The following is a 114,725-nucleotide window of genomic DNA, read 5'->3' on the forward strand; positions in this document are numbered from 1 at the left end:
GTGGCCGCGCAAGCGGCGCGCGCGGAACTGGAAGCCGCACCTGCCGCGCGAGCGGCTGCTCGAACGCGGGCCGGCGGCGCTGACCGACGCGGAACTGGTCGCGCTGCTGCTCGGCACCGGCGGCGGCGGCCGCGACGTGTTCGACAGCGCGCGCGCCCTGCTCGCCCGGTTCGGCGACTCGCTGCGCGACATGCTCGATGCGCAGCCCGGCGTATTCACCACGCATCCCGGCATCGGCGACGCGCGCGCCGCGGTGCTGATCGCCGTGACCGAGATCACGCGGCGCGCGCTGGTCGAGAAGGCGCGCAGGCGGATGCCGATCGACTCGCCCGGCGCGGTGGAGGACTATCTGCGGCTCAGGATCGGCATGCGCCCGTACGAAGTGTTCGTCACGCTGTATCTGGATGCGCGGCACGGCCTCATCGAGGTCGAGGAAAGCGCGCGCGGCTCGCTCACGCGGATGGCCGTCTATCCGCGCGAAATCGTGCGGCGCGCGCTGATGCTCAATGCCGCGTCGCTGATCATCGCGCACAATCATCCGTCGGGCGCCGTGCAGCCGAGCGCGGAAGACCGTCGGCTCACGCGCGTGCTGCACGAGGCGCTCGCGCTCGTCGACGCGAAGCTGCTCGATCACGTCGTGGTCGGCACGGCCGATACATTTTCCTTCGCACGCGCCGGTTGGCTGTAGACTGTGGCCCGGCGAACCGTTTGCGGGTCGCCGCGACGGCAACGCGAAATTAGGTTTGATTTTTCTGAACTTTTTCTGCTAGAATCGCCGTCTGTCTTTTTTCCAACCAGTTCTAGCCATCGAAGGGCCTTGTCTGTAAGGGCTTCGGCGTTCTGAGTGCAGCCATGGATCACGTGGCGGTGCGATGAGAACCTTCACCGGCGATCGAACCCCGAATTTAGCGTATTAGGAGTGCTCTCATGGCACGCGTATGCCAAGTAACTGGGAAAGCGCCGATGAGCGGCAACAACGTTTCCCACGCCAACAACAAGACGAAGCGCCGCTTCCTGCCGAACCTGCAAAACCGCCGGTTCTGGGTAGAGAGCGAAAACCGCTGGGTGCGCCTGCGCGTTTCGAACGCCGGCCTGCGCCTGATCGACAAGAACGGCATCGATTCCGTGCTCGCTGACCTGCGCGCACGCGGCGAAGCCTAAGCCCAAGGAGCACAATCATGGCAAAAGGCGCACGCGACAAGATCAAGCTCGAGTCGACCGCTGGTACGGGTCATTTCTACACGACCACGAAGAACAAGCGCAACATGCCGGAAAAGATGGCGATCAAGAAGTTCGATCCCGTCGTCCGCAAGCATGTGGAATACAAAGAAACCAAGATCAAGTAATCTCCTGGTTTCTGCAGCCTGACGGCGACCGAAAAGCCCCGCACATGCGGGGCTTTTCGTTTTGCGCGCACGTTTCCGCACGCACATGCAAGCCCGACGCGGTATGCTCTCCCCTTTCCGTCGCGACGGCCGACGGAGCGCACGAGACCTGAAGCGTAACGATGGAGATAGCATGAAATTCGATGTGGCGATCGTCGGCAGCGGCCTGGCAGGGCTGTCGGTCGCGCTGAATCTGGCCAGCACGCGGCGCGTCGCGCTGATCGCGAAACGATCGATGATGGAAGGCGCCAGCGACTACGCACAAGGCGGCATCGCCGCCGTGCTCGACTCGGCGGACAGCATCGAGAATCATGTCGACGACACGCTCGTCGCCGGCGGCGGGCTATGCGACGAAGGCGCGACGCGCTACATCGTCGAGCACGGCCGAGAAGCGATCGAATGGCTGATCTCCCACGGCGTGCCGTTCACGAAGGACGACGCGGCCGAACTTGGCTTCCACCTCACGCGCGAAGGCGGCCATAGCCACCGCCGGATCATCCACGCGGCCGACGCGACCGGCCATGCGGTGCTCGCGACGCTGTCCGAGCGCGCACGCCAGCATCCGAACATCACGTTCTTCGAGAACCACCACGCGATCGACCTGATCACGTCGGACCGGCTCGGCCTGCCCGGCCGGCGCTGTCACGGGTTGTACGCGCTCGACGTCGACAACGACCGCACCATCACCATCGAGGCGCCGCACACGGTGCTCGCCACCGGTGGCGCCGGCAAGGTCTATCTCTACACGACCAATCCCGACACCGCGACCGGCGACGGTATCGCGATGGCGTGGCGCGCAGGCTGCCGCGTGTCGAACATGGAGTTCATCCAGTTCCATCCGACCTGCCTGTTCCATCCGTATGCGAAGTCGTTCCTGATTTCGGAAGCCGTGCGCGGCGAAGGCGGCCTGCTGAAACTGCCCGACGGCACGCGCTTCATGCCCGCGCACGATCCGCGCGCCGAGCTGGCGCCGCGCGACATCGTCGCGCGCGCGATCGACTTCGAAATCAAGAAGCGCGGCATCGACTGCGTGTATCTCGACATCAGCCATCAGCCGGAGGCGTTCCTGCGCGAGCACTTCCCGACGATCCACGCGCGCTGCCTCGAATTCGGCATCGACATCGCGAAGCAGCCGATTCCGGTCGTGCCGGCCGCGCACTACACGTGCGGCGGCGTCGTCACCGACCTCGCCGGACGCACCGACCTCACCGGCCTGTATGCGGTCGGCGAAACGTCGTACACCGGGCTGCACGGCGCCAACCGGCTCGCGAGCAACTCGCTGCTCGAATGTCTCGTGATCGGCCGCGCGGCCGCCGAGGCGATCGAGGCGGCGGGCTTCGACACCCAGACGCCGGCCGAGCTGCCCGCATGGGACGAAAGCCGCGTGTCGGATGCGGACGAGGAAGTCGTCGTCGCGCACAACTGGGACGAACTGCGCCGCCTGATGTGGAATTACGTCGGCATCGTGCGCACCGACAAGCGCCTGGAACGCGCGAAGCACCGGCTGTCGCTGCTGCGCGACGAGATCCAGGAGTATTACGCGAACTTCCGCGTGACGCGCGATCTGCTCGAACTGCGCAATCTCGTCGATGTCGCGACGCTGATCGTGAAGAGCGCGTATTCGCGCCGCGAAAGCCGCGGGCTGCACTTCAGCCGCGACTGGCCGCACACGCTGCCGAAGGCGCTGCCGAGCGTGCTAACGCCGCGCTCGCGCCGCTGAGCGGCTACGCAGGTCGCAAAAAAGGCCGCCGGCGTGCAAGCGCCGGCGGCCTTTTTATCGGACGGCAGGTCGGGCTCAGTCGACGATGCGCATCGAATAGTCCGTTGCGCGCACGTCCTTCGTCAGCGCGCCGATCGAGATGCGGTCCACGCCCGTCTCCGCGAACGTGCGCACCGTATCGAAATAGACGCCGCCCGACACTTCGAGCACCGCCTTGCCGGCCGCGACGCGCACGGCCTCGCGCATCATGTCGAGCGTGAAGTTGTCGAGCAGCACCGACTGCGCGCCATGGGCGAGCGCCGTGTCGAGCTGCGCGAGCGTCTCGACCTCGATCTGCACCGGCACGCCGGCGTTCAGCGCGAACGCGGCGTCGAGCGCCTCGCCCACTCCGCCGGCCGCCGCGATGTGGTTTTCCTTGATCAGAATCCCGTCGTACAGCGCGAGCCGCTGGTTCTCGCCGCCGCCGACGCGCACCGCGTACTTCTGCGCGAGCCGCAGGCCCGGCAGCGTCTTGCGCGTATCGAGGATCTTCGCGCGCGTGCCTTCGACACGATCGACGTAACGGCGCGTCGCCGTCGCGACGCCCGACAGCAACTGCAGGAAGTTCAAGCCGTTGCGCTCGGCGGTGAGCAGCGCACGCGCCGGCCCGTCGAGCTCGCAGACGGTCGAGTCGGCCGTCATCCGGTCGCCTTCGCGATAGCGCCACTGCACGACGATCGACGGATCGATGCGCGCGATCACGGCCTCGAACCACGGCACGCCGCACAGTACCGCTTCCTCGCGGACGATGATGCGCGCGCGCCGCCGCTCGTCGGCCGGCACGAGGCGTCCGGTCTGGTCGCCGGCGCCGACGTCTTCGGCAATCGCGTCGGCGACGTTGCGCGCGATCGCTTCGTCGAATGCCGCGCCGTATTGCACACGGACGCTGTCGAACAGCGGGGATACCGCGTCGCTCATGCCGCCCCCACGTTCGCGAACAGTTGCTGATCGCGCTGCAGATCGCCGCTCGCCTGCACGCGCTTCTTGTGCGCCGCTGCGAAATCGAGCATCCGGTCGATCGGCACGCGCGCACGCGCGGCGATCGCCGGATCGACGAAGATCTCGTTGTGGCCGCGCTCGAGCACGTCGGCGAGGTTCGCGAGGCCGTTCATGGCCATCCACGGGCAATGCGCGCAGCTCTTGCAGGTTGCGCTGTTGCCCGCCGTCGGCGCGGCGATGAAGGTCTTGCCCGGTGCGGCGAGCTGCATCTTGTGCAGGATGCCGAGATCGGTCGCGACGATGAAGTGCGTCGCGTCGAGCTTCACCGCGGCGTCGATCAACTGCGTCGTCGAACCGACGACGTCCGCCTGCGCGACGACGTTTTCCGGCGACTCGGGGTGCACGAGCACCTTCGCGTCCGGGTATTCGGCGCGCAGCAAGTCGAGCTCGATCCCTTTGAATTCGTCGTGCACGAGGCACGAGCCTTGCCACAGCAGCATGTCCGCGCCGGTCTTCTTCTGGATATAGCTGCCGAGATGGCGATCCGGCGCCCAGATGATCTTTTCGCCGCGTGCGTGCAGGTCGGCGACGATCTCGAGGCCGATCGACGACGTGACCATCCAGTCCGCGCGCGCTTTCACGGCGGCGCTGGTGTTCGCGTAGACGACGACGGTGCGATCGGGATGGGCGTCGCAGAACGCCGAGAATTCGTCGGCCGGGCAGCCGAGGTCGAGCGAGCAGGTGGCGTCGAGATCGGGCATCAGCACGCGCTTGCCGGGGCTGAGGATCTTCGCGGTTTCGCCCATGAAGCGCACGCCGGCGACGACGAGCGTTTGTGCGTCGTGGTCGCGGCCGAAGCGGGCCATTTCGAGCGAATCGGCGACGCATCCGCCGGTTTCGTCGGCCAGTTCCTGCAGTTCGGCGTCCACATAATAGTGGGCGACCAGCACGGCCTTTTCGCGTGCGAGCAGCGTCTTGATGCGTGCCTTGAGAGCGGCGCGCTCTTCGGCGGACGGTGCATCGGGCACTTTGGCCCATGCTTGCCCGACGCTACAGACGGTCCCGGCCGAGACCGGTCGGTCGTACTCGACGGCTTTGATCGTCGATTCCATCTCCATATCTCCTGTCGACCCACGTTAGCGCTTTAGCGCTTACGTGGGTCCCATGCTTCGCGGTCGACCCACGTTAGCGCTTCAGCTCCTAAGTGAACTCCACACTTCCCGGTCGCCCGAAGTTTCAACCCTATTCCGCCGCCTTCATCCGACCTGGACAAAACGTCGGCCCAAAAGAAAAAACCCCGCCAGCGCGGGGTTTGTGACGTCCTAAGATTCTAATCGATTTCGAATCAGGCGTAGCGACGCAGGCGCGTCGCAAATTCCTGCAGCGACTTGATGCCGCTTTGTTCCGCGCGATGGCACCAATCCTGCAATTGCGCGAGCAGCTGTTCGCGCGATGCGGTCGAGCGATCCCAGATCGCAGCCAGATCCTGGCGCAGCTGGTAGTACGTATGCAACTTCTGGCTGTTCGCGAAAATCTCCGGGAGCAGCTTCTTCTGCGGCTCGTCGAGACCGTCGGCATCCTTGTGGAACCACTTGCGCGCGCCGCGCATCAGCTGGTACTTGTCACGCGAACCGAGCTCCTTCAGATGCGCAAGCTCCTGACGGTACGCACGCTTGACGGCCTTGCCGTAGCGCGCCATCACTTCGTAGCGGTTCGACAGCACGGCCTGCAGCGTTTCCTGGTCGAGCACCGTCTTCGGCTTGTTCAGGCGCGGCGTCGGCGCGATCTTCTTCACCTTCGCGAGGCCGAATGCCGACATGATGCGGATGTACATCCAGCCGATGTCGAACTCGTACCACTTGTTCGACAGCTTCGCCGACGTCGCGAACGTGTGGTGGTTGTTGTGCAGCTCTTCGCCACCGATCACGATGCCCCACGGGAACAGGTTCGTGCTCGCATCGGCCGAGTTGAAGTTGCGGTAGCCCCAGAAGTGGCCGAAACCGTTCACGACACCGGCGGCCCAGAACGGGATCCACACCATCTGCACGGCCCACACGGTCAGACCGAGCACGCCGAACAGCGCGACGTCGATCACCATCATCAGGCTCACGCCGAGGATCGGGTACTTCGAGTACACGTTGCGCTCGATCCAGTCGTTCGGCGTGCCGTGACTGAACTTGCGCATCGTCTCCTCGTTCTTCGCTTCGGCGCGATACAGCTCGGCGCCTTCGAGGAAAACCTTCCAGATGCCGCGCGTCTGCGGGCTGTGCGGGTCTTCCTCGGTTTCGCACTTCGCGTGATGCTTGCGGTGGATCGCGGCCCACTGACCCGTCAGCATGCCGGTCGTCATCCACAGCCATACGCGGAAGAAGTGGCTGGCGATCGGATGCAGCTCCAGCGCGCGGTGCGCCTGGCAGCGGTGCAGATACACCGTCACGCCGATGATCGTCACGTGCGTGACGGCCAGCGCGAACAGCGCGACCTGCCACCACGAAAAGCGCAGAAGCCCGTGGGAAAGAAAATCGAGCAGGGAATTCAACAAGGCAGTTACCTGTGGTGAGAGCGATGCCGGCCAAGCCGACGTCAGAAAAATGAAAGCATACCGCGTGTAGACCGGAATTTTACTTCAACCGTTCCAAGTCTTTGTAAAAAATGAATATTTTCTTGTCATGACGCAACGACGATAGTCCACCTCCGGACCGGCGACGGCCAACGATCCGATTGTGGCCGCCGCTGCATCAGACTCGCAGCGGCCCGCCCCGCTACGCCGCCGACGCACGCCCGGCCGTGGTGCTGGCATCGGCCGAAACCGGCGAGCCTTCCGCCACCACGCCGGTCGCGCCAAAACCCAAACCGTCCGGCAGCCCGACCACGCGCACTTCCCGCTGCGGAAACGGGATCGAGACGCCGTGCTCGGTGAATAGCCGCCAGATGTTGCGATTCACGGCCGAACGCACGCCCGACGTGCCCTTCGCCGAATCCTCGATCCAGAAACCCAGCTCGAGGTCGATCCCGTCCGCCCCGAAGCCGACCAGATACGGCGTCGGCGCCGGTTCGTCGAGCACGCGCGGCACGCCCTGCGCCGCTTCTGCCAGCAAGGCGAGTGCCTGCTCGACGTCGCTCGTGTAGGCGACCTGGACCGCGAGCTTCGCATAGCCGCGCGTCAGGTACGACGACTGGTTCTGCACGACGTCCGTGATCAGTTTTTCGTTCGGAATCAGCGTCTCGTTGCCGTCCAGCCCGCGCACGACCGTATAACGCGTGCGGATCTGCGTGACGACGCCTTGCAGGCCGCCGACGCTGATCGCATCGCCGAGCCGCAGCGAGCGATCGAGCAGGATGATGAAGCCCGATACGTAGTTGCTGGCGATCTTCTGCAAGCCGAAGCCGAGGCCGACGCCGAGCGCGCCGCCGAACACGCCGAGCACGGTCACGTCGATGCCGACCAGCGACAGGCCGATCAGGACCGCCGCGAACACCAGCAGCGCGCGGCCGACGCGCGACATCACGACCTTCAGGTTCGCGTCGAGCGTGGTCGCGCGCGCAAGACGCTCCTCCAGCACCGAGCCGAGCCACATCGCGACCATCAGCGTCACACAGACCCACAGTGCGCCGGAGATCACCGACAGCAGCGTCAGATGCGCGTTCGCGACGCGAAACTGCACGCTGTCGAGCCAGCCGAGCACGTCGCGCTGGATGCCGAGCACGGTCAGCACCATCGCGACCCAAACGACGCTCGACACGATCTTCTCGACGATCGACAGCCACGCATGCGTGTGTCCGTCGCGCGCGAACACGCGCCGCGCGAAGAAGAACAGCACGTAGATCAAGCCGATGCCGAACAGCGGCACGAGCGCGAGCGACAGCAGCGACGTCGACATGAACGGCTCGAAGCCGAGCTCCGCGATGCCGACGAACACCCCGCCGAACAGCGGAAACAGCGCACGCTGCAGGCTCTGCGCGCCCGCGCCGGGCGCACGGCCGGCCGCCCGGCGGCGCGCGTCGATGCGCGCGTGCGCGAAGCGCGCGGCGAGCCACGCGAAGCACAGCGCGCCGACGAGGATCGCCGCCTGCCAGATCATCACCGGCTGGTGGAAATCGCGAATCACCGACGCCAGCCGGTGCGACAGCAGACGGCTCTGCAGACTCTCCATCATGCCGGCCCGCCGTCGTTACTGCGCACGCCGCTCGAGCACCGCGGCGAAGAAGCCGTCGGTCGCGTGGCGATGCGGCCACAGCGACAGGTAGTCGCCGGTATCGAGCTCGATGCGCTGGTCGGCCAGCACCTTCTGCGCGGGCACGAGCACGAAGTCGGGGTGATCGGCCAGGAACTGCTCGACGATCGCCTCGTTCTCCGCGTCCAGCACGCTGCAGGTCGCGTACACGAGCCGGCCGCCCTTCTTCACGAGCCGCGCGGCGCTCGCGAGGATCGACGCCTGCTTCGGCGCAAGCTCGTCGATCGACGTGCGCGTCTGGCGCCACTTCAGGTCGGGATTACGGCGCAGCGTGCCGAGCCCGCTGCACGGCGCGTCGACCAGCACGCGGTCGATCTTGCCGGCGAGCCGCTTGATCTTCGCATCGTGCTCGCTGTCGATCAGCACCGGGTTCACGTTCGACAGCCCGCTGCGCGCGAGGCGCGGCTTGAGCTTCGCGAGACGCTTTTCCGACACGTCGAACGCGTACAGGCGCCCGGTCGAACGCATCATCGCGCCGAGCGCGAGCGTCTTGCCGCCGGCGCCCGCGCAGAAATCGACGACCATCTCGCCGCGACGCGGCGCGACCAGCGAGCACAGCAGCTGGCTGCCCTCGTCCTGCACTTCGATCTGGCCTTCCTCGAACAGCTTCAGGCGCGTGAGCGCCGGCTTGCCGACCACGCGCACGCCGTTCGGCGCGAACGGCGTCGCGCCCGCCTCGATACCGTTCGCGCGCAGCGCGTCGATCACCTGGTCGCGCGTCGCCTTCTGCACGTTGGCGCGCAGGTCGAGCGGCGCCGGGTAGTTCAGCGCGGCGGCGAGCTGCGCGAGCTCGTCGGCATCGAAACGCGCCGACAGCGCCTGGTAGATCCAGTCCGGCAGGTTCGTGCGCACGCGCACCGGCAGGCTCGCCGGGTCGATCTTCGACACGTGCTCGAGCCACGCGGCCTCGTTGTCCGACACGAACGGCTTCAGCGCGTTGCGGCCGAGCGTCTGCATCAGGCCCAGCAGCGTCAGGCGCCGCGCGGGGCTGCCCGTGCCGCTTTCGGCGAGGTGCGAAAACTCCATCTTGCGGCGCAGCACCGCGAACACCGCCTCGGCGATCACGCCGCGCTCGGCATGGCCGAGCTTCGGGTGCGCGCGGAAGAACCGGCTCGTGGTCGCGTCGGCCGGGCCGGCGAACTTGAGCACCTCCGCCAGCAAGGTCTCGGTCTGGCCAATCAGAAATCCGTGCAGCTTCATACGCCCTCGCTCGTTTCGGTATGCGGTTGATCCGCGAAAATCCAGCGCGCCTCGTGCGGCGCCACCACTGCCCGGCCGTTCTCGAGGCGCAGGCTGCCTTCGACGAACCAGCGCACCGCACGCGGATACAGCACGTGCTCGACCGCCAGCACGCGCTGCGCGAGCGCCGCGGCGTCGTCGCCGGCCCGCACGGGCACCGCGCCCTGCGCGACGATCGCGCCGCTGTCGAGTTCGGGGCTGACGAAATGCACGGTCACGCCGTGCAGCGCGACGCCGGCGTCCAGCGCCTGCTGATGCGTGTGCACGCCCTTGAAGCTCGGCAGGAGCGACGGATGGATGTTCAGCAGCCGACCCTCATATCGTCTGACGAAATCGGGGGTGAGAATGCGCATGAAGCCGGCCAGCACGACGAGATCGGGCGCGAAGCGGTCGATTTCGGCGGCGAGCGCCGCGTCGAAGCTGTCGCGGCCGTCGAAGGCGCGATGGTCGACCACCGCGGTCGCCACGCCGTGCGACGCGGCAAAAGCCAGGCCGGCCGCGTCGGGCCGGTTGGCGATCACGGCGGCGACCTGGGCCGGCCAGCGTTCCTGCGCGCACGCGCGGACGATGGCCTCCATGTTGCTGCCGCGACCGGAAATCAGGATCACGAGTTTTTTCATCCGCGAATTTTACCATTCGCCCCCGCGTTTCCTGCCTTCTCGGCCGCCAGGCCGCCCGAACGTTTATAATCTTCTGCTTTGCGGCATTCCACCGCTCATTCCCCGACGCTGCATCCGCTATCGTGAAAGTCTTCCGCGGCCTGCCCAACGCCGAGAGCCGCGCGCCCTGCGCGCTGACGATCGGCAACTTCGACGGTGTCCATCGCGGCCACCAGGCCTTGCTCGCGCGCGTGCGCGCGGCAGCGGACGCGCGTGGGCTGCCCGTGTGCGTGATGACCTTCGAGCCGCATCCGCGCGAGTTCTTCAACCCGGCCGGCGCGCCGCCGCGCATCGCGATGCTGCGCGACAAGCTCGAGGCGCTGCGCGAGCACGGCGTCGATCGCGTCGTCGTCGAGCACTTCAACCACACGTTCGCGAGCCAGTCGCCGCAGGCGTTCGTCGAACGCACGCTGGTCGGCGGCCTGCATACGCGCTGGATGATGGTCGGCGACGATTTCTGCTACGGCGCGAAGCGCGCGGGCACCTTCGACACGCTGAAGGCCGCCGGCGAGCTGCACGGCTTCGAGGTCGAGCAGATGGACACGGTGGCCGGCAGCGACGGCACGCGCATTTCGAGCTCCGGCGTGCGCGCGGCGCTCGCCGCCGGCGATCTCGACGCGGCCGCGCAGGCGCTCGGCCACGGCTACGCGATCAGCGGCCACGTCGCGCACGGGCTGAAGCTCGGCCGCGACCTCGGCTTCCCGACGCTGAACCTGCCGATCGCGCACAAGCGGCCGGCGCTCGCCGGCATCTTCGTCGTGCAGGTGCACGGCCTCGGGCCGGCGCCGCTGCCGGGCGTCGCGAGCCTCGGCGTGCGCCCGACCGTCGACGATTCCGGCCGCGTGCTGCTCGAAGTCCACCTGCTCGACTGGCATGGGGACGCGTACGGCAAGCTGATCCGCGTCGAATTCCTGAAGAAGCTGCGCGACGAGGCCAAATACGACGATCTCGAGGCGCTGTCGCGCGCGATCGCGCTCGACGTCGCGAACGCGCGCGCGTATTTCGTGGAGCGCGCACGCGCACCGGGCAGCCGCGCGACCGGCTTCTCGACGTCGGCGACCGACCGAATTAGCTGATCCGGACGGCGGCGCCGCGCGCCGCACCCTCGCGCCGCCGAACCGCGCGCATCCCCGATTCACGACGCTCGAGCGTCCCCCGATTTAGATAGCGATCCCACCATGAGCAACAAGAAAGCCGATTCGAAACCGCAGGCCAAGTATCCGGTCAACCTGCTCGACACGCCGTTCCCGATGCGCGGCGATCTGCCCAAGCGCGAGCCGCAGTGGGTGAAGGAGTGGGAAGAGCGCGGCATCTACGAGAAAATCCGCGCGGCCAGCAAGGGCCGGCCGAAGTTCATCCTGCACGACGGCCCGCCGTATGCGAACGGCGACATCCACCTCGGTCACGCGGTCAACAAGATCCTGAAGGACATCGTCGTGAAGTCGCGCAACATGGCCGGCTTCGACGCGCCGTACGTGCCCGGCTGGGATTGCCACGGGATGCCGATCGAGATCCAGATCGAAAAGCAGTTCGGCAAGTCGCTGCCGGCCGCCGAAGTGATGAGCAAGGCGCGCGCGTACGCGACCGAGCAGATCGAGAAGCAGAAGGTCGGCTTCAAGCGCCTCGGCGTGCTCGGCGACTGGGCCAATCCGTACAAGACGATGAACTTCGTGAACGAGGCGGAAGAGATCCGCGCGCTCGGCAAGATCATCGAGAAGGGCTACGTGTACCGCGGGCTCAAGCCGGTGAACTGGTGCTTCGACTGCGGCTCGGCGCTCGCCGAGGCGGAAGTCGAGTACAAGGACCGCACCGACCCGACGATCGACGTGATGTTCGCGTTCGCGGAGCCGGAAAAGACCGCACAGGCGTTCGGCCTGCCGGCGCTGCCGCGCGCCGACGGCGGCATCGTGATCTGGACCACCACGCCGTGGACGATCCCGGCGAACCAGGCGCTGAACCTCCATCCCGAGATCGTCTATGCGCTGGTCGACACCGAGCGCGGGCTGCTGATCATCGCCGAGGAGCGCGTCGAAGCCTGCATGGCCGACTTCAAGCTGACCGGCCGCATCGTCGCGACCGCGCCGGGCGTGAAGCTCGCGAACCTGCGCTTCCACCATCCGCTCGCCTCGGCCCACCCCGGCTACAAGCGCACCGCGCCCGTCTACCTCGGCGACTACGTGACGACCGACACCGGTACCGGCGTGGTCCATTCGTCGCCCGCGTACGGCATCGAAGACTTCGTCTCGTGCAAGTCGCACGGGATGACCGACTCCGACATCATCAACCCGGTGATGGGCGACGGCCGCTACATCGAATCGCTGCCGCTGTTCGGCGGCCTGTCGATCTGGGATGCAAACCCGAAGGTCGTCGAGGCGCTGCGCGCGGCCGGCTCGCTGCTGCGCAGCGAGAAGTACACGCACAGCTACATGCACTGCTGGCGCCACAAGACGCCGATCATCTACCGCGCGACGTCGCAGTGGTTCGCCGGCATGGACGTGACGCCGCACGCCGGCGGCAAGACGCTGCGCGAAACGGCGCTCGAAGGCATCGACGCGACCGCGTTCTACCCGTCGTGGGGCAAGCAGCGGCTGTTCAGCATGATCGCGAACCGTCCCGACTGGACGCTGTCGCGCCAGCGCCAATGGGGCGTGCCGATGGCGTTCTTCGTGCACAAGGAAACCGGCGAGCTGCATCCGCGCACGCTCGAGCTGCTCGAGGAAGTCGCGAAGCGCGTCGAGCAGTCGGGCATCGAGGCGTGGCAGTCGCTCGACCCGCGCGAGCTGATCGGCGACGACGCGAACCTCTACGAGAAGAACCGCGACACGCTCGACGTGTGGTTCGACTCGGGCACGACGCACTGGCACGTGCTGCGCGGCTCGCACAAGGATCAGCTGCAGTTCCCGGCCGACCTCTACCTCGAAGGCTCGGACCAGCATCGCGGCTGGTTCCACTCGTCGCTGCTGACCGCGTCGATGATCGACGGCCGCGCGCCGTACAAGGGGCTGCTCACGCACGGCTTCACGGTCGACGGCGAAGGCCGCAAGATGAGCAAGTCGCTCGGCAACGGCATCGATCCGCATGAAGTCGCGAACCGCCTCGGCGCGGAAATCATCCGGCTGTGGATCGCGTCGACCGACTATTCGGGCGAACTGGCGATCTCCGAAGAGATCCTCAAGCGCGTGACGGAAGGCTACCGCCGCATCCGCAACACGCTGCGCTTCCTGCTCGCGAACCTGTCGGACTTCGACTTCGCGCAGCACGCGGTGCCGGTCGACGAATGGCTCGAGATCGACCGTTATGCGGTCGCGTTCTCCGCGCAACTGCAGACGGAGCTGCTCGGCCACTACGAGAAATACGAGTTCCATCCGGTCGTCGCGAAGCTGCAGACGTACTGCTCGGAAGATCTCGGCGGCTTCTACCTCGACGTGCTGAAGGACCGGCTGTACACGAGCGCGGCCGATTCGCGCGCGCGCCGCTCCGCGCAGACGGCGCTCTACCATCTGACGCAGGGGCTGCTGCGCGTGCTCGCGCCGTTCCTGTCGTTCACCGCGGAAGAGGCATGGAAGGTGTTCCAGCCGGCGAGCGACACCGTGTTCACGGAGACGTACTACGCGTATCCGGAAGTCGCCGGCGCGGCCGCGCTGATCGAGAAGTGGGCGCTGCTGCGCGACGTGCGCGGCAACGTGACGAAGGCGCTCGAGGAAGCCCGCACCGCCAATCGCATCGGCTCGTCGCTGCAGGCCGAAGTGGCCGTGCACGCGAGCGGCGCGCGCTACGACGCGCTCACGAGCCTCGGCGACGATCTGAGGTTCGTGCTGATCACGTCGGCGGCAAGCGTCGTGAAGGTCGACGACGAAGCGCACGAAAGCGTCGACGTCGCGGCGTCGAAGTACCAGAAGTGCGAACGCTGCTGGCACTACCGTGAAGACGTGGGCGCGCACGCCGAGCATCCGACGCTGTGCGGCCGCTGCTTCTCGAACCTGTTTGAAAACGGCGAAATTCGGAGCGCTGCGTAACCATGGCGAAAACCCTGTCGAAACCGGCCAGCGGCGCGCTCGCGCCCTGGCTCGGCATTTCGCTGATCGTGATCCTGTTCGACCAGCTGTCGAAGATCGCGATCCTGAAAACGTTCGCGTACGGCGCGCAGCATGCGCTGACGTCGTTCTTCAATCTCGTGCTGGTGTACAACCGCGGCGCCGCGTTCGGCTTCCTGTCGACCGCGAGCGGCTGGCAGCGCTGGGCGTTCACCGCGCTCGGCATCGGCGCGACGCTGGTGATCTGCTACCTGTTGCGCCGGCACGGCCAGCAGCGGCTGTTCAGCCTGTCGCTCGCGCTGATCCTCGGCGGCGCGCTCGGCAACGTGATCGACCGGCTGCTGTACGGCCACGTGATCGACTTTCTCGATTTCCATCTCGGCGGCTGGCATTTCCCGGCGTTCAACCTCGCCGATTCCGCGATCACGGTCGGCGCGGTGCTGCTGATCTACGACGAACTGCGTCGCGTGCGCGGCACGCGCTGAGCGCGCATACTCCGTGTCGACGGCCGGCTTCACGCCGGCCGTTCCGTTTGATCCTTGGAGACCCGAGTTGGCACACGCAGAACTCGCAGGAAAACACCTCGTCCTCGGCCTCACGGGCGGCATCGCCTGCTACAAGATCGCCGAGCTCACACGGCTGCTGACGAAGGCCGGCGCGACCGTCCAGGTCGTGATGACCGAAGCCGCCGCGCAGTTCATCACGCCCGTCACGATGCAGGCGCTGTCCGGCCGGCCCGTCTACACGAGCCAGTGGGACGCCCGCGTCGACAACAACATGGCGCACATCGACCTGTCGCGCGAAGCCGATGCGATCGTGATCGCGCCGGCCTCCACCGACTTCCTCGCGAAGCTCGCGCACGGGTTCGCCGACGACCTGCTGTCGACGCTGTGCGTCGCGCGCGACTGCCCGCTGCTCGTCGTGCCGGCGATGAACCGGCAGATGTGGCAGAACCCGGCCACCCAGCGCAATGCGGCGCAACTGCGGGCCGACGGCGTGTCGGTGCTCGGCCCCGATTCGGGCGCGCAGGCGTGCGGCGAGGTCGGCGACGGCCGCATGCTCGAGCCCGAGGCGATCTACGAAGCGATCGTCGCGCACTTTGCGCCGAAGCTGCTCGCGCACCGCCGCGTGCTGATCACGGCCGGCCCGACGTTCGAGCCGCTCGATCCGGTGCGCGGCCTCACGAACCGCTCGAGCGGCAAGATGGGCTTCGCGCTCGCGCGCGCCGCGCAGCAGGCCGGCGCGGACGTGCATCTGGTGGCCGGGCCGGTCGCGCTCGACACGCCGTGGGGCGTGTACCGGCAGGACGTGCAGACCGCGCAGCAGATGTACGACGCGGTCATGCACGCGGCATCGGACGCGGACATCTTCATCGCGGTGGCCGCGGTCGCCGACTGGCGCGTCGAGCAGCCGGCCGAGCACAAGATGAAGAAGACCGCCGATCGCAAGATGCCGGCGCTCACGTTCGTCGAGAACCCCGACATCCTCGCGTCGGTCGCCGCGCTGCCCGATCCGCCGTACTGCGTCGGCTTCGCGGCCGAAAGCGGCGACCTCGACGTGCACGGCGACGAAAAGCGCAAGCGCAAGAACGTGCCGCTGCTGATCGGCAACCTCGGCCCGCTGACGTTCGGCCGCGACGACAACGAAGTGGTGCTGTTCGAGGCGGCCGGCCTCACGCCGCTGCCGCGCGCGCCGAAGGACGAACTCGCCCACGTGCTCGTCGCCGAAATCGCGCGGCGCCTGCCCGACAACCGACTGATCTGATCTCCCGCGCGGCGGCTCGCGCCGCCGCGCCCTACCCGAACGACTCGACCACCGCATGAAACTCGATCTGAAGATTCTCGACGCGCGCATGCGCGACTACCTGCCCGCCTATGCGACTACCGGCAGCGCAGGCCTCGACCTGCGCGCGTGCCTCGACGCGCCCGTCACGCTGCAACCGGGCGAAACCACGCTGGTGCCGACCGGCCTCGCGATCCATCTGGCGGACCCCGGCTATGCGGCGCTGATCCTGCCGCGCTCGGGCCTCGGTCACAAGCACGGGATCGTGCTCGGCAACCTCGTCGGCCTGATCGATTCCGACTACCAGGGCCAGCTGATGGTGTCGACGTGGAACCGCGGCCAGAGCGAGTTCGTGCTGAACCCGTTCGAACGGCTCGCGCAACTGGTGATCGTGCCGGTCGTGCAGGCGCAGTTCAACATCGTCGACGACTTCGCGCAAAGCGAGCGCGGCGAAGGCGGCTTCGGCAGCACCGGCCGGCACTGAGCCGCGCCGCATCGAAAAGGGGCCGCGCGGCCCCTTTTGCTTTTCCGGGTGCCGCTCAGCGGCCGGCCGTTTGCGCGATGCGCACGGGTGTCCGCTCGCGGCGCCGCGCCTGCGCGATGCTCGCGTAGATCACCATCGCGACCAGCACGCCGAGCAATACGGCAGACGAGCCGACCGTGCCGAGTGCCAGGCCGCCCTTGGCGGCCGGTTTCGTGAGCCAGTCCCCGAGCGTCGCGCCGAACGGACGCGTGAGCACGAACGCCGCCCAGAACAACAGCACGCCGGAGACGCGGGTGAGATAGCGCGCGAGCACGATCGCCGCGAGCAGGCTGCCGATCAGCAATGCGCCGCCGCCGAAACCGAGGCCCGAACTGTCCGCGAGAAAGTCGCCGAGCGCGGTGCCGAGCGTGTTCGAGAACAGGATCGCCACCCAGTACAGCAGCTCGACGCGACGCGTGCGGATCAGGTCCACCGAAAGCGATTCGCCGCTGAGCCGCCACACCGCGAAAGTCGCCAGCAGGATCGCGACGAGAATCGACGAGCCGGCTGCGTAGCCGAGGCCGAGCGTGCGGTCCATGAAGTCGGACATCGTCGTGCCGGCCGTGCTGGTGGCGACGATCACGGCCCAGTAGAGCGCCGGGCGATAGTGCGTGGCCCGCAGCTGCGCGCCGAGCGTCACGAGAAAGAAACCGAGCAGCAGCAGCGAGCTTGCCGCGTAGCCGACGTCGAGGGTCATCGACAGCAGGTCGCCGCCCGTTTCGCCGAGCGTCGTCGCGCAGATCTTCATGATCCAGAACGCGAGCGTGATTTCAGGAAGCTTCTTCATCCGAACCCCTTTGCGAATGGCGATGGGCCGCCAGGCGGCCCTGAATCGCGAACGGGTTCGACTGTACGCGCCGCCGACTTAACGCAAGCTTAGCGGCTCGCCAGCACGCCCGGCCGCGTGCCGCCATGCATCACCGCGCGTGCTGGTGCCGGTAATGCAGCGCGTACGCGAGCGTCAGCAGCACGACGAACACGACGCCGACCACCATCGTCATCCGGAATTCGTGCGTGAACGCGGTCGTGAGCAGGATCGCGCCGACGAGCGCCGCCCCGAGCAGGCTGCCGAACGGATGCGCCCACATGCGGAACGCGAGCGCCGGGCCGCGGTAGCGCGCACGAAAGCGCAGGTGCGTGACGAAGATCATCAGCCACGTGAACAGCGCGCCGAACATCGCGATCGCCATCATCACGGTGAATGCGGTGCCGGGCGACAGCGCGACCAGCACGGCCGCGACCGCGACGCCGCTGGTCGAGATCCACAGCGCCGCACGCGGCACGCCGTTGTCGCCCACCCGCCCGAACACCGCCGGCGCGAGCCGCGCGCGCGACAGGCTGAACATCATCCGCGTCGTCACGTAGAGCTGGCTGTTCATCGCCGACAGCGCCGCGATCAACAGCACGAAGTTGATCACGCCAGCCGCGTACGGCACGTGCGTCGCGGCCATCACCTTCACGAACGGGCTTTCGTCGGTGCCGGCCTGCGTCCACGGCACGATCGCGAGCATCAGCGCCAGCGTCAGCAGATAGAACAGCACGAGCCGGAATACCGTCGAGCGGAACGCGCGCGTGACCGCATGCTGCGGATCGCGCGCCTCGCCGGCCGCGATCGCGACCGCCTCGATGCTCATGTAGCTGAAGATCGCGACGATCACCGCGACCCAGGTGCCCCACGGCCCTTTCGGCATGAAGCCGCCGTGGCCGGTGTAGTTCGCGAAGCCGATGCCGGACGCCGGCGGCGCCGACCACACCAGATAGGCGCCGAGCACGATGAACACGATGATCGCCGCGATCTTCAGCAGCGAGAACGCGTATTCGACCGACCCGTACAACGTGACGCTCGCGAGGTTCACGGCGATCAGCAGCGCGGAGAAGCCGATCACCCAGTACCAGCCGGGCACGGCGGGAAACCAGTACTTCATGAATACGGCGATCGCGCTGATCTCGGTGCCGATCGCGAACACCACGGCGAACCAGTACGCGTAGCGCACCAGAAAGCCCGCGAGCGGGCCGACGTAGTGCTCCGCATAGGCGCCGAACGAGCCGGCCGTCGGATGCGCGACCGTCATTTCGGCGAGCGCGCCCATCAGCAGCAGCGCGATCAGCGCGCCGATCGCATACGAAACCAGCACGCTCGGGCCCGCGAGCCCGATCGCGAACCCGCTGCCGAGGAACAGCCCCGTGCCGATCGCGCCGCCGATCGCGATCATCGCCATCTGCCCCGATGTGAGCGCGTGGCGCAACCCTTGTTCGCGCGCGACGATGTTGTCGAACGATCGTTGTTGTTGTGTCACTGCGTTACCACTCCCCTGCACCGCCGTGGCGCCGCTGGCGCCGGATAAAACGAAACGGCGCGGAGAACTTCCCGCGCCGTTCGCATGAACTGCCAATTATCGCTTACTCGACTTCGACCGTCTCTTCGTTCGGCTTGTGCGGCGGATTCGCCAGCTTGTCGAACGACAACTGCACCTTGTCGTTCTCGTCGACGTCGACCGTCACGTGGCCGCCCGCCACCAGCTTGCCGAACAGCAGCTCGTCCGCCAGCGCACGACGGATCGTGTCCTGGATCAGCCGCTGCATCGGCCGCGCGCCCATCAGCGGGTCGAACCCGTGCTTGGCCAGATGCTTGCGCAGCGCGTCGGTGAACAGCGCATCGACCTTCTTCTCGTGCAGCTGCTCCTCGAGCTGGATCAGGAACTTGTCGACCACGCGCATGATGATTTCCTCATCGAGCGAGCGGAAGCTGATGATCGCGTCCAGACGGTTGCGGAACTCCGGCGTGAACAGGCGCTTGATGTCGTTCATCTCGTCGCCCGTCTCGCGCCGCGTCGTGAAGCCGATGGTCGCCTTCTGCATCGACTCGGCGCCCGCGTTCGTCGTCATGATGATGATGACGTTGCGGAAATCCGCCTTGCGGCCGTTGTTGTCCGTCAGCGTGCCGTGGTCCATCACCTGCAGCAGCACGTTGAAGATGTCCGGATGCGCCTTCTCGATTTCGTCGAGCAGCAGCACGCAATGCGGCTTCTTCGTGACGGCTTCGGTCAGCAGCCCACCCTGGTCGAACCCGACGTAGCCGGGCGGCGCGCCGATCAGACGGCTCACCGCATGACGCTCCATGTATTCCGACATGTCGAAGCGGATCAGCTCGATGCCGAGCGTGAACGCGAGCTGGCGCGCCACTTCGGTCTTGCCGACGCCGGTCGGGCCGGAGAACAGGAATGCGCCGATCGGCTTGTCCATCTTGCCGAGGCCCGCGCGTGCCATCTTGATCGACGCCGCGAGCGCGTCGATCGCCGGATCCTGGCCGAACACGACGCTCTTCAGGTCGCGATCGAGCGTCTGCAGCTTGCTGCGGTCGTCCTGCGACACGCTCTGGGCCGGCACGCGCGCGATCTTCGAGATGATTTCCTCGATCTCGCTCTTGCCGATCGTCTTCTTCTGCTTCGACTTCGGCAGGATGCGTTGCGCGGCGCCCGCTTCGTCGATCACGTCGATCGCCTTGTCGGGCAGATGGCGGTCGGTGATGAAGCGCGCCGACAGTTCGGCCGCGGCCGACAGCGCACCCGACGAATACTTGACGCCGTGATGCTCCTCGAAGCGCGACTTCAGCCCGCGCAGGATCGCGACCGTCTGCTCGACGGTCGGCTCCGACACGTCGACCTTCTGGAAGCGCCGCGACAGCGCCGCATCCTTCTCGAAGATGCCGCGATATTCGGTGAAGGTGGTCGCGCCGATGCACTTGAGCGTGCCCGACGACAGCGCGGGCTTCAGCAGGTTCGATGCGTCGAGCGTGCCGCCCGACGCGGCGCCCGCGCCGATCAGCGTGTGGATCTCGTCGATGAACAGGATCGCGTGCGGACGCTCCTTGAGCTCCTTGAGCACCGTCTTCAGACGCTGTTCGAAGTCGCCCCGATACTTGGTGCCCGCGAGCAGCGCGCCCATGTCGAGCGAATACACCTGCGCGTTCGCGAGAATGTCCGGCACCTCGCCGCGCGTAATGCGATAGGCGAGCCCTTCGGCGATCGCCGTCTTGCCGACGCCGGCTTCGCCGACGAGCAGCGGATTGTTCTTGCGCCGACGGCACAGCACCTGCACCACACGCTCGACCTCCGGCTCGCGGCCGATCAGCGGATCGATGCGGCCGTCCTTCGCCATCTGGTTCAGGTTCTGCGTGAACTGGGCGAGCGGGGTTTCCTTCTGCGCGTTCGCGTCTTCGCTTTCCGCATTGCCGTCGGTCGACTTCGCGGCTTCGCCGCCGTTCGTCTTCGCGATGCCGTGCGAAATGAAGTTCACCACGTCGAGACGCGTCACGCCCTGCTGCTGCAGGTAATAGACGGCATGCGAATCCTTCTCGCCGAAGATCGCGACCAGCACGTTCGCGCCGGTGACCTCCTTCTTGCCGTTCGACGTCGACTGGACGTGCATGATCGCGCGCTGGATCACGCGCTGGAAACCGAGCGTCGGCTGGGTATCGACATCGTCGGTGCCCGGCACGGTCGGCGTGTTGTCGTGGATGAAATTGCGCAGGTTCTGACGCAAGTCCTCGATATTGGCCGCACACGCGCGCAACACCTCGGCTGCCGTCGGATTATCCAGCAGGGCCAGCAACAGGTGCTCTACCGTAATGAATTCATGGCGCGCCTGACGTGCTTCCATGAACGCCATGTGCAGGCTGACTTCCAATTCCTGGGCAATCATGCTTCCTCCATCACGCACTGCAGCGGATGCCCGGCCTGCCGCGCATGGGTAACGACTTGCTCAACCTTGGTCGACGCGATGTCCCGCGTATAGACCCCACATACCCCTCGCCCTTCGCGATGGACCTTCAGCATGATCTGCGTGGCCGTCTCGCGATCCTTCTTGAAATACTCCTGGACGACCATGACGACGAACTCCATTGGCGTGAAGTCGTCGTTGAGCAGCACCACCTTGTACATCGAAGGCGGCTTGAGCTTCTGCTGCTTGCGTTCCAGGACGGTGCTGTCCTGCTTGTCCGGGATAATCGCCATACACCCATTCTAAACAACTCGGACAGGCCCGCAATCCTGCCATTACCCGACCGACAGGCCGGCGCCCTTCGTGGTTCCCGACGACGCGCGATCGTCTTCGTGCCATACGAAAGCCGGCTGCGGTGCCGGCTTTCACGCGTGGCGCGGAACACGAACCGTCAGGAGGAAACCGCACCGGACCGTCGCATCCGCATCCAGTATCCCACAAGCCGGGACGACTCGATCGCGTGTCACTCGAGCCTGGTATATGAACCGATTATGCGACTTTTCAAGTGCGTGCGCTCGGCGGCATGCTGCGAAGCAAAGCCGGAAAAACCCTGAAAATGGGTTCTTTACAACGTCCCTCCAAACGTCTAAAAATTCCGCTTGACACTCAAATAAAGAGCGCCAACAATCAAGCTGGCACCTTTTTTCATTCGCCGGCTGGCGAAATGAAAAGGGCCGAAGGTGAGCTTGTGAGGGGGGAACGGCTGTATTTACGGTCGTTTAGCTTTTCGAGCGTGCTCGTGGTAAGTAGCAGCGACTGTGTGACAGGGGAAGTAGGAAATGGCAACTGGTATCGTTAAGTGGTTCAACGACGCGAAGGGCTTCGGTTTCATCACTCCCGACGAGGGCGGTGAAGATCTGTTTGCGCACTTCTCGGCCATCAACATGCAGGGCTTCAAGACCCTGAAGGAAGGCCAGAAGGTAAGCTTCGAGGTCGTTCAAGGGCCGAAGGGCAAGCAAGCGTCGAACATCCAGGCCGCGTAAGGGCACCGGATATCGGACGAAGAAACCCGGCATTGCGCCGGGTTTCTTTTTTTCAGGCCGGCCAATCGTTAATTCGATTGGCCGGCCTTTTCGTTCAATCCCAATAATTGAACGTGCATTGTCCACGCGTACACGCAAATCGAATGCGTTCATACGCGTGAAACAAAATCATTAGCGGTTACACGACTTTGAGCGTGCCCATCATGCCCAGGTCCTCGTGCTCCAGAATATGGCAGTGAAACATGCGCTCGCCGGGCATGTCCTGCTTCACCAGTAGCGTGACGGTTTCGCCGCTGCGCACGTTCACCGTATCGCGCCAGGCACGGAACGGCTCGGCCGTGCGCGTGCCGCCGGATGCACGTTCGGTCACCTGAAACTGCGTGCCGTGCAAGTGGAACGGATGATCCATGTCGGTGGTGTTGCGGATCGTCCAGCGCTCGAGTTCGCCGCGCCGGCTCGTCAGCGTCGCCCGGTGCGGCGCGTAGGTCGCGCCGTTGATCATGAAGCGCATCCCGGCCGGCCGGCCGTGCGCCGGGCCGCTCATCATCGCGTTCATGTCCATCGCCTCGCCGAGCGCGACGTCCTTGTCCGCGACCGGCTCGCCCGGCGCGGGCACGGCGCGCAACGTGGCCGGCAGCGCCCGCGCGGCGGCCGGCACGAACGTGACGTCGGCCAGCGGCAGCGCCGGATCGGGCGGCAGGCTGCCGCGGCCGCCGTCGTGCGACATCGCCATCTTGCGGCGATCGTATTCGGCCGCCTGCAGCACGGCGCGTGACGCGCGATCGCCGGCCCGCACCAGCAGTTCCGCGCGCTCGCCCGGAGCCAGCAGCAGCGACGTCACGCGACGCGGCGTTTCGAACAGCCCGCCGTCGGTGCCGACATGCTCGAATGCGCGTCCGTCGTCGAACGCGACGCACACGTAGCGCGCGCTGCAGGCGTTCCAGACCCGCCAGCGCTCGTCGCCCGCGACGTCGATGCGCGGCCGGCGCGCGCCGTTGACCAGCGCGAACTGGCCTTCGCGGCCGTTCATCCAGTCCATCATGTCGTTCGGCGGAATCGAGCCGTCGCTCGCGAGCTTCAGATCCGACACGAACAGGTGGCGCTCGGGCCAGCCGGCGAGCGGATCGTCGGCCGCACGCACGATGAACGGACCGGCCAGCCCGCGAAACGCCTGCTCGGCCGTCATCATGTGCGGATGCGGGTGATACCAGTACGTGCCCGCACTGCCCTTCGGCAGCGTGAAGCGATAGACCCGCGACGCGCCCGGCGCGACCGGATCCGACGGGTTGCCGTCCTGCTCGGGCGGCACCGGCAGGCCGTGCCAGTGGATCGTCGACGGCTGCGGCAGCTTGTTCACGAAGCGGATTTCGACGGTGTCGCCCTCGTGCACGTCGATCAGCGGGCCGACCACCGGCCCGGCAGTGCCCGCGCCGAACTGCCAGAAGGTCGTCGGATGCGTATGTTGCAACATCGGACGCGCGACCGGCTGCGCGACCAGCGTCGCGCGGAACGTGCCGGCTTCGCCGCTTTCGTTCGCGAGCGTGCGCAACGGTGCGAGCGGCGCGCCGGCCGGCAGCGCGTCGACGGCCGCGAGCGCGGCCGGTGCCGGCTTCGCGTGCTGCGCGTGATCCGCCATCCCCGCCATGCCGCGCATGTCGTCCATCGGTTCCATGCCGGCCATGCCCGCATGAGCGGCATGCTGCGCCCACGCGCTGCGTGCAAACAGCGATGCGGCTGCGACACCGATCGCGTGCGACAGGAAGGTTCTCCGTATCATCAATCGTTCCTCGTTATGGGTGCTGTATCGCGCGGCCGCCGCGACACCGGTGCCGCCGGTGCCGCCGGTGCGTAATGGACCCGCCGCGACGAGAAACCGGATGGCCGCGCCATCATAACCGCAGCCTCGGGCGACGGCGCAGCGCGGGCCGCCAAGGGCCTGCCCGCGTCAATACGCCGCAGCGCTCGGGGGCTCGCATGACTCGCCTGCCTCGAGCGGCGCCTGCGCGCGATTCCCGACGCCCCGACGCGCTCCAGACCCCGCTCCAACGAGCCCGGCCCCACCACACGCTATGCGCAATCGACACAGCGTTCGCCGGTTGTATCTACCGGCCTAACCCGCGCGACAGGCGCGCCCGGTCGAAAATCCGCCAATTTTTCACGATGCGGAACAACGCCTTGCGTTATAAAAATTCGTGGTGCAGGGCACAAATTCGCTGTTTCGCGATGCCAAAAATCGTTCCGCAATACAAAACACACGACGTAAACCAATGTTTATAAAGCGATATTTTTCTCTCGAAAAAGCACTCTACGCGCACCATCGGACGCGGCCGCAGACGTAGACTTTGTTCCATGCACTGACGCTTCGCCGCGACGTTCGACACGGCACCCGACACGGACCACCGGCCGGGCCACCGTCGGACCAACCGGCAGACGTCACAACAGAATCGCTTGCAATCAGATAGGGAGAACGGAAATGAAGGGATTTCGCTTTGGTTCGGCGCTCGGGTCGTTCTATATCCTGCCCGGCAACGGCGGCTGGGAAGCCAGCTTCGGCAACGCTCGGCTCGGCGCGTTCTCGTGCCCCGAAGTCGCAGCCGACCACATCTCCCGCGGCGACTGCGAGCAGTTGTCCGACCTCGACACGGCCACGCTCGAAGTGCCGCACGAAATCGCCGAATGGGAAATCGTTCACGTCTGAATGAACGCCCCGCAACGCAAAACGCCCCGGGCGACCGGGGCGTTTTCATGTTCGGCGCGACGGCGAGCCGCGCAGGCTGCTGCCGTCGCCGCGACGCGGCCGCTGTCAGGCGACTGCATCGACGATCGCGTTCAGCGTCGCGCTCGGACGCATCGCCTGGCTCGTCAGCGCGACGTCCGGACGGTAGTAGCCGCCGATCGCCTGCGCCTTGCCCTGCGCCGCACCGAGTTCTTCCAGAATGCGCGCTTCGTTGTCGGCGAGCGACTTCGCGACGCCTTCGAATTGCGCCTTCAGTGCTGCGTCCTCGGTCTGCTCCGCCAGCGCCTGCGCCCAGTACATGCACAGGTAGAAGTGGCTGCCGCGGTTGTCGATGCCGCCGACCTTGCGCGCGGGCGAGCGGTTTTCATCGAGGAACTTGCCGGTCGCGCGATCGAGCGTCTTCGCGAGCACCAGCGCCTTCGGGTTGTGGTACGCGTTGCCGAGGTGCTCGAGCGACGCAGCCAGCGCGAGGAATTCGCCGAGCGAATCCCAGCGCAGGAAGCCTTCTTCGACGAACTGCTGCACGTGCTTCGGCGCCGAACCGCCCGCACCCGTTTCGAACATGCCGCCACCGGCCATCAGCGGCACGATCGACAGCATCTTCGCGCTGGTGCCGAGTTCCATGATCGGGAACAGGTCGGTCAGGTAGTCGCGCAGCACGTTGCCGGTCACCGAGATCGTGTCCTTGCCCGCACGGATGCGCTCGAGCGAGAAGCGCGTCGCGTCGACCGGCGTCATGATGCGGATATCGAGGCCGTTCGTGTCATGATCCTTCAGGTAGCGTTCGACCTTCGCGATGATCTGCGCGTCGTGCGCGCGCACCGGGTCGAGCCAGAACACGGCCGGTGCGCCGGTCGCGCGCGCGCGGTTGACCGCGAGCTTGACCCAGTCCTGCACCGGTGCGTCCTTCGTCTGGCACATGCGCCAGATGTCGCCCGACTCGACCGCATGTTCGAGCAGCACGTTGCCGGCTTCGTCGGTGACGCGCACCACGCCGTCAGCGGGGATCAGGAACGTCTTGTCGTGCGAACCGTACTCCTCGGCCGCCTGCGCCATCAGGCCCACGTTCGGCACGCTGCCCATCGTGACCGGGTCGAACGCGCCATGCTGCTTGCAGTCCTCGATCACCGCCTGATAGACGCCCGCGTAGCAGCGGTCCGGAATCACGGCCTTCGCGTCGTGCAGCTGGCCGTCGGCGCCCCACATGCCGCCCGAATCGCGGATCATCGCCGGCATCGACGCGTCGACGATCACGTCGCTCGGCACGTGCAGGTTGGTGATGCCCTTGTCCGAGTTGACCATCGCGAGGCGCGGGCGCACCGCGTACTCGGCCTTGATGTCGGCTTCGATCGCTTCGCGCGTATCGGCCGGCAGGTCCTTCAGGCGCGCGTACAGGTCGCCGATCCCGTTGTTCGGGTTGAAGCCGGCCTGCGCGAGCACGTCGGCGTGCTTCGCGAGCACGTCGCCGTAGAACACCGACACGAAGTGGCCGAACATGATCGGGTCCGAGACCTTCATCATGGTCGCCTTCAGGTGCACCGAAAACAGCACGTCCTGCGCCTTCGCGTCGGCGATTTGCGCTTCGATGAAGCTGCGCAGCGCCTTGCGGCTCATCACCGATGCGTCGATGACTTCACCGGCCTTCACGGCCGTCTTTTCCTTCAGCACCTTCTTCACGCCGTCGGTCGTCGTGAGTTCGATCTTGACGCTGCCGGCGTCGGCGATCAGCGCCGACTTCTCGCTGCCGTAGAAATCGCCGTCGGTCATGTGCGCGACGTGCGACTTCGACGTGGGCTTCCATGCGCCCATCTTGTGCGGATGCTTGCGTGCGTAGTTCTTCACCGACAGCGGCGCGCGGCGGTCCGAGTTGCCTTCGCGCAGCACCGGGTTCACCGCGCTGCCCTTGATCTTGTCGTAACGGGCCTTGACCGCCTTTTCCTCGTCGGTCGACGGCTCTTCCGGATAGGCGGGCAGCTTGTAGCCCTGAGCCTGGAGTTCGGCGATCGCCGCCTTCAGCTGCGGCACCGATGCGCTGATGTTCGGCAGCTTGATGATGTTCGCTTCAGGCTTCAGCGTGAGCTGGCCCAGGTCGGCCAGATCGTCGGAACCCTTCTGCTCCGGCGGCAGCACGTCGGCGAATGCCGCGATGATGCGGCCGGCGAGCGAGATGTCGCGCGTTTCGACGGCGACGCCCGACGAGTGCGTGAAGGCCTTGACGATCGGCAGCAGCGAGTAGGTCGCGAGCGCGGGCGCTTCGTCGGTGAGGGTGTAGATGATCTTGGGCGAAGTGGACATGGTCGATGCGTTGCTACGTGAAAATTTGGGGCTGAATAGCGCCGGCGGTAACCGGCGGGGGAGCGACCGGGTGGATCGCGAAAGGAGCGCGCCGGCTAGCCGGGCGGTGGTGTTGCGAGGGCCGTCATGTTCTACCTTGCAGGGCATGCACGCCGCTTCGCGGCGCCGCGGCCCGCATGCCGGACCGTCCTGCCAACAAACCTGCCGTTCGTGAAACGCCCCGGCGCCGGCAGTAGGCGCCGGGGCGGCCGGCATGCGCCGGCCTGCCCGCGAGGGGCGCTTACATGTTCTCGATCAGCACGTCGCCGAAGCCCGAGCACGACACCTGCGTCGCACCTTCCATCAGGCGCGCGAAGTCGTAAGTGACGCGCTTCTGCAGGATCGACTTCTCCATCGCGGCGATGATCGTGTCGGCCGCTTCCGTCCAGCCGAGGTGGCGCAGCATCATTTCGGCCGACAGGATCTCGGAACCGGGGTTCACGTAGTCCTTGCCCGCGTACTTCGGCGCCGTGCCGTGGGTCGCCTCGAACATCGCGACCGAGTCCGACAGGTTCGCACCCGGCGCGATCCCGATCCCGCCGACCTGCGCGGCCAGTGCGTCGGAGACGTAGTCGCCGTTCAGGTTCAGCGTGGCGATCACGTCGTATTCGGCCGGACGCAGCAGGATCTGCTGCAGGAACGCGTCGGCGATCGAATCCTTGATGACGATCTCGGCGCCCGTCTTCGGGTTCTTCACGCGCATCCACGGGCCGCCGTCGATCAGCTCGCCGCCGAATTCCTTCTGCGCGAGCGCATAACCGGCGTCACGGAACAGGCCTTCCGTGAACTTCATGATGTTGCCCTTGTGCACCAGCGTGACCGACTTGCGATCGTTGTCGATCGCGTACTGGATCGCCTTGCGCACGAGACGCTCGGTGCCTTCGGTCGACACGGGCTTGATGCCGATCCCCGAGGTTTCCGGGAAGCGGATCTTCTTCACGCCCATCTCGTCCTGCAGGAACTTGATGACCTTCTTCGCCTGCTCGGAGCCGGCCGCCCACTCGATGCCCGCGTAGATGTCTTCCGAGTTCTCGCGGAAGATCACCATGTCGATCTTCTGCGGCTCGCGCACCGGCGACGGCACGCCCTTGAAATACTGGATCGGGCGCAGGCACACGTAGAGGTCGAGCTCCTGGCGCAGCGCGACGTTCAGCGAGCGGATGCCGCCGCCGACCGGCGTCGTGAGCGGCCCCTTGATCGAAACGACGTATTCCTTCAGCACCTGCAGCGTTTCGTCGGGCAGCCATACGTCCGGGCCGTACACCTTCGTCGCCTTCTCGCCGGCGAAGATCTCCATCCAGTGGATCTTGCGCTTGCCCTTGTACGTGTGCGCGACCGCCGCATCGACGACCTTGATCATCACCGGCGTGATGTCGAAGCCGGTACCGTCGCCTTCGATGTAAGGGATGATCGGCTGATCGGAAACGTTGAGCGAGAAGTCCTTGTTGACGGTGATCTTGTCACCGCCTTCCGGAACCTTGATGTGCTGATACGGCATGATCGACTCCAGTGACGTGGCTGAGCAGGTGATGCTGGTCGAAACTGCGCGCGCGGCGGGTGGCCCTTGCCACCGTCGTGACGGCAACAGCGAGCCGCTATTCTAGCGCCCCAACCGCGGCCGGCGGCACGAAGCGCGACGCTGCGTATCAAGTCTTCCCTTATGTCTTATATAAGACAGAGGACTTGCCGTTCCGTATTATGCATTAAGATTCCGCCATTTGCCATAGACCGCCCGCCGCGCCGCCCGCGCCTTGCGCACGACAGGCCGCGGGCCGCCCCGCCATGACCTTGATCGCCCTCAACAAGCCGTTCGGCACGATTTGCCAGTTTTCCGCGCACGAGACGCGGCCGTCGCTCGGCGACTGGGTAAAAACGCCCGGCGTGTACGCGGCCGGCCGGCTCGACGCCGACAGCGAAGGGCTGCTGCTGCTCACCGACGACGGCGCACTGCAGGCGCGCATCGCCGAGCCGCGCCACAAGCTCGTCAAGCGCTACTGGGCGCAGGTCGACGGCGCGCCGGACGCGGCCGACCTGAAGGCGCTCGCGCGCGGCGTCGATCTCGGCGACTATGTGACGCGCCCGTGCCGCGCCGAATTCATCGAGCCGCCCGCCGCGCTGTGGCCCCGCACGCCGCCGATCCGCTACCGCGCCGCGATCCCGACCACGTGGATCGAACTCGCGATCACGGAAGGAAAGAACCGCCAGGTGCGCCGGATGACGGCCGCGGTCGGCTTCCCGACGTTGCGTCTCGTGCGCGTCGGCATCGGCGCACTGGATATATTCGCGCTCGGCATTGCACCGGGCGAAACAATCGAGCTGCCGCCGCGAGCGCCGTGGGACGGTTTCGCGCGTGCCGACTGAAAGTTCGGTCGGGCCGAAAGCCGATCGTCGATTTTTTCGTCATCTGTTTCGTCAACCGCCCGCGAAGATCGCGCGTTAAACCACGCAGATGCCACCCTGAGCTATCCGGCATTGGCAGCCGAGCCGTTATTTACGCGTTTGCGTCACGAAAGTGACGTTTTCTTCGAATACGATTCGGCGCCCGCAGCGCAATGAGAAATTTCTCGAAGCGTCTGTCAACCGAAAGGTGGATGGCACCGTTAGACGTCATGACTCCTATGCCGGGTCATTTGGTTAATTAACTAAAGCTGAGGAACACAACATGAACAAACTGATCGCCGCTCTGGTCGCTGGCCTCTTCGCAACGGCTGCTTTCGCACAAGCTTCGGCTCCGGAAGCTGCTTCGGCTGCTGCTCCGGCAGCTGCTTCGGCACCGGCAAAGCACGCTGCCAAGAAGCACCACGCAAAGAAGAAGCACCACGCAGCTAAGAAGGCAGCTAGCGAAGCCGAAGCTCCGGCAGCTGCTTCGAACTAAGCAAGCTTGCTGTAATAACGCAGTCAAGAACACGCAGTCTTGCCGTTCTTACGGCGTTGAAAGGCAGATCACCGCGAGGCGATCTGCCTTTTTCCTTTTGTGCCCGCCGCTACGCTTCGCGTACCATGCGGGTCTCGTTTTCCCGATAGGAGCCTTGCTGTGCGACTCTCCCTGCGCTCGTCGCTCGGCCGCCTTGCGCGCGCCGCCGTGTTTCCCGCCGCGCTCGCCGTGCTCGCGCTCGGCATGCAGACCGTCCACGCCCAGGTGCCGCCCGGCGCGAAGCAGCCGAGCGAGTTCCCGCGCGTGAAGCTGCGCGCCGGCATGTACGTGATCGACGCGGCCGTCGCCGCCAACGACGCCGATCGCGAACAGGGGCTGATGTACCGCTCGCAGCTCGCGCCGAACGAAGGCATGCTGTTCGTGTTCAACGAGAACGCCGTGCACTGCTTCTGGATGAAGAACACGCTGATCCCGCTGTCCATCGCGTTCATCCGCGCCGACGGCACGATCACCGACATCGACGAGATGAAGGCCGAGACGATCGACAACCACTGCCCGCGCAACAACGGCGTCTATGCGCTCGAAATGAGCAAGGGCTGGTTCGCGGCGAAAGGCATCAAGCCGGGCATGAAGCTCGACGGGCTGCCCAAGGCCCCGTAATACATCGGCGGCGGCACCGCCGCGCATCGAACCAGGCCGGTCGCCCGTGGCGCACCGGCTTTTTTTGCGCCGCCCGCCGGCCTTCGCCTTGATTCGGCCGCCGCCGACCGCATCTGCAAAAGCCACGGACAAGCGCTATCCTTTAAATCTCGCTAGTTCCAGTCCGGGCCGCCATATCAGCCGGCCCGCTTACGATCCGAACCACCAGGAGGTTCACGTGCCCCGCAAAACCCCCATCGAGCGCTATCGCAATATCGGGATCAGCGCTCACATCGATGCCGGCAAGACCACCACGACCGAGCGCATCCTGTTTTACACCGGCGTGAGCCACAAGATCGGTGAAGTGCACGACGGCGCGGCCACGATGGACTGGATGGAGCAGGAGCAGGAACGCGGCATCACGATCACGTCGGCCGCCACCACGGCCTTCTGGAAGGGCATGGCCGGCAACTATCCGGAACACCGCATCAACATCATCGACACCCCCGGGCACGTCGACTTCACGATCGAGGTCGAGCGCTCGATGCGCGTGCTCGACGGCGCGTGCATGGTCTACGACTCGGTCGGCGGCGTGCAGCCGCAGTCCGAAACGGTGTGGCGTCAGGCGAACAAGTACAAGGTGCCGCGCATCGCGTTCGTCAACAAGATGGACCGCATCGGCGCGGACTTCTTCCGCGTGCAGAAGCAGATCGGCGAGCGCCTGAAGGGCGTCGCCGTGCCGATCCAGATTCCGATCGGCGCGGAAGATCATTTCCAGGGCGTCGTCGACCTCGTCAAGATGAAGGCGATCGTATGGGACGACGAAAGCCAGGGCGTGAAATTCACGTACGAGGACATCCCGGCGAATCTCGTCGAGCTCGCGCACGAGTGGCGCGAGAAGATGGTCGAGGCGGCCGCGGAAGCGAGCGAGGAGCTGCTCGAGAAGTACCTGCACGACCATGAATCGCTGACCGAGGACGAGATCAAGGGCGCCTTGCGCAAACGCACGATCGCCAACGAGATCGTGCCGATGCTGTGCGGCAGCGCGTTCAAGAACAAGGGCGTGCAGGCGATGCTCGACGCGGTGATCGACTATCTGCCGTCGCCGGTCGACGTGCCCGCGATCCTCGGCCACGACTTCGCCGATCCGGACAAGCCTGCGGAACGTCATCCGAGCGACGACGAGCCGTTCTCGTCGCTCGCGTTCAAGATCATGACCGACCCGTTCGTCGGCCAGCTGATCTTCTTCCGCGTGTATTCGGGGGTCGTCGAGTCGGGCGACACCGTGCTGAACGCGACCAAGGACAAGAAGGAGCGGCTCGGCCGGATCCTGCAGATGCACGCGAACGAGCGCAAGGAAATCAAGGAGGTGCGCGCGGGCGACATCGCGGCGGCGGTCGGCCTGAAGGAAGCGACCACCGGCGATACGCTGTGCGACCCGGCCAAGCCGATCATCCTCGAGAAGATGGAGTTCCCGGAGCCGGTGATCTCGCAGGCCGTCGAGCCGAAGACGAAGGCCGACCAGGAAAAGATGGGCCTCGCGCTGAACCGTCTCGCGCAGGAAGACCCGTCGTTCCGCGTGCAGACCGACGAGGAATCGGGCCAGACGATCATCTCCGGGATGGGCGAGCTGCACCTCGAAATCCTGGTCGACCGGATGAAGCGCGAATTCGGCGTCGAGGCGACGGTCGGCAAGCCGCAGGTCGCGTATCGCGAAACGGTGCGCACCACGGCGACCGACGTCGAGGGCAAGTTCGTCAAGCAGTCGGGCGGGCGCGGCCAGTACGGCCACGCGGTCATCACGCTCGAACCGAATCCCGGCAAGGGCTACGAGTTCCTCGACGAGATCAAGGGCGGCGTGATTCCGCGCGAATACATCCCGGCCGTCGACAAGGGCATCGTCGACACGCTCAAGAGCGGCGTGCTCGCGGGCTACCCGGTCGTCGACGTGAAGGTGCATCTGGTGTTCGGCTCGTACCACGACGTCGACTCGAACGAAAACGCGTTCCGGATGGCCGGCTCGATGGCTTTCAAGGAAGCGATGCGCCGCGCGAAGCCGGTGCTGCTCGAGCCGATGATGGCCGTCGAGGTCGAGACGCCCGAGGACTTCATGGGCAACGTGATGGGCGACCTCTCCAGCCGCCGCGGCATCGTGCAGGGGATGGAGGACATCGCGGGCGGCGGCGGCAAGCTGGTGCGCGCCGAAGTGCCGCTCGCCGAGATGTTCGGCTACTCGACGTCGCTGCGCTCGGCGACGCAGGGCCGCGCGACCTACACGATGGAGTTCAAGCACTACGCGGAAACGCCGGCGAACGTGTCGGAAGCCGTGATCAACGCGAAAACGAAGTAAGCGCGGGGCGGCGCGCGCCGCTGCGCGGCAAGCTGCCATCCGTCCAGCCCGTCCGAATCCGGACGGGCTTTTTTTCGTCCGCGCGCGGGCACGCGTTTTCGACCCGCGAACCCGGCGACTTTTTCGCGTGACACAATCGGCGCTCGATTCGTCCGAAGGAAACGCCGCGATGCCGCCGACCCCTGCCCTGCGCCGCCTGCTGATGCTGTATGCCGGCTTGATCGCCGCCAACGTCGCCGTCTGGGTTTGGGCGCTCGCGGTGCTGCGCGACCATCCGCTGCTGCTCGGCACCGCCGCCGTCGCGTACGGGCTCGGGCTGCGTCATGCGGTGGACGCCGATCACATCGCGGCGATCGACGTCGCGACCCGCAAGCTGATGCACGACGGCCGGCGGCCGGTCACGGTCGGCCTGTTCTTCTCGCTCGGCCATTCGACGATCGTGGTCGCCGCGACGCTCGGCGTCGCGCTGACCGCGTTCGCGCTGCGCGAGCGCTTCGACGCGTTCCGCGAACTCGGCGGCACGCTCGGCACCGCGGTGTCGGCGGCCTTCCGCTGGTGCTCGCATGCATGAACCTCGCGATCCTGCGCGACGTGTGGCGGCGCTATCGCCGCGCGCCCGGTCACGCGCCCGGTCACGCGCACGGCGGCACGCATACGCATCGCCCGGCCGGCTTCGTCGCGCGGCTGCTGCGCCCGCTGTTCCGGTTCGTGTCGAAGAGCTGGCACATGTATCCGGTCGGCGTGCTGTTCGGACTCGGTTTCGACACCGCAACGGAAATCGCACTGCTCGCGATCGCGGCGGCACACGCGAGTCACGCGCTGCCGGTCTATGCGGTCATGCTGTTCCCCGCACTGTTCGCGGCCGGCATGACGCTGATCGACTCGACCGACAACGTGCTGATGATGCATGCGTACGGATGGGCGATGGACGACCCGCAACGCAAGCTGCTCTACAACGCGAGCATCACGTTGGTGTCGGCGGTCGTGGCACTGGCGGTCGGCGGGATCGAGGCGGCCGGCCTGCTGGCGGACAAGCTGTCGTTGACCGGCCCCGTGCGCGATGGGCTCGATGCGGTCGCTCAGCACTTCGGCGCGCTCGGCTACGGGATCGTCGCGCTGTTCGTCGTCGCCTGGGTCGCGTCGATCCTCTGTCATCGCTGGCCGCGCGCGGCCGACACGACGGCGCGCTGAACGTAGTCCGACGCTTCATCGCGGCAACACAGCGCACACCGGCGACGGTGTTTCCGGCGCTGTCGTGCGGCATATCCGCGCGTAGTCGGTCGATGGCGCGAGGCTCGCGATCTGCGCGGTACACCGCGGTCCGTGTGCGCAGAAAAGGACGACAACGGCAACCGCGGCAACACCTGCGGCCACCAACCGGCGCACCGCATCCCGCAATCGCTTCAGAGCATTTCGAGTGCGCGCTTGCTGCGCGGCGGACGGAAGTACGCGTCGAGCTGCGCGCGCTCGTCGACGCTCAGCACGAGATCGAGCGCCGCACGATTGTCGCGCACGTGTTCGATCCGCGACGCCTTCGGAATCGCGATCACCTGCGGCTGCGCGAGCACCCATGCAAGCGCGACGCGCATGACCGACACGCCGCGCTGCCGCGCGATCTCGTCGAGCGGCGAATGCTTCGGCAACCGTCCGTGATCGACCGGGCTGTACGCCATCGCCGGTATCCGGCGCTCGCGCAGCCACGGCAGCAGATCGAATTCCGGACCGCGGCGCGCCAGGTTGTACAGGATCTGGTTGGTCGCGCAGGCGCCGCCGCCCGCGTCGTCGACGAGTTCGGCCATGTCCGACGTGTCGAAATTGCTGACGCCCCAATGGCGGATCTTCCCGGCGCGCCGCAGCGCCTCGAAGCCGTCGACCGTCTCGTCGAGCGGTACCGAGCCGCGCCAGTGCAGCAGGTACAGGTCGATGCGATCGGTGTGCAAGCGCTTCAGGCTCGCGTCGCACGCAGCGACGACGCCGCGCCGGCTCGCATGATGCGGATACACCTTGCTGACGATGAAGACATCGTCGCGCAGGCCGGCGAGCGCGTCGCCGACCAATTCCTCGGTCGCACCGTCGCCATACATCTCCGCGGTGTCGATCAGCGTCATCCCGAGCGCGATGCCCTCGCGCAGCGCGGCGATCTCGTCCGCGCGCCGGGCGGGCCGCTCGCCCATTTCCCAAGTACCGAGGCCGAGCTTCGGAATCGTCTCACCGTTCGGCAGGACGACCGTGGCGATCGTGTCTGTCATGCGCTCCTCGCTGCGGATAGTCGGCCGCACACCGCGGCCGACGCATGGGCCAGTGTAGTCAATCGCCGCGCGGCCCGCCTGTTACTGGGCAAAATCCCGTTATAACGGCACCGCATGTTGACTTAGAATGGCCGGCAACCTGATCGATACCCATTCCATGAAGGCACCCACGGACGACCGCTGGCAGGACCTGCGCCCCGACCCCGACAACGACACGCCGCTTTATCTGCAGCTCGCCCGCAAGCTCGGCGACGCGATCCACGACAACCGCTGGGCGGCCGGCGAGGCGCTGCCGTCCGAGCGCGTGCTGTCCGAAGCGCTCGGCGTGTCGCGCATCACCGCGCGCAAGGCGATCGCGCTGCTGGTCGAGCAAGGGCTGATCCGCCGCACGCAGGGCGCCGGCAATTTCATCCAGCCGCGCTACGAGGATCCGCTGTCGCGGCTGTCGAGCTTCAGCGAGATGCTCGAGCGCCGCGGCTTCAAGCCGAGCTCGCAATGGCTCGAGCGCGAGATCCAGCCGGCGAACCGCGACGAAGTGATCCAGCTCGGCCTGTCGCCGGCCGCATCGGTCACGAGGCTCAAGCGCCTGCGCCTCGCCGACGGCATCGTGATGGCCGTCGAGAACTCGACGTTTCCGGCCACGCTGATTCCCGATCCGCAGGCGATCAGCGGTTCGCTGTACAGCTATCTCGAAGCACGCGGCACGCCGATCGTGCGCGCGCTGCAGCATTTCCGCGCGGTCAACGCGAGCGACGAGATCGCGCAGCAGATGGGCATCGCGCCGCACGACGCGCTGCTGCTGATCACGCGCATCGGCTACACGGCCGACCAGCGCGCGATCGAGCTGACCGACACCTACTGCCGCAACGACTACTACGACTTCGTCGTCGAACTGCGCAGGTAGCGCGGGGCGCGCCGCCTTGGCTCACAGCCAGCGCGCGTCGTCGCTGCCGAGCGGCACCGGCGGTTGCGTGAAGCGCGGCGGCGTCGCCGACAGGCGTTCGGCCGGACGCACGGCATCGATCGTGCCGAACGGCGACGCCATCCGCTCCAGCCGGTCGCGCACGTCGTCCGGCGCGAACTCCGGCGCTTGCAGGCCGTCGGGCACGACACCGAACGATTGCAGCCAGCGCCCCGTCTGCGCGAGCGATACGCGCACGTGCCAACTGCCGCCTTGCGTCGCACGCCGCGCGAGCGCGATCATCGCGCCGAACGCCGCGAGATAACCCGTCGCATGGTCGAGCGCCTGGCACGGCAGATGGCGCGGGCTCGCCGCACCGGCCGCGTGCTGCTCCTGCCACGCGATGCCGCTCGCCGACTGCACGAGGCTGTCGAAGCCGCGCCGCTTCGACCACGGCCCCGCATGCCCGTACGCGGACACCGACACGCAGACGATACCCGGCCGTCGCTGCGCGAGCGCCTCGGGCGCGAAGCCGCATGCCGCGAGCGCGCCCGGGCGGTACGACTGCACGAACACGTCCGCGTCGCGCGCCAGCGCATGCAGCGCGGCGGCGCCTGCGGCGTCGCGCAGGTCGATCCACGTCGAGCGCTTGCCGCGGCCGTTGTCGATCACGAGCGACGCGATGTTCGGCAGGTGCGGGCCGTTGACGAGCAGCGTCTGCGCCCCGTGCGATGCGAGCGTGCGGCCGGCGACCGGCCCCGCGATGATGCGCGTGAGGTCCAGCACGCGTACGCCGGCGAGCGGCCGGTCCGGCTCGCCGCGGCCGATCGCCTCGACCGGCGCGTCGCCGATCCGCTCGATCTCGAACAACGGCAGCGCCGCAAGCGCGCGCGCCTGCTCGTGCGTGGCCCATTCGTCTGCGCTCCTGATCAAGGCCGCGCACAGGCCGGCCTCGGCCAGCGCGGTATCGAGCGCCGCGCCGTCCCAGGTGCGAATCGCCGCGGCGACGTCATCGGGCTGCGGGCCGCAGCCCAGCACGTCGAGAATCCCGTGCAGATGGTGCGGGAAGTTCGCGTGCAACTGGATCCAGCGCGCATCGCGCGTCGCATAGAAGCCGGTGACCGGATGGCGCGGCTCCGGCGGCGGCCCGCCGTCGACGCGCAGATAGCGCTCGCTGCGGAACGCGACGAGCGCGTCGCGCAGCGACACGTCGACACGCTGCGCGACGCCCGTGCGCAGCCGATGACATTCGGCGGCCGCGAGCCCCGCCGCCGCGATCGTCGCCGCGGCCAGCGTGCCGACGTGGAAGGTGGACGGCAACGTCGGGTCCTGCCCGGTCACGGTCACGCGAGCCAGTGCGTCGGGCTCGCCGTGTGCGAGTTGCCACAAACGGGTCAATGCGAGTTCGGGTGTCATCGTGCAAGTGCGCCGTTGGGAAAACGGAATCGAGTCTAGAATTCGCGACGGACGCGATCAATCTTGATTGCGCAAATCAACGCATAACGAATAGTTGTAGCCGGGCCGCGCTTCATGCGCACCGACAGGAGTGATCGAATGAGGTCTCTCAGCGCGCCGCAAGCCGCGGACATTCTCGGCGTCAGCATCAGCACGCTCTATGCGTACGTGAGCCGCGGCCTGCTGCGCTCGCTGCCGGACGGCGCGAGCAAGCGCCGCCGCTACGATGCGGACGAAGTGCGTCTGCTCGCACGCCGCCGCGCCGATGCGAAGCGCGCGGGCGGCGTCGCCGAGCGCTCGCTCGACTGGGGTGTGCCCGTGCTCGAATCGAGGATCACGCAGATCGCCGATGGCCGCCTCTACTATCGTGGCATCGATGCGCTCACGCTCGCCCACGACGCGACGCTCGAAGAAGCGGCCGCGCGGCTATGGGATTGCGCGCCGGCGCGGCTTGCCGCTGCGTCGCTCGCGTCGACCGGTTTCGACGCCGCGCAATGGCGCGACTGGGCGCGCCGCTGGGCGCATCTCGCGCCGCTCGAGCGCACGCTGGTGCTGCTGCCGGCCGCGGCCGCATCGCTGCCCGGCCGGTGGGCGCCAGGATGCGACGCGCAACTCGACACCGCCGCGCTGCTGCTGCGCGTGACGGCCGCGGCGCTGGCCGGCGTCGCGCCGCGCGACGCGCCCGTGCATCGGCAGCTCGCCGCCGCGTGGGGCATCCGGCGGCGCGCCGACGCCGATCTGCTGCGCCGTGCGCTCGTGCTGTGCGCCGACCACGAGCTGAACCCGTCGACCTTCGCGGTGCGCTGCATCGCGTCGACGGGCACCCATCTGTTCGGCGCGATCGCGGGCGGGCTCGCCGCACTGTCGGGCCCGCGGCACGGCGGCGAGACGTTGCGCGCCGGTGCGCTGCTCGACGAAGCGGCGCACGCCGCCGACCTCGATCGCTACCTCGCGCAGCGGCTCGCGCGCGACGAGCGCAGCGAGGGCGCGCGCACGGCGCTGGCCGGCTTCGCGCATCCGCTCTATCCCGACGGCGATCCGCGCGCACGCGCGCTGCTCGATGCGCTTTGCGCGACGCAGCCCGAACGGCAGCCGCTGCGCGCAGCGGGCGCGCTGGCCGCTCGCGTCGAGGCGGCGACCGGCCTGCGGCCGACGATCGATTTCGCGCTCGCGGTGCTGGAGCGCACGCTCGCGCTGCCCGCAGGCGCCGGCTTCACGCTGTTCGCGGCCGGCCGCACGGCCGGCTGGATCGCGCATGCGATCGAACAGTATGCGGACGGCAAGCTGATCCGGCCGCGTGCGCGTTACGTCGGCAGCGACGCGCCGGGCTGACCCACGCGGCCGCGCGCAGCGTCGAGCCAGCGCCACGTGAGCGGCACGGCCTGACGAGCGCGCGCGGCCTGCGGACCGAACGCGAACACCGCACCGCCGGCCGCCGCGCTGACCCACACGCGCATGCCGGGCAGCAGCGCCAGCGATTCGCCGGCGTGCAGCCAGTAATCGGCCGGGCGGCCCTCGATCGTCACCCACAGGTCGCCGTCGGCGACGTGCAGGTCGGTGCGATCGACGATGCGCCACCGCGCGGCCGGTTCGTTGCCGTCCATTTCGTAGAGTCGCAGTTCGCGCATGGTCGCCTCCGGTCCGCGTGGTTTCGATGGCTCCAGTATTCCGGACCCGGGCACGACGCCGACAGATACGCCTGCGGACAGTTTCGGCTGAACTGTACCGGCGCGCCGGCGCACGAGCGTCCGTTCGACGCTGCTGCAGCGGCTGCCCCGTTCTGCGGGGTGCGGCGGCTTTCCCTACAATGGCGGCTGTCCCGCACCATCGGTCCACTCCATGTTCCAGCGCCCGCCCGCCGCCGCTCCCGGCGAAAAGAACCTCACCGTGATGCTCTGGCTCGTTGCAACGGGCTTCTTCATGCAGACGCTCGATGCGACGATCGTCAACACGGCGCTGCCGTCGATGGCCGTGAGCCTCGGCGAATCGCCGCTGCGGATGCAGTCGGTCGTGATCGCGTATTCGCTGACGATGGCCGTGATGATCCCCGTGTCGGGCTGGCTCGCCGACACGTTCGGCACGCGCCGCGTGTTCTTCAGCGCGATCCTCGTGTTCTCGCTCGGTTCGCTGCTGTGTGCGAACGCGCATACGCTGTCGCAACTCGTCGTGTTCCGCGTCGTGCAGGGCGTGGGCGGCGCGATGCTGTTGCCGGTCGGGCGGCTCGCGGTGCTGCGCACCTTTCCGGCCGAGCGCTATCTGCCCGCGCTGTCGTTCGTCGCGATTCCGGGGTTGATCGGCCCGCTGATCGGCCCGACGCTCGGCGGCTGGCTCGTGAAGATCGCGTCGTGGCACTGGATCTTCCTGATCAACGTGCCGGTCGGCATCGCCGGCTGCGTCGCGACGTTCTACTCGATGCCCGATTCGCGCAATCCGGCCGTCGGCCGCTTCGACCTGAAGGGCTATCTGCTGCTGACGATCGGGATGGTCGCGATCTCGCTGTCGCTCGACGGCCTCGCCGATCTCGGCATGCAGCACGCGGCGGTGCTCGTGCTGCTGATCCTGAGCCTCGCGTGCTTCGTCGCGTACGGGCTCTACGCGGTGCGCGCGCCGCAGCCGATCTTCTCGCTCGAGCTGTTCCGGATCCACACGTTCAGCGTCGGCCTGCTCGGCAACCTGTTCGCGCGCATCGGCAGCGGCGCGATGCCGTACCTGATCCCGCTGCTGCTGCAGGTGAGCCTCGGCTATTCCGCGTTCGAGGCCGGGCTGATGATGCTGCCGGTCGCCGCCGCGGGCATGTTCTCGAAGCCCATCATCACGCAGCTGATCACCCGGCACGGCTACCGCAAGGTGCTGCTGGTGAACACGATCATGGTCGGCGTGATGATGGCGAGCTTCGCGCTGATGCGCGACACGGTGCCGGTCTGGGTGAAGGTCGTCCACCTCGCGCTGTTCGGCGGCTTCAACTCGATGCAGTTCACCGCGATGAACACGCTGACGCTGAAGGATCTCGGCACCGGCGGCGCCAGCAGCGGCAACAGCCTGTTCTCGCTCGTGCAGATGCTGTCGATGAGCCTCGGCGTCACGGTCGCGGGCGCGTTGCTCGCCACCTTCACCGGGATGCTGCGCACGGTGACGCCGAGCAACACGCTGCCGGCGTTTCACGCGACCTTCGTCTGCGTCGGGATCATCACCGCGGCGTCCGCGTGGATCTTCGCGCAGCTCGCGCCGGAAATCCGCGGCCGCGCGCCGCACAAGACCGATCCGTCCGAACGCGCATGATGCGCGCCCACGGGCGCCGATCATGCGCCGACGATCGCCACGGCACGCCCGCGATCGCCACGACGGCGCGTGGCGCACCATGTCGGTGCAGCGCCGCCGCATCGGGCCGCAGCAAAGGACGGCAGACGGTCGCGGCGGGCCGCTGCACGGGGCGCAATGCCGTGCATGCTTCTTGCTGACCTATTCTGTAGGTAAACTGGCAGTCTTCCTCCGGCCGACATCATGAGCATGATCGACATCGATCCCCCCGGCTTTCAGCCGCCCCGCCCCGTTGCCGGCGACGACGGCAAGCGCCGCACCGTGCTGTACGGCGCCTACACCGTATTCAGCGTGTTCCAGCCGGTCTTCTCGGTGTCGCATCGCCGCGCGATCGGCTATCACGCGTCGCTGCGCGCGCACGACGAGGAAGGCCGGCAGGTCGCGTCGCACGAGGTGTTCACGCAGGCGGCGCGGCGCGGCGATCTGCTCGAACTCGGCCGTCTCGCCGAATCACTGCACCTCGGTAACTTTCACGCGTTCGACAGTCACGACGAATGGCTCTTCCTGAGCCTGCATCCGGCCGCGCTGATGGACACCATCTACGGCGACGCGCTGCTCGCGAACCTGAAGGCGCTCGGGCTGCCGCCGCATCGCGTGGTGCTCGAGGTGCCCGAGCAGGCCGGCGGCGAGACGCCGCGCTACGCGGCGATCGTCGACGGGCTGCGCAAGGCCGGCTTCCTGATCGCGCTCGGCGGCTTCGGCGCGAAGCATTCGAACATCGACCGCGTGTGGCACCTGCATCCGGACATCGTCACGCTCGACCGCGGCATCCTCGCGCAGGCGAGCGAACACTCGCATCTGGAACGCGTGCTGCCGGGGCTCGTGTCGCTGCTGCACGAATCCGGGCAGCTCGTGCTGATGGGCGGGCTCGCGACCGAGCGCGACGCGCTGATCGCGCTCGAGTGCGACGTCGATTTCGTGCAGGGACAATACTTCGCCGGTCCGAGTGTCGACCCGGTGCAGCCGCAGGCCGCAGCCGGCTGCATGGATACGCTGTCGGCCGCGTTGCGGCTGCGCGTCGCGCAGCGCGAGCGCACGCAGGCCGAACGGCTCGCGCCGTACGTCGCCGCGCTCGAGGAAGCGAGCCGCAAGCTCGCCGCGGGCGAACCGCTGATCGACGCGGCCGGCTGCGTGCTCGGGCTGGCCGAGACCGCGCGCTGCTTCCTGCTCGACGCATCGGGCCGCCAGATCGGCGACAACGTGCTCGCACGCGGCAGCGTTTCGCAGCGCGCGAAACGCTTCCGGCCGCTGCTGCATTCTGAAGGTGCGAGCTGGGAACGCCGGCCGTACTTCATCGAAGCGATGCGCGCGCCGGGCCGCGTACATCTGACGGCGCCGTACCTGTCGATCAACGAGGCGCACCTGTGCGTGACGGCGTCGATCGCCGCGCCGGCCGCGCAGGGCATGCAGGTGCTCTGCGTCGACATCAACTGGGAAGCGGCGCTCACCCGCGCATGAACGCGCGGGCCGCGCTCATGCCGTGGCCGTGCGGCGCGCGATCAGCCGGTGCACGCGCTTGCCTGACGACGCACTGACCACTTCGTGCTCGTCGAGCACGTCCATGCCGGCGCCGAGCGCGGCACGCATGCGCGCCGCATCGAGCGGCGTATAGAGCCGGCCGCGATCGTCGCGCAGCGCGCCGTTGCCGGCGACTCGCCAGCTCAGATACAGCGTGCCGCCCGGCATCAGCAATGTGGCCAGCCGCGCAACCGCCGCGGCCGCATCGGCATGCTCGAGGTGCATCACCACCGTCTCGCACAGCACGTTGCGAAACGCGCCGGACGGCACGCCGTCGAGCGCCGGCAGCGCGGCGAGCTCGAACGTCAGCGACGGATGCGACGCGCGCGCCTCGGCGAGCAGCGCGGCGCTCGCGTCGTAGCCGCGCACGTCGTATCCCTGCGACGCGAGCCACGCGGCGTCGCGCCCGACGCCGCAGCCGACGTCGGCCGTCGGCCCCGGCGTGAAATACTGCTCGAGCAGCGCATACATGTCGTCTGGCGCGGCCTGGTCGAGCCAGTCCTGCGCGTATTGCGCGGCATGCGTGTCGTACGCATCCAGAGTCGGGCGATCCACCATGGCGATTGCTCCACGTAAGCGTCGGATGACGCACCCAGCATCTTAGCCGCTGCGCCGCGCGCACGATACGCGGCCGCAGCAGCGGCCGGCGCCGCCCTTACGCCCTTGCCGCGCGGGCGACGCTCACACGTGCGAATGCGCGCCGCCGCGCAGCGGCCCGGCGCGCCGCTCGACTTCGCGGCGCAGGTCGCCGCGCAGGCCGGCGAAAAACGCCACTTCGGCGACGACGAACAGCGGCCCGACCGCCAGCCCGATCAGATCGTCGACGAACGCGGGCTTGCGTCCCTCGAACCAATGACCGACGAACTGCACGATCCAGCCGACCACGAACGCGCCGATGCCGATGCCGAGCCAGCGCGCCGTCGGCAACAGCGCGACGGTGTGCGCCGCCCACAGGCCGACGGCGAGCAGCGCGGTCATCGCGAGCCCGAAGCGCAGATCCAGGCGCAGGTAGAACGCCGCGAACGCGGTCGCGAACAGCAGCGCCGGCGACCCCGCGACGCCGGCCAGCGTGCCGAGCAGCGGCCGCGACAGCAGCACTTCGACCGCGAACACGATCAGCGGAATGCCGACCAGATGGGTCGCGATGTTGCGCACGTCGCGGTGGTAGGCCGCATACTGGGACAGGTAGTCTTCGAGGGTCTTCATCGCGTCTCCTGAACGGTCATCGAGCGCTATGATGCGCGTCACGCCCGAGAACCTCTGTCAGCTATCCGACATCGCGCCGCCATGACCTCGTCGCTCGCCCCGTACCTGCCGCAACTCGAAGCGCACCCGTGGTTCGCCGCGCTGCCGCCGGCGTTGCGCGCGGCGCTGCTCGAGCGCGCCGCGCTGCGCCGCCTGCCGGCCGGCCATCCGCTGTTCCGGCGCGGCGATCCGCCGTGCGGGCTGTATGCGGTGCTGAGCGGCTCCATCACGATAGGCGCCGTCGACGCGCACGGCAAGGAAGCGCTGCTGACGGTTGCCGAGCCCGTCACGTGGTTCGGCGAAATCGCGCTGTTCGACGGCCTGGCGCGCACCCACGATGCAGCCGCGCTCGACGACACGCTGCTGCTGCACGTGCCGCAGCCAGCGCTGCTCGCGATCCTCGACGCGACGCCGCAATACTGGCGGGAGTTCGCGCTGCTGATGGCGCAAAAGCTGCGGCTGAGCTTCGTGTCGGTCGAATCGCTGAGCATGATGACGGCCGCGCAGCGGCTGGCGGCGCGCCTCGCGATGATCGCGGACGGCTACGGCGGAGTCAGCGTCGGCCGCACGCGGGTCCGGCTGTCGCAGGAGAAGCTGGCGGCAATGCTGTCGCTGACGCGGCAGACCACCAACCAGCTGCTGAAGGCGCTGGAAGCGGACGGCGCGGTGCGGCTGCACGTCGGCGAAATCGAAATCGTCGACCTCGACGCGCTGCGGCGCGCCAGCGGACTGCCCGACGACATGCCGTGACGGCGGCTGCGGCCGCGTGCGTGACGCCGCCGCGCTATCGTGGCGACGCATTTCCGTCGTCATGGCATCGCACTATCCCGCTATCGTGGCGACGCCTCCCCTCTCACCTCTTGCCCGAATCCACTCTTGAACCACGACACCTCGACCGTCACCGCTGCACCGCGCCACGCATGGCCCGTGTTCGTCGCGTTCCTGCGGCTTGGGCTCACGTCGTTCGGCGGTCCCGTCGCGCATCTCGGCTACTTCCGCGAGGCGTTCGTCACGCGGCGCGGCTGGCTCAGCGAGCGCGCGTATGCGGATCTCGTCGGCTTGTGCCAGTTCCTGCCGGGCCCGGCGAGCAGCCAGGTCGGGATGGCCATCGGGCTGTCGCGCGCCGGCTATGCCGGGATGTTCGCCGCGTGGCTCGGCTTCACGCTGCCGTCCGCGCTCGCGATGACGCTGGTCGCGCTCGGCATGCACGCGGCCGGCATGCCGGTCGCGACCGGCGCGCTGCACGGGCTGCGGATCGTGTCGGTCGCGGTGATCGCGCAGGCGGTGTGGGGCATGGCGCGCACGCTGTGCCCGGATGCGCGCCGCGTCACCCTGATGGCGCTCGCCGCGTGCGTCGCGCTGTTCGCGCCGGCCGCATGGCTGCAGGTCGTCGTGATCGCGGCGGCCGGCGCGGCCGGCCTCGTGCTACTGCCGCAGCCCGAGCGCGGCGCGCACGAGCCGTTGCCGCTGCACGTCTCGCACCGCGCGGGCGCGTTGTGGCTCGTGCTGTTCGCCGCACTGCTCGTCGCGCTGCCGCTCGCGGCCGATGCGCTCCATTCGCACGCGCTCGCGGTGGTCGACGCGTTCTTCCGCACCGGTGCGCTGGTGTTCGGCGGCGGCCACGTGGTGCTGCCGCTGCTGCAGGCCGCCGTCGTCGCGCCGGGCTGGGTCGGCGATTCGGCGTTTCTGGCCGGCTACGGTGTCGCGCAGGCGGTGCCGGGGCCGCTGTTCACGTTCGCGGCGTTCCTCGGCGCGGCGCTGCGCGATGCGCCGAACGGCTGGCTCGGCGCAACGCTCGCGCTCGTGTCGATCTTCGCGCCGTCGTTCCTGCTGGTCGCGGGCACCACGCCGTTCTGGGAACGCCTGCGCCGCAGCACGCGCATGCAGGCGGCGCTCGCGGGCGTCAATGCGGCGGTGGTCGGGTTGCTGCTCGCCGCGCTGTATCAGCCGGTATGGCGCGAGACGATCGTGTCGTCGCGCGATTTCGCGGCCGCGCTCGTCGCGTTCATTGCGCTGGTGTTCTGGCGCGTGCCGCCGTGGGCCGTCGTGATCGCGAGCGCGGCGCTCGGCTGGGCGGCGACGACGTTGATCTGATCCCGCGCCGCGTGAGGCGCAGCGCGACGGAAAACGAAAAAGCCCTCGAAGCGTTCCGTTTCGAGGGCTTTTAGCTGGAGCGCACGGCGCGCCGTGACGGCGCGCGGCACCCGCGGACTTACGCGAAGTTCTTCGCTGCGAAGTCCCAGTTCACGATGTTCCAGAACGCTTCGACGAACTTCGGACGTGCGTTGCGGTAGTCGATGTAGTACGCGTGTTCCCACACGTCGATCGTCAGCAGCGGCTTGTCGGCCGTCGTCAGCGGCGTCGCGGCGTTGCTCGTCGACACGATGTCGAGCGAACCGTCGGCCTTCTTCACGAGCCATGCCCAGCCCGAACCGAACGTGCCGACCGCAGCCTTCGTGAAGGCTTCCTTGAATGCGTCGTACGAACCCCACTTCGCGTTGATCGCGTCGCCCAGCGCGCCCGACGGTGCGCCGCCGCCGTTCGGCGACAGGCTGTTCCAGAAGAACGTGTGGTTCCAGATTTGCGCGGCGTTGTTGAAGATGCCGCCCGACGACTTCTTCACGATCTCTTCCAGCGGCAGGTTTTCGAATTCCGTGCCCGGGATCAGATTGTTCAGGTTCGTGACGTATGCCTGGTGATGCTTGCCGTAGTGGTACTCGATCGTCTCTTTCGAGATGGTCGGCGCGAGTGCGTCTTCTGCGTACGGGAGCGGCGGGAGCGTATGAGCCATGGCAATTCCTTCGTTGAGTATGTAGGGGGGCTGTGTTGAATGCTGCCGAGCGTCCGATTGTAGGCGAGTCCGAATATCCCCGCAAACTCACGGGTATTCGTCCGCGGTATGCGGAAAATCGGCGCTGGCGCTGCATCCGGCGGATATCGGCCGAGTCGATGGCGCGCGCAGTATCCGTTCCTGCCGCGCACGCGTGCGCACGACGTGCGCAGCGCAGCCGCCGCGGCGGTCAGATCGTATCGGTGAGCCGCGGCTGCACGTCGGCGAGCGACACGTCGGCGGAGCCTTCGGCGAGATGCACGGTCAGGCGCCGCTGCGGCTTCAGCGCGCTCGGCGAGCGCACCGCACGGCCCGTCTGCGCGTCGATCAGCGCCGCGTAGCCGCGCTCGAGCGTGCGTTGCGGGCTCAGCACCTCGAGCCGCGCCGCGCATGCCGCCACGCGCGCGCTGTCGCGCTCGTGGCGGCGCTGCAGCGCGACCGCGAGACGCTGCGACAAACCGGCGAGCACGTGACGCGCCTGCGCCGGATCGGGACGCGCGCGTTGCCAGCGCAGCTGCGCGAGCGCGAAGCGCGCACGCGCGTCGCGCACCGGGCGCGACGCCGCCGACGCGAGCCGCGCGGCCAGTTGGTCGACGTGGGCGCGTTGCCGCTGCAGCCGCTCGGCCGGGCTGACGAGCCGGCGCGCGAGCCAGTCGAGCTGCTGCGCGCGCTGCTCGAGCCCGCGCGCGACGCAGCGCGCGAGCGCACGTTGCCGCTCGCTCAACTCTCGCAGCAACAACGCGCGCTGCGGACTCGCGAGCTCGGCCGCGCCGGTCGGCGTCGGCGCGCGCACGTCGGCCGCGAAGTCCGCGATCGTGAAATCGGTTTCGTGGCCCACGCCGCAGACGACCGGCAGCTCGCTCGCCGCGATCGCCCGCGCGAGCGCTTCGTCGTTGAACGACCACAGATCCTCGATCGATCCGCCGCCGCGACACACGAGCAGCACGTCCACCTCGTGCCGCGCGTTCGCGGTCTGCACGGCCGCGACGAGCTTCTCGGCGGCGCCCGCGCCCTGCACGGGCGCCGGGTAGACGATCACCGGCAGATGCGGCGCGCGGCGCGCGAGCGTGGTCAACACGTCGCGCAGCGCGGCCGCCTGCAGCGACGTGACGATGCCGATCGCGCGCGGATGCACGGGCAACGGCCGCTTGCGCTCGGGCGCGAACAGCCCCTCGGCCTCGAGCTGCGCCTTCAGGCGCAGGAACGCCTCGTACAGGCGCCCCTGTCCGGTGCGCCGCACGGCCTCGACGTTGAGCTGCACCTCGCCGCGCGGCTCGTACATCGTGACGACCGCGCGCACCTCGATGCGATCGCCCTCGCGCGGCGTGAATTCCGCATACTGCGCCCGGCCGCGAAACATCACGCAGCGCATCTGCGCCTGCTGGTCCTTGATCGAGAAATACCAGTGCCCGCTCGCGGCGCGCGTGAAGTTCGACACTTCGCCCGCGATCCACAGCAGCGGAAACGAGCGCTCGAGCATCGTCGAAATCGCCCGGTTGAGCGCCGAAACGGGGATCACTTCGTCGCCGCCGCGCGAGGCGCCGGGTGCGGAAAAAGGGGTATCGGAAGGCATGAGCGGTCGGATGAATGCTGGCGGCGACACGATAGTCCGACGCGCGCGCCGCGTCCAGCGCCGACCGTCCGCGGCGCGCCGCTGAAAATGTTTCCACATTCCGACAATCGTCCGGCAAAACCATTTGAAAAGCCCGGAAAAAGCCAGACGATTCTTCGCAACGCATTGATTTTTATATATTTTTAAACCTTTCAAGGCGATTCGGAGTCGATTCGATGTCCGTCCGACGGGCATTCGGCGGGAGCGGACGGGGAGTTCTTCACAGAGTTGTCCACAGGCCACCTCGATCCGGCCCCACCAGCGGCGTCGGCCGGCGGCGCTTGCCGCGTGCGCCTGCGGCGCGCTAGAGTGCCGCCTTCCGAAGACCTAGCGGCATCCGCCGCCCAACGGAGCATCCGTGTTGACGAATCCGTTCCACGCCGCGGCGCACGACACGCCGCGCCCGGCCCGATGAGCGCCCGCGGCGGCCCGCTCGCGCGGCTCGAAGCGCGCATCACGCGCGAATGGCAGCGCCGCGGCGCGCTCGCGTGGGCGCTCACGCCGTTCGCGTGCGTATTCGGCCTGTGCGCGGCGCTGCGCCGGACCGCGTACACGCAGGGCTGGAAGCAGCCGGTCGACGTCGGCGTGCCGGTCGTCGTGGTCGGCAACGTGACCGTCGGCGGCACCGGCAAGACGCCGACCGTGATCGCGCTCGTCGATGCCCTGCGCGCGGCCGGCTTCACGCCGGGCGTCGTATCGCGCGGCTACGGCGCGAACGTGCAGGCGCCGACCGCCGTCACCGCCGCGTCGCGCGCGAGCGCGGCCGGCGACGAGCCGTTGCTGATCGCCCGCCGCACCGGCGCGCCCGTGTGGGTGTGCCCCGACCGCGTGGCGGCCGCGCAGGCGCTGCGCGCCGCGCATCCGGAGGTCGACGTGATCGTCAGCGACGACGGGCTGCAGCACTACCGTCTCGCCCGCACGGTCGAACTGGTCGTGTTCGACCACCGGCTCGGCGGCAACGGCTTCCTGCTGCCGGCCGGGCCGTTGCGCGAGCCGCTGTCGCGCCATCGCGACGCGACGCTCGTCAACGATCCGTACAGCGGCGCGCTGCCGCCGTGGCCCGACACCTACGCGCTCGCGCTCACGCCGGGCGCCGCATGGCATCTCGACCAGCCGACGCTGCGCCGTCCGCTGTCGCAGTTCGCGAACGAGCGCGTGCTCGCCGCGGCCGGCATCGGCGCGCCCGAGCGCTTCTTCGCGACGCTGCGCGCGGCCGGCCTCGCGCCGGCGACGCGCGCGCTGCCCGACCATTACGCGTTCGCCGACAATCCGTTCGTCGACGACGCCGTCGACGCGATCCTGATCACCGAGAAGGATGCAGTAAAATTGGGCGCTTCCTGGCGCGACGCTCGGCTGTGGGTCGTCCCCGTCGAAGCCGCGCTCGATCCTCGCCTCATTGCCCTCGTTGTGGAGAAACTCCGTGGACGCTCGCCTGCTTGAAATTCTTGTGTGCCCTATCTGCAAAGGCCCGCTCCACTATGACCGTGCCGCGCAGGAGCTGATCTGCAACGCGGACAAGCTCGCCTACCCGATCCGCGACGGCATCCCCGTGATGCTCGTCGACGAGGCGCGCCAGACCGTCGAAGGCACGCCGGTCGATCCGGCCGGCCCCGCCGGCAGCTGAACGCCGCTACGGCGCACGACCGCGGCCCTCCGCGGTCGTACGCGCCGAACCCTGCCGGGCCACCCGCATTCGACGCGCCGCCCGCCCCGCTCTTCTCTTCGCCCCGTTCCGATGACTCATCCGCAGCCCTTCATCGCCGTCATTCCTGCCCGGCTCGCGTCGACGCGCCTGCCGAACAAGCCGCTCGCCGACGTCGGCGGCAAGCCGATGGTCGTGCGCGTCGCCGAGCGGGCCCGCGAAGCCGGCGCCCAGCAGGTGCTCGTCGCGTCCGACACGCAGGCCGTCCTCGACGCCGCGCGCGATCACGGTTTCGACGCGGTGCTCACGCGCGCCGACCATCCGTCCGGCACCGATCGGCTCGCGGAAGTCGCGGCGACGTTCGGATGGCGTGACGACACGGTCGTCGTCAACGTGCAGGGCGACGAACCGCTGATCGACCCGACGCTGGTGCGCGACGTAGCGTCGCACCTGGCCGCGCATCCGGACTGCGCGATCGCGACCGCCGCGCATCCGATCCACGATGCGGCCGACGTGTTCAACCCGAACGTCGTGAAAGTCGCGCTCGACGCGCGCAGCGTCGCGATGTACTTCTCGCGCGCGCCGATTCCGTGGAGCCGCGACGCATACCAGCCGCACTGGCCCGACGTCGCGGCGATGCCCGCACCGGCCTTTCCGGTGTATCGGCACATCGGTCTCTACGCGTATCGCGCGCGCTTTCTGCGCACCTATCCGTCGCTCGCGCAGGCGCCGATCGAGCAGGCCGAGCAGCTCGAACAGCTGCGCGCGATGTGGCACGGCGAACGCATCGCGGTGCTGATTACCGAGCGCGCACCCGAAGCCGGCGTCGATACGCCGGCCGATCTCGCACGCGTGCAGGCCCTTTTTCGGCCGAGTTCAAAATAACCCGTGGCATAATCAGGCGATTGTGCGAGCCGTCCGCGACCCGCGCGTCCTCGCTTGACCCCGCCGCGGCCCGTGCCGGCAGCCGCGCGTCGCCATCGCCGACGCGCCGCGTCAGACCGGTCCGCCGCGCGCCAGGCAAGCCCCGCGCACGTTATCGCCGACGCTTGAGCGTCTCGCCACACGAATCTACATACCGGAGATATCACCATGCGTTTGATCCTGTTGGGCGCGCCCGGCGCGGGAAAGGGCACCCAGGCAAACTTCATCAAGGAAAAATTCGGCATCCCGCAAATCTCGACGGGTGACATGCTGCGTGCGGCCGTCAAGGCCGGCTCGCCGCTCGGCGTCGAGGCGAAGGGCTACATGGATGCCGGCAAGCTCGTCCCCGACGCGCTGATCATCGGCCTCGTGAAGGAACGCCTGAAGGAATCCGATTGCGCCAACGGCTACCTGTTCGACGGCTTCCCGCGCACGATCGCGCAGGCCGACGCGATGAAGGAAGCCGGCGTCGCGATCGACTACGTGCTCGAAATCGACGTGCCGTTCTCGGAAATCGTCGAGCGCATGAGCGGTCGTCGCACGCACCCGGCATCGGGCCGCACCTACCACGTGAAGTTCAATCCGCCGAAGGTCGAAGGCCAGGACGACGTGACGGGCGAGCCGCTGATCCAGCGCGACGACGACAAGGAAGAAACCGTCAAGAAGCGCCTCGAAGTGTACGAAGCGCAGACCAAGCCGCTGATCACGTATTACGGCGACTGGGCGCAGCGCGGCGAGGAGAACGGCCTGAAGGCGCCGCAGTATCGGAAGATCTCGGGCCTCGGCAGCGTCGAGGAGATCCGCGAGCGTGCGTTCGACGCGCTGAAGTAAGCAGCACGATCGGCCGTGAGCCGCAAGCCGCCCCGTCGGGGCGGCTTTTTTTTCGACCGTGGCGGCCAGCATCGGGCCGCGATGCGCGGCGTGCCGCGTTCGGCGTTGTGCGCGCTACCGTTCTACGCAGCCGAGCGGGCGCGTGCAGCGTCAGTCTTCGCCGTCGCGCTGCATGCGCTGCCGCAGCTCGCTCACCTGCGATTCGACGACGGTCGCGTCGTCGGCATCGGGCCGTTCGCCGAGATACTGCTCGAGATCCTCGAGCGCCGGGCGCAGGTAATCGAGCCGCGCATACGCGAAGCCGCGGTCGCGCACCTCGTCGAGCTGTTCGGGCAGCAGGATCACGAGCCGCTGCTGCACCGCGAGCAGCCGCTGCCAGCGTTCGGTCTGCAGATAGATCGTCTTCAGGTTGCGCAGCATGCGCGCGATGATCTCGCGGCTCGTCGCCGGCTGCAGCAGCGCGCGCAACGCGCTGTCGACCGCGCCCGCCGCCCGCGCGACGTACGGCTCCAGCATCTCGACCATTTCGGCTTCCGACAGCGAATGGCCATTGGTCGGATCGATGATCAGGTCGCCGTCCGGCAGCGTCACGCGCAGCAGGAAATGGCCGGGAAACGATACGCCGCGCGCCGGCACGCCGATTTGCTCGGCGAGCTCGAGATACAGCACCGAAAGCGAGATCGGAATCCCGCGGCGGCGTTTCAGCACCGCGTTCAGGTGGCTGTTATCGGGGTCGTAATAATCGTTGTGATTGCACGCAAAGCCGAGCTCGCGAAAGAAGAACTCGTTGAGCGCGGCGACGCGGTCCTTCAGCCCCGTATCGTCGGTGAGCCGACGGCGCAGCCGCGCGGCGAGCATGTCGATCTCGGCCAGCGTGCCTTGCAGGTCGAGGTCCGGATACGCGTCCTGGGCGAGCGACAGCGCGGCTTCCGTGACGGGCAGACTGTCGTCGTCCGCCACGAGCGTGCTGAAGTAATCAAGGACGCGGGTCATTGCGGTGGTCACTTGGCGCGCCTTTTGAAGTAAGCGTATTTGAAGCCCATCACCCACAACATACCGAAATATAGTGCAGCGAACAGCACGAGGCACGCGGCCATCAGCGCGATGCGATCGAGCGGCTGCGCGCGCATGCCGGTCCAGTCGAAATTGATCGCGCACCAGTGCATCAGGCCCGCGAGCACGAGCGCGGCGCCCGTCAGCTGCACGAAGAAACGCAGCCAGCCCGGCGACGGCTGATAGATGCCGCGCTTGCGCAGGCCGAAAAACAGCAGCAGCGAATTCAGGCACGCGCCGACGCCGATGCTCAGCGTCAGACCCGCATGGCCGATCAGCGGCACGAACACGTAGTTCGAGATCTGCGTGACGATCAGCACGATGATCGCGATCTTCACCGGCGTCTTGATGTCCTGCTTCGCGTAGAAGCCCGGCGCGAGGATCTTGATCAGGATGATGCCGACGAGGCCGATCCCGTAGGTCGCAAGCGCGCGCGACACCATCGTGACCGTGTGCGCGTCGAACTTGCCGTAGTTGAACAGCGTCGCGGTGAGCGGCGTCGCGAAGAAGAACAGCGCGAGCGCGCTCGGCGCGGCGAGCAGGAACGTGACGCGCAGCCCCCAGTCGAGCAGCGCGGAATATTCGTGCGTATCGGCATCGACGTGCGCCTTCGACAGGCTCGGCAGCAGGATCGTGCCGAGCGCGACGCCGAGCAGCGCGGTCGGGAACTCCATCAGCCGGTCCGCGTAGTTGATCCACGACACCGCGCCCTGCCCGAGCCGCGATGCGATGTTGGTGTTGATGATCAGCGACAGCTGCGCGACCGACACGGCGAAGGTGGCGGGCACCATCTTCGCCAGCACGCGCTTCACGCCGCGGTGACGCAGCGCACGCACCGGGTTGAGACCGATCAGCGGCACCATGTCGATCTTCTTCAGGCCCGGCAGCTGCACGATGAACTGCAGCACGCCGCCCGCGATCACTGCCCACGCGAGCGCGAACACCGGCACCTTCAGGTGCGGCGCGACGAACAGCGCCGCCGCGATGAACGCGACGTTCAGCAGCACCGGCGCGAACGCGGGCAGCGAAAAGCTCTTGTAGGTGTTCAGCACGCCGGACGCGAGCGTCGTCAGCGAAATGAACACGATGTACGGGAACATGATCCGCGTCATCGTGACCGCGAGCGGGAACGCCTGCCCGTCGGCGTGCAGGCCGGACGCGACCGCGAACACGACCCACGACGCGCCGGCGATGCCGAGCACCGACAGCGCGGCGAGCGCCCACGCGAGCACGGTCGACATCGCGTCGACGAGCGCCTTGGTCGCGTCGTGCCCCTGCTGGTTCTTGAACTCGGCGAGGATCGGCACGAACGCCTGCGAGAACGCACCTTCGGCGGACAGGCGGCGCAGCAGGTTCGGAATGCGGAACGCGACGTAGAACGCGTCGGTGTATTGACTGGCGCCGAACGCACGGGCGATCAGCGTCTCGCGGGCCAGTCCGGTCACGCGCGACAGCAGCGTGAAGCCGCTGACCGTCAGCAGGGCTCGGAATAGATTCATGGGGCGCTTATTATACGGGGCTTGTGTGTGCCGGCACGGACGGATGCGGAAAAGCGCATGCCGCGCCCGGCCTCTCTCGGGCGGCAGTCACTTCCGGCTTGCCACGCACTTGATTTTGTTGCTATAATCGCCGGTTTCTGAGCCTGTTACATGCACGGCGCCTGTCGTTTTCATGTCTCGGCCTCGGTTAAAATCACCGTTTTTTTATGCGCCCCTGGGCAATCGTTCTCAGGGGACGGATCGAAAAGCAGCGCTTGGCCGTCAGGCTCCAAGCTCTGGAAACAGGACAGGATAAGGAACCGTCATGGCTAACTCCGCACAAGCACGCAAGCGCGCCCGCCAGGCCGCGAAGGCAAATTCGCACAACTCGGCGCTGCGCTCGAAATTCCGCACCGCGATCAAGTCGGTTCGCAAGGCTGTTGAAGCCGGCGACCAGGCAAAGGCTGCCGAGCTGTTCAAGGCTGCCGTGAAGACGATCGACACGATCGCCGACAAGAAGATCGTTCACAAGAACAAGGCCGCTCGCAGCAAGAGCCGCCTCGCCGCAGCCGTCAAGGGCCTGCAGGCAGCAGCGTAAATCCGGTGTGCCCGCTTCGGCGGGCGCCCTGTTTCCTGCGATCGTGAAAAAGCCCGCCTAGGCGGGCTTTTTTGCTGTGCGCGCGCCGCGCGCGTCGGGCCGCATGGGCACCACGCGCAAGCAGGCGTCGCGCGCCTCGCTCACTTCTTGTCGTTGTAGTCCGGCAATTCGCAGGCTTCGGTCACGACGAGGTTGTTGTCCTTCGCGAAGTTGAGCACGAAATCGAATGCCATCGGCTCGATGTCGCGCAGCCGCGAATCGAGAATCACGCATTTCAGATCGCCGAGCATCGTCGGGCGCACGTACAGCGAATACTTCAGCCGTGCATTCGGTCCGCTTGCACCGGGCCCGAAACAGGCCATCACGCCGGCCAGACGCTCCGACCAGTCGCTCGGGCGAAACTTTTTCCCGTCTTTCGTGATGCCCTGGATGAAGAATTCGGTCGGAGGGGTTTCAGCCATGTGGTTACCCAAGTGACGGCCCGGCAATGCCCAGGCGACGCTGCCTGGAGATGCGAACACGAGCTGGAGTGGACGGCGGCGCAGATGCTCCGACATCCCGAAAAGAAGCCGTCGCGCCATGCCGCCAGCGCGCCGCACCGGATTTGTGCAGCGCACCCGCTTGTGTCCGGCAGTACGCGAAGAGGCTTGTCTGCCGGGCTGGAGAAAACTTTTGAATTATACCGCAGCGCGCCATCGCGCGTCGTGCCGAGCCCCACTGCCCGACTCGCGGCCCGTGCGCGCGACGATCGCTCCCCGCTTTTCGCCACGGCTCGTCAAAGCACGGAAAATCCATTATGCTGCTTTGAGTTATCCACATCCGACGGCGGCGCCGTCCGGCTCCGCTGCCGGGTGAGACCCGCCGTATTTCGTTTCATGACCGCCAAAACCATTCGTCACTACCTGCAGTTCAAGGATTTCTCGCTGGAAGACTACGAGTACGTGCTCGAACGCACGGGTATCCTGAAGCGCAAGTTCAAGAACTACGAGACCTACCATCCGCTGCACGATCGCACGCTCGCGATGATCTTCGAGAAGAGCTCGACGCGCACGCGGCTGTCGTTCGAAGCCGGCATCTTCCAGCTCGGCGGCCACGCGGTGTTCATGAGCACGCGCGACACGCAGCTCGGCCGCGGCGAGCCGGTCGAGGATTCCGCGCAGGTGATCTCGCGGATGGTCGACATCATCATGATCCGCACGTTCGAGCAGGACGTGATCACGCGCTTCGCGCAAAACTCGCGCGTGCCGGTGATCAACGGTCTGACCAACGAATACCATCCGTGTCAGGTCCTCGCCGACATCTTCACGTACTACGAACACCGCGGCCCGATCGCCGGCAAGACGGTCGCGTGGGTCGGCGATGCGAACAACATGCTGTACACGTGGATCGAAGCCGCGCAGATTCTCGGCTTCAAGCTGCGCCTGTCGACGCCGCCGGGCTATGCGCTCGACATGAAGCTCGTGTCGCCCGACAGCGCGCCGTTCTACGAAGTGTTCGACGATCCGAACGAAGCGTGCAAGGGCGCCGATCTCGTGACGACCGACGTGTGGACGAGCATGGGCTTCGAAGCGGAGAACGAAGCGCGCAAGCAGGCGTTCGCCGACTGGTGCGTCGACGAGGAAATGATGGGCTACGCGAACGCGGACGCGCTGTTCATGCACTGCCTGCCCGCGCACCGCGGCGAGGAAGTGACGGCCGGCGTGATCGACGGGCCGCAGAGCGTCGTGTGGGACGAGGCGGAAAACCGCCTGCACGTGCAGAAGGCGCTGATGGAGTTCCTGCTGCTGGGCCGCCTCAAGCACTGAACGCAGCCGCCGCATCGCCGCGCAATGCGGCACGTGCGAACGAAGAAGCGCCGATCGTCGATCGGCGCTTTTTTTCGCCGCGACAGCCCACGCGCCGCGCGACCCGAGGCCGCGCTACAGGCAGACGGGTTCGGGCTCCAGCTCCACACCGAAGCGCACGCGCACGTCGTGCTGGATCGCCCGCGCGAGCGCGAGCACGTCGGCGCCGGTCGCGCCGCCGCGATTCACCAGGACGAGCGCCTGCCGCTCGTGTACGGCCGCCGCGCCGAGCGCGCGCCCTTTCCAGCCGCACTGGTCGATCAGCCAGCCGGCCGCGAGCTTCACCTGGCCGTCCGGCTGCGGATACGACACGACGTCCGGCGCACGCGCGCGCAATGCGTCGAATTGCGCGGCGTCGATCACCGGGTTCTTGAAGAAGCTGCCGGCATTGCCGAGTACGCCCGGATCGGGCAGCTTCGCGCGGCGAATCGCGACGACCGCATCGAACACGTCGCGCGGCGTGGCCGCGCCGGGGGCGATGCCGCGCGCGTCGAGTTCGCGCGTGACGTCCGCGTAGCCGAGCCGCGGCGTCCAGCGCTTGGGCAGCCGGAACGTCACCGCGACGATCGCGAAGCGGCCGCGCCCGTCCCGCTTGAAGAAGCTGTCGCGATAGCCGAACGCGCAGCGCGCCGCGTCGAAGCGCTCGCTGCGCCCCGTCGCCAGCTCGACGGCGATCAGCGAGTCGAAGTACGCCTTCATCTCGAGGCCGTACGCGCCGATGTTCTGGATCGGCGCCGCGCCGACGGTGCCCGGAATCAACGCGAGGTTCTCGAGCCCCGGCATCCCCTGCTCGAGCGTCCACGCGACGAACGCGTGCCACAGCTCGCCGCCGCCGGCTTCGACGTACCACGCGTCGTCGTCCTCGCGCACCACGCGGCGGCCGCCGATCTCGTCGAGCAGCACGACGCCGTCGAAATCGCGCGTGAACACGACGTTGCTGCCGCCGCCGAGCACGAGCTGCGGCAGCGACGCGACGCGCGGATCGCGGTGCAGCGCCTCGAACTGCGCGGCGTGCGTGATGCGCGCCGCATAGCGCGCGGTCGCGGCGATGCCGAACGTGTTGTGCGCGGCGAGCGGATGGTCGGGAAGCAGCGACAGCGGGGAATCGTCAGGAGGCATCGGCATTCGCGTGGCGTCAGCCGGGCGGCCGGACGGCCGGCCTTGGGCAAACGCAGGGGCATCGGTAAAATGGCAAACAGTCCGCAATTATAGCGAGTGCCCGCGCGTGAGCCGGGCGCCGCACCTCAAGGGAGAATGCCATGCCATCGTTCGACGTCGTTTCCGAAGCGAACATGATCGAAGTGAAGAACGCCATCGAGCAGTCGAACAAGGAAATCTCGACACGCTTCGACTTCAAGGGCTCGGACGCGCGCGTCGAGCAGAAGGAGCGCGAGCTGACGCTGTTCGCCGACGACGATTTCAAGCTCGGCCAGGTCAAGGACGTACTGATCGGCAAGCTCGCGAAGCGCAACGTCGACGTGCGCTTCCTCGACTACGGCAAGGTCGAGAAGATCGGCGGCGACAAGGTCAAGCAGATCGTCACCGTGAAAAAGGGCGTGACGGGCGACCTCGCCAAGAAAATCGTCAGGCTCGTGAAAGACAGCAAGATCAAGGTGCAGGCGAGCATCCAGGGCGATGCGGTGCGCGTGGCCGGCACGAAGCGCGACGATCTGCAGAGCGTGATCGCGATGCTGCGCAAGGACGTGACCGACACGCCGCTCGACTTCAACAACTTCCGCGACTGAGCGACGTCGCCGGCCGCCAAATCGGCCGGCCGCGCACACCGGCTGCCGCACCGCGCGGCAGCCGCGACGCCTCGACACCGCGCGTCAGACCTTTCCGCCGCCTTGCGCGCCGCCGTCGGCCGCAGCCTTCTTCTTGTCGCCGATCCGGCTCTCCTGCCCCGCCAGCAGCTTCGCGATGTTGCCGCGGTGACGCCACACCAGCAACACGCTCATCGCCAGCACCGCCCAGGCGATCGGATTGTTGCGCGTGCCGAACAGGAACACGTCGAACACCGGCGCGAATACGGCGGCCACCAGCGCCGCGAGCGACGAATAGCGGAAGAAGAACGCGACGATCAGCCAGGTCAGCGCGGTCGCGAGGCCGAGCACCGGATGCACGGCCAGCAGCACGCCGGCAGCGGTCGCGACGCCCTTGCCGCCCTGGAAGCGGAAGAACACCGGATACAGGTGACCGACGAACACGGCGATGGCGACCCATGCGACGGCGACGTCGGGCATCCCGAAGTGCCGCGCGAGCCACACGGCGAGCCAGCCCTTGAACGCGTCGCCGACGAGCGTCAGGATCGCGGCCTTCTTGTTGCCGCTGCGCAGCACGTTGGTCGCGCCGGGATTCTTCGACCCGTACGAACGGGGATCGGCCAGGCCCATCGCGGCGCTGACGATGACGGCGAACGACACCGAACCGATCAGATAGGCAACAAGTGCGGCGAGCAGGATCTGCATGCGGAGAACTCTTCTTTCAACGTATCGATGATGGGGGCGGCCGGGCAGGCACGCGCGCCGCGCGGTGAAGCGCGGCCGCGTTACACACGAGCCGCGGCGGCCGGCCGGGCGGGCCGACCGGCCGAAACGGCGCCCATTCTACCGAACGTGCAGCGCGTGCGACGAAGGTGAAACCCTCAGTCGACGCTCGCGCACTGCACGGGCGTCGCGCCGAGCAGCGTCGTGAGCACCGCCGGCGCGAGGCTCACGAGATAGCCGCGGCGGCCGCCGTTCAGATAGATCGTCGGCAATTCGAGGATGGTCGACTCGACGTAGACGGGCATCGTCTTGCGGGTGCCGAACGGCGACGTGCCGCCGACCAGATAGCCCGAGTGGCGGTTCGCGACGTCCGGCTTGCACGGCTCGACGCGCTTCGCGCCGATCTGCCGCGCGAGGTTCTTGGTCGACACCGTACGATCGCCGTGCATCAGCACGATCAGCGGCTTCGCGTGCTCGTCTTCCATCACGAGCGTCTTCACGACGCAGTGCTCGTCCACGCCGAGCTGGCGCGCCGACTCGCCGGTGCCGCCGTGCTCGACGTAGTCGTACGGATATTCGTCGAACGCGACGCCGTGGCGGCGCAGCAACTGGGTCGCGGGGGTTTCGGACACGTGTCTGGATTTGCTCATCGCCGCATTTTAATGGCGAACGACCGGCATGCGCGCCATTGCGCCATCGCACGATCGCGTGCGGACGTCGGCGGTATACTCGCGGCCCGCTGGCGCAGCCCAGCCGGCCGGCCGCTGCGCCATCATTGCGGACATCGCGACGCGCTATTGACCGAACGGCCGATTGTGGCGGCCCGGCCGCCATGGCACGATCGTTCGCAACGCTGCCCGCGCCGCTGCCCGTGCCCTTCTTCATGGAGACGTCATGTCCTCGTCCGTTCGCTCATCCGCGCCGCCCGACGTCGCGGCCCTGCTCGCCGCGCTGCCCGCTCGCATCGCCGACGTGCCCGCGCTGCGGGCCGCGCAAGCGCCCACGCACCCGGCGCTGATCGAGGACGCGCGCCGCCTGTCGTACGCCGAACTCGCCGAGGCCGTCGACACGGCCGCGGCCCGGCTCGTCGCGCTCGGCGTGCGCGGCGGCGATCGCGTGATGATCGTCGCGGAAAACAGCGTCGCGCAGATCGTGCTGCTGCTCGCGGCCGCGCGCGTCGATGCGTGGGCGCTGGTGTCGAACGCGCGCCTGGCAGCCAGCGAACTCGACGCGATCGCCGCGCATGCGCGCCCGAAGCTGATCGCGTTCGCGACCGAAGCCTCGCCCGATGCGCGCGCGCATGCCGCGCGCTACCGCGCCGCGCCCGCCGACGCGCTGCCGATCGACATCGGCGCGTGGTCGCATCACGTCGACGCCGACGCGCCGGCCGAACCGGTCGCGGCCGACGGCGCCGCGCAGTGCGCGGCGCTGATCTACACGACCGGCACGACGGGCGCGCCCAAAGGCGTGATGCTGTCGCATCGCAACCTGCTGTTCGTCGCCGCGACGTCGAGCGCGCTGCGCCGCGTGTCGCCCGACGACGTCGTCTATACGGTGCTGCCCGTGTCGCACGTGTACGGGCTCGCGTCGGTCTGCCTCGGCAGCCTGTACGCAGGCGCGACGCTGCGCCTCGCGCCGCGCTACTCGCCCGAAGCGGTGCGCGTCGCGCTCGCGGACGAACGCGTGACGATCTTCCAGGGCGTGCCCGCGATGCATGCGAAGCTGCTCGAGCACCTGCACACGCACAGGCACGCGTGGCGCGCGCCGCGGCTGCGCTTCGCGTATTCGGGCGGCTCGCCGCTCGACGCCGACCTGAAGGCGCGCGTCGAGCGCGTGTACGGCGTGCCGTTGCACAACGGCTACGGAATGACCGAAAGCAGCCCGACGATCACGCAGACGCCGCTCGACGCGCCGCGCGCCGACTGCTCGGTCGGTACGCCGATTCCCGGCGTCGAGATGCGGATCGTCGCGCCGGACGGCGCCGACGTGCCGCGCGGCGAGGTCGGCGAAATCCGCGTGCGCGGGCCGAACGTGATGCTCGGCTACTACCGCAACGCGGACGCGACGCGCGCGGCCGTGTCGCCGGACGGCTGGCTGAGCACCGGCGATCTCGCCCGCCAGGACGCCGACGGCGCGGTGACGATCGCGGGCCGCAGCAAGGAGCTGATCATCCGCTCGGGCTTCAACGTGTATCCGGTGGAGGTCGAACAGGTGCTGAACGCACATCCGGACGTCGTGCAGGCGACCGTCATCGGGCGCGCGGTCGATGGCAACGAGGAAGTGCTCGCGTTCGTCGAGCTCGCGCCCGGCGCGACGGCGGCCGACGCCGAACTGCATGCGTGGTGCGCGCAACGCCTCGCGCCGTACAAGCGCCCGGCCCGCATCCGCGTGCTCGACGCGCTGCCGGCCGCCTCTACCGGCAAGGTGCTGAAACACCGGCTGCGCGACCTCGCGTAGCGCGCGGCGCCGGCGCTAGCCGCGCGGATGGTGCTGCGCGTGCAGCGTCCTGAGCCGCTCGCGCGCGACGTGCGTATAGATCTGCGTGGTCGAGATGTCGCTGTGGCCGAGCAGCAGCTGCACGACGCGCAGGTCCGCGCCGTGGTTCAGCAGGTGCGTCGCGAACGCGTGCCGCAGCGTGTGCGGCGACAGGTGCGCGCGCACGTCCGCGCGCTGCGCGTGACGCTTGATGATGTTCCAGAACTGCTGGCGCGTCATCCCGTCGCCGCGCGCGGTCACGAACAGCGCGTCGGCCGCGCGCGCGCCGAGCAGCGCCGGCCGCGCGTCGCGCAGATAGCGCTCGATCCAGCCGTGCGCGACTTCGCCGAACGGCACGAGGCGCTCCTTCGAGCCCTTGCCCATCACCCGCACGACGCCCTCGTTGAGCCCCACCTCGACGGTCTTCAGCGTGACGAGTTCGCTCACGCGCAGCCCGCTCGCGTACATCAGCTCCAGCATCGTGCGATCGCGCAGCCCGAGCGGCGTGCCGATGTCCGGTGCGCCGAGCAGCGCCTCGACCTGCGCCTCCGACAGCGTCGACGGAAACCGCGCGCCCTGTTTCGCGGACGCGATCCGCAACGTCGGGTCGGCGCTCGCGCGATGCTCGCGCACGGCCCAGCCGTAGTAGCGACGGAACACCGACAGCCGCCGGTTCGACGACGTCGCCTTGCCGTCGCTGCGCGCGGCGATATAGCCGGTCACCATCGCTTCGTCGGCGGAGTCGAGCGCCGCGTGGTGGGTGGCCGCGAGCCATTGGGAAAACAGCATCAGGTCGCGCCGGTACGCATCGAGCGTATTGCGCGACAGCCCGTGCTCGAGCCACAGCGCGTCGCAGAACAGGTCGATCGACGCGCGGCTCGCGAGCTGCGCCGGCGAAGCGGCGAGCGGATCGCCGGCGGCATCGGCATCGGAAGCGGGGGAAAGCAACGGTTCGTTCATCAGTACGGCACGCCTTCATGCGCGAGCAGCCAGCGCTTCACTGTCTGGAAATAACCGCCGTCGTCGTGGTTCGCGAAACCGCCGAGGCCGCCCGCCGCGACGACGCGGTGACACGGAATCACGAGCGGAAAGTAGTTCGCGCCGCACGCCTGCCCGACCGCGCGCGGCGCGCTGCCGATCCGCTTCGCGACCTGCCCGTAGGTCAGCACCGTGCCCGGCGGAATGTCGCTGATCACGTCCCACACGCGCTGCTGGAAGGCACTGCCTACGGGCGCGAGCGGCAGGTCGAAGCGTGCCGACGCCCGCTCGAAATAGCGCTCGATCTGCTCGACCGCACGCTCGGCGAGCGGCGAATCGGGTGCGACCGACCCGACCGATTCGGGCAGATAGACGATCTCGCGCACCACCGCCGCGTCGGTGCGGATGCCGACCTTGCCGAACGGTGCGTCGATCACTGCGTTGAACATCATTCTCCTCCCGGTGAAACGCGCGGCGCCGCCGCGCCGACGACACTTTACGCCGCGTTCATGCGGCGCGCAGCGCCCATTCGACGTGCTCGCGCACGACCGGCGACGGATCGTCCGCTCGCGCGCGCAGCGCGGCGACGATCGCGTCGCGCGCAGCGGGCGCGAGCCGCCCGGCCGGCGCACGCAGCGCGTTGCCGAGCCCGACCGCGAGATTGCGCAGCCAGCTTTCGTGGCCGATGCGCCGGATCGCGCTGCCCTGCATCCGCGTGTCGAAGGTTTCGGCGTCCCAGCCGAACAGCTCGACGAGCGTCGCGCGATCGAGCCCGTGCCGCACGTCGAAATCGGCGACCGGCGCGGCCTGCGCGAACTTGTTCCACGGGCACACGAGCTGGCAGTCGTCGCAGCCGTACACGCGATTGCCGATCAACGGCCGCAGCGGCTCCGGAATGCTGCCCTTCAGCTCGATCGTCAGATACGAAATGCAGCGGCGCGCGTCGACGCGATACGGCTCGACGATCGCGCCGGTCGGGCACGCGCCGAGGCAGCGCGTACAGCTGCCGCAGTGCGCGCCGGGCGTTTCGGGCGCCGCATCGGGCGCCGTCTGCGCATCGGTCGGCAGCGCGACGTCGACGTAGATCTCGCCGAGGAAGAACAGCGAGCCCGCGTCGCGCTGCAGCAGCAGCGTGTGCTTGCCGCGCCAGCCGACGCCGGCCTTCTGCGCGAGTTCGACCTCGAGCACCGGCGCCGAATCGGTGAACACGCGGTAGCCGTATGCGCCGATCTCGCGCTCGATGCGCTCCGCGAGCGTCTGCAGCCGGTTGCGCAGCACCTTGTGATAGTCGCGGCCGCGCGCGTAGATCGACACGACGGCCGCCTGCGGATCGTCGAGCCGGGCGCGCTCGCGGGCGCGCCAGTCGTGCGGCGCGGACGACGCGTCGGGCGCGTCGGCGGCGAGCGTCGCGGCCGGCAGATAGGCGAGCCGCGCGGAGATCACGCGTCGCGTACCGGCCACAAGTTCGGCCGGCCGCGCGCGTTTCATCCCGTGTTTCGCCATATAATCCATTTCGCCGTGGTACCCGGCTTCCAGCCAGGCGGCGAGGCCCGCTTCGGCATCCGAGAGATCGGTATCGCTGATGCCGATCGCCCCGAAACCCAATTCGCGCCCCCACGCCCTGATGCGCGCGGCGAGCGCAGTCAACGCCGCATCGTCGAGCGCGCACGGCGCCGCGCCCTCGGCACGAGTCGAAGGGCCGTCGGATGCGGCGAGTTCCGGTAAGCGGTTCATCGCACTATTTTACGAGAATGCCAGCCACGCCCCATCCGCCTCATGCAGACACGCTGCCCGCTCCGCTCGCGCAGCGCGTGATCGCACTCGCCGACGAAGCGGCGACCGAGGCCTTCGGCGCCCGCTTCGCGCATGCGCTCGACGCCGCACGCACCGAGCTGGCGCGCACCCACGCGTTCGCGGGGCTGCAGATCCAGCTGATCGGCGATCTCGGCGCGGGCAAGACGACCCTCGTGCGCGCGATCCTGCGCGGCCTCGGCCACACGGGGCGCGTGCGCAGCCCGACCTACACGCTCGTCGAACCATACGCGTTCGCGCGCGATGACGGGGAACTCGAGGTCTATCACTTCGATCTGTATCGATTCAACGATCCGGCCGAATGGTCCGACGCAGGCTTTCGCGAATATTTCAATTCGAGCGCGATCTGCCTCGTCGAATGGCCGCAACAGGCAGGCGCGCTACTCGGCGTGCCCGATCTGGTTTTCTCGCTCGACGTGGACGGCGACGGCCGCGCCCTCACCGTCCGGGCGTTCAGCGCTTCAGGAAAGGCATGTCTCGAAAGATGTTGATCAAACCGTTCCGCTCGATCGAATCGGCGGCCACCGCGACGCACAACTGGCGGCGCCGCCAGATCCTGCGCGCCGGTGCGTCGACGCTGGTGCTCGGTCTCGTCGCGCCGCGCGTCGCGCACGCATCTTCGGTGCTCGGCGTGCGCGTCTGGCCCGCGCGCGACTACACGCGCGTCACGATCGAATCCGATCAGCCGCTGCAGAACAGCCAGCAGCTGCTGCAGGGGCCGGACCGCCTCGTCGTCGACCTGAACGGCCTCGATCTCGACCAGGCGCTGCGCGACCTCGTGTCGAAGATCGCGCCAAACGATCCGCAGATCCAGTCGGTGCGCGTCGGCCAGTATCAGCCGCACGTGGTGCGGATGGTGTTCGACCTGAAGGGGTCGGTGAAACCGCAGGTGTTCACGCTGCCGCCGGTGGGCACCTACAAGTACCGGCTCGTGTTCGACCTGTATCCGGCGGTCGCGCCCGATCCGCTGACCGACCTGATCGCACAGACCGAACGCAAGGAGCAGGCGCTGAACGACAGCGCGCGCGCGCAACAGATGCAGCCGCCGTCGAGGCTCACGGGCCCGGCCACGCCGCCCGCCGCGGCCGACAACAGCGACGCGTTCTTCCAGCGCTTCGCGCAGAACACGCCGGCGAAGCCGGCCGTCAAGCCGCCGCCCGTCATCGCGCGCCGCGACGACAGCGACGACGACGCCGACACCTACAAGTTCACCGCGCCGAAATCCGGCAAGGGCGGCACGATGCGGCTGCTGACGGTCGCGATCGATCCGGGCCACGGCGGCGAGGATCCGGGCGCGATCGGCGGCGCAGGCACCTACGAGAAGCACGTCGCGCTCGACATCGCGAAGAAGCTGCGCGCGAAGATCGACGGCGCGCCCAACATGCGCGCGATGATGACCCGCGACGCCGACTTCTTCGTGCCGCTGAACGTGCGCGTGCAGAAGGCGCGCCGCGTCGGCGCGGACCTGTTCGTGTCGATCCACGCGGACGCGTTCACGACGCCGTCCGCGAGCGGCTCGTCGGTGTTCGCGCTGTCCGACCACGGCGCGTCGAGCGCCGCCGCGCGCTGGCTCGCGAACAAGGAAAACGCATCCGACCTGATCGGCGGCATCAACATCAAGACGCAGGACGCGGCCGTGAGCCGCGCGCTGTTCGACATGTCGACCACCGCGCAGATCCGCGATTCGCTGCGCTACGGCAACTACGTACTGAAGGAAGTCGGCGGCATCAACAAGCTGCACAAGGGCTCGGTCGAGCAGGCCGGGTTCGCGGTGCTGAAGGCGCCCGACATTCCGTCAATCCTGGTCGAGACCGCGTTCATCAGCAACCCGGACGAAGAACGCAGACTCAACGACGACAGCTATCGCGAGGAAATGGCCGACGCGATCTTCCGCGGCATCAAGCGCTACTTCGCGGCCAATCCGCCGCTCGCGAAGAACCGGATGGCCTGACGTACGGCCGGTGCGAGCGGCACGGCCCGCTCGTCCTGGCCGACCTGTCCCGCGTCTGCACCGGCTTCCCGGCCGCTGCCTGTCCCGCTGCCGGCACGCGCCGCGTGCCGGCGCATCACGACGCCGCGAAGCGGCGCAACAGTTTCCCGCCGAACACGTTCACCACGAGCCCGCCCATCACGAGCGCGGCGCCGATCAGCTGCATGCGGCTCAGGTGCTCGTCGAGCAGCAGCGCCGACGACGCGAGCCCGACGATCGGCACCAGCAGCGAGAATTGCGCGACCTGCGCGGCCGGATAGCGCGACATCAGACGGCTCCACAAGCCGTAGCCGACGAGCGTCGCGACGAACGCCAGATAGACCACCGCGAAGATCGACGTACCGTTCAGTCCGGCCAGCGCGGCGGCGATCCGCTGCGGCCCCTCGAACCACAGCGACAGCAAGAAGAACGGCAGCGGCGGCACGAGGCTCGCCCACACGACGAGCGACACGAGGTTCGCGCGGCCGACCTTCTTCGTGACGATATTGCCGAACGCCCACATCACGGCCGAGCCGATGGTCAGCAGGAAGCCGGCGAGCGTCATCGCGGCGCCGCCCTGCACCGCGATCACGACGAGCCCGGCCGCGGCGATCGCGAGCCCCGCGAGGTTCTCGGCGCGCAGCCGCTCGCCGAGAAACAGCATCGCGAACACCAGCGTGAAGAACGCCTGCGACTGCAGCACCAGCGACGCGAGGCCGGCGGGCATCCCGACGTACATGCCGGTAAACAGGAATACGAACTGGCCGAGCTGAATCGTCGCGCCGTACAGGATCAGCATGCGCCACGGGATCTGCGGCCTGCGCACGAAGAACACCGCGGGCACCGCCGCGAGCGTGAAGCGCAGCGCACCGAGCAGCATCGGCGGCATGCCGTGCAGGCCGACCTTGATCACGACGAAGTTCACGCCCCATGCGAGGATCACGATCAGCGCAAGCAGCAGGTCCTTCGGGGCCATCATGGGAAGTCTCCTCGATAATCGGCCGGGCTGCCGAGCCGGCCAGTCTACCGAATTTCGCGGCGCGATCCGCGACCCGCGCGGCGCGCATCGGATCGCGCCGTGCCGCGACGAGCGGTGCGGCGCATCGCACGTGCCTGCGAGGTGACATCGTTTCGCGGGCGATTCGGCTGCGATTCGCCGCCGCTGCACCGCCGATTCGCCGCCGCATCCGAATCGCTTTCTCATCGCCGCCCCACCGCTTCGCCGTCGCGGCCCGGCCGCCCGGCCGCCCGGCCGCCGAGCCACGCCGCCTCACCCACCTCGCCCACCTCGCCCGCCTCGCCCACCTCACCCACCTCACCCACCTCGCCTCATGCGCTTCGTGCGCTTCGTGCGCTTCGTCCGCCTCGTCCGCCTCGTCCGCCTCGCCTCGTCTGCCTCACCTCGCCCGCCTCGCCCCGAATTGCCCACGCTGCCCGCACGCGCGCCGCCACCGCCCCAGTACAATGACCGGCACCGCGCCGCTCCCCACGAGACCCGTCATGACCGATTCGATCAAAGCTCTGCTGAAACCGCACTTGCGCGACATCGGCAACCTGCAGGTGCGCCGCACGCTTCCCGCACTCGCCGCCCGCCTCGTCGGCCCGTTCATCTTCTTCGATCACATGGGGCCCGCGGCGCTGCCGCCGGGCACCGGCCTCGACGTGCGCCCGCATCCGCATATCGGGCTCGCGACCGTCACGTATCTGTTCGACGGCGCGATCCTGCACCGCGACAGCCTCGGCTCGCTGCAGGAAATCGTGCCGGGCGACGTCAACTGGATGACGGCCGGCCGCGGGATCGTCCACTCGGAGCGCACGCCCGACGCGCTGCGTGAGAGCGGCCATACCGTGCACGGGATCCAGACCTGGGTCGCGCTGCCGGTCGCGCACGAAACCACCGAGCCATCGTTCGAGCACCATGCGGCCGACACGCTGCCGACGCGCGACGAAGGCGGCGTGTCGCTGACGGTGATCGCCGGCGACGCTTTCGGCCTGCGCTCGCCGGTCACGACGTTCTCGCGCACGCTGTACGTCGCCGCCCGGTTCGCGGCCGGCAGCCGTCTCGAGCTCGACGCGTCGCACGAGGAGCGGGCCGTCTACGTCGTCGACGGCGACCTCACGATCGACGGCACGCCGGTGCCGGCGCAACAGATGGCCGTGCTCGTGCCGGGCACGACCGTCACGCTCGCGAGCAGCGGCGGCGCGCGCGCGATGCTGCTCGGCGGCGACAAGCTCGACGGCGAGCGCTTCATCGAATGGAATTTCGTCGCGAGCAGCCGCGATGCGATCGAGCAGGCGAAACAGGCGTGGACGAAGCAGGAAATGGGCAAGGTGCCCGGCGAAACCGAGTGGATTCCGTTGCCCGCAGCGAAGCCGCGTTGAAAAACGCGCGCGCCGCCCCCATCCTGAACACATTCGAACTGCAGAGAACGACATGGACACCACGCTTGCCACTTTCGAGAAAGACGTCATCGAGGCGTCGCTGGACACGCCCGTGCTGGTCGACTTCTGGGCGCCGTGGTGCGGCCCCTGCAAGACGCTCGGGCCGTTGCTCGAAAAGCTCGAAGCCGATTACGCCGGCCGCTGGAAGCTCGTCAAGGTGAACGTCGACGAGAACCAGGAGCTTGCCGCGCATTTCCAGACGCGCAGCATCCCGCACGTGATCGCGTTCGCCGACGGGCGCCCGGTCGATCAGTTCATCGGCGTGCTGCCGGAAGGCCAACTGCGCGAGTTCCTCGATCGGCTGCTGCCGGCGCCCGACGAAGCCGAACGCCGCGCCGCACAATACGCGCTCGCCGAGTCGCGCTTCGACGACGCGCTCGCGCACCTCGAAGCGGCCCTCGCGTTGAACCCCGGCTTCGACGACGCACGGCTCGACCTGATCGAACTGCTGCTCGCGAACAACGAGGTCGACGCGGCGCGTGCCGAGGCCGAGCGCCTGTCGCCGCAGACGCTGCAGGCCGATCCGCGCTACCAGGCGATCAAGACCCGTTTCGACGCGCTGGACGCGACGGCCGACCTGCCGCCGACCGACGCGCTCGAAGCCCGCATCGCCGCGAATCCCGGCGATCTGGACGCGCGCTTCGACCTCGCGCAGAGCCTGATCGCGCGTCGCGCGTACGAAGGCGCGCTCGAGCAGTTGCTGGAGATCGTGTTGCGCGACCGCGCGTACGGCGACGACCTCGGCCGCCGCACGATGATTTCGGTGTTCGAACTGGCGGGCGACCGCCCCGAGCTGGTCGCCGCGTGGCGGCGCAAGCTGAGCATGGCGCTCAATTAATGGAGGAGGCGGGGGCCGGCTGGTTTCCCGATCAGCGCACGGCCCGCGCCGCAATCGCCCGCAACGCATGCGCGGCGGCCGCGAAGCCGAAGCTCGCGGTCACGCACACGCTCGATCCGAACCCCGCGCAATTGAGCCCCGCGACGTGCGCGGCGGCCGACGGCTCCGCGCCGTCCTCGAGGTCGCACGCGGCAGCTTCCGGATAGATCAGCGGCTCGTCCGAATACACCGCGCTGACCTTGAAGCGCGCCTTCGGACCGCGCGCAAAGCCATGCTGCTTGCGCAACTGCGCGCGCACCTTCGACAGCAGCGGGTCCTGGATCGTCAGCGCGAGATCGTCGATGCGGATCCGGGTCGGGTCCAGTTGCCCGCCCGCGCCGCCGACCGTCACGAGCGGCTGCCCTTTCGCGACGCACCATGCGATCAGCGCGACCTTCGTGCGCACGCTGTCGATCGCGTCGATCACGTAGTCGAAGCCGCCGCCGAGCAGCGCATCGAAGTTGTCGGCCTCCACGAAATCCTCGACCCGGTTCACGCGACACGCGGGATCGATCAGCGCGATGCGCTCGGCCATCGCGTCGACCTTCGGCTTGCCGAAATTGCCGTCGAGCGCGTGGATCTGCCGGTTCGTATTGCTTTCGGCGACGTTGTCGAGATCGATCAGCGTCAGCGTGCCGACCGCGCTGCGCGCCAGCGCCTCGGCCGTCCACGACCCGACGCCGCCGATGCCGATCACCGCCACGTGCGCGCGCTCGAACGCGGCGAGCGCCGGCGCGCCGTACAGCCGTGCGATACCGCCGAAGCGGCGCTCGCGATCCACGTCAAGCTGGATCGGCGGGCTCGCGGTAAGATCGGAGGAACTGGGCAGGGCAGCGTCGGCAGCGGGCATGGCAGCAAGGAAAACGTAAGTCGTGCGGCCCTCTATTTTGCCTGAACTCCCCCGCCTTTCCTCGCGACGGTGTACGCACGATTCTCGCGCGTTCGCTATACTGGCCCCCGATTGAAGCGTTTGCATAACATGACGACACTCGCCGATCTCCGCATCAACTATTCGCGTGCTTCGCTCGACGAGGCCGACGCCGCCCCCGACCCGTTCGTCCAGTTCGACCGCTGGTTCAAGGAGGCGCTCGCCGCCAAGCTGCCCGAGCCGAACACGATGACGGTCGCCACGGTCGGCGCCGACGGCCGGCCGTCGGCCCGAATCCTGCTCATCAAGGCCGTCGACGAACGCGGGTTCGTCTTCTTCACCAATTACGAAAGCCGCAAGGGGCACGACCTCGCCGTCAATCCGCATGCGGCGCTGCTGTTCTACTGGATCGAGCTCGAGCGCCAGGTGCGCATCGAAGGCCGGATCGAGAAAACCAGCGCCGACGAAAGCGACCGCTATTTCGCCTCGCGCCCGCTCGGCTCGCGCATCGGCGCATGGGCGTCCGAGCAGAGCACGGTGATCGACAGCCGCGCGACGCTCGAGGCGCGCGAGAAGGAAGTCGCCGCCCGCTACGGCGAAAATCCGCCGCGTCCGCCGCACTGGGGCGGCTACCGCCTCGTGCCCGACGCGATCGAATTCTGGCAGGGCCGCCCGTCGCGGCTGCACGATCGACTGCTCTATACGCGCGACGCCGCCGCGGCGACGGGCTGGTCGATCTCGCGCCTGGCGCCGTAAGCGACGCCGCAGCAGCGCCGGCGCCGGCCGTATCTCGTGTTGCAACCGGGCGCCCGTATCGCAAGATGCGGGCGCCCGGCCAGAAAACCTGGCTGTATTCGATTCAACGAACAAACGGAGATTCCAAATGTTCTGGGAAAAGAAGCTGGCACAGTGGGCGGACGAAGTACGGACGAAGGCGAACTTACCGGCGCGCCTCGTGTTGTGGAACGGCGAGCAACTCGATTTCGGCACGTTCAGCGCGCCGCAGGTCACGCTGAAGGTCAACAGCGCATCGGCGTTGCCGCTGCTGCTCGAGCCGAGCCTCGACAACCTCGGCGAGGCGTACGTGAAGGGCAAGATCGACATCGAGGGCCGGCTGTCGGACATCATCAACATCAGCTACTCGCTCGCGCGCAGCACGGTCACCAGCGCGAGCAAGCTCGCGCGCGTGCGGCGCTACTTCAATCACACGAAGAGCACCGACAAGAAGGCGATCCAGTACCACTACGACGTGTCGAACGAGTTCTACAAGCTGTGGCTCGACGAGAACATGGTGTACTCGTGCGCGTACTTCGAGAACGGCGATGAAGATCTCGCGACCGCGCAGATCAAGAAGATCGACCATATCCTGACGAAGATCCAGCTCGAGCCCGGGCAGCGGCTGCTCGACATCGGCTGCGGCTGGGGCGCGCTCGTGCTGCGCGCCGCGCAGAAGTTCGGCGCGACGTGTCTCGGCGTGACGCTGTCGCAGAACCAGTTCGATCTCGCCACCGCGCGCGTGAAGGCGGCCGGCCTCGAGGACAAGATCGAGATCCGCCTGCAGGACTATCGCGAAATCGACGGGCAATTCGACCGCATCACGAGCGTCGGGATGTTCGAGCACGTCGGCCGCAAGAATCTGCCGCTCTACTTCTCGCGCGTGCGCGAGCTGCTCGCCGACGACGGCATCGCGATGAACCACGGCATCACGTCGACCGACGCGGAAAGCGGCGAAACGGCGCTCGGCGGCGGCGAATTCATCGATCGCTACGTGTTCCCGGACGGCGAGCTGCCGCACATCAGCCTCGCGCTCGAAGCGGCGCAGCGCGGCGGGCTCGAGGCGGTCGACATCGAGAGCCTGCGGCGGCACTATGCGCGCACGCTCGAAATCTGGACGGAGAATTTCGAGGCGAACGCCGAACAGGCGCGCGGGCTCGTCGACGACGAAAAATTCCGCATCTGGCGCGTGTATCTCGCCGGCTGCGCGTATGCGTTCGAGCACGACGACGTGTCGATCTTCCAGATCGTGTGCCGCAAGGCCGGCCGCAGCGCGAAAACGTTGCCGTGGTCGCGGCGCTACATGTACGAACACGCGCTGCCGCGCTAGGCGGCGCTTCACGCTGGGCATGCATGGGTGACGGCAGCACGCGGCGCAACGCGCGACCGCAACGACAGCAGCGCGACGGGACGCCGGGACCGGGTGCCGACGCGCAATTCGACCTGTTCGGCGCGTCCGCCGACGATGCATGCGCGGGCCCGGGCCCCGGTGCCGCCGGCAAACCCGAACCGGCCGGCGAGCACGCGGCGCCGCAAGAACGACGCCCGGCGCGCGCCGATCGAGCGTCGCCGCGCGCTACCGACGACCCCGAACCGCCCTCGCCTGAATCCGGCCTGCTGTGGGACGAGCCGCCTCCGCCGGCCGCACCGCCGAAGCGCACGCGGCGCGGGCGCGGCGTGCCGCCTGCGCCGGTGTCCGCCGAGGTCGCCGAACTGGCGGCCGCGCTGCCGCCGAACGTGCGGCTCGGCACGTCGTCGTGGTACTTCCCCGGCTGGAACGGCATCGTCTTCGACGGCGACTTCGCGCAGTCGAAGCTGTCGCGCGAAGGGCTCGGCGCGTATGGCGCGCATCCGCTGCTCCGGAGCGTGAGCCTCGACCGGTCGTTCTACGGCCCGCTGTCGGTGGCCGACTATCTGCGCTACGCGCAGCAGGTGCCGGACGATTTCCGCTTCGTCGTGAAAGCGCCGGCGTCCGTGACGGACGCCGTGGTGCGCGGCCGGCGCGGCGAACCGTCGGGACCGAACCCGACGTTCCTCGACGCCGCGCTCGCGACGCATGAATTCGTGCAGCCGTGCATCGATGGCCTGGGCAAAAAGGCCGGCGTGCTGGTGTTCCAGTTTTCGCCGATGCCCGATCAGCTGCTCGCCGACCCGGCCGCGCTGATCGAGCGGCTGGCCGCGTTCTTCGCGGCGTTGCCGCCGCTGCCGCCGGAGCCGGACGGCACGCGCTACGCGATCGAGATCCGCGACGCCTGCCTGCTCACGCCGCGCTTCATCCGGACGCTTGCGGCGCTCGGCGTTCGCTACTGCGTCGGCCTGCATGCGCGCATGCCGGACCCGCTGCGCCAGGCGGCCGCGCTCGCGCTGCTCGACGGCGATGCGCCCGGCCCGCTGATCGTGCGCTGGAGCCTGCACGGCGGTTTCAAGTACGAACAGGCGAAGGCGAAGTACGAGCCGTTCGACCAGCTCGTCGACGAGGACCCGGCCACGCGTTCGGCGCTCGCCGAGCTGGCCGCGCGCTACGCGCTGGCCGGCCAGCCGGTGATCATCACGATCAACAACAAGGCGGAAGGCTCGGCGCCGCTGTCGTGCATTGCGCTCGCGCGGGAGATCGTCGCCGCGTGTGCGCGGTGGAGCAGCGAAGCGGCGTAGCGTCGGACGGCGAGCTGCCGCCGAGTGATGCGCCGCTCACACACCCCTCACGTACCGCTCACGCGCCGCGCTGCGACTTCAGCCGATGCGCGAACTTCTGCCGGAATTTCGCGAGCTTCGGCCCGATCACGACCGAGCAGTACCCTTGCCCCGGATTGCGCGCGTAATAGTTCTGGTGATAATCCTCGGCCGGCCAGTAGTTGCCGTCGAGCGGCACGACCTGCGTGACGATCGGCTGCCCGAACACCTGCTCGCGCTCGAGCTCGGCGATCACGTCGAGCGCGGTGTCGCGCTGCGCATCCGAATGCGTGAACACGACCGAACGGTATTGGGTGCCGACGTCGTTTCCCTGCCGGTTCAGCTGAGTCGGATCGTGCGTCGCGAAGAAGATCTCCAGGATCTCGCGATAACCGATGCGCGCGGGATCGAACGTCACGTTCACCACTTCCGCGTGTCCGGTGTCGCCGTCGCACACGTCGCGATAACCGGGATTGCGCGTGTGGCCGCCCGCATAGCCCGACTGGACGGCCGTCACGCCGTCGACGTCGAGAAACACGGCCTCCGTGCACCAGAAGCAGCCGCCGCCGAGCGTCGCGGTTTCAAGCATCTCGTTCACCATGAAGTTGAGTACCTCGTTGAAGGTAGCGGCCGGCACGCGCGCGTGCCCGGCTCGCCAGTCCGTATCGCCGCTGCCCGGTCGCCCGGCGCGCAGCGGCACGCGTTCAAGTATCTCACTCGCACGAAAATCCGGCAGGCAGGCACGCGCGCGCCGCGCCCGACCCGCCGCGCATTTCTCGTCTACACTTAGGCACGCTTCGCCGCGACGGCACCCCGCCGCGGCCGCACGCAGCGCCGATGCATGCCCGCCCCGATGCCAACATCATCCGCCGGAACATCGATATGCACGCCTTAGCAGATACCGTCCGCCTCGCAGGCGAACCGACCGACGCGCATTGCGCCGCGTCGTTCATCCGATCGCATTGCGACGCAACACGCGTGCGTGAGCGGCGCGCGTCGGATGCCGCACCTTTCCGCACCTTTCCGCACCGTTTCCACCTGACGTACCGCAGCGCGCGCCGCGGCGGCGCGTTCGCCTCGCGCAGCGCTTGCCCACACACGGCCGGACCGCGGCGCACCCGTGATTCGACACCACCGACAGGAGGCACCACGATGAACATGCGGCCCGATCCGACCTTTCACGCCTCACCCGAGCTTGCGATGCAGGCGCCGCCCGAGGCGTTCGCCTATACGTTGTTGCTGAGCCCCGATTTTTCCAGCCCCGACGCGCTCGCCGTCATCGACGTGAAGCCCGGCTCGGCGACCTACGGGAAAATCGTCCACACGGTGACGATGCCGCACACCGGCGACGAGTTTCACCACTTCGGGTGGAATGCGTGCTCGTCGTCGCTGTCGCCGCTGACGGGCCACGCCTTTCTCGAGCGCCGCTTCCTGATCATTCCGGGCCTGCGCTCGTCGCGCATCTACGTGATCGACACGAAGCCGCATCCGACGCAGGCGCGCATCCACAAGATCATCGAGCCCGACGAAGTGTTCGCGAAGACCGGCTACTCGCGGCCGCACACGGTCCACTGCGGCCCGGAAGGCATCTACGTCAGCACGCTCGGCGGCGCAGGCAAGGACGGCACCGACGGCGCGCCCGGCATCTTCATCATGGACTGCGAGACCTTCGACGTGCTCGGCCGCTGGGAAATCGACCGCGGCCCGCAGGACAAGCACTACGACTTCTGGTGGAACCTGCCGCGCGACTACATGGTGTCGAGCGAATGGGCGCTGCCGCCGCAATTCGAAAACGGCATCGTGCCGGAAGACCTGCTCGCCAACCGCTACGGTCACCGTCTGCACTTCTGGGACTTGCGCGCGCGTCGCAACGTGCAGACGATCGACCTCGGCGCGCAGCACCAGATGGCGCTCGAAGTGCGGCCCGCGCACGATCCGGCGCGCGAATACGGGTTCGTCGGCGTCGTGGTCGATACGGCCACGCTCGAAGGCTCGATCTGGACCTGGTGGCGCGAAGACGGCAGGTTCCACGCGAAGAAGACCGCGACCATTCCGCCGGAGCCGGCCGCGGCCGACGAATTGCCGCCGCTGCTGAAAGGCTTCGGCGCGGTGCCGCCGCTCGTGACCGACATCGACCTGTCGCTCGACGATCGCTTCCTGTACGTGTCGTGCTGGGGCACCGGCGAGATGCGCCAGTACGACGTGTCCGATCCGCATCGGCCGGTGCTCGCGGGCTCGGTGCGCATCGGCGGCATCGTGCGGCGCGCGCCGCATCCGAACGGCCGCGCGTTCGCGGGCGGCCCGCAGATGGTCGAAGTCAGCCGCGACGGCCGGCGCGTGTACTGGACCAACTCGCTGTACTCGACCTGGGACGACCAGTTCTATCCGGACGGCGTGCCGGCCGCGCAGGTGCTCGCGCACGCGGGGTCGGACGGCGGCCTCACGCTCGCCGACGACTACTGGGTCGAGTTCCCCGACGGCTATCGCGCGCATCAGATCCGGCTCGACGGCGGCGACTGCTCGACCGATTCCTTCTGCTACCCGTCGGTCAGGCGTTGAGCGCCACCCTGCCTGCGTCGCTCGCGCTGTGGGCGGCCGTGCTCGCGAGCGGCGTCTACCATGGGCTGAACCCCGCGATGGGCTGGCCGCTCGCCGTGTCGAACGCGCTGATGACGCGCCGCGTCGACGCGCTCGTCGCGGCGCTCGGCTATCTCGCACTCGGCCACGCGCTCGCCGTGTTCATGGTGATGCTGCCGTTCGGGCTGCTCGCCGCGTTGCTCGCGTGGCAGCCGGCGATCCGGATCGGCGCGAGCGTGCTCGTGATCGGCTTCGGCGCGGCGCTGCTGATCCGGCGCCGGCACCCGCGCGCGCTCGCCCGCATCGCGCCGGCGCGGCTCGGGCTGTGGTCGTTCGCCGTCGCGCTCGCACACGGCGCGGGGCTGATGCTGGTGCCGATCTATCTCGGGCTCTGCGGGCCGGACCGGGATGCCGGCCATCGCGCGGCCGCCACGCTGATCGACGCGCATCTCGGCACGGCGCTCGTCGTCGCGGCCGTCCATGCGGCGGCGATGGTCGGCGCGGGCGGCGTGCTCGCGTGGCTGGTCTACCGTTATCTGGGGCTGAAATTCGTCGCGCGCAGCTGGTTCAATCTCGATGCCGTATGGGCGTCGAGCCTGATACTGACCGGGGCGCTGTCGCTCGGGCTCGCCGCGGCGCGGTAGGCGGATGGCTGCGGTATGGCGGGAAGGGCGCTGGCGGTGAGCTGGCTGCGCGGCGTCGTGGATGTCGGCGTTGCCGTGGATGCCGCAGTTGGCGTGGTTGCCGTTGCCGCCGTTGCCGCGGTTGCCGCGGTTGCCGCCGTTGGATGCCCTGGATGCCGAATGCCGCCGGCCGATTCGGTGTCGCGAATGCTGCGGATGCCCCGATGGCGCCAACGCCCACCACCAATGTGCGCTACCTCACGCTCGCCCCGCGCTGGGCGTGGCGCGGAGGTCCGCCCCGCGCGATTCCGCTAGAATCGCGCCATGCGCACCACTTTCGAACCGATCGCCCCGGCCCCGTCGCCATTCGTCCGCCGCGCCCGTCGCATCCGCCGCGCGCCGCGCCCGTCCGTTTCGTCGTGGATGGCGGCCCGATGAAGCACGCCACTCCGCCCGATTTCGACTCGGCCGCATTTCGTCAGGCGCTCGGCCAGTTCGCCACCGGCGTCACCGTCATCACGACGCGCGCGCCGTCCGGGCAACTGATCGGCATCACCGCGAGCTCGTTCAACTCGGTGTCGCTCGATCCGCCGCTGGTGCTGTGGAGCCTCGCGCACAAATCGGCGTCCACGCCGGTATTCCGCAGCAACAGCCATTACGTGGTGAACGTGCTCGCGGCGTCGCAACTCGACCTGTGCAAGCGTTTCTCGACCTACAAGGGCGATCGCTTCGAAGGGATCGCGCACGCGGCCGGCAACTCGGGCATGCCGGTGCTCGACGGCGCGCTCGCCTGGTTCGAATGCCACAACCGCAGCCGCTACGACGAAGGCGACCATGTGATCTTCGTCGGCGAAGTCGAGCGTTGCGGCGTGCGCGCCGCAGCCGACGCCGCGCCGCCGCTGGTGTTCCACGGCGGCGGCTTCCACGGGCTCACACCGCTTTGATCGCCCCCGTGCGCGCCAGCCCGACCGGCGCGCCCGCTTCGTCCTTCAGCGTCTGCAGCACGATGTTCGAGCGGATGTCCATCACGCCGGGCGCCTTGTACAGGCGGTTCAGCACGAAATCCGAATAGTGCTTGAGGTTGTGCGCGAGCACGCGCAGCAGGTAATGGCTTTCGCCGGTCACGACGAACGCGCCGACCACCTCCGGCCATTCGCGCAGCGCTTCCGCGAAGCGCTCGTGCCACTGGTTTTCCTCGTTGCGCATCGACACCTGCACGAACGCCTCGAGTTCGAAGCCGAGCTTCTCGCGGCTCAGGCACGCACGGTAGTGTTCGATGACCCCTTGCTCCTCGAGCAGCCGCATCCGGCGCAGACAGGCCGACGGCGAAAGCGAGATGCGTTCGGCCAGGTCCAGATTGCTGATTCTGCCTTCCTCCTGCAGTACGGCGAGAATCCGGCAGTCGGTGGCATCGAGCGTGATCGCATGCATTTTTGGTCCCCCTTTTCCCTCTGAGTCGAATTATCTGCCAATCCGGCGGATTGTCCATGGTTATTTCGCAAGCACTTTCTGCGAGCGTCCACCTATCATTCGAAGGATCGATTCACCGATTCGTCATGCCATGGACACACTCTGGGACATCTCGCCGCCGCTCAGCCCCGCCACGCCCGTGTGGCCGGGCGACACGCCGCTGTCGGTCGAGCGCGTATGGCAGATGGAGGCCGGCTCGCCGGTCAACGTCGCGCGCCTGACGCTGTCGCCGCATACCGGCGCGCACTGCGACGCGCCGCTGCATTACGACGCCGACGGCGCGCCGATCGGCGCCGTGCCGCTCGACGCGTATCTCGGCCCGTGCCGCGTGATCCACTGCGTCGGCGCAGCGCCGCGCGTGCAGCCGGCCGACGTCGAGGCCGCGCTCGATCGCGTGCCGCCGCGCGTGCTGCTGCGCACCTGCGCGCACGCGAGCGTCGAGCGGTGGGACAGCGATTTCTGCGCGGTCGCGCCGGAGACGATCGACCTGCTCGCCGCCCGCGGCGTGAAGCTGATCGGCATCGACACGCCGTCGCTGGACCCGCAGGAATCGAAGACGATGGATGCGCATCACCGCGTGCGCGCGCACCGGATGGCGATACTCGAAGGCATCGTGCTCGACGACGTCCCGGCCGGCGATTACGAGCTGATCGCGCTGCCGCTGAAGTTCACGACGCTCGATGCGAGCCCCGTGCGTGCGGTGCTGCGCGCGCTGCCCGGCCATTCCTCCTGATTACCGAACCCCTCATCGACATCATGATCAAGACCCGTGAAGACGCACTCGCCCTCGACCGCGACGATCCGCTCGCCGCGCTGCGCGGCCAGTTCGCGCTGCCCGACGGCGTGATCTATCTCGACGGCAATTCGCTCGGCGCGCAGCCGCGCGCATCGGCCGCCCGCGCGCAACAGGTGATCGGCGCCGAATGGGGCGAAGGCCTGATCCGCAGCTGGAACACCGCCGGCTGGTTCGCGCTGCCGCGCCGCCTCGGCGACAAGCTCGCGACGCTGATCGGCGGCGCAGCCGGCGAAACGGTCGTGACCGACACGATCTCGATCAACCTGTTCAAGCTGCTGTCGGCGATGCTGCGCCATCAGGCCGAGCGAGCGCCGCAGCGCCGCGTGATCGTGTCCGAGCGCTCGAATTTCCCGACCGACCTGTACATCGCGCAAGGGCTGATCGAGCAGCTCGGCGGCGGCTACGAGCTGCGTCTGATCGACGATCCGGCGGAATTGCCGGCCGCGCTCGGCGACGACACGGCCGTCGCGATGATCACGCACGTGAACTACCGCACCGGCTACATGCACGACATGCCGGCCGTCACGCAGCTCGCGCACGACGCGGGCGCGCTGATGCTGTGGGATCTCGCCCACTCCGCCGGCGCGGTGCCGGTCGACCTGAACGGCGCGCGTGCCGACGGCGCGGTCGGCTGCACGTACAAATACCTGAACGGCGGCCCCGGCTCGCCGGCGTTCGTGTGGGTGCCGCATCGCCATCACGCGCATTTCTCGCAGCCGCTGTCCGGCTGGTGGGGCCACCGCGCGCCGTTCGCGATGCAGCCGGCGTTCGCGCCGGACCCGGGCATCGCGCGCTTTCTGTGCGGCACGCAACCGATCGTGTCGATGTCGATGGTCGAATGCGGGCTCGACGTGTTCCTGCAGACCGACATGCAGGCGATCCGCCGCAAGTCGCTGGCGCTGACCGACGCGTTCATCGCGCTCGTCGAAGCGCGCTGCGCGGGGCTGTCGCTGAAGCTCGTCACGCCGCGCGCGCATCACCAGCGCGGCTCGCAGGCGAGCTTCGAGCATCCGCACGGCTATGAAGTCATGCAGGCGCTGATCGCGCGCGGCGTGATCGGCGACTACCGCGAGCCCGACGTGCTGCGCTTCGGCTTCACGCCGCTCTATACGCGCTTCGTCGACGTCTGGGACGCCGTCGACACGCTGCGCGACATCCTCGCCACCGACGCGTGGAAGGCGCCCGAGTTCGCCGAGCGCGGCGCGGTGACCTGATCCGTTACGCCCGGCGCGCCGGGCCCCGTCATGCAAATCTGGAGAAAGTCGTGAATTCTGGTCATATGCAGCCTCCCGGCGACGACGCGCCGGCCGGCTGCCCGTTCTCGGGCACGCGCGCCGCGCCATCCGCTCATCAGGCGCCGGGCGATGCCGCGGGCGAACCGGGCTGGCACAACGCGCAGCTCGATTTCTCGAAGTCGATGAGCTACGGCGATTACCTGTCGCTGAATTCGATCCTCGACGCGCAACATCCGCTCTCGCCCGATCACAACGAGATGCTGTTCATCATCCAGCATCAGACCAGCGAGCTGTGGATGAAGCTCGCGCTGTTCGAGCTGCGCGGCGCGCTCGACGCGGTGCGCGGCGACGCGCTGCCGCCCGCGTTCAAGATGCTCGCGCGCGTGTCGCGGATCCTCGAGCAGCTCGTGCAGGCGTGGAACGTGCTGTCGACGATGACGCCGTCCGAGTATTCGGCGATGCGCCCGTATCTCGGCCAGTCGTCGGGTTTTCAGTCGTACCAGTACCGGCAGCTCGAATTCCTGCTCGGCAACAAGAACGTGCAGATGCTGCAGCCGCATGCGCACCGGCCCGAGATCCTCGCCGAAGTGCGCGCGACGCTCGAAGCGCCGTCGTTCTACGACGAAGTCGTGCGCCTGCTCGCGCGGCGCGGTTTCCCGATCGCGCCGGAGCGGCTCGAGCGCGACTGGACGCAGCCGATGCGCCACGACGAGACCGTCGAGGCCGCGTGGCTCGAGGTCTATCGTCACCCGCAGCAGCATTGGGAGCTGTACGAGATGGCCGAGGAACTCGTCGATCTCGAGGACGCGTTCCGTCAGTGGCGCTTCCGTCACGTGACGACCGTCGAGCGCATCATCGGCTTCAAGCAGGGCACCGGCGGCACGAGCGGCGCGCCGTATCTGCGCAAGATGCTCGACGTCGTGCTGTTCCCCGAGCTCTGGCACGTGCGCACCACGCTGTAGCGCACGCGCGGCTCACGCGGCCCGCGCGTCGTGACGACGAGCGGGCCGCATCATATGCGCGCGGCAAGGCCGGCGCGGGCGGTCAGACGACGCTCGACGCGTTCCTCCGCCACCGTGGCGCGCCGGTGCAGCCGCTTCGGCACGCTGCCGCTATCTGCGCCGCCGCGCCGGTCTGATTCGCCGCCTGATTCGCCGCCTGATTCGCCGCCCGCTTCCCCGCCCCACCCCGCCGCACCGCACCATCGAAATGCCCCGTCCCCGCCTTGACTTTCGCTCGCCCCAATACGATCATTCGCTCACACGCAGAGCAAATGATCGTATTCGACAGCGCGGATCGCCGGCTTCCCTGCCAGGCCGGCATCCGATCGCGACAGGAGACACCGGATGACCGCATTGCCTTCCGAGCACCCGCCCGTGCTGCTGCATATCGGCGCAGGCTCGTTCCATCGCGCGCACCAGGCGTGGTATCTGCACCGCGTGAACGCGGCCGTGCCGGCCGGCGAGCGCTGGACGCTGACCGTCGGCAACATCCGCGACGACATGCGCACGACGATGGACGCGCTCGCCGCCCAGCACGGCGCCTACACGCTCGAAACCGTCACGCCGCAAGGCGAGCGCGCGTACGAGACGATCCGCGCGATCTCGCGCGTGCTGCCGTGGTCGCCCGATCTGGCCGCGCTGATCGACGCCGGCGCCGATCCGGCGTGCCGGATCGTGTCGTTCACGGTCACCGAAGGCGGCTACTACCTCGACGAGCACAACCGGCTCGACCTTGCGAACGCCGATCTCGCGGCCGATCTGCAAGGCGCCCGCACGACGCTGTACGGCGCGCTCGCCGCGCTGCTGGCCGAGCGCGTCGCGCGCGGCGCGGGCCCGCTCACGCTGCAGAGCTGCGACAACCTGCGCAACAACGGCGCGCGCTTTCGCGCCGGGATGCGCGCGTTCCTCGAGCAGCGTGGCGAAACCGCGCTGCTCGCGTGGTTCGATGCGCACGTGGCGACGCCGAGCGCGATGGTCGATCGCATCACGCCGCGCCCGACCCCGGACGTGCGCGAACGCGTGCGCGCGGCGACCGGCATCGACGACGCCTGCCCCGTGATGGCCGAATCCTTCATCCAGTGGGTGATCGAGGACCGCTTCGCGGCCGGCCGCCCGCGCTGGGAGCTGGCCGGCGCGGAGCTGGTGGACGACGTGCACCCGTACGAAGAAGCGAAGATCCGCATCCTGAACGCGACCCACAGCTGCATCGCGTGGGCCGGCACGCTCGCGGGCCACACGTACATCCACGAAGGCACGCACGACGCCGGGATCCGCCGCTTCGCGCACGACTACGTGACGCAGGACGTGATCCCGTGCCTCACGCCGAGTCCGCTCGACCTCGAACGCTACCGCGACGTCGTGCTCGAGCGCTTCGGCAACCCGTACGTACTCGACACCAACCAGCGCGTCGCGGCCGACGGCTTCTCGAAGATCCCCGGCTTCATCGCGCCGACGCTCGCCGAATCGTTCGCGCGCGGCGCCGCGCCGATCGCCACCGCGGTGCTGCCCGCGCTGTTCCTGCGCTTTCTGGAGCGCTGGGCGCGCGGCCGGCTGCCGTATGCGTACCAGGACGGCGTGATGGACGAAGGCGCCGCGCGCGCGATCGTCGCCGCCGACGACCCGGTGCTCGCCCTGTGCGCATCGCGCGCGCTGTGGGGCACGCTCGCCGGCAACGCGGCGCTGCTCGACGCGCTGCGCACCGCGCTCGCGCGCGTGGACGCATGGCTCGCGCAGCGCTGATCGCGCCCCGCGCCGCCGCGGCCGCGGTCACCACGGCAGCACGCCAGCACCCGCGCATTCGGGCGAACCTGCGTTGGCATGCACGCATGCGTGCGGCTAAAGTAGCGGCTCCTCACTGACGGAGCGGATCGCTCATGTATCTCGGCATCGACCTCGGCACCTCGGAAGTGAAGGTGCTGCTGCTCGCCCCGGACGGCACCGTGGTCGGCACCGCCGGCACGCCGTTCAGCGTGTCGCGGCCGCATCCGCGCTGGGCGGAACAGCATCCCGACGACTGGTGGCAGGGCACGCTGGCCGCGCTCGCGGCGCTGCGCGCGCAGCACCGCGAAGCGTTCGCGCAGGTGCGCGGGATCGGCCTGTCGGGCCAGATGCACGGCGCGGTGCTGCTCGGTCGCGACGACCGCGTGCTGCGCCCCGCGATCCTGTGGAACGACATGCGCAGCGCCGACGAATGCGCGCTGCTCACCGAGCGCGCACCCGACCTGCACACCCTCGCCGGCAACCTCGCGATGCCCGGCTTCACCGCGCCGAAGCTGCTGTGGGTCGCGAAGCACGAACCCGACGTGTTCGCCGCGACGGCCTGCGTGCTGATGCCGAAGGACTACCTGCGCTTCCGTCTGACCGGCGCGAAGGTGTCCGACCCATCGGATGCGGCCGGCACGCTGTGGCTCGACGTCGCGCGCCGCGACTGGTCCGACGCGCTGCTCGCCGCCTGCGACATGACGCGCGCGCAGATGCCGCGCATCGTCGAAGGCAACGCGCCGTCGGGCACGCTGCGCGCGGACGTCGCGCGCGAGCTGGGGCTGTCCGAAGCGGTCGTCGTCGCGGGCGGCGGCGGCGACAACGCGACCAGCGCACTCGGCATCGGCGCGATCCACGCGGGCGACGGCTTCGTGTCGCTCGGCACGTCGGGCGTGCTGAGCGTCGTCGGCGACCGCTTCATGCCGAATCCGGCGTCGGCCGTGCACGCGTTCTGCCATGCGATCCCCGACCGCTGGCAACTGATGAGCGTCGTGCTGTCCGCGGCGAGCTGCCTGCGCTGGGTCTGCAAGCTGACCGGCACCGACGAGCCCGCGCTGCTCGCCGAGATCGAGGCGCTCGACGCGGACGCGCTCGCGACGGCGCCGCTGTTTCTGCCCTACCTGTCCGGCGAACGGACGCCGCACAACGATCCGTATGCGCAAGGCGTGTTCTTCGGGATGACGCATGCGACCGAGCGCGCGCATCTCGGCTACGCGGTGCTCGAAGGCGTGACGCTCGGCCTCGCCGACGGCCTCGACGCGCTGCACGCGGCCGGCGTCGAAACCGACCGGCTGTCGCTGATCGGCGGCGGCGCGCGCAGCGCGTTCTGGGCGCAGCTGATCGCCGACGCGCTGAACGTGCGCACCCGCCGGCACGGCGGCGGCGAAACCGGTGCGGCGCTGGGCGCCGCGCGGCTCGGCTGGCTCGCCGTCGGCGGCGATCCGCAGACGGTGTTGACCAAGCCGCCGGTGCGCGCCGAATACACGCCCGACGCCGCGCGCCATGCGCTGCTGCGCGAGCGCCTCGACGCGTTCCGCGCGCTGTATCGCCACGTGCGTCCGCTGTACGAGCCGTCGCGCGCGCGGCTCGCGTGAGCGCCGCGGCGGCGCGCCCGGCATGCGTTACAGTGGATGCCGCCGCGCCGCCCGACGGCCTGCCCAGATCCGAACCGAATCGCTATCGTGTCCAAGTCCTCAGAAAAACTCGATCTCGCCACGCGCGCCGCGTGGCTCTACTACGTCGCCGGCGACACGCAGAACGAAATCGCCGAGAAGCTGCAGGTGTCGCGCCCGGTCGCGCAGCGGCTGGTCGCGTTCGCGGTCGAGAAGAACCTGATCCGCGTGCGCGTCGATCACCAGCTCGCCGACTGCCTGGACCTCGGCGCGCAGCTGTCGAAACGCTACGGGCTCACGATGTGCGAAGTCGTGCCCGTCGATGCGGATGCGCCCGAGGCGATCGACCGCAAGCTCGCGGTCGCCGGCGCGCAGGTGATGGAGCGGTATCTGAACGAGACGCGGCCGATGGTGATCGCCGTCAGCAGCGGCCGCACGCTGAAGGCGGCCGTCGCGCAGATCGCGCAGATCGACCGGCCGCAGCACCGGCTCGTGTCGATGGTCGGCGCGATCGCCGCCGACGGCTCGTCGAACCGCTACGACGTCGCGCAGTACATCTCCGAGAAGACCGGCAGCAAGCATTTCCTGCTGCCGGCGCCGCTGTTCGCCGACAGCGATGCCGAGCGCGCGCAATGGTGCAATCACCGGCTGTACCGGATCGTCGACGCGCTGTCGGCGCAGGCCGACGTCGCGTTCGTCGGCGTCGGCAACCTCGGCCCGCACTGCCCGCTCTACGAGGACGGCTTCATCACCGAACAGGAACGCGACGAGATGACCGCGCGCGGCGCGGTGGCCGAACTGCTCGGCGTGCCGATCGATGCACAGGGCAAGCTGGTCGACGTGTCGACCAGCGCGCGCGTGACGAGCGTCGCGCTCGACACGCCGCCGAAGCGCCCGACGATCGCGTTCGCGGGCGGCACGAAGAAGCGCGACGCGGTGATCGCGGCGCTGCGCGGCGGCTGGCTGTCGGGGCTCGTCACCGACGAGAGCTGCGCGCGGGCGGCGCTCGACGCGTAATGGGCGGCGGTCATCGCGACCGCTTCGTGATTTCAGGCGATCGCTAGCGAAGCATGTGGTGAACGAGCGCGCGCTCGGCCGTCGTCGTTGCGCCATGCGTGCGCATCGTCGGCCGATGTGCGTCGCGGATCGTTGCTGCTAGGCGCGCCGCCGTGCAATACAACCTCGCCAACAACCCCGCCCCAAGCCCCCGCACCCGCTCACGCCGCCTTCGCATGCGCGGCCAGGCGCCGGAACGCGTGCCCCTGTTCGTCGAACAGATGGCAATGCCCGGCCTGCGCATGCAGATGCAGCGACTCGCCGCTGCGGTACGTATCGAGCGGCGGAATGCGCGCGATCAGCCCGTCCGGCGCGATCGGCGACTCCGCATACAGATACGCAGCGTCGCCGAGCGATTCGACGGCCATCGTCCGCGCTGCCACGCCGTCGGCCGCGTCGCCCACCAGCAGATGCTCGGGCCGCACGCCGACCGTCACGGCCGCACCGCGCTGCAGTCCGGCCGCGTCGACGGCGACGCGCTGCGTCGCGCCGCTGTCGAACCGCACCAGCACGCCGCCCGCATCGGCCGACTCGACCGTGCCCTTCAGGAAATTCATCTTCGGCGAGCCGATGAAGCCCGCGACGAACTGGTTCGACGGCGCGTGATACAGCTCGTTCGGCGTGCCGACCTGCTGCACCGCGCCGCCCGACAGCACGACGATCTTGTCGGCGAGCGTCATCGCCTCGACCTGATCGTGCGTCACGTAGATCATCGTGGTCTTCAGCTCGTCGTGCAGCCGCGCGAACTCCAGCCGCATCTTCACGCGCAGCGCGGCGTCGAGGTTCGACAACGGCTCGTCGAACAGGAACACCTTCGGCTTGCGCGTGATCGCGCGGCCGATCGCGACGCGCTGCCGCTGGCCGCCCGACAGCTGCTTCGGCTTGCGGTCGAGCAAGTGATCGATGTGCAGGATCTTCGCGGCCTGCTTCACGGCCTGGTCGATCTCCGGCTTCTTCGCGCCGGCGAGCTTCAGCCCGAACGCCATGTTGTCGTACAGCGTCATGTGCGGATACAGCGCGTACGACTGGAACACCATCGCGATGCCGCGCTTCGCGCTCGGCACGTCGTTGACCTTCGCGCCGTCGATCAGCAGCTCGCCGCTCGAGATGTCCTCGAGCCCGGCGATCATCCGCATCAGCGTGGATTTGCCGCAGCCGCTCGGCCCGACGAACACGACGAATTCGCCGTCGGCGATGTCGAGGTTCACGTTGCGCAGCACTTCGGTGTCGTCGTAGCGCTTCGCGATGTTGCGCAGGTGCACGCTTGCCATGATCTGTCTCCGTTCGTTCGTGATGCGCCGCGTTCGCCGCGGCGCGCAATCGTTGCTAGTTCGGCAGCACGGCGCCCGTCGCCTGCCAGCGCGCGACGTAGCCGGGCAGCTCGTGCATGTCGTCGAATACGTGGCGCGCGCCGATCCCGCGCAGCGCGTCGATCTGCGCGGCCGACGCGTGGCCGCCGCCGACGAAGCCGAGCACGGTCATGCCCGCCGCCGCCGCCGCGGTGATGCCCGTCGCGCTGTCCTCGACGACGAGGCATTGCACGGGCGCGACGCCGAGCGTGCGCGCGGCCGCGAGATAGACGTCGGGCGCGGGCTTCGGCCGCGCGACCGCGTCCGCGCAGAACAGCCGGTCGCCGAAGAAGCGCGTGAGCCCGGTACGCGCGAGCGCCGCCTCGACGTACGCGCGATAGCTGTTGCTCGCGCACGCGGTGGTCAGCGCGATCTCGGCCAGCGCCGCATCGATGCCGTCGACCATCGGCGCGTTGACGGCCGCCGCCTCGACCGCGCGCCGGATCGCTTCGACGTCGCCGTCCGTCAGCGCGCGGCCGAGCGCGCCGGCCGCACCGGCCAGCACGCGCTCGATGCGCAGGCCCAGCAGCGGCATCACGGCCGGCCGCGCGTCGACGCCGGGCCAGCGCGCCTCGAGCTCGCGCACGAGGACGTCGGCGGCGACGGCCTCGCTGTCGATCAGCACGCCGTCGCAATCGCAGATCAGCACGCTCGGTTCATGGCCGGCCGCCGTCATTTGACGGCCCCGAACGTGAGCCCGCGCACCAGCTGCTTCTGCGACAGCCAGCCGACGATCAGGATCGGCGCGACCGCGAGCAGCGAAGCGGCCGACAGCTTCGCCCAGAACAGGCCCTCGGGGCTCGAATACGACGCGATGAACACGGTGAGCGGCGCCGCGTTCGAGCTCGACAGGTTGATGCTCCAGAACGCCTCGTTCCACGACAGGATCACGAGCAGCAGCGCGGTCGACGCGAGGCCCGGCAGCGCCATCGGCATCAGCAGGTAGACGATCTCCTGCCACGTCGACGCGCCGTCGATGCGGCCCGCTTCGAGGATGTCCTTCGGAATCTCGTTGAAGTACGTGAAGGTCATCCACACGGCGATCGGCAGGTTGATCAGCGTGTAGACGATCACGAGGCCCGACACGGTATCGAGCAGCCCCGCGTTCTTCCACAGCAGATAGATCGGCACCAGCACGCCGACCGACGGCATCATCTTGGTCGACAGCATCCACAGCAGCACCTTCTGCGTGCGGCGGTTCGGGAAGAACGCCATCGCATACGCGGCCGGCACCGCGAGCAGCAGCGAGATCACGGTGACGCCGGCCGAGATCAGCACCGAGTTCCACGCGAACGCGAAGTAGTCGCTGCGCGCGAACACCTCGCGGAAGCTGTCGAGCGTCGGCACGAACAGCAGCGTCGACGCATACGCCTGCTGCTCGGTCTTGAACGCGGTGATCGCCATCCAGAAGATCGGGAAGAACAGCAGCAGCGCGATCAGCCACGCGAGCGCGCCGGGCAGCGCGCGGCGCACGAGCGCGAACGGGGCCGGCGCACGCCGGCTTGCGAAAGTCAGGTCGCTCATTTCTCGTACTCCCCTTTCAGGTTGCGCGCGAGCATCCGCACCAGGAAGAACGACACGACGTTCGCGACCACGACGGCGATGATCCCGCCCGCGGACGCGAGGCCGACGTCGAACTGCTGCAGGCCGAGCGCATAGATCAGGTACGACAGGTTGGTGGTCGCGTTGCCGGGGCCGCCGCCCGTCGTCGTGTAGATCTCCGCGAAGATCGACAGCAGGAAGATGGTCTCCATCATCACGACCACCGCGATCGCGCGCTTCAGATGCGGCAGCGTGATGTAGAAGAACATCGCGATCGGGCCGGCGCCGTCGATGCGCGCGGCTTCCTTCTGCTCCTGGTCGAGCGACTGGATCGCCGTGAACAGGATCAGGAACGCGAACGGCAGCCACTGCCACGCGACGATCGCGATCACCGCGGTGAGCGGGTAGTCGGCGAACCAGTCGACCGGCGTCATCCCGAGCGCGCGCATCGCGTTCGCGACGAGCCCGTACACCGGATGCAGGATCATGTTCTTCCAGATCAGCGCGGCGACCGTCGGCATCACGAAGAACGGCGCGATCGCGAGCAGCCGCGCGATGCCCTGCCCGTAGAACTTGCGGTCGAACAGCACGGCCATCAGCACGCCGCCGACCACGGTGATCGCGAGCACCGCGCCGATCAGCACGAGCGTGTGCCAGATGGCCGGCAGGAACGACGGATCGGTTGCGAGAAAGCGGTAGTTGTCGAAGCCGGCGAAGCCCTTCACGTCCGGGTTCAGCAGGTTGTAGCGCGAGAACGAATACCAGATCGTCATCGCGAGCGGGATCGACATCCACAGCAGCAGCACCGCGACGGACGGCGACACGAGCCAGCTCGCGCCGCCGCGCGCGCGGCGCGGCGCACCGGGCGGCGTCGCCGCGTCGCCGACCGACGGCGCGTGGCTCAGGGGAAGACGTAGATGACGCATGATCGGATTCCTCCGGTTGATGCGCGGGCAGATGCGGCCTGCCCGCGCTTGCGCTGCGCCGGGCCGGGGCGCACGCGACGTGCGCGCCACGGCGCGGCGCGAGCGGCCTGCGTTACTTCCGGTAGCCGGCCTGGCGCACCGCGCGGTCGGCCGCCGCCTGGCCGGCCGCGAGCGCCTGGTCGACCGACATCTGCCCGGCGACCGCACCGGCGATCGCCTGCCCGACCACCGTGCCGAACGACTGGAATTCAGGGATCCCGACGTACTGCACGCCCGTGTACGGCACCTTCTTCAGCGACGGATCGTTCGGGTCGGCCGTCTCGATCGCCTTCAGCACGAACTCCGAGAACGGCGCGGCGGCCTTGTACTCGGCGCGCTGGTACGTCGACGTGCGCGTGCCCGGCGGCACCGACGCCCAGCCTTCGTCCTTGCCGACCATCTCGATGTACTGCTTCGACGTCGCCCACGCGATGAACTTGCGCGCGGCGTCCTGCTGCTTCGACGTCTTCGGGACCGCGAGCGCCCACGCCCACAGCCAGTGCGAGCCCTTCGGCGTGACGGCGACCGGCGCGGCCGCGAAGCCGATCTTGTCGGCGACCTGCGACTGCTGCTTGTTGTAGAGCATCCCGGCCGCGACCGTCGCGTCGATCCACATCGCGCACTTGCCCGACGCGGTCAGCGTCAGGTTTTCGTTGAAGCCGTTCGAGCTCGCTCCCGGCGGGCCGTCCTTCTTCAGCAGGTTCACGTAGAAGCCGATCGCCTTCTTCCATTCGGGCGACGTGAGCTGCGCGTTCCAGTTCTCGTCGAACCAGCGCCCGCCGAACGTGTTCACGACCGTCGACACGTACGCCATGTTCTCGCCCCAGCCGGCCTTGCCGCGCAGGCAGATCCCGTAGATGCCCTTCGACTTGTCGGTGAGCTTGTCGGCGAACTCGGCGACCTGGTCGTAGGTCGGCTGATCGGGCATCTTGAGCCCCTTCGCCGCGAACAGGTCCTTGCGGTAGAACGTCATCGAGCTTTCGACGTAGAACGGCAGCGCGTACAGCTGGCCGTTGTACGACAGGCTGTCGCGCGCGGTCTTCACGATGTCGTTGAGGTCGTAGTCGGCGGGCAGCCCGGTCATCGGCGCGAGCCAGCCGCGCTTGCCCCACTGCGGCGTCTCGTAGGTGCCGATCGCCATCACGTCGAACTGGCCGCTGCCGGTCGTGATGTCGGTGGTCGCGCGCTGGCGCAGCACGTTCTCCTCGAGGATCACCCAGTTCAGCTTGATGTCCGGGTTCGCCTTCTCGAACGCCGGCGACAGCTTCTTCAACTCGATCATGTCCGGGTTGTTCAGCGTCGCGATCGTCAGCGTGCCGGCCCACGCGGCGCACGCAGCCGTCGCGAGCGCGGCTCCGGCGAAGCAGCGTACGGCGGCATCGAGCGTCTTTCGTTGCATGGCATGTCTCCTGTGATTGTTCGAACTGTCGTCGGTGGTGCGTGTTGCGTTGGTGTTGCGTGTTGTTGCGTGTTGCTGTATCCGTCGTGCTGCGCTGCGTTCACAGCCGGTCACACCGGCCGCTGCATCCCGCATGCGCGCGCATAGTGCGCGATCACGTCGCGGATCCGGTGGCGCACCCACGCGCGCGGCGCCTTCGCGAGCACGCCCGCGCGGCACGCCGCGTACACGTCCGGCAGCCACTGCGCGACGAGCGTCTCGGGCACCGGCTGGCGCGCGAGGTTGTCGAACAGCTGCTCGACCGCCGCCGCGACGGCCGGCTGCAGCCAGTAATAGCGGATCCGGTCGCTGTAGCCGAACTGACGCGCGAGCCGCTGCTCGGCCTCGTCGCCGCGGTAGTACGGCGCCCAGTGTTCGGGCTGCGCGCGCATCGCCGCGTCGACCACGTCGCGCAGCCGCGAGCGCAGCGCAACGTCGCCGATCAGCGCGTCCTCGATGAAACTGAGCGCGAACAGCGCCTCGCGCAGCGCGAAGGTCAGCGCGGGGCCGACCTTCAACACCGCGAAATGATCGCGCACGAGCGCGGCGAGCGCGTGCTCGGTCTGATAGTCGGTCGAATGCGCTTCGAACACGAGGCGCGGCACGCGCAGGATGCTCGCGCCGAGCGCCGCGGCCTTCGCGCTGTCGTAGTCGAGCACGTGGCGATCGTCGAAGTCGACGCCCGGCTGCGCGACGACCGCGACCACGCGCGTCCATGCGTCGTCGAGCCCGGCCGCCGCGAACGCGCTGCGATGCGCATCGAGCGTCGCGCCGATGCTGTCGCTGCGCGTGACGGCGATACGTGCGATGGCCGCGCCGTCGCCGTCGGCCGACACCTCGCCGCCGGGCGTCGGCACTTCGGTGCCGATCACGTAGACCGGCGCGAGGCCGGCGCGCGACGCGGCGCTCTCGGCCGCGCGGCACAGCTGCGCCGCGCGCGCGGCGATCGTGCGATCGTCGAGCCGCGCCGGATCGTCCGCGCACGCCATGCTCGCATCGAGGTGGATCTTCTCGAACCCGGCTTCGACGTACGCGGCGACCATCGCGGCCGCCTCGCGCATCGCGTCGGCCGCGCGGCGGTGCCGCCACGGATTCGGCCCGAGATGATCGCCGCCGAGCACCAGCGCCGACGGCGCGAGCCCGCAGCGTTGCGCGATCGCGTCGACGTCGCGCCGGAAATCGGCCGGCGTCATCCCCGTATAGCCGCCGACGTGGTTCACCTGGTTGCAGGTCGCCTCGATCAGCAGCGGCGAGCCGTCCGCGCGCGCGGCCTCGCACGCGGCCTCGAGCACGAGCCGGTGCGCGCTGCAGACCGAATAGATGCCGCGCTGCGCGCCGCCGCGGTTCGCGTCGAAGATCATCCGCAGCACGGTGTGCGCGTGCGCGGTGCGCGGCGGCTCGACCGTGCTCGTCAGGCCGGGCATGCGACACCCCGCTCGGTCAGGAACCGCTCGATCTCGGCCGCGTCGCTGTTGCCCTCCATCGGGCCGCGCCGCGTGACCGCGATCGCGCCGGCCGCGTTGGCGCGGCGCAGCGCGGCGTCGATCGGCATGCCGGCGACGAGGCTCGCGACCAGCGTGCCGCCGAAGCAGTCGCCGGCGCCGGTCGGATCGAGTTCGTCGACGGGCCACGCGGGCGCGTCGACGCAGCTCGTCCGGTCGAATGCGGCGCTGCCGGCCGCGCCGCGCTTGAGCACGACGCGCTCGAGCAGCGGATGCGTGGCGAGCAGCCCGGCGATCGCGCGCTCGGCCGGCTGCGGCCCGCAGAAGAACGGCAGATCGGCGTCGCTCGGCAGGAACAGATGGCAGGCGGCGAGCATCGCGTCGAGCGCCGCGCGCAGCGGCGGGAAGCTCAGCATCTCGGGCCGCACGTTCGGATCGAACGACACCTTCGCGCCCGCGCGCGCCGCCTCGATCACGCCGCGCTGCACCGCCGCGATCGCCGCCTCGCTCGTCAGCGACGAGCCCATCACGTGGAAGTAGCGGCAGCCGTCGAACATCGCGGCATCGACATCGCCGGCGTCGATGCAGGCGGCCGCGCTGGTCGCCAGATTGAACACGAAGCTGCGCGAGCCGTCGTCCCGATACGCGACGAACGCGGTGCCGGTCGGGCGCTCGACGCGCCGGATGCGCGTGATGTCCACGCCGTCGCGCTCGAGCCGCGCGACGATCGCGTCGCCAAACGCGTCGCGGCCGACGCAGCCCGCATAGGCGACGCGTGCGCCGAGCCGCGCGGCCTGGTCGGCGAAGATCGCCGGCGCGCCGCTCGGGAACGGGCCGGCGAACAGGCCCGGTGCGTCGAAGCCCTGACCGCGTTCGAGCGCGACGAATTCGGCGAGCAGTTCGCCGACGATCACGATCTCGGCCATCATGCAGGCCCTCGTGCGACGGCGGCCGCGTGCGGCGGCTGCGTCAGGCTGGCGCGTGCGAGCGGCGGCATGTCAGCTCATCCAGTTGCCGCCGTCGACGTTCAGCGTCTGGGCGGTGATGTAGTCGGCGTCGGCCGACGCGAGGAACAGCGCGGCGCCCGTCAGGTCGCCCGGCACGCCCATGCGGCCGAGCGGCACCGCTTCGCCGACGAGCCGCTTCTTCTCGCCGAGCGGGCGGTTCTCGTAGCGTGCGAAGAGCGCGTCGACCTGCTCCCACATCGGCGTGTCGACCACGCCCGGCGCGATGCCGTTCACGTTGATCCGGTGCGGCGCGAGCGCGAGCGCAGCCGATTGCGTATAGCTGATCACGGCCGCCTTGGTCGCGCAGTAGTGCGACACGAGCGCCTCGCCGCGACGCCCGGCCTGCGACGACATGTTGATGATCTTGCCGCCGCGGCCCTGCTCGACCATTCGCTGCGCGACGGCCTGCATCAGGAAGAACAGCCCTTTCACGTTGACCGCGAACAGCCGGTCGAACACGTCCCACGATTCGTCGAGGAGCGGACGCATGTCGAACAGCGCCGCGTTGTTGAACAGGATGTCGACGCCGCCGAAACGCTCCACCGCGGTGGCGACGATGCGCTCGATGTCGTCACGCCGCGTGACGTCCGCGGTGACGGCCGTCGCGCGGCCCGGATGCGCTTCGATCAGCCGCGCGAGCGAGCCGCTGGCCGGCTTCAGATCCACCAGCACGCAGCGCGCGCCCTCGTCCAGATAGCGTTGCGCGACCGCCTCGCCGATGCCGCTTGCCGCGCCCGTCAGGACCGCGACCTTCTGTTCCAGTCTCACTGGGTGTCTCCGGTTCGTTCTGCTGCATGAAGGCCGCGAGGTGAGCGAACGCTCGCCAGCCGATCAATTGCTCTGTTTGTGGTCGAATGATCGGATACGCGATTCGCGCTGTCAAGGCGACGCGGCGGCTTTCGATGATGCGCTGCGGCACGCCGATGCACGGCGGCGGCCGTCCATGCCCGTCCGGCAAAGGCGCGCGGGTTCGGTGCAGCGCGGCTGAGGCGGGGCGCGTGCGGCGGCGCGCATCGGCGACGCCGCAAGAGCGGTGCAAACCGGCGAGATACGTTATATCATCGCGGTACTCCGTCACCTTGCCTGCTTGCTGCCATGGCTACCTCAACGCCCATCGACGCCCGCCTGTCCCGGGCCGACGCATTCGCCGCCGAGCACGGGCTCGCGTGGACGCCGCTGCGCCGTCAGGTCTACGAACGCGTGCTGGCCGCGCAGCGGCCGATCGGCGCGTACGACCTGCTCGCGGAGCTCGAGCCGCAGCGCGGCCGCGTCCCGCCGACCACCGTCTATCGCGCGCTGGATTTCCTCGTCGAGCACGGCTTCATCCACCGGATCGAATCGAAGAACGCGTTCTTCGCGTGCTGCGAGATCGGCGTGCCGCACGAAGGCCAGTTCCTGATCTGCGATTCCTGCGGCGAAACCGTCGAAATTCCGGGCAGCGACCTCGCGAAGCAGCTGTCCGCGAGCGCGCCGGCGCACGGTTTCGAAGTCCATCACCAGGTCGTCGAGCTGAACGGCCTGTGCGGGCACTGCAAGGGCAAGCCCGCGTCACGCTGATCCCGCATCGGGCGGCGTGACGCGCCGCCCCTTCCTACGAGGAGTTCCATGTTCATTGCCCTGAAGCGCGCGCCGCGGCGCCCCCGGTCGCTTGTCCGCCTGCTCGGCGTGGCGGCCGCCGCGCTGTCGATCGCCACGCCCGCGCTCGCGCAGAGCGCGACCGTCAACGTCGTCGCCGCCGAAAATTTCTATGGCGACGTCGCGTCGCAGATCGGCGGCCGCCACGTCGCGGTCACGAGCATCCTCAGCAATCCCGACCAGGATCCGCATCTGTTCGAAGCGAGCCCGAAGACGGCGCGCGCGCTGCAGCACGCGCAGATCGTCATCTACAACGGCGCGAACTACGATCCGTGGATGGCCAAGCTGCTCGGTGCTTCGACGCAGGCGCGGCGCGCGACGATCGTCGTCGCCGATCTGGTCGGCAAGAAGGCCGGCGACAACCCGCACCTGTGGTACGCGCCGGCGACGATGCCGGCCGCCGCGCGTGCGCTCGCGGCCGAGCTCGGCCGCGCCGATCCGGCGCACAAGGCGGACTACGACGCGAACCTGCAGAAGTTCGTCGCGTCGCTGCAGCCGATCGACGCGAAGGTCGCCGCGCTGCGCGCGCAGTACCACGGCGTGCCGGTGACGGCCACCGAGCCGGTGTTCGGCTACATGTCGGATGCGATCGGCCTCGACATGCGCAACCAGCGCTTCCAGCTCGCGACGATGAACGACACCGAGGCGAGCGCGCAGGACGTCGCCGCGTTCGAGAACGACCTGCGCAAGCGGCAGGTGCGCGTGCTGATCTACAACAGCCAGGCCGAAGCGCCGATGACCAAGCGCCTGCTCAAGCTCGCGCGCGACGGCGGCGTGCCGACCGTGAGCGTCACCGAGACGCAGCCGGCCGGCAAGACGTTCCAGCAATGGATGGCCGGCCAGCTCGATGCGCTCGCGGCCGCGCTGGCCGCCGGCAAGCAATGATCGCGATCACGCCATGAACGCCACTCCCCCCGCACTCGCACTCGAGGGCGTCACGCTCGAACTCGGCGGACGCACGATCCTGCGCGACGTCAGCTTCTCGATCGAACCCGGCGAATTCGTCGGCGTGCTCGGCCCGAACGGCGCGGGCAAGACGACGCTGATGCGCGCGGTGCTCGGCCTCGTGCCGCTCAGCGGCGGCACGCTGTCGGTCGGCGGCGTGGCGCTCGCGCGCGGCAACGCGTCGATCGGCTACATGCCGCAGATCAGGAGCGGCCTCGCGAATCGCCGGATGCGCGGCTACGACTTCGTCGCGATGGCCGCCGACGGCCACCGCTGGGGGCTGCCGCATACGAGCGCCGCGACGCGGCGCGACGTCGACCGCGTGCTCGAGCTGGTCGGCGCGACCACGCTCGCGCGCCGGCCGCTGTCCGAGCTGTCGGGCGGCGAGCGGCAGCGGCTGCTGCTCGCGCAATGCCTGCTCGGCAATCCGAAGCTGCTGCTGCTCGACGAGCCGCTGATCAGCCTCGACCCGAACCATCAGCGCGGCGTCGTCGAACTGGTGCGCAACGTGCAGCGCGAGCTCGGCATCACCGTGCTGTTCTCCGCGCACGAACTGAATCCGCTGCTGAACGCGCTCGACCGCGTGCTGTATCTCGGCAACGGCGTCGCGGCGCTCGGCACCGTCGACGAGGTGATCACGAAGCCGGTGCTGTCGCGCCTGTACGGTTCGCCGATCGACGTGATGCGCGTGAACGGCAAGATCTTCGTGATGTCGGGCGACGTCGAGATCGAAAAGCACGACCACGAACACGAGCACGACGATGGCCACGCGCACGGCGGCGGCGCACATGCTCATCAACACCACGGACACGCTCATCCCGGGCATTCGCACGATGTTTGAATACGATTTCATGATCAACGCGTTCGCCGCGGCGGGGATCGTCGCGGTGCTCGCGGGCATCGTCGGCTACTTCCTCGTGCTGCGCGGACAAACCTTCGCGGGCCACGCGCTGTCGCACGTCGGCTTCACCGGCGCGACCGGCGCGGTGCTGCTCGGCATTTCGCCGATCTGGGGGATGGTCGGCTTCACGCTCGCGGCCGGCATCGGGATGGGCGCGCTCGGCGAACGGCTCGCGGGCCGCGACGTCGCGATCGGCGTGATCCTGTCGGGTGCGCTCGGCTTCGGCTTGCTGTTCCTGCATTTCTACACGTCGTTCGCGACGCAGGTCACCGCGCTGCTGTTCGGCAACGTGCTGGCGGTCAGCCGCGACACGCTCGCGGCGCTCGCCGGCATCGGCGCGGTGAGCCTCGTCGCGCTGGCGCTGATCGCGCGGCCGTTGCTGTTCGCGTCGCTGCAGCCGGAACTCGCGGAAGCGAAGGGCGTATCGCTGCGCACGGTGTCGGTGCTGTTCCTCGCGGTCTGTGCGCTGGCGGTGGCGGCGGCGACGCAGATCGTCGGCGTGCTGCTGGTGTTCACGCTGCTGGTCGGGCCGGCGGCGGCCGCGCAGAACCTGTCGACGCGGCTGTCGACCGGCGTGCTGCTCGCCGCGCTGTTCGCGTTGTTCGAAGCGTGGGTCGGCATCGCGCTCGCGTATTACACCGACTGGCCGACGAGCTTCTGGATCACGGCGCTGTCCGCGCTCGTGTACGGCGCAAGCCTGCTGCGACGGCATTGAGCGTCGCGCGACGAGGCGCGCAACGCCGGCTTGCCGTCGCGCATGCCGGCGTTTTCTTATGCGGCATGCGCGCGCGACGTGCGGCGCGCGCCGCAGGTCACGCAGCGGGGACGAAGCTCACGGATTCAGCACGCGCGCATGATGCGCGATGTGATCGGCGATGAACGTCGAGATGAAGTAGTAGCCGTGATCGTAGCCGGGATGGCGGCGCAGCGTCAGCGGCTGACCGGCCTTCTCGCACGCGGCTTCGAACACGTCGGGGTTCAACTGGTTCGCGAGGAACTGATCGGCCAGCCCCTGATCGATCAGGATGCCTTCGTCGAACTTCGGCGCATCCGCGCGCGCGACCAGTTCGCTCGCGTCATGCTGCTTCCACGCTTCGCGATCGGCGCCGAGATAGCCGGTAAACGCCTTCTCGCCCCACGAGCAACGCGACGGCGCGGCGATCGGCGCGAACGCCGACACCGACCGGTACAGGCCCGGATGACGCAGCGCGAGCGTCAGCGCGCCGTGCCCGCCCATCGAATGGCCGAAGATCCCGAGCCGCGTGCCGTCGATCGGCAGCTCGGCCGCGACCAGCGCGCGCAGCTCGTCGGTCACGTACGACTCCATCCGGTAATGGGTCGACCACGGCGCCTGCGTCGCATCGACGTAAAAGCCCGCGCCGACGCCGAAATCCCACGCGTCGGTCTCGCCCGGCACGCCTGCGCCGCGCGGGCTCGTATCGGGCATCACGAGCGCCAGCCCGTACTGGGCCGCGTACTGCTGCGCGCCGGCCTTGATCGCGAAGGTCTCGTCGGTGCACGTGAGCCCGGCGAGGTAGAACAGCGCCGGCACGCGACCGTGCGACGCCTGGCGCGGCAGGTACACCGAGAACTTCATCGGCAGGCCGATCGCCTTCGAATCGTGGCGATAGAAGCGTTGCTCGCCGCAGTGGCAAGCATGCGAAGAAATGAGTTCGAGCATGGGATTCCCTTCCGTTCAATACTGCGTGACCGGGCCAATCGATTCGCCCGCGTTCATCGGTTGAAGCCGTCGGCGAGCTTCGTGCGTGGTGGCGTGCGCGCGGGGCGGCGTCGACTGCAACTCCAACCGCAACGAGACCGCCCCCGCCACCGCCCCGGCAACCCGATCGTGGCCGCCATGATCCTCGATTGCGCCGACTGTCGCACGCGTGAATCGGCCGCCCGCTTGCCACGACACGTCATCGCCAGCATGCGCCGGCTCGCGCCGGCATGTGCGCGAGTTTAAACGCCGCTCGTGAACCACGTGTCGGTTCGCGCATACAGATCGATGAAGCGCGCATACCGCGCGGCCAGCGCGCGATCGTCGCGCGGCGCCGCGACCGGCGACGCTGCCGGCGCGAGTGCGCGCAGCGCGTCCTCGCGCCAATGTCCGAGCGCGACGCCCGCGAGCAGCGCCGCGCCGCGCGTCGCCGCGTTCGGACAATCGACCGCCTCCAGCGACGCACCGAGCGCATCGGCGAGCAACTGGCGCCAGCGCGGGTCGACGGAGCCGCCGCCCGCGAGCCGCAACGTCGCGACCGGATCGGCCGGGTTCGCGTTGCGAATCGCATCGAGCCCCGCGCGCAGCGCGAACGCGACGCCTTCGAACGCCGCGCGCATCATGACGCCGCGCGTGTCGCCGAGCCCGAGACCGAGCCAGCCGCCGCGTGCGTCGGGGTTCATCCACGGCGAGCGCTCGCCGCTCAGGTACGGCAGGAAGCCAAGCCGCTCCGACGCCGGCTGCGCGAACGCGTCGTCGTAGGCATCGGCCCAGTGCGCATAGCCGAGCCAGCCGCGCACGGCCTCGAGCGCGAGGCCGACGTTCTGCATCGCGGCCATCGTGTAGTAGCCGCCGCCGGCCGCCGTGCGATAGCGATGCAGCCCGCGCCGCGCGGGCGGCAACGCGTGTGCGAGCACGACGATCTGGCCGCCGCTGCCGGTGGTCAGCAACGCGTCGCCGGCCGCGACGAGCCCGCTGCCGAGCGCCGCGCACGCGGTGTCGGCCGCGCCCGTCGCCAGCGGCACGCCGGTCGGCAAGCCGAGCGCGGCCGCGGCCTTCGCGTCGAGCACGCCGCAGCGCGCGCCAGACGGCCGCGGCGGCGCAAATGCGTCGAGCGGCAAACCGAGCGCGTCGATGCGCGCCGTCTCCCATGCGCCGTCCGGCGTCGCGAGCGCGGTCGCGCAGGCGTCGCTCGGATCGGCGGCGAGCTCGCCGCCGAGCGCGGTGCGCAGCCAGTCCTTCGGCTGCACGGCGTGGCGCGCGGCGCGCAGCGACTGCGGCTCGTGCACGGCGAGCCATCTCAGCAGCGGGCCGGCCATCCCCGGCGCGACGGGGTTCGGCGCGTCGGGCCACGCAGACGCATCGGCTTCGCGCACCGCGCGCGTGTCGGGCCACAACAACGCGGGCCGCACCGGCCGGCCGGCGGCGTCGAGCAGCACGACGCCGTGCATCTGTCCGGAGAAGCCGATCGCGGCGACCTGCTCGCGTTCCGCCGACGGCAGCCGCGCAGCGGCGCGCACGAGCGCCTGCCACCACGTGTCGGGCGCGATTTCGGCCCAGCCGGGGCGCGGCGACGACAACGCATAAGGTTCGCTCGCGACCGCGCGCTCGACGCCGTCGGCATCGAGCGTGACGAGTTTGACGGAGCCGGTGCCGAGGTCGATTCCGAGCAGGCGCATGACGGGACGCGGTATTCGAATGAACGGATGTCGATGATAGCGGGATCGCGCCGCGCGCCCCGCTTCGCCGCGTTTTTTTCGACGCCACGGCAACGCGACACGGCTGCAACGCGACGCCGCCGCGCGCGCATGCTGCGCGTCCCCTGCCGCGCCGGCAAAAACCTCGGCGCGCGGGTTAACCCGGCGCGATTTCCGCCAGGTCGTTTTTGCCACTATGCCGGCGCAGCGATACAGACCATAAGGCCGGCCATATTTGACATGGGGGTCCGCGCTATTTTGAACGGCTATAAAAGTGGGAAACCTTGCTCCCGCGTGAGTTTCCCGATGATCGACACCCAATCGCCCGCCGTAACGGCATATCGAACCAGCAAAGAACGGAATAGAACCCAGTGCTCTTGTTGCGATGGTGCATTCCGCATAACTTCGTACCACCCCGAAAACAAGATCATGGAGTGAGACAGATGCAATCGAACACGGTCCATCCGTGCGATGAGGTGCTGCCGACCGGCAAGCTGGTAACGCTTGGTCTGCAGCACGTCCTCGTCATGTACGCCGGCGCCGTCGCCGTGCCGCTTATCGTCGGCGGCGCGCTGAAGCTGCCGAAAGACCAGATCGCGTTCCTGATCAGCGCCGATCTGTTTTCGTGCGGCATCGCGACGCTGATCCAGACGCTCGGCCTGTGGATCTTCGGCATCCGCCTGCCCGTCATCATGGGCTGCACGTTCGCGGCGGTCGGCCCGATGATCGCGATCGGCACCAACCCCGGCCTCGGCATGCTCGACATCTTCGGCTCGACGATCGCGGCCGGCATCATCGGCATCGTGCTCGCGCCGACGATCGGCAAGCTGCTGCGGTTCTTCCCGCCGGTCGTGGTCGGCACCGTGATCGCGGTGATCGGGCTGTCGCTGATGGAGGTCGGGATCAACTGGGCGGCCGGCGGCGTCGGCAACCCCGACTACGGCAGCCCCGTGTATCTCGGCCTGTCACTGCTGGTGCTCACGCTGATCCTGCTGATCAACAAGTACGGTCGCGGCTTCATCGCGAACATCTCGGTGCTGCTCGGCATCGTCGCCGGCTTCGCGATCGCGTTCGCGATCGGCCGCGTCAATACCGATGGCGTCGCGCACGCGCCGTGGGTCGGCTTCGTGATGCCGTTTCATTTCGGGATCCCGCACTTCGACCCACTGTCGATCGCGACGATGGTCACGGTGATGTTCGTCACGTTCATCGAATCGACCGGCATGTTCCTCGCGGTCGGCGACATGGTCGATCGGCCGGTCGATCAGGAGCGCCTCGTGCGCGGGCTGCGCGTCGACGGCCTCGGCACGCTGATCGGCGGCATCTTCAACTCGTTTCCGCATACGTCGTTCTCGCAGAACGTCGGCCTGATCGGCGTGACCGGCGTGAAGAGCCGCTACGTATGCGCGACGGGCGGCGTGATCCTGGTGCTGCTCGGGCTGTTCCCGAAGATGGCGCAGGTCGTCGCGTCGGTGCCGCCGTTCGTGCTCGGCGGCGCGGGCATCGTGATGTTCGGGATGGTGGCCGCGAACGGTATCAAGGTGCTGTCGAAGGTCGACTTCGTGAACAACACGCACAACCTGTTCATCGTCGCGGTGAGCGTCGGCATGGGCCTCGTGCCGGTCGTGTCGCCGCACTTCTTCTCGAAGCTGCCGCCCGCGCTCGCACCGATCCTGCACAGCGGCATCCTGCTCGCATCGGCTTCCGCCGTACTGCTGAACATCGTGTTCAACGGCGTCAAAGGCGAGAAGGACGCGCGCTGCGAGATTCGCCGCGCCGGCCACGACTTCGACGGACGCCCGGCCGACGTGCATCACTGACCGGCTCCGGCCGGCAGCGCAGAACGCCACGGCTTGCCGTGGCGTTCTGCTTTTGGGACGTACGAACACATGCACGCGACGGCGGCCGCGATACGCGCGATCGCCGGCTTGCGCGCGACGTCGCCACGCCGAGCGGCCGCGCAAAAAGAAACGCCACGGACCTCCGTCCGTGGCGTTGTCGCATGCGCGTATAACGGCGTACGGGCGCGTTGCCCCCGTACGCCGCCGCGCCTACCCGTTCGTCGCAGCGGCGGATGCCGGCGCCGGCGCGGCCGCCTTGTCGTAGCCTTCCGTCACGTCCGGCGCCCGCGGCGTCTCGCCGGCGTGCTGAATCCAGCCGCCGCCCAGCGCACGATACAGATCGACGAGGTTGGTCCAGCGCGCGAGGCGCGCGCTGATCAGCGACTGCTGCGCGGAATACAGATCCGTCTGCGCGGTCAGCACCGACAGATAGCTGTCGACACCGTTCTTGTAACGCAGGTCCGACAGATCGAAGCGACGCTGCTGCGCATGCTCGTTGCGCTCGAGCGCGGCGATCTGCAGATCGTACGTGCCGCGCGCGGCAAGACCGTCCGACACCTCGCGGAACGCCGACTGGATCGCCTTCTCGTAGTTCGCGATCTCGATGCGCTTCTGCACGTTCGCGAGGTTCAGGTTCGCGATGTTCTGCCCGCCTTCGAAGATCGGCATCGTCAGCTGCGGCGCGAATGACCACGCCGCCGTGCCGGCCCTGAACAGCCCGCCGAGCGTCGGGCTCGCGGTGCCGAACGCGGCCGTCAGCGAGATGCGCGGGAAGAACGCCGCGCGCGCCGCGCCGATGTTCGCGTTCGCGGCCAGCAGCGTCTGCTCGGCCTGCATCACGTCGGGACGACGCGTGAGCAGGTCCGACGGCAGGCCCGCCGGCACATCCGTGAGCAGGTTCTGCGCGTCGAGCGACATGCCGGCCGGCAGATCGTCCGGCAGCGGCTCGCCGATCAGCAGCACCAGCGCATTCACCGCCTGCGCCCGCGCACGCGCCTGCGCCTGCTGGTTCGCGAGCGCCTGCTCGACGACCGTCTGCGCCTGACGCAGATCGAGCTCCGAGCCCGTACCGTTGTCGAACTGCAGCTTGGTCAGGTCGTACGACGCCTGCGCGGTCTTCAGCGTGTTCTCCGTGACCTTCAGCAGGTCCTCGGTCGACAGCAACGTCAGATACTGGTCCGCGACCTGCGACACGAGCGAGATCTCGGTGGCCTGCCGTGCATACGACGTCGACAGATACTGCGCGAGCGCCTGATCCTTCAGGCTCTGCACGCGGCCGAACAGGTCGAGCTCCCAGGACGCGGAAAGCCCGACGCTGTAGGTGCGCGTGATGAGCGGCTGGCGCGTCGTCGACACGCCGGCGGGATAGCGCTGGATGCTGCCCGAGCCGGTGCCGTCGAGCGTCGGGAACAGCCCCGCGCGCGTGATCTGGTACTGCGCGCGCGACGCCTCGATGTTCAGCACCGCGACGCGCAGGTCGCGGTTGTTGTTCAGCGCGATCTCGATCAGCCGCTGCAGGCGCGGATCGGCGAAGAATTCGCGCCAGCCGATGGCGGTCGCCGCCTGGCCGTTGGCGCTGCGCGTGCCGGCCGCAGCGGGCTGCGTCGCGTAGACGCCGCCGGCCGGATACGCCTGCGCGACGGGCGCGTCGGGCCGCGTGTAATGCGGCGCCATCGTGCAGCCCGTGGCAAGCAGCGCGACCGCGATTGCAGTCAAAGCGTGTTTTTGCATCATCACTGTCCCTTGTTGCCTTCGTCGCCGGTGCCCGGCGTCTCTTCGTGGTGCGAGTGCTCCTGAGCCAGACGCAGCGCCTCGTCGGCGTCTTCCTTCTCGCCGCTGAAGATCGCGCGGATCTTCACGAAGAACATCGGGATCATGAAGATCGCGAGGAACGTCGCGGTGATCATCCCGCCGATCACGCCCGTACCGATCGCGTGCTGGCTCGCCGAACCCGCGCCGTTGCTGATCGCGAGCGGCATCACGCCGAGAATGAACGCGAGCGACGTCATCAGGATCGGACGCAGCCGCAGACGCGCCGCTTCCAGCGCGGCCTCGATCGGCCCCATCTTCTCCGTCATCTGCAGTTCGCGCGCGAATTCGACGATCAGGATCGCGTTCTTCGCCGACAAGCCGACCGTGGTCAGCAGACCGACCTGGAAGAACACGTCGTTCTCGAGGCCGCGCAGCGTCGCCGCCAGCAGTGCGCCGATCACGCCGAGCGGCACCACCATGATCACCGAGAACGGGATCGACCAGCTTTCATACAGCGCCGCGAGACACAGGAACACGACCAGGATCGAGATCGCGTACAGCACCGGCGCCTGCGAGCCCGACTGGATTTCCTGGAACGACAGGCCGGTCCACGAGTAGCCGATACCGACCGGCAGCTTCTTCGCGAGCCCTTCCATCGCGGTCATCGCCTGACCGGTCGACTTGCCCGGCGCGGCCTGACCCTGGATCTCCATCGCCGACACGCCGTTGTAGCGCTCGAGCTTCGGCGAACCGTAGGTCCAGTGACCGGTCGCGAACGCGCTGAACGGCACCATCCCGCCCGAACCGTTGCGCACGTACCAGATGTTCATGTCTTCCGGCGTCATCCGGAACGGCGCGTCGGCCTGCACGTACACCTTCTTGATCCGGCCGTCGGTGTCGAGGAAGTTGTTCACGTACTTCGACGCCCACGCGATCGAGAACGTCTGGTCGATCGCATCGGCCGTCACGCCGAGCGCGTTGGCCTTCTCGCGGTCGATGTCGACCTTGTACTGCGGCGTATCGTTCAGCCCGTTCGGACGCACGCCCTGCAGCGTCGGATCCTTCGCGGCCATCCCGAGCAGCTGGTTGCGGGCGGCCATCAGCGCGTCGTGGCCGAGACCGGCGTTGTCCGTCAGCTCGAAGTCGAAGCCGGCGGCCGTACCGAGTTCCGGAATCGACGGCGGGTTGAACGGGATCACCAGCGCGTCCTTGTAGCTGCCGTAGCGCCCGAACATCCGGCCGATCAGCGCCTGGACCTTCTGGTTCGCGTGCTGACGCTGCGAGTAATCCTTCAGCCGCACGAACACGAGACCGGAGTTCTGGCCGCGGCCGGCGAAGCTGAAGCCGTTGACCGTGAACGCGGACTCGACGATGTCCTTCTCGTCCTTCAGCAGATAGTCGGAAATGTTCGCGAGCGTGCGCGCGGTGGTTTCCTGCGTCGAGCCCGACGGCGTCTGCACGATCACGAACATCAGCCCCTGGTCTTCATCGGGCAGGAACGACTTCGGCAGGCGCACGAACAACAGGCCGACCGCGACGATCACGACCAGATAGATGATGAGCCAGCGGCCCGAGCGCTTGATCACGTGGTGGACGCCGACGTGATACTTGTCGCGGCTGTTGTTGAACGTGCGGTTGAACCAGCCGAAGAAGCCCTTCTTCTCTTCGTGATGGCCCTGCGGGATCGGCTTGAGGATCGTCGCGCACAGCGCCGGCGTCAGAATCAGCGCGACGAGCACGGACAGCACCATCGCGGACACGATCGTCAGCGAGAACTGCCGGTAGATGGCGCCGACCGAACCGCCGGAGAACGCGACCGGCACGAACACCGCCGACAGCACCAGCGCCACGCCGACGAGTGCGCCGGTGATCTGGCCCATCGCCTTGCGGGTCGCCTCCTTCGGCGACAGGCCCTCTTCGGCCATCACGCGCTCGACGTTCTCCACCACCACGATCGCATCGTCGACCAGCAGGCCGATCGCGAGCACGAGGCCGAACATCGACAGCGTGTTGATCGAGAAGCCCACCAGCGACATGATCGCGAACGTGCCGAGCAGCACCACCGGCACGGCGATGGTCGGGATGATCGTCGCGCGCAGGTTCTGCAGGAACAGATACATCACGAGGAACACGAGCACGATGCCTTCGAGCAGCGTCTTGACCACTTCCTCGATCGACAGCTTCACGAACGGCGTCGTGTCGTACGGATACTTGACGACGAGGCCGTGCGGGAAGAACGGTGCGAGCTCGTCGATCTTCGCGCGCACGGCCTTCGCGGTCGCGAGCGCGTTCGCGTTGGTCGCGAGCTGGATACCGAGCGCGGCGGTCGGCTGACCGTTGTACTTGGTGTCGAAGTTGTAGTTCTCGCCGCCGAGGCCGATCTGCGCGACGTCCTTCAGGCGCACCTGCGAGCCGTCCTGGTTGACCTTCAGCAGGATGTTGCCGAACTGCTCGGGCGTCTGCAGCAGCGTCGATTCGGTGATCGTCGCCTGCAGCACGGTGCCGGGCTTGGCCGGCGTGCCGCCGATCTGGCCGCCCGCGATCTGCACGTTCTGCGCGGTGATCGCGCTCGACACGTCGACCGGCGTGAGGCCGTAGTTCGTCAGGCGGTTCGGATCGAGCCAGATCCGCATCGCGTACTGCGAGCCGAACAGCGTGACGGTGCCGACGCCGTTCAACCGGCTGATCGGATCCTTCACGTGCGACGCCACGAAGTTCGCGAGGTCGTACTTGCTCATGCTGCCGTCTTCGGAGTTGAACGCGAGCACCAGCAGGAAGCTGCTGCTCGACTTCGTCACCGACAGACCGAGCTGCTGCACGACCTGCGGCAGAACCGGCGTCGCGAGCGACAGCTTGTTCTGCACCTGCACCTGCGCGATGTCGGCGTTGGTGCCCGGCGCGAAGGTCAGCGTGATCGTCGCGTTGCCCGAGTCGTCACTCGTCGACGACATGTACAGGAAGTTGTCGAGGCCGCTCATCTGCTGCTCGATCACCTGCGTCACCGTGTCTTCCACCGTCTTCGCGGAAGCGCCCGGGTAGTTCGCGGTGATCTGGATCGATGGCGGCGCGATCGTCGGATACTGCGCGATCGGCAGCGAGAAGATCGCCGCGACCCCGGCCAGCATCAGGATGATGGCGATCACCCACGCGAAGATCGGGCGATCGATAAAAAACTTTGCCATGAAGCAGGCTCCCTGTTATTGCGCGCTCGACGCAGCGGCGGCGCTGGCCGGCGCTGCGCCCGACGCGGCTGCGGCACCGGAACCGGCGGCGGCCGGCGCGGCGGATGCGGCTGCACCCGATGCGGCATCGGCTGCCGGCAGCTGCGCGGCGACCGTCTTCACCGTCGTGCCCGGACGCGCCTTGTCGCCGCCCTGGACGATCACGCGGTCGCCCGCGTTCAGCCCGCCTTCGACGATCCAGTTCTGACCGTTCATGCCGGTCGTCTTCAGCGGACGCGGCTCGACCTTGTTGCTCGCGTTCACCACCATCGCGATCGCCTGGCCCTTCTGGTCGTGCGTGACGCCGATCTGCGGCACCAGGAACGCGTTCTCGTTCACGCCTTCCTCGATGCGGGCGCGCACGAACATGCCCGGCAGCAGCACGCGGTTCGGGTTCGGGAACACCGCGCGGATCGTGACCGAGCCCGTCGTCTGGTCGACCGTCACGTCGGAGAACTGCAGCTTGCCGGGCACCGGGTAGGTCTTGCCGTCCTCGAGGATCAGCGACACCTTCGCCGCGCCGGGGCCGCTCGTCTTCAGGCGGCCGCTCTGCACGTCCTGGCGCAGCTTCAGCCCCTCGAGGCTCGATTGCGTCAGGTCGACGTAGACCGGATCGAGCTGCTGCACCGTCGACATCAGCGTCGCCTGGCTCGCCTGCACGTAAGCGCCCGGCGTCACCTGCGAGATGCCGACGCGGCCGCTGATCGGCGACACGACGTCCGTATAGCCGAGGTTGATCTGCGCGGTTTCGACCGCTGCCTTGCCGGCTGCGACGTCGGCCGCGGCCTGGCCCTGCGTGGCCACCGCGTTGTCGTAGTCCTGCTTGCTGACCGCGTTGGCGGCCACCAGCACCTTGTAGCGCGCGACCAGCGCGTTCTGCGTGACGAGGTTCGCCTGCGCCTTCGCGAGCGTCGCCTTCGCGCTGTTCAGTTGCGCGAGATACGGCGCCGGATCGATCTTGTAGAGGCGCTGGCCGGCCTTGACGTCGCTGCCTTCGACGAATTCACGGCGCAGCACGATGCCGTCGACCCGCGCGCGGACCTGCGCGACGAGGAACGCACTGGTGCGGCCCGGCAGTTCGGTGTAGATCGGTACGGCTTGCGGTTGGACGGTGACGACGCCGACTTCCGGCGTTTGCGGCGGCGGTGCCGATTCTTTTTTCCCGCACGCGGCCAGGAAAACGGCGGCCGTCGCGACAGTGAGTAAGCGGTATGGAACCCGTTCGACGCGCATGGAGCGACCTCTGTGTATAACCATTGGAATGAGTGCGGCGCCCGGACCGAGCGTCACACGGATGCGCCTTGCGGCGCTGATCGAACACCTGAATTACGGGACTACTGGACTACTGGATACGGTACGTCGGCACGAGGCTTCCGGGCCGACGCGATGCCGCAATGCGGCCTGGTACTTTGGCGGGAATCAGCAGAGTGGGATATTAACTGATTGCCCCTTGGGTCATTCGATCGTAGGGTGGTATTGTATATACATTCACGGATGTATGTAAAAAAGCCCCTACGCTCGTCACGCATGCTGAGTCTTACGAAACATTACGAATTGTGAGCATGGCGGCCGCCGCAGCGGCAACGGGGGCGCAGCCCCCTATTCACACCTACGATCGATCCATTCAGGCCTGCACATGGTCAGACGCACCAAGGAGGAGGCACTCGAGACGCGCAACCGCATTCTCGACGCCGCCGAACACGTGTTCTTCGAGAAAGGCGTGTCGCACACGTCGCTCGCGGACATCGCCCAGCACGCCGGCGTCACGCGCGGCGCGATCTACTGGCATTTCGCCAACAAGAGCGAGTTGTTCGACGCGATGTTCGACCGCGTGTTCCTGCCGATCGACGAGCTGAAGCGGATGCCGCCCGATGCGCCGGGCGCCGATCCGCTGGAAAAGATCCGCAAGATCCTGATCTGGTGCCTGCTGGGCGTGCAGCGCGATCCGCAGTTGCGGCGCGTGTTCAGCATCCTGTTCATGAAGTGCGAATACGTGGCCGACCTGGAGCCCCTGCTGCAGCGCAATCGCGCGGGCATGAGCGAGGCGCTGCACGCGCTCGACGCCGATCTCGCGCTCGCCGTGCAGCTCAAGCTGCTGCCCGAGCGGCTCGACACGTGGCGCGCGACGCTGATGCTGCATACGCTCGTCAGCGGCTTCGTGCGCGACATGCTGATGCTGCCCGACGAGATCGACGCCGAACAGCACGCGGAGCAGCTGGTCGACGGCTGCTTCGACATGATGCGTTATAGCCCGGCGATGCTGAAGACGGGGGGATGACGGGGGGGCGCGGGGACGGCGCGGTTCATCGCCCCATCATGTGCTGCGATTGAATCGATCGCGAGCGCACCGCGCCGTCCGATCGACTTTTCAACTACCCCATCCGCTCAGGCCGCCTGCGCGCGCCGCGCCCGCGCCCGCCGGTTCGACGCCGCCACCGAATCGTGCGCAGGCATCGCCGCGCCGCCCAGGCCCGCGATCCACGCGTCGGTCGACATCACCGCCGCGAAATTCGACTGGAACACGACCGTGTACGCACGGTGTATCTCCTCGGCGCTCGCCGCCCCCGCTTCGTTCTCGTACGGCAACGCGCCGGTCGCATCGGCGAGGTACTCGACGCCGAGCCCCGCGTGCGCCGCGTGCAGGACGGTCGCCGCATTGCAGTTGTGCGTCATGTAGCCGACGACCGCGAGCGTGTCGATGCCGCGCGCGTCGAGCCATGCGGCGAGGTCGGTCGCGGCGAACGCGCTGGCCTGCGCCTTCACGATCAGATGCGCATACGGACGCTCGGCCACGACCGGGTGAAGCGCGACGCCGTCGGTGCCGGGCGCGAAGATCGGCGCGCCGGCCGGCGCGACGTGCTGGACCACGATCACCGGCACGCCGGCCGCATGCGCGGCGTCGATCGCCCGGCCGATGTTCGGCAGCGACGCATCGAGCGGCGGATACTCGATCGGCAGATTGCCGCTCACGTATTCGTTCTGCACGTCGATCACGATGAGGGCACGGCGGGAAACGACTGACGACGGGGACGACGGCGTGGCGTTCGACATGGGAAGCTCCAAAATCGGCCGCGCCGCGCTGCTCCGGAGCGGAGCGGCCAGCGACGCGATGCGAGGCATTGTCGGGTCGCGCCGCGCGGCCGGACAGTGGCCCGTTTGCCATTCTTCGATAGAATCGGGCCATCGCCATTCCGGAGCCCGTCATGCCCGCCGCCGCGTCGCCCGCCGCCCTCGCCCCGACCGTCGTCGCCGTGATCGCGTACGACGGCATCAGCCCGTTTCACCTGTCGGTGCCGTCCGTCGTGTTCGGCAACGAGCGCGATGCCGCCGCGACGCCCGTATTCGATTTCCGCGTGTGTTCGGCCGAGCGCGGCCCGCTCGCGACCACCGGCGGCTTCACGATCACCGCGCCGCACGGTCTCGACGCGCTCGCCGACGCCGACATCGTCATCGTGCCCGCATGGCGCGACCCCGATGAAGCGCCGCCCGACGTGCTGGTCGACGCCGTCCGCGCGGCCGCGGCACGCGGCGCGCAGGTCGTCGGGCTGTGTCTGGGCGCGTACGTGCTCGCCGCCGCGGGTCTGCTCGACGAGCGCCCGGCCACCACGCACTGGGCCTGGGCCGACGATTTTGCACGGCGCTTTCCGCGCGTGAAGCTCGACCCCGACGTGCTGTACGTCGACGACGGCAACCTGATGACGTCGGCCGGCACGGCGGCGGGGCTCGACTGCTGCCTGCACGTCGTGCGGCAACGCTTCGGCGCCGACGCGGCGAACCGCATCGCGCGCCGGCTCGTGATCCCGCCGCATCGCCAGGGCGGCCAGGCGCAATACGTGCCGCAACCGGTCGCCGCGCATCCGCGCGACGCGCGGCTCGCGGAACTGCTCGACTGGGTGCGCGCGCATCTCGACGTCGCGCACAGCGTCGATTCGCTCGCGGCGCGCGTGCTGATGAGCCGGCGCACCTTCACGCGCCGCTTCCGTCAGGCCACGGGGACGACCGTCACGGCGTGGCTGCACGCCGAACGGCTCACCCACGCGCAGCATCTGCTGGAAACCACCGGACAATCGATCGACGCAATCGCGCAGGCGGCCGGCTACGGGTCGAGCGTGTCGTTGCGCCAGCATTTCGCGGGCACGCTCGGCACGTCGCCGTCGGCCTATCGGCGGGAATTTCGCGGCGCGGCGCCCGGCGGGCGGCGGTAGGGCCGACCGCACCAACGCGCCGCGGCTACGGCCGCGGTTTCGCCGGCGTTAGGTTCGTCGATCGTCAGCCGCCCTGCGTGCACGGTGAAGCCCGGCACGCCGAACCACAGCAGCAGTGTCGTGCCGCGGCGGCCGATGCGCGCCGCATCGGGCAACGCGAGGATCGGCGCGGGATCGACGATGACGATGTCGTAGCGCCGCGACGCGACGTCGAGCGCCGTCTTGAAGCGGCCGTCGTTGAACGGCGCGGACGTGCATATGACGGAGGGGAAAAGTCGCGGTCATCGCGCGGCCTGAGCGCCGGGCTGCCGGCGCGCAGCCCACGCGCCCCGCGACGCAACGGCTCAGCCGCCGTTGATCCAGCGCGCCGCGTACAACAGCACCGCAACGAACAGGATGATCGCGGCCCACGCCCACAAGGGCAGCGGCCCCGATGCGCGCGGTTGCACCGCGCTGGCCGCGCGGCCGCTCAGCGCGCCGCCGAGATGCGGCAGCGGCCGCTTCGCGGCGGCCATCAGCGACGCGGGCCGCAGGAACACATGCTGGCGACGCGGCGCGCTCGACGCCGCACGGTTCGGCACGAGGCCATGCTTGGCCTGCACGACCGCACCGAATTCGCGGAAGAAATCGTCGGTCCACTGGTGCAGCGCGCGCTCGATCTGCCGGCCCGGCAGCTCGGCGAGCGGCCCGCTGGCGGTCGCCCACACCACGTAGTCGATCTGCGTCGTGGTTGCGTCATCGCCCGGCAGCAGCGCGAGCTCGACCTGCCCGCGCAGCGCACCGAGTCCGTCGGCCCGCGCCTTGAAGCTGATCACGCGCCGCGCGTCGTCCTGCTCGCTGGCCGAATGCGCGCGCACGTCGTAGCGCGCGCGCAGCGGGCCGAGCGGCACCGTGATCGTCAGCGCGAACTCGCCGTGCGCGAGCTTCGCGAACGATTCGCAATGGTCGAAGCTCGCGCGCAGCAACGCGAGATCCTCGAGCGCGTCCCGCACGACCGCCGGCGCGAGCGGAACGCGTAACGTGTCGTTCAGTTCCATGATGCCTCCCCGATGACCACACGTCGCATCAGGACGTCTCGACGAGACTGTCGATCCGTGCGACATCGAAGGCGACGTAGTGCGCGAGCGCGAACGCCGTCTCCCCTGGTTCCTCGTAACTCCATGCGGCGCTGCGGATCACGCCGTCTTCTGTCTGCAGATCGAAATACACGGCCAGGCCGCGCAGCGGGCAGGCCGTCGTGACGCTCGACTTCACCAGCCGATGCATGTTGACGTCGCCGCGCGGCAGGTAATGGGTGTCCGGCGCACCGGTCTCGCGCACCGTCAGCGCGCCGAGCGAATCGGCATAGGTGATGCCGCGGTGAATCACGCGCACGCGATGGCGGTTCGGCACGATTTCGAGGCGACGGTCGGCGGCATCGGACATCGTTGTTCCTCCGGGCGGCCGCGGCATCGAGGCCGGGCGCAGGAAACGAAAAAGCCACGGCACGCGGCCGTGGCTTTCATTATCGGCGAAACTCGGTCCGATTGCGCGCCCCGCGACGGGGCCGCCGCGCTACTGCGCGCTCCACTGGAACGCCGCCTTCGTGCCGCCCTTCGCGCCCACCGTGACCGCGCGCGATTCGTCGCTGCCCTGGTACGACGCATGGACGGTGTAGCGCCCCGGCGGCAGCTTCACCAGCATGTACGGCCCTCGTGCGTCCGTCCTCAGCACCTCGGCGCCCTTCGCGTCGACGATCCGCACATGGACGTCGGCCAGATATTCGCCGCCCTTGCCGGTGAAGCGCAGCGCGAGCGGCCACGCCGATTCGTTGTGCTCGAAGGCCGTCGACTGATCCTTGCCGATGCCGCCCGACACATAGCTGACATCGCCCTGCTGGCTCGCCTCCGGCAAACCGTCCGACTGCGCGTAGGCGCCGGGCGCCGCGACGGCGACGCCCGCGGCCAGCGCGACGGCCACCGCGAATCGGGATACGTTGCGTAGATGTTGCATGGCTCTCTCCTTTCGGGTCGGAACACTGCATCACGGGTGCCGGGGACGCCGGACGCCCGGCGACGCCCGCCCAGACCGGTCGAGCCGGCCTGAGGCGGCCGCCGCCGGTCAGCTCAGATCGACCGGCACGAAGATCTGTGCATTATCGCGCTGGATCAGCAGAGCAAGACTGTTGCCCGCTCCCTTGACGGCGTCGCGCAACTGCTCGGGGTTCGTGACCGGCCGGCCGTTCACCGCGAGGATCACGTCGCCCGGCTGGATGCCCGCGCTGGCCGCGGGGCCGCCCGCCTGCTGCACCATCAGCCCGTGCGACAGGTTCGTCGCGCTGCGCTCCTGCGGCGTCAGCGGCCGCACCGCGACGCCGAGGCGCCCCTGCTCGACGGGGCCGCCGTCGTTCGACGCCAGCTTCGCATCGGTCATCGCGCCGAGCGTCACGCTGATCGACTTCTTCGACTTGTCGCGCCAGATCTGCAAGTCGGCCTGCGAGCCGGGCTTCAGGCTCGCGATCTGCGCGGGCAGCGACGTCGAATCGGCCACCGGCGAACCGTTGACCGCGAGGATCACGTCGCCCGGTTGCAGGCCGGCCTTCGCGGCCGGGCCGCTCGGATCGACCGAGCTGACCAGCGCGCCGTCCGGCTTCGGCAGCCCGAACGAGCTTGCGAGCGTCTGGTTCAGCCCCTGCACGGCGACGCCGAGGCGGCCGCGGCTCACGTGGCCCGTCTTCACCAGTTCGTCCTTGACCTTGATCGCCTCGTTGATCGGGATCGCGAACGACAGGCCCTGGAAGCCGCCCGTCTGCGAATAGATCATCGAGTTGATGCCGATCACTTCACCCTGCAG

At 68.4% G+C, this 114,725-nt stretch carries 103 protein-coding genes and 1 pseudogene (2 of these 104 cut by a window edge); 53 read left to right on the forward strand and 51 right to left on the reverse strand.

From position 1 onward, the window contains the following. The 4 genes from radC to nadB form a co-directional block, all read left to right on the forward strand. Positions 1-688, forward strand: the 3' portion of a protein-coding gene (gene radC / locus EX20_RS02760) for a RadC family protein (protein ID WP_011885765.1). Its footprint begins 89 nt before the window's first position; 688 of the gene's 777 nt are visible here — the last part of the coding sequence; the start codon falls outside the window, past its left edge; it ends in the stop codon at positions 686-688. A 239-nt stretch (positions 689-927) separates the two neighbouring features. After that, positions 928-1,161, forward strand: coding sequence for a 50S ribosomal protein L28 (gene rpmB / locus EX20_RS02765; RefSeq protein WP_004186391.1), 234 nt, complete (start codon positions 928-930; stop codon positions 1,159-1,161). A 17-nt stretch (positions 1,162-1,178) separates the two neighbouring features. Next, the gene (gene rpmG, locus EX20_RS02770) at positions 1,179-1,346 is read left to right on the forward strand and encodes a 50S ribosomal protein L33 (protein ID WP_006478046.1); all 168 of its coding nucleotides are present in this window, start codon (positions 1,179-1,181) and stop codon (positions 1,344-1,346) included. A gap of 172 nt (positions 1,347-1,518) precedes the next feature. After that, complete coding sequence (gene nadB, locus EX20_RS02775; protein WP_034192625.1) at positions 1,519-3,105, forward strand: L-aspartate oxidase; 1,587 nt, start codon at positions 1,519-1,521, stop codon at positions 3,103-3,105. A 75-nt stretch (positions 3,106-3,180) separates the two neighbouring features. On the opposite strand, the gene nadC is transcribed toward nadB, so the two are convergent. The 6 genes from nadC to purN all read right to left on the reverse strand — a co-directional run bounded on the left by nadC (position 3,181) and on the right by purN (position 10,177). Then, positions 3,181-4,062: a carboxylating nicotinate-nucleotide diphosphorylase gene (nadC, locus tag EX20_RS02780; RefSeq protein ID WP_011885767.1), complete on the reverse strand. Its 882-nt coding sequence runs from the start codon at positions 4,060-4,062 to the stop codon at positions 3,181-3,183. Next, positions 4,059-5,195: a quinolinate synthase NadA gene (nadA, locus tag EX20_RS02785; protein ID WP_034192626.1), complete on the reverse strand. Its 1,137-nt coding sequence runs from the start codon at positions 5,193-5,195 to the stop codon at positions 4,059-4,061. Before nadA ends, nadC begins: the two co-directional genes overlap by 4 nt. A 233-nt stretch (positions 5,196-5,428) precedes the next feature. Next, positions 5,429-6,625 carry a DesA family fatty acid desaturase gene (locus tag EX20_RS02790; RefSeq protein ID WP_011885769.1) on the reverse strand — a complete coding sequence of 399 codons (1,197 nt, stop codon included), beginning with the start codon at positions 6,623-6,625 and terminating at the stop codon, positions 5,429-5,431. Between the two features lie 220 nt (positions 6,626-6,845). After that, complete coding sequence (locus EX20_RS02795) at positions 6,846-8,237, reverse strand: mechanosensitive ion channel family protein (protein ID WP_034192627.1); 1,392 nt, start codon at positions 8,235-8,237, stop codon at positions 6,846-6,848. An 18-nt stretch (positions 8,238-8,255) separates the two neighbouring features. After that, the gene (locus EX20_RS02800; protein WP_011885771.1) at positions 8,256-9,518 is read right to left on the reverse strand and encodes an RsmB/NOP family class I SAM-dependent RNA methyltransferase; all 1,263 of its coding nucleotides are present in this window, start codon (positions 9,516-9,518) and stop codon (positions 8,256-8,258) included. After that, on the reverse strand, positions 9,515-10,177 hold the full coding sequence (purN, locus tag EX20_RS02805; RefSeq protein WP_034192628.1) for a phosphoribosylglycinamide formyltransferase: 663 nt from the start codon (positions 10,175-10,177) through the stop codon (positions 9,515-9,517). The genes EX20_RS02800 and purN overlap by 4 nt, the downstream gene beginning before the upstream one ends. 122 nt (positions 10,178-10,299) lie before the next feature. Between purN and EX20_RS02810 the strand changes: the two genes are divergently transcribed. From EX20_RS02810 to dut, 5 genes are all read left to right on the forward strand, one after another. Beyond that, positions 10,300-11,292 (forward strand): bifunctional riboflavin kinase/FAD synthetase, encoded by a 993-nt coding sequence (locus tag EX20_RS02810; protein WP_011885773.1) that lies wholly within the window; start codon positions 10,300-10,302, stop codon positions 11,290-11,292. A 102-nt stretch (positions 11,293-11,394) separates the two neighbouring features. Beyond that, positions 11,395-14,232: an isoleucine--tRNA ligase gene (gene ileS / locus EX20_RS02815; RefSeq protein WP_034192629.1), complete on the forward strand. Its 2,838-nt coding sequence runs from the start codon at positions 11,395-11,397 to the stop codon at positions 14,230-14,232. 2 nt (positions 14,233-14,234) lie between these two features. After that, positions 14,235-14,735, forward strand: a complete 501-nt coding sequence (gene lspA, locus EX20_RS02820; protein WP_011885775.1) for a signal peptidase II — start codon at positions 14,235-14,237, stop codon at positions 14,733-14,735. 67 nt (positions 14,736-14,802) lie between these two features. Then, on the forward strand, positions 14,803-16,014 hold the full coding sequence (coaBC, locus tag EX20_RS02825; protein ID WP_034192630.1) for a bifunctional phosphopantothenoylcysteine decarboxylase/phosphopantothenate--cysteine ligase CoaBC: 1,212 nt from the start codon (positions 14,803-14,805) through the stop codon (positions 16,012-16,014). A 55-nt stretch (positions 16,015-16,069) separates the two neighbouring features. Further along, on the forward strand, positions 16,070-16,516 hold the full coding sequence (gene dut / locus EX20_RS02830; protein WP_011885777.1) for a dUTP diphosphatase: 447 nt from the start codon (positions 16,070-16,072) through the stop codon (positions 16,514-16,516). Positions 16,517-16,571: 55 nt separating this feature from the next. Here the strand turns inward: dut and EX20_RS02835 are convergent, their stop codons facing one another. The 4 genes from EX20_RS02835 to clpS all read right to left on the reverse strand — a co-directional run bounded on the left by EX20_RS02835 (position 16,572) and on the right by clpS (position 21,567). After that, a complete protein-coding gene (locus EX20_RS02835) occupies positions 16,572-17,342 on the reverse strand; it encodes a COG4705 family protein (RefSeq protein WP_011885778.1) in 771 nt (256 codons plus the stop codon). A 130-nt stretch (positions 17,343-17,472) separates the two neighbouring features. Then, positions 17,473-18,852 (reverse strand): amino acid permease, encoded by a 1,380-nt coding sequence (locus EX20_RS02840; protein ID WP_034192631.1) that lies wholly within the window; start codon positions 18,850-18,852, stop codon positions 17,473-17,475. A gap of 103 nt (positions 18,853-18,955) precedes the next feature. Continuing rightward, entirely contained in the window at positions 18,956-21,256 is a 2,301-nt protein-coding gene (gene clpA / locus EX20_RS02845; RefSeq protein WP_011885780.1) for an ATP-dependent Clp protease ATP-binding subunit ClpA, read from the reverse strand. After that, positions 21,253-21,567 carry an ATP-dependent Clp protease adapter ClpS gene (gene clpS / locus EX20_RS02850; protein ID WP_006398529.1) on the reverse strand — a complete coding sequence of 105 codons (315 nt, stop codon included), beginning with the start codon at positions 21,565-21,567 and terminating at the stop codon, positions 21,253-21,255. Before clpS ends, clpA begins: the two co-directional genes overlap by 4 nt. A gap of 546 nt (positions 21,568-22,113) precedes the next feature. Here clpS and EX20_RS02855 point away from each other — a divergent pair. Continuing rightward, on the forward strand, positions 22,114-22,317 hold the full coding sequence (locus tag EX20_RS02855) for a cold-shock protein (RefSeq protein WP_004196460.1): 204 nt from the start codon (positions 22,114-22,116) through the stop codon (positions 22,315-22,317). 178 nt (positions 22,318-22,495) lie between these two features. On the opposite strand, the gene EX20_RS02860 is transcribed toward EX20_RS02855, so the two are convergent. Beyond that, positions 22,496-24,094 (reverse strand): multicopper oxidase family protein, encoded by a 1,599-nt coding sequence (locus tag EX20_RS02860; RefSeq protein ID WP_011885781.1) that lies wholly within the window; start codon positions 24,092-24,094, stop codon positions 22,496-22,498. 696 nt (positions 24,095-24,790) lie between these two features. On the opposite strand from EX20_RS02860, the gene EX20_RS02865 reads away from it, so the two are divergent. Beyond that, entirely contained in the window at positions 24,791-25,015 is a 225-nt protein-coding gene (locus EX20_RS02865) for a hypothetical protein (RefSeq protein ID WP_011885782.1), read from the forward strand. A 105-nt stretch (positions 25,016-25,120) separates the two neighbouring features. Here the strand turns inward: EX20_RS02865 and EX20_RS02870 are convergent, their stop codons facing one another. Together EX20_RS02870 and icd are read right to left on the reverse strand one after the other, a co-directional pair. Beyond that, positions 25,121-27,349 carry an NADP-dependent isocitrate dehydrogenase gene (locus tag EX20_RS02870; protein ID WP_011885783.1) on the reverse strand — a complete coding sequence of 743 codons (2,229 nt, stop codon included), beginning with the start codon at positions 27,347-27,349 and terminating at the stop codon, positions 25,121-25,123. Between the two features lie 280 nt (positions 27,350-27,629). Continuing rightward, positions 27,630-28,886 (reverse strand): NADP-dependent isocitrate dehydrogenase, encoded by a 1,257-nt coding sequence (gene icd, locus EX20_RS02875; RefSeq protein WP_011885784.1) that lies wholly within the window; start codon positions 28,884-28,886, stop codon positions 27,630-27,632. Between the two features lie 284 nt (positions 28,887-29,170). Here icd and EX20_RS02880 point away from each other — a divergent pair, with 284 nt between their 5' ends. From EX20_RS02880 to EX20_RS02895, 5 genes and pseudogenes are all read left to right on the forward strand, one after another. Beyond that, positions 29,171-29,749, forward strand: coding sequence for a pseudouridine synthase (locus EX20_RS02880; RefSeq protein ID WP_014723498.1), 579 nt, complete (start codon positions 29,171-29,173; stop codon positions 29,747-29,749). Positions 29,750-30,050: 301 nt separating this feature from the next. Beyond that, positions 30,051-30,263, forward strand: a complete 213-nt coding sequence (locus tag EX20_RS30150; RefSeq protein WP_072465376.1) for a hypothetical protein — start codon at positions 30,051-30,053, stop codon at positions 30,261-30,263. Between the two features lie 159 nt (positions 30,264-30,422). Further along, positions 30,423-30,923, forward strand: a complete 501-nt coding sequence (locus EX20_RS02885) for a DUF192 domain-containing protein (RefSeq protein WP_034192632.1) — start codon at positions 30,423-30,425, stop codon at positions 30,921-30,923. A 217-nt stretch (positions 30,924-31,140) separates the two neighbouring features. Further along, on the forward strand, positions 31,141-33,252 hold the full coding sequence (gene fusA, locus EX20_RS02890; protein WP_034192633.1) for an elongation factor G: 2,112 nt from the start codon (positions 31,141-31,143) through the stop codon (positions 33,250-33,252). A gap of 169 nt (positions 33,253-33,421) precedes the next feature. Continuing rightward, positions 33,422-34,443: pseudogene (locus EX20_RS02895) on the forward strand (HoxN/HupN/NixA family nickel/cobalt transporter). 212 nt (positions 34,444-34,655) lie between these two features. On the opposite strand, the gene EX20_RS02900 reads toward EX20_RS02895, so the two are convergent. Next, entirely contained in the window at positions 34,656-35,501 is an 846-nt protein-coding gene (locus EX20_RS02900; RefSeq protein WP_011885789.1) for an aldo/keto reductase, read from the reverse strand. Positions 35,502-35,658: 157 nt separating this feature from the next. On the opposite strand from EX20_RS02900, the gene EX20_RS02905 reads away from it, so the two are divergent. Beyond that, the gene (locus EX20_RS02905; RefSeq protein WP_034192708.1) at positions 35,659-36,405 is read left to right on the forward strand and encodes a GntR family transcriptional regulator; all 747 of its coding nucleotides are present in this window, start codon (positions 35,659-35,661) and stop codon (positions 36,403-36,405) included. Between the two features lie 21 nt (positions 36,406-36,426). On the opposite strand, the gene EX20_RS02910 is transcribed toward EX20_RS02905, so the two are convergent. Further along, complete coding sequence (locus tag EX20_RS02910; RefSeq protein ID WP_034192634.1) at positions 36,427-37,818, reverse strand: CoA transferase; 1,392 nt, start codon at positions 37,816-37,818, stop codon at positions 36,427-36,429. Positions 37,819-37,956: 138 nt separating this feature from the next. Here EX20_RS02910 and EX20_RS02915 point away from each other — a divergent pair, with 138 nt between their 5' ends. Beyond that, the gene (locus EX20_RS02915) at positions 37,957-39,189 is read left to right on the forward strand and encodes a citrate/2-methylcitrate synthase (protein WP_034192635.1); all 1,233 of its coding nucleotides are present in this window, start codon (positions 37,957-37,959) and stop codon (positions 39,187-39,189) included. Here the strand turns inward: EX20_RS02915 and EX20_RS02920 are convergent. Continuing rightward, positions 39,162-39,485, reverse strand: a complete 324-nt coding sequence (locus tag EX20_RS02920) for a DUF2917 domain-containing protein (RefSeq protein WP_014723505.1) — start codon at positions 39,483-39,485, stop codon at positions 39,162-39,164. The genes EX20_RS02915 and EX20_RS02920 overlap by 28 nt on opposite strands. A 211-nt stretch (positions 39,486-39,696) precedes the next feature. Here EX20_RS02920 and mdtD point away from each other — a divergent pair, with 211 nt between their 5' ends. After that, positions 39,697-41,136 (forward strand): multidrug transporter subunit MdtD, encoded by a 1,440-nt coding sequence (gene mdtD / locus EX20_RS02925; protein ID WP_011885793.1) that lies wholly within the window; start codon positions 39,697-39,699, stop codon positions 41,134-41,136. A gap of 222 nt (positions 41,137-41,358) precedes the next feature. Then, positions 41,359-42,633, forward strand: a complete 1,275-nt coding sequence (locus EX20_RS02930) for an EAL domain-containing protein (protein WP_011885794.1) — start codon at positions 41,359-41,361, stop codon at positions 42,631-42,633. Positions 42,634-42,648: 15 nt separating this feature from the next. Here the strand turns inward: EX20_RS02930 and EX20_RS02935 are convergent, their stop codons facing one another. Both EX20_RS02935 and EX20_RS02940 read right to left on the reverse strand, forming a co-directional pair. Next, complete coding sequence (locus EX20_RS02935) at positions 42,649-43,251, reverse strand: class I SAM-dependent methyltransferase (protein WP_034192636.1); 603 nt, start codon at positions 43,249-43,251, stop codon at positions 42,649-42,651. 123 nt (positions 43,252-43,374) lie between these two features. Beyond that, a complete protein-coding gene (locus EX20_RS02940) occupies positions 43,375-43,899 on the reverse strand; it encodes an Mpo1 family 2-hydroxy fatty acid dioxygenase (protein ID WP_034192637.1) in 525 nt (174 codons plus the stop codon). A gap of 81 nt (positions 43,900-43,980) precedes the next feature. Here EX20_RS02940 and EX20_RS02945 point away from each other — a divergent pair, with 81 nt between their 5' ends. Both EX20_RS02945 and chrA read left to right on the forward strand, forming a co-directional pair. Continuing rightward, the gene (locus EX20_RS02945; protein WP_011885797.1) at positions 43,981-44,688 is read left to right on the forward strand and encodes a Crp/Fnr family transcriptional regulator; all 708 of its coding nucleotides are present in this window, start codon (positions 43,981-43,983) and stop codon (positions 44,686-44,688) included. Between the two features lie 126 nt (positions 44,689-44,814). Beyond that, positions 44,815-46,032 (forward strand): chromate efflux transporter, encoded by a 1,218-nt coding sequence (gene chrA, locus EX20_RS02950; RefSeq protein ID WP_034192638.1) that lies wholly within the window; start codon positions 44,815-44,817, stop codon positions 46,030-46,032. A gap of 118 nt (positions 46,033-46,150) precedes the next feature. Here the strand turns inward: chrA and sodB are convergent, their stop codons facing one another. Both sodB and xseA read right to left on the reverse strand, forming a co-directional pair. Then, on the reverse strand, positions 46,151-46,729 hold the full coding sequence (gene sodB, locus EX20_RS02955; protein ID WP_014723511.1) for a superoxide dismutase [Fe]: 579 nt from the start codon (positions 46,727-46,729) through the stop codon (positions 46,151-46,153). Between the two features lie 229 nt (positions 46,730-46,958). After that, on the reverse strand, positions 46,959-48,341 hold the full coding sequence (gene xseA, locus EX20_RS02960) for an exodeoxyribonuclease VII large subunit (RefSeq protein ID WP_034192709.1): 1,383 nt from the start codon (positions 48,339-48,341) through the stop codon (positions 46,959-46,961). 450 nt (positions 48,342-48,791) lie between these two features. Between xseA and lpxK the strand changes: the two genes are divergently transcribed. From lpxK to adk, 4 genes are all read left to right on the forward strand, one after another. Further along, complete coding sequence (gene lpxK, locus EX20_RS02965) at positions 48,792-49,820, forward strand: tetraacyldisaccharide 4'-kinase (protein ID WP_011885810.1); 1,029 nt, start codon at positions 48,792-48,794, stop codon at positions 49,818-49,820. Next, entirely contained in the window at positions 49,801-50,004 is a 204-nt protein-coding gene (locus EX20_RS02970; RefSeq protein WP_006750935.1) for a Trm112 family protein, read from the forward strand. The genes lpxK and EX20_RS02970 overlap by 20 nt, the downstream gene beginning before the upstream one ends. Positions 50,005-50,115: 111 nt before the next feature. Beyond that, complete coding sequence (gene kdsB / locus EX20_RS02975; protein WP_014723514.1) at positions 50,116-50,907, forward strand: 3-deoxy-manno-octulosonate cytidylyltransferase; 792 nt, start codon at positions 50,116-50,118, stop codon at positions 50,905-50,907. Positions 50,908-51,114: 207 nt separating this feature from the next. Then, positions 51,115-51,777 carry an adenylate kinase gene (adk, locus tag EX20_RS02980; protein WP_034192639.1) on the forward strand — a complete coding sequence of 221 codons (663 nt, stop codon included), beginning with the start codon at positions 51,115-51,117 and terminating at the stop codon, positions 51,775-51,777. A gap of 150 nt (positions 51,778-51,927) precedes the next feature. On the opposite strand, the gene EX20_RS02985 is transcribed toward adk, so the two are convergent. Together EX20_RS02985 and murJ are read right to left on the reverse strand one after the other, a co-directional pair. Further along, positions 51,928-52,770 carry a SirB1 family protein gene (locus EX20_RS02985; RefSeq protein WP_011885813.1) on the reverse strand — a complete coding sequence of 281 codons (843 nt, stop codon included), beginning with the start codon at positions 52,768-52,770 and terminating at the stop codon, positions 51,928-51,930. An 8-nt stretch (positions 52,771-52,778) separates the two neighbouring features. Beyond that, positions 52,779-54,374, reverse strand: coding sequence for a murein biosynthesis integral membrane protein MurJ (gene murJ / locus EX20_RS02990; RefSeq protein WP_308010270.1), 1,596 nt, complete (start codon positions 54,372-54,374; stop codon positions 52,779-52,781). A 259-nt stretch (positions 54,375-54,633) separates the two neighbouring features. Between murJ and rpsT the strand changes: the two genes are divergently transcribed. Further along, positions 54,634-54,906, forward strand: coding sequence for a 30S ribosomal protein S20 (gene rpsT / locus EX20_RS02995; protein ID WP_006482211.1), 273 nt, complete (start codon positions 54,634-54,636; stop codon positions 54,904-54,906). 140 nt (positions 54,907-55,046) lie between these two features. On the opposite strand, the gene EX20_RS03000 is transcribed toward rpsT, so the two are convergent. Next, positions 55,047-55,367 (reverse strand): DUF3579 domain-containing protein, encoded by a 321-nt coding sequence (locus EX20_RS03000; protein ID WP_011885815.1) that lies wholly within the window; start codon positions 55,365-55,367, stop codon positions 55,047-55,049. A gap of 414 nt (positions 55,368-55,781) precedes the next feature. Here EX20_RS03000 and argF point away from each other — a divergent pair, with 414 nt between their 5' ends. Beyond that, positions 55,782-56,711, forward strand: a complete 930-nt coding sequence (gene argF / locus EX20_RS03005; protein ID WP_011885816.1) for an ornithine carbamoyltransferase — start codon at positions 55,782-55,784, stop codon at positions 56,709-56,711. Positions 56,712-56,825: 114 nt separating this feature from the next. Here the strand turns inward: argF and murB are convergent, their stop codons facing one another. Beyond that, the gene (murB, locus tag EX20_RS03010) at positions 56,826-57,875 is read right to left on the reverse strand and encodes a UDP-N-acetylmuramate dehydrogenase (protein ID WP_034192640.1); all 1,050 of its coding nucleotides are present in this window, start codon (positions 57,873-57,875) and stop codon (positions 56,826-56,828) included. A 134-nt stretch (positions 57,876-58,009) separates the two neighbouring features. Here murB and EX20_RS03015 point away from each other — a divergent pair, with 134 nt between their 5' ends. Beyond that, entirely contained in the window at positions 58,010-58,495 is a 486-nt protein-coding gene (locus EX20_RS03015; RefSeq protein ID WP_011885818.1) for a YajQ family cyclic di-GMP-binding protein, read from the forward strand. Positions 58,496-58,579: 84 nt separating this feature from the next. Here EX20_RS03015 and plsY read toward each other — a convergent pair whose 3' ends face one another. Further along, positions 58,580-59,218: a glycerol-3-phosphate 1-O-acyltransferase PlsY gene (plsY, locus tag EX20_RS03020; protein WP_011885819.1), complete on the reverse strand. Its 639-nt coding sequence runs from the start codon at positions 59,216-59,218 to the stop codon at positions 58,580-58,582. Between the two features lie 176 nt (positions 59,219-59,394). Continuing rightward, positions 59,395-59,886 (reverse strand): Cys-tRNA(Pro) deacylase, encoded by a 492-nt coding sequence (ybaK, locus tag EX20_RS03025; protein ID WP_011885820.1) that lies wholly within the window; start codon positions 59,884-59,886, stop codon positions 59,395-59,397. Positions 59,887-60,130: 244 nt separating this feature from the next. Between ybaK and EX20_RS03030 the strand changes: the two genes are divergently transcribed. Further along, entirely contained in the window at positions 60,131-61,693 is a 1,563-nt protein-coding gene (locus tag EX20_RS03030; RefSeq protein ID WP_034192641.1) for a class I adenylate-forming enzyme family protein, read from the forward strand. A gap of 15 nt (positions 61,694-61,708) precedes the next feature. On the opposite strand, the gene xerD is transcribed toward EX20_RS03030, so the two are convergent. The 3 genes from xerD to queG are packed head-to-tail and all read right to left on the reverse strand — an operon-like array spanning position 61,709 to position 64,423. Then, a complete protein-coding gene (xerD, locus tag EX20_RS03035; protein WP_011885822.1) occupies positions 61,709-62,671 on the reverse strand; it encodes a site-specific tyrosine recombinase XerD in 963 nt (320 codons plus the stop codon). Next, a complete protein-coding gene (locus EX20_RS03040; RefSeq protein ID WP_034192710.1) occupies positions 62,671-63,138 on the reverse strand; it encodes a methylated-DNA--[protein]-cysteine S-methyltransferase in 468 nt (155 codons plus the stop codon). The genes xerD and EX20_RS03040 overlap by 1 nt, the downstream gene beginning before the upstream one ends. 58 nt (positions 63,139-63,196) lie before the next feature. Continuing rightward, entirely contained in the window at positions 63,197-64,423 is a 1,227-nt protein-coding gene (queG, locus tag EX20_RS03045; RefSeq protein WP_034192642.1) for a tRNA epoxyqueuosine(34) reductase QueG, read from the reverse strand. Between the two features lie 17 nt (positions 64,424-64,440). Here queG and EX20_RS03050 point away from each other — a divergent pair, with 17 nt between their 5' ends. Together EX20_RS03050 and EX20_RS03055 are read left to right on the forward strand one after the other, a co-directional pair. Continuing rightward, positions 64,441-64,992 (forward strand): bifunctional tRNA (adenosine(37)-N6)-threonylcarbamoyltransferase complex ATPase subunit type 1 TsaE/phosphotransferase, encoded by a 552-nt coding sequence (locus tag EX20_RS03050; RefSeq protein WP_014723523.1) that lies wholly within the window; start codon positions 64,441-64,443, stop codon positions 64,990-64,992. Then, positions 64,974-66,452, forward strand: a complete 1,479-nt coding sequence (locus EX20_RS03055) for an N-acetylmuramoyl-L-alanine amidase (protein ID WP_034192643.1) — start codon at positions 64,974-64,976, stop codon at positions 66,450-66,452. Before EX20_RS03050 ends, EX20_RS03055 begins: the two co-directional genes overlap by 19 nt. 115 nt (positions 66,453-66,567) lie before the next feature. On the opposite strand, the gene EX20_RS03060 is transcribed toward EX20_RS03055, so the two are convergent. Then, on the reverse strand, positions 66,568-67,446 hold the full coding sequence (locus tag EX20_RS03060; RefSeq protein ID WP_175464244.1) for an EamA family transporter: 879 nt from the start codon (positions 67,444-67,446) through the stop codon (positions 66,568-66,570). Between the two features lie 524 nt (positions 67,447-67,970). On the opposite strand from EX20_RS03060, the gene EX20_RS03065 reads away from it, so the two are divergent. After that, a complete protein-coding gene (locus tag EX20_RS03065; protein WP_011885828.1) occupies positions 67,971-68,852 on the forward strand; it encodes a pirin family protein in 882 nt (293 codons plus the stop codon). Between the two features lie 52 nt (positions 68,853-68,904). Further along, complete coding sequence (trxA, locus tag EX20_RS03070) at positions 68,905-69,750, forward strand: thioredoxin (RefSeq protein ID WP_034192645.1); 846 nt, start codon at positions 68,905-68,907, stop codon at positions 69,748-69,750. Positions 69,751-69,781: 31 nt separating this feature from the next. Here trxA and tcdA read toward each other — a convergent pair whose 3' ends face one another. Further along, positions 69,782-70,639, reverse strand: coding sequence for a tRNA cyclic N6-threonylcarbamoyladenosine(37) synthase TcdA (tcdA, locus tag EX20_RS03075; RefSeq protein WP_034192646.1), 858 nt, complete (start codon positions 70,637-70,639; stop codon positions 69,782-69,784). 129 nt (positions 70,640-70,768) lie between these two features. Here tcdA and pdxH point away from each other — a divergent pair, with 129 nt between their 5' ends. The 3 genes from pdxH (at position 70,769) to EX20_RS03090 (ending at position 74,083) form a co-directional block, all read left to right on the forward strand. After that, on the forward strand, positions 70,769-71,413 hold the full coding sequence (pdxH, locus tag EX20_RS03080) for a pyridoxamine 5'-phosphate oxidase (RefSeq protein WP_034192647.1): 645 nt from the start codon (positions 70,769-70,771) through the stop codon (positions 71,411-71,413). A gap of 127 nt (positions 71,414-71,540) precedes the next feature. Then, positions 71,541-72,761, forward strand: coding sequence for an SAM-dependent methyltransferase (locus EX20_RS03085; RefSeq protein ID WP_014723528.1), 1,221 nt, complete (start codon positions 71,541-71,543; stop codon positions 72,759-72,761). A 23-nt stretch (positions 72,762-72,784) separates the two neighbouring features. Next, on the forward strand, positions 72,785-74,083 hold the full coding sequence (locus tag EX20_RS03090; RefSeq protein WP_034192648.1) for a DUF72 domain-containing protein: 1,299 nt from the start codon (positions 72,785-72,787) through the stop codon (positions 74,081-74,083). Positions 74,084-74,141: 58 nt separating this feature from the next. On the opposite strand, the gene msrA is transcribed toward EX20_RS03090, so the two are convergent. Further along, on the reverse strand, positions 74,142-74,702 hold the full coding sequence (gene msrA, locus EX20_RS03095) for a peptide-methionine (S)-S-oxide reductase MsrA (RefSeq protein WP_034192711.1): 561 nt from the start codon (positions 74,700-74,702) through the stop codon (positions 74,142-74,144). Between the two features lie 551 nt (positions 74,703-75,253). Here msrA and EX20_RS03100 point away from each other — a divergent pair. The 3 genes from EX20_RS03100 to EX20_RS03110 all read left to right on the forward strand — a co-directional run bounded on the left by EX20_RS03100 (position 75,254) and on the right by EX20_RS03110 (position 78,245). After that, entirely contained in the window at positions 75,254-76,660 is a 1,407-nt protein-coding gene (locus tag EX20_RS03100) for a selenium-binding protein SBP56-related protein (protein WP_014723532.1), read from the forward strand. Further along, positions 76,657-77,322 (forward strand): hypothetical protein, encoded by a 666-nt coding sequence (locus EX20_RS03105; protein WP_014723533.1) that lies wholly within the window; start codon positions 76,657-76,659, stop codon positions 77,320-77,322. The genes EX20_RS03100 and EX20_RS03105 overlap by 4 nt, the downstream gene beginning before the upstream one ends. Before the next feature lie 413 nt (positions 77,323-77,735). Next, positions 77,736-78,245: a flavin reductase family protein gene (locus EX20_RS03110; RefSeq protein WP_011885865.1), complete on the forward strand. Its 510-nt coding sequence runs from the start codon at positions 77,736-77,738 to the stop codon at positions 78,243-78,245. Here EX20_RS03110 and EX20_RS03115 read toward each other — a convergent pair. Continuing rightward, positions 78,232-78,732, reverse strand: coding sequence for an Lrp/AsnC family transcriptional regulator (locus tag EX20_RS03115; protein ID WP_006477992.1), 501 nt, complete (start codon positions 78,730-78,732; stop codon positions 78,232-78,234). The genes EX20_RS03110 and EX20_RS03115 overlap by 14 nt on opposite strands. Before the next feature lie 130 nt (positions 78,733-78,862). Here EX20_RS03115 and kynB point away from each other — a divergent pair, with 130 nt between their 5' ends. The 6 genes from kynB to EX20_RS03145 all read left to right on the forward strand — a co-directional run bounded on the left by kynB (position 78,863) and on the right by EX20_RS03145 (position 86,194). Continuing rightward, a complete protein-coding gene (kynB, locus tag EX20_RS03120) occupies positions 78,863-79,504 on the forward strand; it encodes an arylformamidase (RefSeq protein ID WP_014723534.1) in 642 nt (213 codons plus the stop codon). 26 nt (positions 79,505-79,530) lie between these two features. Next, complete coding sequence (gene kynU, locus EX20_RS03125) at positions 79,531-80,781, forward strand: kynureninase (RefSeq protein ID WP_085954491.1); 1,251 nt, start codon at positions 79,531-79,533, stop codon at positions 80,779-80,781. 65 nt (positions 80,782-80,846) lie between these two features. Then, positions 80,847-81,764, forward strand: coding sequence for a tryptophan 2,3-dioxygenase (gene kynA, locus EX20_RS03130; protein ID WP_034192649.1), 918 nt, complete (start codon positions 80,847-80,849; stop codon positions 81,762-81,764). A gap of 384 nt (positions 81,765-82,148) precedes the next feature. Further along, complete coding sequence (dalD, locus tag EX20_RS03135) at positions 82,149-83,543, forward strand: D-arabinitol 4-dehydrogenase (protein ID WP_034192650.1); 1,395 nt, start codon at positions 82,149-82,151, stop codon at positions 83,541-83,543. Between the two features lie 134 nt (positions 83,544-83,677). Next, positions 83,678-85,159: a xylulokinase gene (xylB, locus tag EX20_RS03140; protein WP_011885870.1), complete on the forward strand. Its 1,482-nt coding sequence runs from the start codon at positions 83,678-83,680 to the stop codon at positions 85,157-85,159. A 36-nt stretch (positions 85,160-85,195) separates the two neighbouring features. Beyond that, complete coding sequence (locus EX20_RS03145) at positions 85,196-86,194, forward strand: sugar-binding transcriptional regulator (protein WP_174479786.1); 999 nt, start codon at positions 85,196-85,198, stop codon at positions 86,192-86,194. A gap of 200 nt (positions 86,195-86,394) precedes the next feature. Here EX20_RS03145 and EX20_RS03150 read toward each other — a convergent pair whose 3' ends face one another. The 8 genes from EX20_RS03150 to EX20_RS03185 form a co-directional block, all read right to left on the reverse strand. Beyond that, the gene (locus EX20_RS03150; RefSeq protein WP_034192652.1) at positions 86,395-87,504 is read right to left on the reverse strand and encodes an ABC transporter ATP-binding protein; all 1,110 of its coding nucleotides are present in this window, start codon (positions 87,502-87,504) and stop codon (positions 86,395-86,397) included. 55 nt (positions 87,505-87,559) lie between these two features. Then, a complete protein-coding gene (locus tag EX20_RS03155; RefSeq protein ID WP_034192653.1) occupies positions 87,560-88,258 on the reverse strand; it encodes an HAD family hydrolase in 699 nt (232 codons plus the stop codon). Then, complete coding sequence (locus tag EX20_RS03160; protein ID WP_011885874.1) at positions 88,255-89,106, reverse strand: carbohydrate ABC transporter permease; 852 nt, start codon at positions 89,104-89,106, stop codon at positions 88,255-88,257. Before EX20_RS03160 ends, EX20_RS03155 begins: the two co-directional genes overlap by 4 nt. Then, a complete protein-coding gene (locus EX20_RS03165) occupies positions 89,103-90,050 on the reverse strand; it encodes a carbohydrate ABC transporter permease (protein ID WP_011885875.1) in 948 nt (315 codons plus the stop codon). The genes EX20_RS03160 and EX20_RS03165 overlap by 4 nt, the downstream gene beginning before the upstream one ends. A 112-nt stretch (positions 90,051-90,162) precedes the next feature. Next, the gene (locus EX20_RS03170; RefSeq protein WP_011885876.1) at positions 90,163-91,488 is read right to left on the reverse strand and encodes an ABC transporter substrate-binding protein; all 1,326 of its coding nucleotides are present in this window, start codon (positions 91,486-91,488) and stop codon (positions 90,163-90,165) included. 110 nt (positions 91,489-91,598) lie between these two features. Continuing rightward, positions 91,599-92,951 (reverse strand): D-tagatose-bisphosphate aldolase, class II, non-catalytic subunit, encoded by a 1,353-nt coding sequence (locus tag EX20_RS03175; protein ID WP_034192654.1) that lies wholly within the window; start codon positions 92,949-92,951, stop codon positions 91,599-91,601. Next, a complete protein-coding gene (locus tag EX20_RS03180; protein ID WP_034192712.1) occupies positions 92,939-93,895 on the reverse strand; it encodes a sugar kinase in 957 nt (318 codons plus the stop codon). The genes EX20_RS03175 and EX20_RS03180 overlap by 13 nt, the downstream gene beginning before the upstream one ends. Before the next feature lie 72 nt (positions 93,896-93,967). Further along, positions 93,968-94,744: an L-iditol 2-dehydrogenase gene (locus EX20_RS03185; RefSeq protein ID WP_034192655.1), complete on the reverse strand. Its 777-nt coding sequence runs from the start codon at positions 94,742-94,744 to the stop codon at positions 93,968-93,970. Positions 94,745-95,071: 327 nt separating this feature from the next. On the opposite strand from EX20_RS03185, the gene EX20_RS03190 reads away from it, so the two are divergent. Genes EX20_RS03190 through EX20_RS03205 form a run of 4 tightly spaced genes read left to right on the forward strand, consistent with a single transcriptional unit; the run spans position 95,072 to position 98,172 of the window. Continuing rightward, complete coding sequence (locus EX20_RS03190) at positions 95,072-95,533, forward strand: Fur family transcriptional regulator (protein ID WP_011885880.1); 462 nt, start codon at positions 95,072-95,074, stop codon at positions 95,531-95,533. A 48-nt stretch (positions 95,534-95,581) separates the two neighbouring features. Continuing rightward, positions 95,582-96,496, forward strand: a complete 915-nt coding sequence (locus EX20_RS03195; protein ID WP_034192656.1) for a metal ABC transporter solute-binding protein, Zn/Mn family — start codon at positions 95,582-95,584, stop codon at positions 96,494-96,496. Between the two features lie 13 nt (positions 96,497-96,509). Further along, positions 96,510-97,397 carry an ABC transporter ATP-binding protein gene (locus EX20_RS03200; RefSeq protein WP_014723550.1) on the forward strand — a complete coding sequence of 296 codons (888 nt, stop codon included), beginning with the start codon at positions 96,510-96,512 and terminating at the stop codon, positions 97,395-97,397. Continuing rightward, a complete protein-coding gene (locus EX20_RS03205; RefSeq protein ID WP_014723551.1) occupies positions 97,390-98,172 on the forward strand; it encodes a metal ABC transporter permease in 783 nt (260 codons plus the stop codon). Before EX20_RS03200 ends, EX20_RS03205 begins: the two co-directional genes overlap by 8 nt. 117 nt (positions 98,173-98,289) lie before the next feature. Here the strand turns inward: EX20_RS03205 and fghA are convergent, their stop codons facing one another. Both fghA and EX20_RS03215 read right to left on the reverse strand, forming a co-directional pair. Further along, the gene (gene fghA / locus EX20_RS03210; protein ID WP_034192657.1) at positions 98,290-99,138 is read right to left on the reverse strand and encodes an S-formylglutathione hydrolase; all 849 of its coding nucleotides are present in this window, start codon (positions 99,136-99,138) and stop codon (positions 98,290-98,292) included. Between the two features lie 281 nt (positions 99,139-99,419). After that, positions 99,420-100,856: a xylulokinase gene (locus EX20_RS03215; protein ID WP_034192658.1), complete on the reverse strand. Its 1,437-nt coding sequence runs from the start codon at positions 100,854-100,856 to the stop codon at positions 99,420-99,422. A 461-nt stretch (positions 100,857-101,317) separates the two neighbouring features. Here EX20_RS03215 and EX20_RS03220 point away from each other — a divergent pair, with 461 nt between their 5' ends. Continuing rightward, positions 101,318-102,694 (forward strand): nucleobase:cation symporter-2 family protein, encoded by a 1,377-nt coding sequence (locus EX20_RS03220; RefSeq protein ID WP_011885887.1) that lies wholly within the window; start codon positions 101,318-101,320, stop codon positions 102,692-102,694. Between the two features lie 231 nt (positions 102,695-102,925). Here EX20_RS03220 and EX20_RS03225 read toward each other — a convergent pair whose 3' ends face one another. From EX20_RS03225 to EX20_RS03235, 3 genes are read right to left on the reverse strand one after another with little or no spacing between them, the layout of a single operon-like run. After that, a complete protein-coding gene (locus EX20_RS03225) occupies positions 102,926-104,449 on the reverse strand; it encodes an efflux transporter outer membrane subunit (RefSeq protein WP_034192659.1) in 1,524 nt (507 codons plus the stop codon). Next, positions 104,449-107,649, reverse strand: coding sequence for an efflux RND transporter permease BpeB (gene bpeB, locus EX20_RS03230; RefSeq protein WP_011885889.1), 3,201 nt, complete (start codon positions 107,647-107,649; stop codon positions 104,449-104,451). The genes EX20_RS03225 and bpeB overlap by 1 nt, the downstream gene beginning before the upstream one ends. Positions 107,650-107,664: 15 nt before the next feature. Beyond that, on the reverse strand, positions 107,665-108,921 hold the full coding sequence (locus tag EX20_RS03235; RefSeq protein ID WP_011885890.1) for an efflux RND transporter periplasmic adaptor subunit: 1,257 nt from the start codon (positions 108,919-108,921) through the stop codon (positions 107,665-107,667). A 403-nt stretch (positions 108,922-109,324) separates the two neighbouring features. On the opposite strand from EX20_RS03235, the gene EX20_RS03240 reads away from it, so the two are divergent. Next, entirely contained in the window at positions 109,325-109,966 is a 642-nt protein-coding gene (locus EX20_RS03240) for a TetR family transcriptional regulator (RefSeq protein ID WP_011885891.1), read from the forward strand. Positions 109,967-110,073: 107 nt separating this feature from the next. Here the strand turns inward: EX20_RS03240 and EX20_RS03245 are convergent, their stop codons facing one another. Continuing rightward, positions 110,074-110,739: a cysteine hydrolase family protein gene (locus EX20_RS03245; RefSeq protein WP_034192660.1), complete on the reverse strand. Its 666-nt coding sequence runs from the start codon at positions 110,737-110,739 to the stop codon at positions 110,074-110,076. 152 nt (positions 110,740-110,891) lie between these two features. On the opposite strand from EX20_RS03245, the gene EX20_RS03250 reads away from it, so the two are divergent. Continuing rightward, positions 110,892-111,893 carry a helix-turn-helix domain-containing protein gene (locus EX20_RS03250; RefSeq protein ID WP_011885893.1) on the forward strand — a complete coding sequence of 334 codons (1,002 nt, stop codon included), beginning with the start codon at positions 110,892-110,894 and terminating at the stop codon, positions 111,891-111,893. A gap of 344 nt (positions 111,894-112,237) precedes the next feature. On the opposite strand, the gene EX20_RS03255 is transcribed toward EX20_RS03250, so the two are convergent. From EX20_RS03255 to EX20_RS03270, 4 genes are all read right to left on the reverse strand, one after another. After that, the gene (locus tag EX20_RS03255) at positions 112,238-112,930 is read right to left on the reverse strand and encodes a CoxG family protein (protein WP_034192661.1); all 693 of its coding nucleotides are present in this window, start codon (positions 112,928-112,930) and stop codon (positions 112,238-112,240) included. Between the two features lie 28 nt (positions 112,931-112,958). After that, on the reverse strand, positions 112,959-113,318 hold the full coding sequence (locus EX20_RS03260) for a DUF427 domain-containing protein (protein WP_011885896.1): 360 nt from the start codon (positions 113,316-113,318) through the stop codon (positions 112,959-112,961). A 129-nt stretch (positions 113,319-113,447) separates the two neighbouring features. Further along, the gene (locus tag EX20_RS03265) at positions 113,448-113,885 is read right to left on the reverse strand and encodes a carboxypeptidase-like regulatory domain-containing protein (RefSeq protein WP_011885897.1); all 438 of its coding nucleotides are present in this window, start codon (positions 113,883-113,885) and stop codon (positions 113,448-113,450) included. A gap of 108 nt (positions 113,886-113,993) precedes the next feature. Beyond that, positions 113,994-114,725 carry the 3' end of a DegQ family serine endoprotease gene (locus EX20_RS03270; RefSeq protein ID WP_011885898.1) on the reverse strand. Its footprint extends 753 nt past the window's final position, so only the last 732 of its 1,485 coding nucleotides appear in the window; its start codon lies off the right edge, out of view; its stop codon occupies positions 113,994-113,996.

The organism is Burkholderia sp. WP42 (genome assembly GCF_000745665.1).
GTDB classification, from domain to species: Bacteria; Pseudomonadota; Gammaproteobacteria; order Burkholderiales; family Burkholderiaceae; genus Burkholderia; species Burkholderia vietnamiensis.

Coding starts and splice junctions, on each gene's coding strand:
- EX20_RS03055 (WP_034192643.1), top strand. CDS start 64,974: ATGTCTCGAAAGATGTTGATCAAACCGTTCCGCTCGATCGAATCGGCG.
- plsY (WP_011885819.1), bottom strand. CDS start 59,218: ATGCAGATCCTGCTCGCCGCACTTGTTGCCTATCTGATCGGTTCGGTG.
- EX20_RS02795 (WP_034192627.1), bottom strand. CDS start 8,237: ATGGAGAGTCTGCAGAGCCGTCTGCTGTCGCACCGGCTGGCGTCGGTG.
- EX20_RS02835 (WP_011885778.1), bottom strand. CDS start 17,342: ATGAAGAAGCTTCCTGAAATCACGCTCGCGTTCTGGATCATGAAGATC.
- EX20_RS03110 (WP_011885865.1), top strand. CDS start 77,736: ATGAAGCACGCCACTCCGCCCGATTTCGACTCGGCCGCATTTCGTCAG.
- EX20_RS03040 (WP_034192710.1), bottom strand. CDS start 63,138: ATGTTCAACGCAGTGATCGACGCACCGTTCGGCAAGGTCGGCATCCGC.
- EX20_RS02800 (WP_011885771.1), bottom strand. CDS start 9,518: ATGAAGCTGCACGGATTTCTGATTGGCCAGACCGAGACCTTGCTGGCG.
- EX20_RS02930 (WP_011885794.1), top strand. CDS start 41,359: ATGAGCATGATCGACATCGATCCCCCCGGCTTTCAGCCGCCCCGCCCC.
- rpsT (WP_006482211.1), top strand. CDS start 54,634: ATGGCTAACTCCGCACAAGCACGCAAGCGCGCCCGCCAGGCCGCGAAG.
- EX20_RS03255 (WP_034192661.1), bottom strand. CDS start 112,930: ATGGAACTGAACGACACGTTACGCGTTCCGCTCGCGCCGGCGGTCGTG.
- EX20_RS03220 (WP_011885887.1), top strand. CDS start 101,318: ATGCAATCGAACACGGTCCATCCGTGCGATGAGGTGCTGCCGACCGGC.
- ileS (WP_034192629.1), top strand. CDS start 11,395: ATGAGCAACAAGAAAGCCGATTCGAAACCGCAGGCCAAGTATCCGGTC.
- EX20_RS03100 (WP_014723532.1), top strand. CDS start 75,254: ATGAACATGCGGCCCGATCCGACCTTTCACGCCTCACCCGAGCTTGCG.
- dalD (WP_034192650.1), top strand. CDS start 82,149: ATGACCGCATTGCCTTCCGAGCACCCGCCCGTGCTGCTGCATATCGGC.
- EX20_RS03235 (WP_011885890.1), bottom strand. CDS start 108,921: ATGCGCGTCGAACGGGTTCCATACCGCTTACTCACTGTCGCGACGGCC.
- EX20_RS03060 (WP_175464244.1), bottom strand. CDS start 67,446: ATGGCCCCGAAGGACCTGCTGCTTGCGCTGATCGTGATCCTCGCATGG.
- EX20_RS03030 (WP_034192641.1), top strand. CDS start 60,131: ATGTCCTCGTCCGTTCGCTCATCCGCGCCGCCCGACGTCGCGGCCCTG.
- EX20_RS03195 (WP_034192656.1), top strand. CDS start 95,582: ATGTTCATTGCCCTGAAGCGCGCGCCGCGGCGCCCCCGGTCGCTTGTC.
- EX20_RS03170 (WP_011885876.1), bottom strand. CDS start 91,488: ATGCAACGAAAGACGCTCGATGCCGCCGTACGCTGCTTCGCCGGAGCC.
- EX20_RS03000 (WP_011885815.1), bottom strand. CDS start 55,367: ATGGCTGAAACCCCTCCGACCGAATTCTTCATCCAGGGCATCACGAAA.
- EX20_RS03050 (WP_014723523.1), top strand. CDS start 64,441: ATGCCAGCCACGCCCCATCCGCCTCATGCAGACACGCTGCCCGCTCCG.
- rpmG (WP_006478046.1), top strand. CDS start 1,179: ATGGCAAAAGGCGCACGCGACAAGATCAAGCTCGAGTCGACCGCTGGT.
- EX20_RS03160 (WP_011885874.1), bottom strand. CDS start 89,106: ATGAGCGACCTGACTTTCGCAAGCCGGCGTGCGCCGGCCCCGTTCGCG.
- argF (WP_011885816.1), top strand. CDS start 55,782: ATGACCGCCAAAACCATTCGTCACTACCTGCAGTTCAAGGATTTCTCG.
- EX20_RS03115 (WP_006477992.1), bottom strand. CDS start 78,732: ATGCATGCGATCACGCTCGATGCCACCGACTGCCGGATTCTCGCCGTA.
- adk (WP_034192639.1), top strand. CDS start 51,115: ATGCGTTTGATCCTGTTGGGCGCGCCCGGCGCGGGAAAGGGCACCCAG.
- mdtD (WP_011885793.1), top strand. CDS start 39,697: ATGTTCCAGCGCCCGCCCGCCGCCGCTCCCGGCGAAAAGAACCTCACC.
- xylB (WP_011885870.1), top strand. CDS start 83,678: ATGTATCTCGGCATCGACCTCGGCACCTCGGAAGTGAAGGTGCTGCTG.
- EX20_RS03175 (WP_034192654.1), bottom strand. CDS start 92,951: ATGCCCGGCCTGACGAGCACGGTCGAGCCGCCGCGCACCGCGCACGCG.
- sodB (WP_014723511.1), bottom strand. CDS start 46,729: ATGGCTCATACGCTCCCGCCGCTCCCGTACGCAGAAGACGCACTCGCG.
- EX20_RS03225 (WP_034192659.1), bottom strand. CDS start 104,449: ATGATGCAAAAACACGCTTTGACTGCAATCGCGGTCGCGCTGCTTGCC.
- EX20_RS03150 (WP_034192652.1), bottom strand. CDS start 87,504: ATGGCAAGCGTGCACCTGCGCAACATCGCGAAGCGCTACGACGACACC.
- EX20_RS03085 (WP_014723528.1), top strand. CDS start 71,541: ATGTTCTGGGAAAAGAAGCTGGCACAGTGGGCGGACGAAGTACGGACG.
- EX20_RS02945 (WP_011885797.1), top strand. CDS start 43,981: ATGACCTCGTCGCTCGCCCCGTACCTGCCGCAACTCGAAGCGCACCCG.
- EX20_RS02935 (WP_034192636.1), bottom strand. CDS start 43,251: ATGGTGGATCGCCCGACTCTGGATGCGTACGACACGCATGCCGCGCAA.
- EX20_RS30150 (WP_072465376.1), top strand. CDS start 30,051: ATGAACAAACTGATCGCCGCTCTGGTCGCTGGCCTCTTCGCAACGGCT.
- EX20_RS02870 (WP_011885783.1), bottom strand. CDS start 27,349: ATGTCCACTTCGCCCAAGATCATCTACACCCTCACCGACGAAGCGCCC.
- queG (WP_034192642.1), bottom strand. CDS start 64,423: ATGAACCGCTTACCGGAACTCGCCGCATCCGACGGCCCTTCGACTCGT.
- clpA (WP_011885780.1), bottom strand. CDS start 21,256: ATGATTGCCCAGGAATTGGAAGTCAGCCTGCACATGGCGTTCATGGAA.
- EX20_RS03215 (WP_034192658.1), bottom strand. CDS start 100,856: ATGCGCCTGCTCGGAATCGACCTCGGCACCGGCTCCGTCAAACTCGTC.
- EX20_RS03250 (WP_011885893.1), top strand. CDS start 110,892: ATGCCCGCCGCCGCGTCGCCCGCCGCCCTCGCCCCGACCGTCGTCGCC.
- pdxH (WP_034192647.1), top strand. CDS start 70,769: ATGACGACACTCGCCGATCTCCGCATCAACTATTCGCGTGCTTCGCTC.
- EX20_RS03265 (WP_011885897.1), bottom strand. CDS start 113,885: ATGCAACATCTACGCAACGTATCCCGATTCGCGGTGGCCGTCGCGCTG.
- ybaK (WP_011885820.1), bottom strand. CDS start 59,886: ATGAGCAAATCCAGACACGTGTCCGAAACCCCCGCGACCCAGTTGCTG.
- EX20_RS03245 (WP_034192660.1), bottom strand. CDS start 110,739: ATGTCGAACGCCACGCCGTCGTCCCCGTCGTCAGTCGTTTCCCGCCGT.
- tcdA (WP_034192646.1), bottom strand. CDS start 70,639: ATGCCCGCTGCCGACGCTGCCCTGCCCAGTTCCTCCGATCTTACCGCG.
- purN (WP_034192628.1), bottom strand. CDS start 10,177: ATGAAAAAACTCGTGATCCTGATTTCCGGTCGCGGCAGCAACATGGAG.
- EX20_RS03200 (WP_014723550.1), top strand. CDS start 96,510: ATGAACGCCACTCCCCCCGCACTCGCACTCGAGGGCGTCACGCTCGAA.
- EX20_RS03180 (WP_034192712.1), bottom strand. CDS start 93,895: ATGGCCGAGATCGTGATCGTCGGCGAACTGCTCGCCGAATTCGTCGCG.
- fghA (WP_034192657.1), bottom strand. CDS start 99,138: ATGCTCGAACTCATTTCTTCGCATGCTTGCCACTGCGGCGAGCAACGC.
- nadA (WP_034192626.1), bottom strand. CDS start 5,195: ATGGAATCGACGATCAAAGCCGTCGAGTACGACCGACCGGTCTCGGCC.
- EX20_RS03240 (WP_011885891.1), top strand. CDS start 109,325: ATGGTCAGACGCACCAAGGAGGAGGCACTCGAGACGCGCAACCGCATT.
- lpxK (WP_011885810.1), top strand. CDS start 48,792: ATGAGCGCCCGCGGCGGCCCGCTCGCGCGGCTCGAAGCGCGCATCACG.
- EX20_RS02920 (WP_014723505.1), bottom strand. CDS start 39,485: ATGCGCGAACTGCGACTCTACGAAATGGACGGCAACGAACCGGCCGCG.
- EX20_RS03205 (WP_014723551.1), top strand. CDS start 97,390: ATGTTTGAATACGATTTCATGATCAACGCGTTCGCCGCGGCGGGGATC.
- clpS (WP_006398529.1), bottom strand. CDS start 21,567: ATGGCGATTATCCCGGACAAGCAGGACAGCACCGTCCTGGAACGCAAG.
- EX20_RS03145 (WP_174479786.1), top strand. CDS start 85,196: ATGCCGCCGCGCCGCCCGACGGCCTGCCCAGATCCGAACCGAATCGCT.
- msrA (WP_034192711.1), bottom strand. CDS start 74,702: ATGGTGAACGAGATGCTTGAAACCGCGACGCTCGGCGGCGGCTGCTTC.
- dut (WP_011885777.1), top strand. CDS start 16,070: ATGAAACTCGATCTGAAGATTCTCGACGCGCGCATGCGCGACTACCTG.
- kynA (WP_034192649.1), top strand. CDS start 80,847: ATGCAGCCTCCCGGCGACGACGCGCCGGCCGGCTGCCCGTTCTCGGGC.
- EX20_RS02880 (WP_014723498.1), top strand. CDS start 29,171: ATGACCTTGATCGCCCTCAACAAGCCGTTCGGCACGATTTGCCAGTTT.
- nadC (WP_011885767.1), bottom strand. CDS start 4,062: ATGAGCGACGCGGTATCCCCGCTGTTCGACAGCGTCCGTGTGCAATAC.
- EX20_RS02905 (WP_034192708.1), top strand. CDS start 35,659: ATGAAGGCACCCACGGACGACCGCTGGCAGGACCTGCGCCCCGACCCC.
- lspA (WP_011885775.1), top strand. CDS start 14,235: ATGGCGAAAACCCTGTCGAAACCGGCCAGCGGCGCGCTCGCGCCCTGG.
- EX20_RS03260 (WP_011885896.1), bottom strand. CDS start 113,318: ATGTCCGATGCCGCCGACCGTCGCCTCGAAATCGTGCCGAACCGCCAT.
- kdsB (WP_014723514.1), top strand. CDS start 50,116: ATGACTCATCCGCAGCCCTTCATCGCCGTCATTCCTGCCCGGCTCGCG.
- nadB (WP_034192625.1), top strand. CDS start 1,519: ATGAAATTCGATGTGGCGATCGTCGGCAGCGGCCTGGCAGGGCTGTCG.
- kynB (WP_014723534.1), top strand. CDS start 78,863: ATGGACACACTCTGGGACATCTCGCCGCCGCTCAGCCCCGCCACGCCC.
- EX20_RS03015 (WP_011885818.1), top strand. CDS start 58,010: ATGCCATCGTTCGACGTCGTTTCCGAAGCGAACATGATCGAAGTGAAG.
- EX20_RS02915 (WP_034192635.1), top strand. CDS start 37,957: ATGAGGTCTCTCAGCGCGCCGCAAGCCGCGGACATTCTCGGCGTCAGC.
- EX20_RS02940 (WP_034192637.1), bottom strand. CDS start 43,899: ATGAAGACCCTCGAAGACTACCTGTCCCAGTATGCGGCCTACCACCGC.
- xseA (WP_034192709.1), bottom strand. CDS start 48,341: ATGCCTTCCGATACCCCTTTTTCCGCACCCGGCGCCTCGCGCGGCGGC.
- xerD (WP_011885822.1), bottom strand. CDS start 62,671: ATGAACGAACCGTTGCTTTCCCCCGCTTCCGATGCCGATGCCGCCGGC.
- EX20_RS03190 (WP_011885880.1), top strand. CDS start 95,072: ATGGCTACCTCAACGCCCATCGACGCCCGCCTGTCCCGGGCCGACGCA.
- murB (WP_034192640.1), bottom strand. CDS start 57,875: ATGCCGATGCCTCCTGACGATTCCCCGCTGTCGCTGCTTCCCGACCAT.
- trxA (WP_034192645.1), top strand. CDS start 68,905: ATGGACACCACGCTTGCCACTTTCGAGAAAGACGTCATCGAGGCGTCG.
- EX20_RS02865 (WP_011885782.1), top strand. CDS start 24,791: ATGAAGGGATTTCGCTTTGGTTCGGCGCTCGGGTCGTTCTATATCCTG.
- EX20_RS02900 (WP_011885789.1), bottom strand. CDS start 35,501: ATGACAGACACGATCGCCACGGTCGTCCTGCCGAACGGTGAGACGATT.
- EX20_RS02910 (WP_034192634.1), bottom strand. CDS start 37,818: ATGACACCCGAACTCGCATTGACCCGTTTGTGGCAACTCGCACACGGC.
- EX20_RS03165 (WP_011885875.1), bottom strand. CDS start 90,050: ATGCGTCATCTACGTCTTCCCCTGAGCCACGCGCCGTCGGTCGGCGAC.
- EX20_RS02985 (WP_011885813.1), bottom strand. CDS start 52,770: ATGACCCGCGTCCTTGATTACTTCAGCACGCTCGTGGCGGACGACGAC.
- rpmB (WP_004186391.1), top strand. CDS start 928: ATGGCACGCGTATGCCAAGTAACTGGGAAAGCGCCGATGAGCGGCAAC.
- EX20_RS02855 (WP_004196460.1), top strand. CDS start 22,114: ATGGCAACTGGTATCGTTAAGTGGTTCAACGACGCGAAGGGCTTCGGT.
- EX20_RS03090 (WP_034192648.1), top strand. CDS start 72,785: ATGGGTGACGGCAGCACGCGGCGCAACGCGCGACCGCAACGACAGCAG.
- icd (WP_011885784.1), bottom strand. CDS start 28,886: ATGCCGTATCAGCACATCAAGGTTCCGGAAGGCGGTGACAAGATCACC.
- EX20_RS03155 (WP_034192653.1), bottom strand. CDS start 88,258: ATGACGGCGGCCGGCCATGAACCGAGCGTGCTGATCTGCGATTGCGAC.
- EX20_RS03065 (WP_011885828.1), top strand. CDS start 67,971: ATGACCGATTCGATCAAAGCTCTGCTGAAACCGCACTTGCGCGACATC.
- bpeB (WP_011885889.1), bottom strand. CDS start 107,649: ATGGCAAAGTTTTTTATCGATCGCCCGATCTTCGCGTGGGTGATCGCC.
- EX20_RS02860 (WP_011885781.1), bottom strand. CDS start 24,094: ATGATACGGAGAACCTTCCTGTCGCACGCGATCGGTGTCGCAGCCGCA.